The organism is Clostridium sp. AF23-6LB (assembly GCF_003461085.1).
Taxonomy (GTDB): Bacteria; Bacillota; Clostridia; order Lachnospirales; family Lachnospiraceae; genus Coprococcus; species Coprococcus ammoniilyticus.
Map to the genome: position 1 here is coordinate 173,014 of NZ_QTWK01000003.1, position 115,343 is coordinate 288,356.

A 115,343-nucleotide genomic window follows, 5' to 3' on the forward strand; every position below is an offset into this window, starting at 1 on the left:
TCGTTCATATACTGAAAAATACTTTATCGTATCTTGAGACCACAACGGATGATACTGATCCGATGTCAATCGATACCTATAATTATTATGTTGCTCATCAATCGGTAGCGGATAAGCTGAAAGAAGACGATATTTAAACAGGCAACATAAATAAACGGATGGGGTACAATATTAAAATCAATATACAGAGCAGGAGGAGCGTCATATATGAATACAGCACAGGAAATGGCAGCAATTGTTTATAAAGCCCTGGATGATAAAAAAGCCTTTGATATTAAGATACTTGATATTAAAAAGATCTCTGCTGTAGCTGATTATTTTGTTATTGCAGACGGAACAAACAAGAATCAGGTACAGGCGATGTGCGACAGTGTGGAAGAAGAAATGCACAAAGCCGGATATTCTTTAAAAAGTGTGGAAGGATATTCACAGGGAGGATGGATTTTGTTAGATTATTATGATATAATTGTTCATATCTTTTCGGATGAGGCACGCAGATTCTATGATATCGAACGCATCTGGAATGATGCAGCCGATGTAACAAAGGATTTACTTTCATAGATATGTTTTTGGGGTAGGTATGAACGATAACAGATTATTAAAAGACAATTATATAAAGATCAATCATATAGCAGCGAAGTGTATGCGTTTTTTTGTTGCACTGATAGTTGCGTTATGGGCATTTGCATTTTTCAGCAGAGAATGTAACCTTGTAGTGGTTACGATATGTATGGTTCTCTGCTGTATTTTTTCGCTTATTCCGACACTTGTTATTGACTTTTTCAAGCATGACAGGAATGAAGCAATCAAATATGTAGTCATATGTATCGCTGTTTTTAACTGTATGATATTGAGCTCTGTATTTTCCCATATGGCACTGGTTGTCTGGATCTTCCCGATCCTGCTGACATCGTTATATTATAATAAGACGCTGGTCGTATTTACTGCGCTGATGTCTACTGTCGGTGTTATCCTTGCAGATTTTATCAATCTTACATACTGTGATTTCATGGTTGCGCCGATTTATCTGGACTATACAGACAGCATGGTCTTATCGGTATTTCCATGTGTGATCACGATTCTGATCCTGTCACTCGTTGCATATTTCATTGTATCCAGAAACTCTACGATGCTGAATTCCGTAATTGATAACGCAGAAGAAGTAAAGAGCAATCAGAAAGAGCTGATATTTGCATTTGCTGAATTATCCGAGAGTAAATCCAAATATACAGGAGAACACATCAAACGTGTAGCAGATTACATGCGGGTGCTCGGAAAGGCATCCGGTTTTGATGATGATTACGTTGATAAGCTGTCAACGGCTGCCATGATGCATGACATCGGAAAGCTTATGATCAGTGAGGAGATCCTGGATAAGCCCGGTAAACTGACAGATGAAGAATTTGCGATCATGAAAAGTCATGTTCTCTATGGTGATGCACTCCTGGAGCATTGTCCGGGTGAGATCATGCAGATTGCAAGAACGATTGCAAAGGAGCATCATGAACGCTGGGACGGAACAGGATATCTAGGTATGAAAGGTGAGGAGATTGCCTATATCAGCCGTTTAATGGCGGTATGTGACGTTTTCGATGCACTTACCTCTGAACGGTACTACAAGCGCGGATGGTCCGTAGAAGAGACGTATAATGAGATCGTAAGCCTGTCCGGAAAGCATTTTGATCCACAGGTTGTAGAGCTGTTCAAGCAGAACTTTGATGCATTCAAGGAGATCGCAGAGAGACAGCCGGATAAACAGGTATATTAATTAAAGATGATATAAATGTCAGACACAAATAGAATTTAATGTGAGCTATGCTCACGATATAATAAAATGCACCTCTTAATTGATATTCCTCTTGTCGAGTAGACAGGTGGAATATCGGTTTGTCAGGTATTTGTTATGCCTGATATCGTTTGAGGTGCATTTTTATAAAAAATTTGAACAAATTAAGTATGATTAGATAAAATTGCGGAACAGACCTATCACACGACCTAGGATCTCGCAATGTTCTACAAGGATCGGATCCATATAATCATTTTCCGGCTGTAACCGGATATAACCATTTTCTTTATAAAATGTCTTAACTGTTGCAGAATCCTCGATCAATGCAACGACGATTTCGCCATTTCTGGCAGAAGAGCACTGCTCAACAATTACAAGATCCTTTTCATAAATACCTACATTGATCATACTGTCACCCTTTACACGAAGCATAAAGGTCTGGTTATTCGTATTATGAATATATTCCGGTGGAACAGGGAAATAGTCTTCGATGTTCTGTTCAGCAAGGATAGGCTGACCACAGGAAACCGTTCCAACGATAGGGATGTTTACCAGTTCCCGTTTGGTAAGTGAAAAATCATCGTCTATGATCTCAATTGAGCGGGACTTTGTCAGATCCCTTCTGATATAGCCCTTTGCCTCTAATGATGATAACTGAGCATGTACAGAAGAAGTAGACTTCAGATCAACAGCCTGACAGATTTCTCTGATTGATGGCGGATACCCCTTTGCAAGAATCTCATGACGTATATATTCAAGGATCTGCGTTTGCTTATCCGTGAGCTTTTCTTTACCCATATGTAAATCCTCCTAAATGTATTTAAAAACTTATATAAATAATAGTAGCACACAATTGTTTGTTTTGCAAACAAATGTTCTTTTTCTTGTGTGTGTTTTTTTCCCCATCCATATTGGTATTATAAAGGAGTCATCGGGATATGACGAATGTATTTTCGAGTAATCCATACAAATGTTCGAAAATATATTGACAAATGAACAACTGTTCGATATAATTTATTCAAACATTTGTTCAGAAGATTATATTATATATAGAATTGAGTTTTAAGGAGGAAAAGAACATGAAGAACGTAGTAAGATTTATCAGTACAAAGAAGATTTTCATTATAGCAGGTATTATTCTGGTTACAGTATTGTATATCCTTATATCACATAAGGATTCACCGGCAACCAGCGCATCGAACGCAAGTAAGAAATATTATAAATGTATCACCATAGAAGAAGGAGATACCCTTTGGGACATCGCAAATGAATACAAGACGGAAGAGTATGCTTCCACACAGGATTATATCGATGAAGTGCTTGCGATGAATAATCTGAATACAGATGTCATCGTAGATGGAACTAATTTACTGATTCCATATTATAAAGTAAATGATTACGAATAAATAATAAAAAGTATCTGTTATGCAATGTTATATTGACTGTCTGTTTGAATTAAGATTTACCATATAACATAAAAACAGATACTTTTTATTTTTAAAAACAGGAGTATATATAATCATAAAACAAGTATAGAATACAGAATAAATTCTATACTTAAATCCGATTATCTGGCATCTTTATTGTAAAGTCTTGGATTGTCAATCTTTACAGGCCAGCCATCCAGAGTTCCTCGTTCAATAGCGGAAAAAATCCGTTGTTTGCAACCGGGAGTTTCCTTTTCCAGCTCCGCCAGTGCCTGTTTTGCATATTCACGTTTCGTATATCCATCGGCAGGACATGGACTTTTAATCACAGGAAGCTGCATATCATTTTTAAAAGAGATAATTTCACCTTCGTTTATATACATAAGAGGGCGAATAACCATCAATTTGCTTTTATCCAGATATGTTTTTGGTGAGAAAGTATGGATTCTGCCTTCGAATAATAAGGACATTAAAAAGGTTTCAATAAAATCATCCTTATGATGCGCATAAGCGATCTTATTACATCTGAGATCATTTAGTTTCTGATTTAATGCACCTTTTCGCATTTTCGCGCATAGAGAACATGGATTTTTCTCTTTACGGATATTAAATACTATATCATATATTTCTGTATCTACAATATAATAAGGAACATAAAGTTCTTTGCATAATTGTTCGATCTTTGTAGTATCAAAATTATCAAAACCGAGATTAACTGTAATAGCGATCAGATCAAATTTTTTTGGATAGAATCGTCGTAATTCAGCCAGAGCATAGAGTAAAGTCAGGCTGTCCTTACCACCAGAAATTCCAACTGCAATTTTATCACCATTATCGATCATTTCATATGAATCGATGGCACGTCTAGTATAACTTAATAACTTTTGTAATTTCATATAATTACCTCAAAATGATAAGATTTGTTTCATAACCGTGTATATTATACTTATAAATGAAATTTGTTTCAAGGAGATATCTATACAATTCTTCGAAAGACAATCTTAACAACATATGAAGGAAATTCTACAAGAATAAAACGGATTTTTGTTTGATATGAAATAAAGAATTGCATTTGGAGTCAGAGTGTGATATAACTAATTTAACAGATGCAACTATTCGCTAAACTCAGGTTTTACGAAAAGTTGTGTCGGAATAATAGGAAGGTAAATCTATTATGGCAAATGAATATACAAATGACATCAATATAAAAAATACAATTTCACTAAGAGATATTCTTGCAGAGCTTCCTTCATATGTCAAGGTTGTCTTTCGAGGAATTGAAAATAAGGCTTCATCCAGAACGCGACTTGGTTATGCCATCGACATAAAGACATTTTATAACTTTTTATGCAGCGAATGTCCACAGTTTCGTGGACGTAAGCCGATCGATATCACCTTGGATGATATTTCAAGGCTTGAGGCTGAAGACATCGAGGAATATCTGGAATATTTGAAATATTATGAAAAAAACGGAAAGATCTATACGAACGGTGAACAGGCAATTAAACGTAAATTATCGGCTTTACGTGTATTCTATGCATATCTCTATAAAAATAACCGTATAAGTTCAAATCCGGCTGAAAAAGTAGATATGCCAAAGATTCATGGAAAAACAATAACCAGATTAGACATAAATGAGATTGCGGATTTTTTAGATGCTGTTGAATATGGTGATCATTTAACCGAGCACCAACAGGCATATCATGCAAAAACAAAGGTTCGTGATCTTGCAATTCTAACCCTTATGCTGGGAACCGGCATAAGGGTATCGGAATGCGTCGGCATCGATCTGAATGATGTGGATTTTAATAATGGTCGAGTGAAGGTAACCAGAAAAGGCGGTTATGAATCTTATGTCTATTTCGGTGATGAAGTTACAGATGCTTTAACGGATTATTTTGAGGAACGCAAACATATAGAGCCTGTATCCGGACATGAAAATGCTCTATTCTTATCCAGTCAGAGAAAACGAATGTCTGTTCGTTCTGTTGAAATGTTGGTGAAGAAATATTCTGAAGGTGTTATCCCTATGAAGCATATCACTCCACATAAATTAAGAAGTACCTATGGTACAGAATTATACAGGGAAACCGGTGATATCTATCTGGTTGCTGATGTCCTTGGACACAGTGATGTAAATACGACAAGAAAACATTATGCAGATATGGATGAGGACAGACGACGAAGTGCAAGAAATCGTGTTCAGTTGCGGGAAAAACGCGACAATTAAAAAATGCGCTGAGTTTTTCTCAGCGCATTTTTCATTATGTAAAATCATTTGTCATTTATCCGAGTCATAAAGTATTATCAAGAATACCTGTATGAATGGTTATTAATTATATGTATTATATATTGCATTAATATTTGGTAACGGCATCGTATAACATATCTACACAATTATCAATTCCAAACTGGCTGGAATTCAGGCAGATATCGTAGCCTTTCATCTCGCCCCAACGCTTGGATGTGTAATAGTTGTAGTAAGATGCACGCGACTTATCTTCTTTACGGATCAGATCCTTAGCTTTCGCATCAGTCAGTTCATATTTCTGCGCAATACGTTTTATACGATCATCGATATCTGCATATATAAATGCATTTACAATATTGGAATAATCTCTTAAAGCATAATCGGCACAACGACCTACAAATACGCAGGAACCATCTTTTTCCGCAATAGATTTGATCGTGTCAAATGCAGCCAGGAATACCTTATGATTCAGTGGTAGCTCGCCGGATGTTCCGAATCCCAATGAATACGGATCCATTACCAATGTATAGAGAAAACTGTTTGTTGGTTTCTCGTCAAAATTCTCAAATAATTCTTCGCAGATGCCACTATCTCTTGCCGCGATCTTTAAAAGTTCCTTATCATAAAATGGAATACCAAGCTTTTCAGCAAGTTTCTGTCCGACTTCTCTTCCGCCACTTCCGAACTGTCGTCCTATTGTAATGATTTTGTTGCAAGCCATAATAAAAGCCCCCTTTGCAAGTATGATTTTAATTTGCTATAAAGAATAAACAACTGTTTTCTGTATAAAAACTATAAATTTGTTTACTTTTTATAGTAAAAATTATAACATTTCCACAAAAAAATGTAAATCAAAAAATTCGTTTTATATTAATTTTAATATAAAACGAATTTTAAAGCTCCAGTTGTTTTAACAGTTTCTGGAAATACTCAGGGAGTTCACTTGAAAATTCCACATATTCTTTTGTAGACGGATGAATAAAACCAAGTACACCGGCATGAAGTGTCTGCCCCTGCAGGTGATATGGCTGATTTTTAGGTCCATATACGGCATCTCCTAAAAGCGGATGCTTGATATGTGCCATATGGACACGGATCTGATGTGTCCGTCCGGTTTCCAACTGACATTCGATCAGACAGAAATTGTTTTTCAGTTTTTTCAGAACTTTATAATGGGTGACTGCATGTCTGCCATTCTTATAATTAACCGCCATTTTTTTACGGTCGGTTGGATGTCTTCCAATCGGAAGATCTACCATACCTTCATCTTCTGTAAAATAATTATAGCAGATCGCATAGTATTTTCTTGTAATCGAATGAACGGCAAGCTGCTCCGACAGAAAATTATGTGCAGCATCATTTTTGCAGACAACAAGAAGCCCGGTTGTGTCCATATCAATTCGATGCACGATACCGGGACGAAGTTCTCCGTTAATGCCAGATAAAGAATCCTTGAAATGATACATCAGACCATTTACCAGTGTTCCGGAATAATGTCCGGGAGCCGGGTGAACGACCATGCCCTTTGGTTTGTTTACAATGATGATATCATCATCTTCATATACGATATCAAGCGGAATATCTTCCGGTTCAATTTCTACAGGTAAAATATCCGGGATCGTAATATCTATTTTGTCACCAGACGCGATTTTCAAGCTTGGTTTTGCCTTTTTATCATTTACCAGTACATTTCCATCATCTAACAGTTTTTTCAGAAATGAGCGCGAATAATCGTCAAAGTAATCGGCTAAACTTTTATCAACCCGTTTGCCTTTCCAGTTTTCATCTGCTTCAATATTATAAGTTTCCATATATTATTCCTGCTCTGAATCTTTCTTTGACTTTCCAAATAGATCGTCCAGTTCATTATCCTTGTATTTGAACAGGATAAAAACCAACAGGATGATCATACTACAGGTTACATAGATATCTGCAACATTAAAGACCGGAAAATTGATCAGACGGAAATCAAACATATCTATTACATAACCAAGACGGATACGATCGATCATATTTCCGACAGCTCCGGAAAAAACAAAAATAAATAAAATCCGAAGATCTTTGTACCTATTCAGCTTTAACATCCGAACATAAAAATATACAAGAAATGCCAGAACAAGAATGGTTATTGCCAGTAGAAAATAACGCTTTCCCTGCAAGCTGCCCCATGCAGCTCCTTTATTTTGAATATATGTAATATGAAAAACCTGTTTGATAACAGGTATTGTGTCATATAAAGCCATATGACTTGTGATCAGAAATTTCACAATCTGATCCAGTCCGATCAAAAGAAGTATACTTATACATGCAAGAATACTGTTTTTTTTCATTATCGTTACCTTTCTGGAGTATATCTTTTATTAGCAATTCCCTGTCCGACATTCATTCAGACAGGGAATTAAAGAAAAATTCTATTATATTATTCGTTTCTGAATTTGAATGGATCAACAAATGATCCACCACCTAAATTTTTTGTGTAAACAGAAGAATCACTGGCAACATTGCTGCTGTCTGCACTTCCACCAAGTGTGGAATCGCCCATTCCTGAGCCTCCGCCACCGCCGAGTGTAGATTCTTCTCTGCCCTGAGGATCTCCTCCAAAGGATGCAAAGGAACCTGATCCGGCGTTTTCACTGCCAGATGAACCTGGTGTATAGACGGCAGCATTTCCGTTGAAATACTTGGCATCCTTCATGATCTCATCAAAGTCTACTCCCAATTCTTCATTAATTGGATTGGTAGCAAGAAACTGAAGATGAGAATCCATCAGATTTTTAAATGCCATTGTATAATCACGATACTGCTGTTTGATTCCTTCAATGCTGTCTTCAATCCGATCCAGCTCTTCCCGTGCCTGATGAACTATGTTATTTGCCTTGATTTTGGCATCATTTTCAATGATCTTAGCCTTGTCATTTGCATTCTTCGTAGCTTCTTCTGCATTCTTCTCTGCAAGCATAAGTGATTTCTGAAGCTTCGATTCTGTTGTTCTGTAATGAACCAGACTATCGGTAAGTGTTTTTACCTGATTTGTTAATTCAGCATTAGACTTATATAATTCCGTATAACTCATGACAACAATGTCAAAAAATGAGTCAACATCTTTTTTTGTATACCCCATGCCATGCTGAAATTTCTTTTGTTGTAAATCAACAGGTGTAAGCATTTGTAATCCTCCCTATCATACCTTCAGAATATGTTGATACAGACTGATATCAAAATTGACTTAATATTTTCCTAATTCAGGAGAAAGAAAAGCATCATTTAATAACTCTTCTCTGAGATCGCCTGATACATAGATGTCAGCAGGTGCTGCAATAAATATATTACCGGATATCGCCTGTAATGAACCATCTAAGGAATAACATGCGCCGGCAATGAAATCAATGATACGCTGGGCTGTTGATAACTCCATACCTTCCATATTGATCACAATCGCCTGACCACCCTTTAAATGGTCAATGATCATCTGGGCATCATCAAATTCATCTGGTTTAATAACAAATACCTGCTGGGAACCTCCCTGGCTTCTGTTGTTAAAAGATACAAGTTTTGAATTGCCTGATGATGCTGGAGCTGATGTTCTGGCAGCTTTTGTAAATTTCTGCTTTTTTGCAGGCTGGGCTGCTGTCTGTGATGCAGCGGTAAAGGAAGATGCACGTCCGTTTACAGCTTTGGTCTTTGGAACATAATCCTCTTCGAAATCCTCTTCGTCATCGTCATCATATTCATCATCTTCAAATAAATCATCTTCATATTCATCACTGGACTCATCTACTTTGAAAAAATCCAGAAAGCTTTTTTTTCCATTCTTTGCCATAATGGTTCTCCTTTAAATATTATAATTTCTTTCACCGAAGATACCGGTTCCAACTCGGACCATGGTAGCACCCTCCTCGACAGCTACTTCATAGTCATTTGTCATACCCATTGATAAGACATTCATATGAACATTATCAATGTTTTTAGAATTGATGTCAAGTAATAATTCCTTAAGGCGACGGAAGTGCACGCGATTCTCTTCCGGATTGGCTACAAATGGTGCAATCGTCATCAGTCCATCAATATGTATATGAGGAAAGTCTTTGATCTGCCGGATCAGGTCTTCCGTTTCCTCAACGGATACACCAAACTTGCTTTCTTCCCCTGCAACATTTACTTCTATTAAAACAGGAACAACAACATTATGCTTTGCTGCTTCTTTTTCAATCGTTTTTGCAAGATTCACGGAATCAACAGAATGTATCAGGCAGACCTTATCAACGATATATTTGACTTTGTTCGTCTGCAGATGCCCGATCATATGCCATTTGACCGGTCTGGATATATGTTCATATTTATCGACTAGTTCCTGAACCTTGTTCTCTCCAAAATTTTCAGCATCTGTATTCTGTAATAATTCTTCAATATCACTTAACGGTTTGGTCTTGCTGACAGCGATCAGAGTAACCGCATCCCTGTTCCGACCAGCCCGTTTGCATGCTTCTGTGATCTTTTTATCTATGCTTTCGTAATTTTCCTGTAACATCATTCATCACTCCTAATATATGATCTGGTTTTCCTTTACGGAGGTGGCATCCAATGCGATCCTGTCGTAAGCAGAGATACCATATGCGGTATTTGGATCAATGATCGAATAATCATCACCATCTACAATAACATCGATCTGCTTAAATACTGCAGTACCTTGTGTAACGCAGAAAACACCTTTTAATTTGTATGTGCCGGCGGTAGATGTGTTAAATGTAATATCTGATTCGTTTGCTGCAAGAACGGTATTATCATCTATATCTGCCGGGTCCACATAACAGAAATGATCATCTGTAAAATATATAGTAGGGGATATCTGTTCAACCGAAGTTGTTCCATCCGCTGTTAATACGATCTTATTAAAATATTTTTTCTCGGTTGTTCCGCTTCCTCCAGTCAGATAGCTGACTGGGATCATCAGAACATCCTTTTCGGTAATCGCTGAATTCGGAATCTTTAGTCCTTTTGTTTCTGAGAATACAAATGTGATATTCAAATAACGATCAGCGACATATTCTGCCAGATAACGGTGCATATTTATAATAATGAAATAATTTCCATCCTGTTCAACTGTTTCATACTTTGCAGATAACCGTCTGGATGAATCATTGATTGTAAACCGGATTGTTTCGTTCTTTTTGATTTTTTCATATTCTTCTTTCGTAAGCATGACTGCAATCTTCCAGTTTTCATCATCTATGATCTTATATATAGGTTTCCCGGACTCAACCACATCGCTTTTTTTCAGCATTTCTTTGGTATATTTTGTTTTATCAAAATCATCTGCTGAAAGATTGTTGATATCATAACCTTCAAAGCCATCCATGTAATAGGTTACAATACCGCTGACATTTGATTTCGAAGCTGAAAAAGTTGAATCAAATGACTGGTTTGAAGATAACTGCTCAAGCGCCATATCTTCATACATTTCCAGAACCTTATTGTCCATGGAATTTTTAAATTCATATACTTCTGAAAAATCTGACGGTGAAAATCCTGCTTTAAAAATCTGAATCTGTTTGCTCAGATCTTTATAATCATTATCGGATAACACACTGCTTCCGCTATTTTGAACATCAAACAATGCATCCTGCATGGAACCGGTTTCATCAACAGAATATACACTGGCACCCTTTGCAACTTTTTCGCCATCCCGGATATAATAGCAGACATATCCGGAGGTAGAGCTGTAATTCAAAGTTTCCTTTCTCACAGCAAGTCCGGTGGCAGTAAAATTCGTATCATAATTGCTCTCTTCCACCTGAAATACACTCAGATCATGGTCACCAAGCGACATAATGATACGAATCAACATGTATACAAACATAATTGCAAATATGATAAATCCAAAACTGATCTTCACCGGCTGCCATTTTCTCTTCTTTCTTCTTATGGAAGCCATATATATCTCCTTTTACTCCATATAATATGTGCGTATAAGACAGTTGATATGGAACTATAAAGCAGCAATGATATTATCTTTATATTCGTCCGGAACATCGGAACTGTCCGTTGCAAAACATATTATAATACTGATATTAAATTTCTCACTGATATTATTAATGATATCCAGTGCTACTTTTACCTGCTCTTTATTGACATAAGCAACAGATGTAAAATTATCAATGTAAATCTTCTCTATATCTTTTGTCTGGGAAATTATTCCGAGAACAAACCCTGCAAACATCTCCAGATTATTAACTTCATAATTAGTGCAGTTGATCATACGGACACGATTACTCAGCTCATATAAGTGCTTGTTATTATTGTCGATAAATACAACAGAACCTGCTACAACCTTTACTTCATTATTGACCTTGTCAATTAAAACCTTTGTCTTTCCTTTTCCTTTATCACCTGTAATAATCTGAATCATAATAAACCTCCTGAATGATTTAAAATATATTAAAACAGTTATTTGATTAACTGTTTATTTTGCAGTATTGATCAACATTGTCATATCATTATATAACGTACTACGGTCTTCTGCACCTGCGATAACAGCGATATATTTGTCGCCGGTATCATCCTTTACAAATTCAAGGATCAGACAATTACCCGCAGCCGTCGTCGTTCCCGATTTCCAGGATCCCAAAGAATATCCTTCCGGGAACTGAAATTCACCTGAAATATATCCATTCGTCGCGTCTAATGTAACGCTTCTTGTTTCACCATTTGCATCTGTATATGTAAAATCATAAGATGTCAGGGAATCAATCAGATATGCCAGATCATGTTTGATAAATTCTGAAAAGATCAGATAAAGATCATATGCAGTTGTATAATGGTCATCCGAATGCAGGCCGTGGCAGTTCACAAAATGCGTATTCGTAGCTCCAAGCTCATATGCCCGTTCATTCATTTTTTCAACAAATGCATCTTCGCTGCCGGCAATCCGTTCTGCCAGAAGAACACCACAATCATTATAGGAACGGATTAGCAATCCGTATAACAGGTTCTTAACTGTAACTTTACATCCTTTTGTCAGGTCACTAGCTCCGACGTTATTTTCCTGAAAGGTAACGGTATGACTTAAAGTAATGGTTTCATCAAGCGATAAGGAACCATCTTCAATCGCTTCGATCACAAGAAGTCCTGTCATTAATTTTGTCATACTGGCAGGATATATTTTATCATGTGCATTATGGACAACCAACGCTTCCTGTGTTGTATCGTTCAACAGTACCGCAGCTTTTGTATCTTTATAATTATCATCCGCCAGGCTTTCACCATCCGGAATGACCGTATGGTTTTCTCCGAAACTGTCTGTACTGTACAGCGGCAGATTTTCTGATATTCCAAGCACAAGCTGATCACTGGTATCATAGCTTCGTCTGGCACATCCGGTAAACAGGATGCCGATTGTCAGGATGGAAATCAGCAATTTTATCTGATATTTCATATCAAACTCTCCATTGTTTATTTGTAAAATTCTCTCCAGTCCAAATCGCCCCGATCAAGCGCCTTGATCAGAAGCTCTGCAGTCGCAAGATTGGTTGCTAATGGAATATTGTGCATATCACAAAGTAAAAATATATTATTGATATCCGGCTCATGAGCCTTTGGATGTAATGGATCTCTCAGGAAAATAACCATATCAATATCATTATTTTCAATCTGGGAACCTAACTGCTGTTCCCCTCCGAGATGTCCAGCGATATATTTATGAACATTAAGGTTTGTGACCTCTTCGATCAAACGTCCTGTCGTTCCTGTTGCATATAATTCATTTTTGCTTAAGATTCCTCTGTATGCAATGCAAAAATTCTGCATCAGTTTTTTCTTTGCGTCATGTGCTATTAACCCTATATTCATAGCTCTCCTCCTAATACTTTTTCTTTTGCAGGTTTATGTTCAAAACGAGTCCGATTCCGGCACTCATACTGACAAGCGAACTTAGTCCGTAACTGATGAACGGGAGCGGCAGTCCTGTATTCGGCAAAAGGGCTGTTGCAACTCCGATGTTGATAAATGTCTGGAATACAACAAGCGCCCCAATACCTGTCGCAATATACATTCCTTTTTTATCTTTTGCATGCCTGGCAACCCGAATACATTGTAACACTATCAGGCATAAAATTGCAATAATAATAACACTTCCAATGAATCCTAATTCTTCTCCGACCGCCGAAAAAATGAAATCTGTCTGCTGCTCAGAAATCAGATTGGTATCTTTTACGGTAGCTACCGTTGAATTGTTGATCCCTTTTCCGGATAGCTGACCGGAACCGATTGCCATAACTGAATTATCCTGCTGGTCAGACGAAGCACCATATTCACTTCCGTATATATGTCCCAGAATACGATTAATCTGATAAGTTTTCAAAAACTGAGGCAGATTATCCTGCTGAATATACCAGATAAATCCTCCAAATGCGGGAACCAGGACCAGAATCATGATACCGATCAGCTTCAGACTCAGCCCTCCGACAAATATAATGATAAAAAGCGTTGCCATAACACAGATTGAGGTTGAAAGGTCTGGTTCGGCCACAATCAGTCCAACAGGAACAGCCAAAAATACTGCAAGCTTTGCAAGTACTTTTGGCGTGTTAAGATTTTCATAATTTTTTTCCAGAAATACAGCCGTACACAGGATCAGAATGATTTTTGCAAATTCTGATGGCTGAATGGTGAACGAATCTGATATATAAAACCATCGATGAACTCCTGTATCTCCGCCACCGGAACCTGCGACAAGAACCAGAAACAACAGACCGATATTGATGACATAGAGTACCATATAATATTTGCAAATAAAATTATAATCGATCAGTGATACAACGATCATACCGATGATACATGCACTGACACCGATCAATTGTTTCGTCAGGAAGTCCGGACGAACGCTGCAGATCGTAATGCTTCCCATGATCATGGCTGCGATCACGAACAGGATCAGCTTAAAATTATAATTGATCAGTCTGTACTTTTTCTCCGTTGATATGTCCATCTGTTTGAAGTGTTTCATCTTTTTCTTTTTCCTTTTTCATATGTATTCCTTTAACCGGGATCTTGGCGATCAGGAAGGATTCTGAAAGCTGTACGGTTGTATTTGGCGAATCAATATTAACATAATTAGAAACGCATTTACACAGATCATCCCGGATCCTTGTGATGACATCTGGCGTACATCCGATCCGGTCGGCCATCAGGATATATTTTAAACGTTCTCTGGCATAATGACCAGAATTATAACTTACAACATTGTTGATTACCTTGATATCTTTCATTCCTACCACTCACCCCTTTTATGCATGTTTTTTTCGAAATAACCGTTTGAAAGGGTTTCGCCGGATCGATGTATTGTAATCAGTCAAGGGAATACTGTCGCCAAGAATCCGTTTACAGATATCGATATAGGCATTGCCGGATGTTGTATTGCTTCCAGCAAGTGGTTCTCCTTTATTTGTTGATATAACGATCTGTTCATCATCCGGTATTACACCCAGAAGGTTGACGGCTAGAATATCAACAACATCATCGACAGACATCATGTCACCTTTTTTTACCATATCATATCGTACCCGGTTGATGATAAGGTCAATCGACGTAATCTCATTTGCTTCTAACAGCCCGATAACACGGTCTGCATCCCGGATCGCAGATACCTCTGGTGTTGTAACAACAATTGCTCTGTCTGCGGCTGCAATAGCATTTTTAAATCCCTGTTCGATTCCGGCAGGACAATCAATGATTATATAATCAAAATCCGAACGCATTTCATCGATCAATTTTATGATCTGTTCCGGAGAAACAGCGGTTTTGTCCCTGGTCTGTGCACATGGCATTAGAAAAAGCTCCGGATTGTTCCTGTCTTTTATCAATGCCTGCTTATAGCGGCAGTTTCCTTCTACTACATCAACCAGATTATAAACAATACGGTTTTCCAGTCCGAGGACGATATCCAGATTTCGCAGTCCGATATCCGTATCGATCATGACCACTCTTTTTTTCAGACCTGCAAGACCTGTGCCGATATTGGCTGAAGTTGTGGTTTTACCAACGCCTCCCTTTCCTGATGTAACAACAATTACTTCACTCATAAAACACCTCCGTAAATTATCTTTTCATACTGATTTTTAGAATTTTTATCTTATAGTGAAGCTTGCGACAGCGGCTGAAAGATCAGTTGGTCATTTTCACAGTATGCTATCACTGCATCCTTTGTATTTAATTTATCATGGAACTGTCGTTTTGCTGCATAGCTGACAGTTCCGATCTTTATATGAACCGGTTCCATGGTAAGAGCCAGTACAAAGCGTTTTTTCTGCAAATCTTTTCCGGCGACTGCACTTCCCTGCAAGCTGCCGAGGATAATGATATTTCCACCGGAAATAACCGTTGCTCTTTTTTCAACATTACCAATTATTATAATGCTTTTTTTTACTTCAAGTGTTTGACCACTCCGAATGTTTCCGTAAAAAAACAGGTTGTTATCTTCTGAAGATGAAACATTCTGACCTGCGGTATCATCTGGTGATACTTTTTTATTTGAAGCGGCCGTATCTGTAGCAGGAGCTTCATGTCTAATAACATGATCCACATGTGCTGTATGTCCGACAGCGGCGGGCTGCCGGTGTTTTGACCTGTGCGGAGGAATATCAATCTGATTGCAGAGATCCTCTGTTCTCCCTTTATCAGGAATATCGCAAATAAATTCCACCTCAGTCTCCGGCAGATGATTTAATGCAAACAGAATCTGCGCAATCTCCTCTCGGCTCAACTCCCGTCCCTCAAAAGAAACAGAAATTTTTCCTTCTTTTTTTAAAAAAGCATTTTGATGCTGTAATTTTTCTTTTATATCCATCAGGAGCTGCTCCAATGGATCATCATTATGAAATATAATTCTGATCCCGTGGCTGTTCGCCTTAATAATAACGTCGGTATCCATGTTTCTTACCTCGTTTTCATAAATATAACTGTTCAAAAATGAATTTATCCGACGTATCTTATCTTTTAATCTGAAAGTGCGTTGTTACCGGTGATCGTTGTATTTTCAAGTACATCCGGATCGTATAAATAGGCATATACAAGTCCGGTCAATTCGACTGCATTACCGGAAGAATATCCGAACGGGATTACACTTGTAACCGTAACTTCAGGATTTTTATATGGTGCAAATGATACAAATAACGCATGGTTCGGTCTGGCATCACTCTGCTGGGCCGTACCTGTTTTGCCGGCTACTGCAACATTGATCTGATTAATCAAAGCACTGCTGCTCGTATGGACGGAAACAACCTGACGCATGCCCTGTCTGACAACATTCCATTGCTCGGCAGGAAAATCGAGCTGGTTATGAACCTTGTGCTCATTTTTATATACAACATTACCGTTAATATCCTTGATCTCTGAAACAAGACTCAGGTCATAGCATGTACCACTGTTTGCTAGTGTTGTAACATATCGGGCAAGCTGTGTTGCTGTAAAGTTATTTGTACCTTGTCCAATCGCAGTACGGATCGCATCCGCATCTGATATCTGCGGTTTACTTTCCGGCAGTTCAATGCCGGAGGTGCTGTCAAATCCAAACATACCTGCATACTTCTGAAGCCGCTCTACACCAGTGATATCGCTATAGGTTCCGGTATCTTGTGTTGCCATACGGTAACCCAGTTCATAGAAGAAATAGTTACAGGATTCTTCGATTGCCTTGGATATACCGATTGTCCCATGTGCTGATGGATAAATCCAGCATTTTGCAGGTGTTTCTGTTTTATCAAAATATCCTTTGGTCTGGATCACGTCGTTGATACCGATTGCGCCTTCATTCATTGCTGCAAATGCAGTTATCATCTTGAAGGTGGATCCGGGAGCTGTCTGCTGCATCGTTGCTCTACTGTACATTGGTGTTGTCTTGTCCGACGTAATCTTTGCATAATAATCTGCATCAATGGAATTTGTGAGCTGATTATTATCATAACTTGGATAACTTGTCATTGCTTTTACAGCTCCGGAATTTGGATCAGTCACAACAATCGAGCCGGAACATGGATCCAGTGCCAGCATGGCAGGAGTTATCTCATATTGTTCTATTTTTTTACACATAAAGTCAAAGCTGCTGATGGATCCTGCCTTATAATCGGAATAGTCCTCATCTGTTGCCATATTTAAGATACCCTGGTCATATAACAGGTTAATAACCTGACTTCCTGTAAGTTCTCCTGATATTATCATATATTTGAAAACAAGTTTGTCGAAACTGGTATTATTTTCAAATTCTTTTAAAATATATTCCGTCAGCACATTGTAGATTTCATCTGTATCATAATAATCACTTTTCGTTGAAATACCGGAAATGTCGATTGCGCCCTGGCTGATCGCATATTTCAGATACTCACACAGCGAAATATTATTATTGATATAAGATACATAGGTATCATCTGTTTTTGATATCTTGCTTGGACTGTAAATGCCTGCATCACTTAATTGTTCGCAGATAAATTCCATATAATCCTGATACTGGTCTGTCAGATTATATAATGGTATATGACTTGAATTCAGGATATCATCCAGTCTTCCAAGTGTATAGCTTTTGGAACTCTGAAATGTATCATTTACTGAACGCTCAAGATCTGTGGCATCCTTTGCTGCCAGATCGTCAATGCTGATAATGTTATTATCAAATAATGCAAAATAAACGTCAGTGATCGGGATATCATCTTTGTCATTTGATGTTGTTACATTTTTAATATGTGCAAGCAGGATGGAAGTAATTTCCTTTTCCAGAGCATTATAACAGTATTTTTGAAGATCCGAGTCAATCGTCAGATAAATGTCATTTCCTGCTACAGAATCCTGCGAATCAATAACCTCGATCACCTTCCCCAGATTATCTACATACATTTTCTGATATCCGTCTTTACCACGCAGATAAGATTCAAATTCACTTTCCAACCCGGCCTTTCCGATCATGTCATCAGCCGTATATTTTTCGGAATCATCCAGATTCTCGTTATATTTGTCCATCTCTTCATTTGAGATATTTCCGATATATCCGATAATATGTGCGTAATAAATAGCATCATTATAGACACGGTGGGATTCTACGTTTACTTCCATGCCTGGTAGTTCATTTGAATTTTCTTTGATCGTTGCATAGCTTTCCTCGCTGATACCATCCGCAAGCTGGACAGACATGTATTGCTGGTAACGGTTCAGCCAGATCTCATACCGGACGGCAAGAATCTTTAATGCTGCTTCATCCGAATAAGTATCTGAAATATTGAAGAGATCCTTTCCTCTCATATAACGGAATACATCTTCTGCTGTTGAGGATGCCTGCTGATCTGTCAGTTTATCGACAGAGCTGGCACTGTATACATTCATAAGAAAAGTATTTAATGATGTTCCTGATACTGTAAACTCAAATCCTTTTCCTGTCAGCTTGATCGGCAGACTGACTGATATTTTATCTCCATTCTGCTCCAGAATCAGGATTGTTTTATATACTATATCATTTCGCAGTTCGTTGGATGTTGTTCCCTGTGCAGCAGCAATCTCTGACAGATCGGTAGCACTGTTATATGACAATGTATAGGAAGCTTCATTATAAGCAATCAGTTTTCCGTTACAATCGTATATATTTCCACGGGTTGCTTTCACCGAGACTGTTTTCACTGATTTATAGGTAAAGCTTTCCTGATACTTTTCTCCGTTTACGATCTGTAGATCAAACAGACGGTAAACCAGTACACCAAAGAGAACCAGAACGATCAATGTCACAACAAACAACCGGTGTTTTACATGTTCTACAATATTTTCTTTTATCAGATTCAAAAATTCTTTTATCATTGTATTTTCCTTCCAGTTCTTATTCGTTTGCTTTTTCCAGACGCTTCAGTGTCTTGTTCACAAATACAAAAAACTTGAATATAAAGAGTGTGATCAATGCTGTATAGATCATTTCCGGAAGAATGATATCCTTCAGATAGGTTGAAAATTCCAGCCTGTTCCGCAACAAGAAAAAGATAATATATGTTGCAAAATTAAAAAACAGATCGTCGATCAGAATGATCAGCATTGGTAAAAGAACATCTTCCACCAGATATAAACGGTGGAAAAATCCATTGCAATATCCAAGAATCATATAAAGTATCATAAACGGTCCAATCGCATATCCAAAATACAGATCATACAGAAAACCGCAGAAAAAACCAACCAGCATTCCTTCTTTTCTACCGCGCATAAGACCAAAAGAAACTGTCAGTATCAGCATCAGATCCGGTGCTGTTCCGGCAATTTCTATATAGGGAAATAATGCAGTCTGTAATACAAAACATATAATGATCAAAATTCCTAATGTAAATACTCGTTTCAATTCTGTTTCAACCTTCTTCTACCATTTAGTTCTGTCAATTGTTTTTAATCTGTAACATTTTTCTTTGTCTGGCGGATCACCAGAACCTCTTCAATATTAGAAAAATCAGCAGCCGGCGTAATATACGCTGTCTTGGTCAGATTGTTGGAATCATTTTCTATCTTTGCAATATAGCCTATATTGATTCCAGAAAGATATTTGCTCGAAACATGTGAGGTCACAACCTGATCTCCTTCTGATATATCTGCATCTTTATCTATATTTTCCGCAAGCAGGTAGCCGTCTGCATAATTCGTTAGGCTTCCGGATACATTACAGATTGCCTGAGCCGGCAGGATTGTTGCATTTACATTTGTTGTATCATCGATGATCGAACGGACCTTTGCATAATCCGCTCCAATCTCTGTGATAATTCCGCACAGACCATTTCCATATAATACATTACAACCAATAGACAGTCCATCATCGGTTCCTTTGTCAATATAAAAGACATCAAACCAGTTTCCGGTATCCTTAGATATAACTCTTGCTCCTGTTTTATCATAATCAGTATACTGTGCATCCAGCTCATACAGCTTCTGCAGCCGGTCCAGCTCATAAGAGTTCTGTTCATATTGGGCAAGTGTGGATCTATAGGTATCCAGTTGTTCCTTTAACTGATCGTTTTCCGCCACGATATCTTCGTAATTTTTCAGTGCTTCTGCCTTGGATTCTACCCAGCTTCCTACTGTATTTACTCCTTTTTGCATTGGAAGAATAAACGTGTTTGTTGCATTACGGACTGACGGCATTATACTGTCAAAAAACAGTGATGCGATCATTAAAACTACACATACTATCGTTAATGCAAGCAAAAAATATTTTGGAGTTATTTCTATTCTTTTTCTGTTACGACGTCTCATTCAACATTCCTCTTTCTGCCAGACTGACAAAACAATTATTCCCTATAATAATATGATCAGATAACAGGATTCCAAGCATTCTGCCTGCTTCTGCTACTCTCTTTGTCAAGCAGATATCCTGTCTGCTTGGTTCCGGATTCCCGGATGGATGATTATGCAGCAAAACAACATATGCTGCGTGATAGCTTAAGGCATCTATAAAGATATCTCTTGGAGATATAACTGCATGATCGATCGTTCCCTCTGATATACAGTTTTCTCCCAACAAACAATGTCTGGAATCAAACAGCAGGCTGTAAACCCGCTCTTTATCCAGATATTTGGTACGTTCCATAAAATAATCTGCTATACTCTGCGGATTGCCAAATGTCAGAAATGGCTTATATTCCGCTTCCGCTATCCGTCTTGATAATTCACCGATACATTGCATCTGGATCGCTTTTACATGTCCGATCCCATCAATCGACATCAGTTCTTCCAATGTCAGATGCTTCAACCCGACTAAGCCTTTATGAACCGAATGACGGTTCAGAATACGCTGGGCTGTAACCAGTGCATTTTCTTTTCGGCTTCCGCTTCGAAGTATGACTGCAAGCAGTTCGGCATCATTCAAGGCGGAAGGACCACTCTGCTGACATTTTTCATATGGTCGCTCTGTAACAGCCATATCCCGCATTGTAAAATTAGAATTCATATGTCCTCCTTTTCTCTCCGCCTCTCCAATGCCTGAAAGAAAGGTGACATTCGAACTAAATCTACCACACTATAAGATTATTTTCTACCATTTTTTGCAATGTCATTACAATTCCAAATTTTGCATGCTGATAGGTAAGTCCTCCCTGAAAATATACAGCATACGGTTCTCTCATAGGGGCATCCGCACTAAGTTCAATTGAAGAACCGGATACAAATGCACCGGCCGCCATGATGACAGGAGAATCATATCCCGGCATATCCCATGGTACAGGCTTTACATAGCTGTCAACAGGTGCAGCCGCCTGAATCCCTTCACAGAAAGCAACCACACGTTCCGGTGTCTGAAGTTCAACTGCCTGTATGATATCAAAACGATCCTCTGTCTTATTCGGAACTGTCTTAAAACCAAGATTTTCATATACATTTGCAGCAAAGATCGCACCCTTTAAAGCACTTGCCGTAACCGATGGAGCCATGAATAAGCCCTGTGCAAAAGCCTTTGTATTATTTAAAGATGCACCAACCTCTTTGCCAAGTCCCGGAGTTGTAAGACGGTATGCGGCATTTTCCACATATTCCTTCTTACCACAGATATAACCACCGATCGGAGCCAGTCCGCCACCCGGATTCTTGATCAGGGAACCTGCGATCAGATCTGCGCCATAGTCTGTTGGTTCTTTATCCTGAACAAATTCACCATAACAGTTATCTACCATACAGATGATGTCCGGACGGATACTCTTTACAAATGTGATCACTTCTCCGATCTTCTCACAGGATAAAGTCGGACGTACGGCATAACCCTTGGAACGCTGGATCTCCACAAGCTTTGTGTGTTCATTGATCGCATTTCGGATTCCTTCAAAATCAAACTCTCCTTCCGGTGTCAGATCTACCTGGGCATATGTAACACCGTATTCTGCCAAAGAACCCGGTGAAGGGCGAAGTCCGATGATCTCATCCATCGTATCATATGGTTTTCCTGAGATTGCAAGCAGTTCATCTCCCGGTCTTAAGTTACCAAATAACGCCGTACAGATCGCATGTGTTCCACAGGTGATCTGAGAACGGACCAGCGCATCTTCCGTATGGAATACATCAGCATAGATCCGTTCGAGTGCATCTCGTCCGTCATCGGTATAACCATATCCGGAGGAACCTGCAAAATGCGCTTCCGCCAGACGATTATCCTGCATGGCTTTGATGACCTTCATCTGGTTGATCTCACAGATGGCATCGATTGCTGCAAAACGGTCCTTTAAGCTGTCTTCAATCTTCTGACAGTAATCAAATACCCGTTCATCAATGTGTAAGGATGTATAATAATCTTTTAATAATGTGTTCATTTTATCTGCTCCATTTTATTTTATGAAATAATTCCCTTTGACCGCAACTGTTCAAGCATGAAATCCATAATGGTATCTTCTGATGTGAATTCACTCTTATCCACCCAGGTGACTTCTTTTTCCCTCTTAAACCATGTGATCTGACGCTTGGCGAAATGTCTGGTATCACGTTTTAAGATATAGAGGGCTTCATCCAGAGATGTTACACCATCCAGATAATCGAGGATCTCTTTATATCCAAGCCCCTGCATGGATATCAGATCTTTTGTATATCCCTGATCCTTTAATGCCTTTACCTCTTCGATCAATCCCTGTTCTACCATGATGTCAATTCGCCTGTCTATTCTATCATATAATTTTGATCTTGCATCATTTAACACAAAATATTCAAAATTATATGGAGAAATCCGTTTGGATTCTTTCTCGTTATGTTCGGAGATCGGGATTCCTGTCTCTTTATAGAATTCCAATGCCCGGATCACACGTTTGCGGTTGTTATAATGAATGGCTGTGGCTGACGCTGGATCCACTTTTTCAAGCATCTGATGAAGGTAGAGATTTCCATGTTTTTCCGCAAGCTGTTCCAGATAAGTACGGTAGCTTTTATCATCGTCATTTTCATCGAAATGAATATCGTATAAAACTGCCTGAATATAAAAGCCGGTTCCGCCGACAATGACAGGTATCCGTCCTCTGGCATAGATATCATCCATCGCCTTTGTTGCAAGTTCTTTAAATAATACAACATTAAACGGCTCCTTCGGATCTAATACATCGATCAGATGATGGGGAATGCCATCCATTTCCTCCGGCATGATCTTGGCAGTTCCGATATCCATCTTTCGATAGACCTGCATGGAATCTGCAGAAATGATCTCACCGTTTATTCTTTTTGCAAGACCGATCGACAGATTTGTTTTACCTACGGCTGTCGGTCCGGTTAATATAACAAGAGGCTTCATTTGCTGCTCCGTTTCTATATAAGTTTAATTACTAAACAATTCGTTTGAATTTCTTTTCCAGTTCTGTCTCTGTCATGGAGATCAGGGTTGGTCTGCCATGCGGACAGGTATATGGATTTTCAAGCTTCATCAACTGGTCGATCAGGATGTCTGCTTCCTTAAAGCTAATGGAAGTATTCCCCTTTATCGCAGCTTTACACGCCATTGTGGAAAGTTTACTGATAAATGTATCAATCGTCTGCTTCTGTCCGTTTTCGGATAACTCTCCGATAAATTCCAGAAATAATTCTCTGCCGTCTAATCCGAACAGATTTGCCGGAACGGCTGACAGCTTGTATTCTTTTCCGCCGAAACCTTCGATCTGAAATCCCAGATTCTGGAAAAATTCCAGATTTTCCCGTAAGAACTCTGATTCTGTTCCGCTCAAGGATACGATCGCAGGTGGCATCAGATACTGAGGAATGACAGTCTTATTCTTATAGTTTGCCATTAATTCCTCAAATTTTACCTTTTCATGTGCGGCATGCTGATCCATGATAAAGAACTTATCTTCGTACTCGATCAGCCAGTATGTCTTAAATAACTGCCCGATGATCCGGTGCTTTTTCTTAGCTTCCGGGGTCAGGAATTTATCTTCAAACATATCCATCTGCTCGTATTTAATCTTAGCTTCCGATGTGATTGGTTCCTGTTTCTTCTGTTCTGATGTTTCGTTAGTCTGTACACTCGCTTCAGCAGGATTTAATGCTGTCTTTGCCGGTTGTGTCAAATACGGAACAATATTTTCAGCAACCATATTATTTGTGATATTTTTACCAGACTGATTATCTCCTTTCAAATATTGGATTTCAACCGGCGAGCTGCTTCTGTTTTCCATCGTAACAGATGGTGTCGGTGTTGGTTGAGCAGATATACCTGAATTTGCCGGTTGCATTGGCATGCCTGGCTTTTTCTGCTGCGCTGGCCTTGCCGGCTGCGGAGAAAGCTCTGTGGCCCTCCGGTTTGTTTCGAATGGCTCCGGGCGCTTCTCCACCTTTCGTTCTGCCAGTGTCTCCGGCCGCTTATCCTTTCCCGGTGTAACAGTCGGGATAAGTTCTTTAAATAACAGCGCCTTTCTGACACTGATATAAGTAAAATCATACATATCCGGTTCATTTATGAACTTCAATTCCCGTTTTGCAGGATGGATATTTACATCGATCAGAGATGGATCAATCTCAAAATTGATAACTGTAAATGGAAATTTATGAACCATAACAAAGGTACGATATGCATCTTCGATTGCCTTTGTTAATATATTGCTCTTTATATACCTTTGGTTTACATAATAATCTTCAAATGAACGGTTACCTCTGGATATACTCGGTTTTGCAAGATATCCTGTGATCTTTACCTGATCATTTGCTGCATGGATTTCCAGAAGGTTATTCGTAATATCTCTACCATATATATGATAGATGATCTCTTTTAGTCTGCCGTTGCCGGATGTAAATAGCTTATCTGTTCCATTCATAATAAACTTAAATGAAACATCCGGATGTGACATTGCCATACGACAGACAAGATCGTAGATATACGAGCCCTCTGTTGCAGGCGTCTTCATGAATTTCTTTCTGGCAGGTGTATTATAAAACAGATTTCTTACAACAATCGTTGTACCAAGCGGTGCGCCGATTTCCTCATTTGAGATCTCTTTTCCGCCGTGGATCTGGTATCTGGTTCCGGTAAGCGCATCTTCCTGCTTGGTGATCAGCTCTACCTGGGCAACTGCGGCTATACTAGATAACGCCTCGCCACGGAAGCCTAAGGATGCGATCTTTAACAGATCATCCGCCGTCTGAAGCTTACTGGTTGCATGACGAAGGAAGGCAACCGGAACTTCCTCCTTTGAGATACCACATCCATTGTCTGTGATACGGATAAAGCTCATACCGCCTTCTTTGATCTCGATGGTGATCGCAGTTGCACCCGCATCGATGGAATTCTCCACTAATTCTTTAATAACCGAGCCGGGACGTTCGATCACTTCACCGGCTGCGATCTTATCAATTGTATATTGATCCAGTAATTTTATCATAAATTCTCCTTAACGGATTCGCTCCTGTAATTCATTCAGATATAACAATGCTTTCATCGGTGTCATGTTGGACAGATCTACATTCTTGATCTCCTCCAGAATGGCACTCTCTTCCGGATTTGCCAGAAATGACATCTGGGTATCGGAAGCACTTTTATGAAAATCATTTGTTATCTTGATATCTTTTAATTTCGTCGTTATATCCGTATCGATAAGCTGGTTGCAGATCTCATTTGCACGATTGATCACGATATCCGGTACTCCAGCAAGCTTGGCTACCTGAATACCATAGCTTCGATCCGCTCCGCCTTTTACGATCTTTCGTAAGAATACGATATCATCACCGTCTTCTTTTACTGCTATACAGTAGTTGTTTACAGAGGATAACTTACCCTCTAATTCTGTCAGTTCATGATAGTGGGTGGCAAATAACGTTTTTGCTCCAAGCAGTTCACTGTTACTAATATATTCCACAACTGCCCATGCAATACTAAGTCCGTCATATGTACTGGTTCCTCGTCCGATCTCATCTAAGATCAGCAGACTGTTCTTCGTGGCATTTCGAAGAATATTTGCGACCTCACTCATCTCTACCATGAAAGTGCTTTGACCGCTTGCAAGATCATCGGATGCCCCTACTCTGGTGAAGATACGGTCACAGATACCGATATTTGCTGAAGCAGCAGGAACAAAGCTTCCGATCTGCGCCATTAAAACGATCAGTGCCGTCTGACGCATATAGGTGGATTTACCAGCCATATTCGGTCCGGTTATGATCGATATCCTGCTCTCAAAATTATTCAGATAGGTGTCATTTGATATGAACATACCGTTGTTCATCATCTTCTCAACGACAGGATGGCGACCTTCTTTGATATCAATTACACCATCTTCGTTAATCTCCGGACGAACAAACTGATTGGCAGATGCCACATATGACAGCGAACAGAGACAGTCTAATAAAGCGATCTGTCTTGCTGTATTCTGCACACGCAGGATCTCACCCGCAATCTTATCTCTGAGCGCAACATAGGTTTCATATTCCAGTGCATATAATTTATCTTCAGAACCAAGAATCGAACCTGCAAGATTGTCCAATTCTTCTGTTGTATATCGTTCTGAATTTGCAAGTGTCTGTTTTCTTATAAAATATTCAGGTACCAGATCCTTATAGGAATTAGTCACCTCAAAATAATAGCCAAATACTTTATTGAACTTGATGCGAAGATTCTTTATTCCTGTCTTCTGCTTTTCCCGTTCCTCCAATTCTGCAAGCCATGTCTTGCCATCTGTCTTTGCCGATTTTAAAGTATCGATTCCATCCAGATAACCATCCTTGAAAATACCGCCTTCTCGAATCAGTATCGGAGGATCGTCGTTGATTGAACGCTCTAACAGGTCATAAATATCCTGTAATTCATCCATTTTCTCATAAATATCTGCAAGAAGCCCATCCGGATAGATCTGTAAAAGCTGTCTGATATACGGCAGATATGAAAGGGATGTCTTAAATGCGATCATATCGCGTGGATTTGCGGATCGTAGGGAAATCCTTGTCATCAGTCGTTCCAGATCATAGATCGGGTTCAGATATTCCCGCATCTCATCACGATTGATCATATCATTATTTAACCGATCTACTGCATCAAGTCTTGCTTCGATATCCTTTTTATATATTAAAGGCTGCTCGATCATGCTTCGAAGCATTCTCGCACCCATTGCTGTCTTGGTTTTATCCAATACCCATAACAAAGAACCTCGTTTCTGTTTGTCACGAAGTGTCTCACAAAGCTCCAGATTTCTTCTGGTTGCGGAATCAATAATCATGAAATCGTCGATGGAATACAGCACGATATGATTGATATGTGCAAGGAAATTCTTCTGTGTCTCATGCAGATACTGAAGCAGAACTCCGGAGGATAAAATACAGTCAGGGAAATCCTTCAGTCCAAGTCCGTCCATATTATTAACTCCGAACTGCCTCATAATTGCATCTTCACAGAGCATTTGATTGAAATAATGCTCCGGCGCTTCAGAAATAGAAATTTTCATTTTCTCCCTAAGATAAATGAAATCCAGATCACAATTCATGAAAGAATGATTGCCGATGATCTCGGCAGGAGAATATTTGTTGATCTCATCCGTAAGCTTTGATAAGGATGGAACTCTCGCTGTCTTAAACTCACCGGTCGTGATATCTACCAGTGAAATTCCGAATGCACCATCGTTTTCAACAATACTCATCAGATAATTATTTCTTGTTTCATCAAGAATTGCATTTGACATATTGGTACCCGGTGTTACCACCCGGATAACCTCACGTTTAACTATGCCTTTTGCAAGCTTTGGATCTTCAACCTGTTCACAGATCGCTACCTTAAAACCATTCTCGATCAGCTTATTCAGGTAGACATCACAGGCATGATATGGAACGCCGCACATCGGTGCACGTTCCGGCTGTCCGCAGTCCCTTCCGGTCAAAGTGATCTCAAGAACCTTGGATGCGGTCAGGGCATCATCAAAAAACATTTCATAGAAATCACCAAGTCTGTAAAATAATATACAGTCCTTGTACTGATTCTTCACTTCCATATACTGCTGCATCATTGGTGTTAAAGCTGCCACTGTTTTTTACCCCTATTCTATAAATTCGGTTTATACAAGATTTCCCATATAATAAAAGCCTTTACATTCATCCAGCGAAACATCCCGGATCTCGCCGATCATAGACGGATCACCTTTAAAATGTACCAGAATATTATTTGACAGACGACCGGTTAAGAGTTCCTGATTCTGTTCGCTGACGCTTTCAATCAGTACAGGCATGACCTGCCCTTTATAACGGCAGATCTCCTCACCGCTGATCTCTGATACTCGCTTGATCAGACGATCAAACCGGTTCTGGATCTCTTCCTTTGTTGCATGATCCTCAAATGTTGCTGCCGGTGTTCCGGTACGCTTGGAGTATATAAATGTAAATGCTGTATCAAACCTTACCCGATTCACTACATCCATTGTCTCTAAGAAATCTTCTTCTGTTTCTCCAGGAAAACCGACAATAATATCGGTTGTAAGTGATATTTCAGGAATCTGTCTGCGGATCTTGTCTACTAATTCCAGATAGGATTCCTTTGTATAGCGACGATTCATCTGATTTAATATCCTGGATGAGCCGGATTGCATCGGAAGATGGATGTGACGGCAGATCTTTTCATTTGCCGCGATCACATCGATCAATTCATCGGACAGATCCTTTGGATGGGAGGTCATAAAACGAACACGTTCAATTCCATCAACTTCTGTCACCTTCTGCAATAATTCGGCAAATGTCATCGGTTCTTCTAACGTCTTTCCATAAGAATTCACATTCTGACCAAGGAGCATGATCTCTTTTACGCCCTCCTCTGAAAGCCGCTTAACCTCTCTTATGATGTCCTCCGGTTGTCTGCTGCGTTCTCTGCCTCTAACATATGGCACGATACAATATGTACAGAAATTATTACATCCGAACATAATATTGACACCAGACTTAAATGGGAATTCTTTCTTAACCGGAAGATCTTCCACAACAAGATTGGTATCCTTCCAGATATCCACTACCTGTCCGCCGGCTTCGATACGGTTGCAGTAGATTTCAGCCAGTTTAAATACATTATGCGTGCCAAATACCATATCTACAAATCGATATTTCTTTTGAATTGTAGCTACAACATCCGGTTCCTGCATCATACATCCGCAAAGCCCGATCATCTTATCTGGCTGTGTCTCTTTGTCATGTTTCATGATTCCAAGATGTCCGTAGACTTTTCGATTCGCATTCTCACGGACTGTGCAGGTATTATATATAACAAGGTCTGCATCCTCAGAATCACTGCTTGTATATCCGATTTCTTCCAGAATACCGGTCAGCTTCTCGGAGTCTCTTACATTCATCTGACATCCATAGGTCTGGATCGAACAGGTCAGGTTTCTTCCTGCTTTTTTCGCAAGCTCCCGGTAATACCCCCTTGCTTTTTTTATAAAATAATATTGCCGAAATGGTTCTTCGGCAGGACAAGGTTCTGTTATATCGATTTTATCTATTTTTTTATCTATTTCATTAATCATATTTATTGTTCTCCATAAAGCTGTATATCTCTGACGGAGTCAGAAGCTGATCCGGTCTTTCGTCAAATGATTCGCATGAAATCTCCGGCAACACCTGATAATCATAGGCAAATGCAACCGCAGTAAGTCCCGGATGAAGCTTCATATAACGGTCATAATATCCACCGCCATATCCGATCCGATGTCCGTTTATATCAAATACAATTCCCGGGACGATCAGAATTCCTTCCGTCGGATGAAGCATCTCACAGCCGGCAGGCTCTAAGATACCATACGCACCTACCTTTAGATCGCTCATTCCATGGATCCGATGAAAATGCATATGATCTCCGTATACCTTTGGCACAGCAACGACTTTGTCATCTGTAAGTGCCTGCTTTATAATCTCGACCGTATCCACTTCATTATCCTGACTGACATAGATCAGCAGATGATTGCAATCTTTATATTCATCTGAATTCAGAAATTGCTTCCTGATCTGCGCTGAAGCAACGGTCACCTGCTCCGGTGTTAAGGCACGCCGCTTTTGTTTATATTGTTTTCTTAGTTCAGTTTTTGTCTGTTCCATCATACTTTTTTTGTTGGATCGATATCTTCCAGCCTGGTAATACTACCATCCGGTTCTTTGATATCAATGTTATTTAATACACTTCTCAGATTCTGTTTCATGGCAAAAATGTATTCCTGTCTGAGATTTTTCTGTTCTTCCTTTTCAGCCGACGTAAGTCCTGCCGGAGTCTTGGATTTCTTATATAATTCATTGATTCTTGCAATCTTTTTTTCGTCCATTCTTATTCACCTGTTCATTTCTGTTATTTCGGAATCGGATACTGCTTCTGTTTGATCAGACCCATCTTATATATGATACGATGGTACACACTATATCCATTGCTACTGCAGATATTCCTTATGTGTAATGTATCTTACGACATCAAAATTCGGCTCTTTATATGCTTTAAATAAGGTTCCGACAGATTCGCCATTTAATGCCCGACCAAGATTTCTTATATCATCTCCTGATAAAATAAGCATATCTGCTCCTGAATTTGCAGCAATCTTCGCCGCAGAAATCTTTGTCGTCATACCACCGGTTCCATATCCGGAGCCGGCGCCCTTTGCCATTGCTTTGATCTTATCGTCGATGCGTTCTACGACAGGGATCAATGTTGCATCCGGATTATTTCTTGGATCGTCCGTGTACAAGCCATCAATATCTGTCAATAATAATAAAAGATCAGCATTGATCATGTTGGCTACGATAGCGGAAAGGGTATCATTATCTCCAAAGTTTATATCCACTTCTTCAATTGCAACTGTATCATTCTCATTAACTACAGGAATAACATCCATTTGTAATAATTCATTAAAAGTATTTACAGCGTTATGTCTTCTTTCCTGAGATGTGATTACATCAAACGTCAGAAGAACCTGAGCTGCGATCTGGTGATATTCATAGAACAGACGCTGGTATACCATCATGAGCTGTCCCTGTCCAACTGCTGCACATGCCTGTCTGAGTGATGTTGTCTTTGGCTTTTTCTGAAGCCCTAACGACTTCGAACCAACACCGATTGCACCGGAGGATACCAATACAACATCCTTATCCTGATTTTTCAGATCGCTGATGATCCGTACCAGTTTTTCAAGTTTTATGTAATCAAGCCCCCCCGTCTCCTCATGGATCAATGAAGATGAACCGATCTTGATCACGATTCTTTTTTTATTTTTTAAGTATAAACGATCTTCCATTTTAAATCTGAAACCTCACATTCTCTGATTTCCGGTTGATGCTTCCGGTATCATAAATTTCGACATAACTGCCTCAAAAACTTTTATTCCGTCAACGGCTGCGGATGTTATACCTCCCGCGTAACCTGCACCTTCTCCACATGGATAAATACAAGTATGTGCAGATGTCAGATCTGCATCGCGTAGTATCTTTATCGGCGAAGATGTTCTTGCTTCCACGCCGCTTAATATTGCATCATCATCTGCAAAACCGGATATCACCCGGTCAAATGACAAAACACCATCTATTATAGCATCTCTGATATACTCTGGCAAACAACAATTCAGGTTGGAAAACGTATAAGCCCCCTTTATGCAAGGCTTGATTTTGCCGGCTATTTCAGACATTCTGTTCATTCTAAAATCACCGAAACGTTGTACCGGAATTGCTCCTTTTCCTGCCTGATACGCCTTTTCTTCAAGCTCTCTCTGAAAATACATACCGGCAAGCGGATGATCTCCCGGATAATCTTCCGGCGTAACATTCACAACGATCGCACTGTTTGAATTATCCGCTTTCCGGTTACTGTAGCTCATACCATTGACACATATCCTTCCGGATTCTGAGGATGCATTTACAACGTAACCACCGGGGCACATACAGAAGGAGTAGACCGCCCGTCCGTTTGCTGCCTGATGCACCAGCTTATAATCTGCTGTCGGCAGTAAATCTTCATAATCGGGATGATATCCATATTGTGCTTCATTGATAAAGGTTCTTGGATGTTCGATTCGGAGTCCCATTGCAAACGGCTTCTGTTCCATCGGAATTCCACGCTTATAGAGCATTTCAAAGGTATCTCTTGCACTGTGACCGATCGCAAGTATCACCGCATTGCTTTTTAATTCATATGTTTCTTCCGGTTTCAAAAGCTTCTTTATATGTAAGAGCGTTGTCTCAGGATTTATCACTTCTATATCTGTTACAAGCTGCTCAAATCGCACCTCTCCACCCAGCCTTATAATCTCATTTCTAATATTCTTGACTACAGTCAATAACACATCTGTACCGATATGAGGCTTATTCACATATAGGATTGACGGATCTGCACCAAATTCGACAAATGTCTTAAGAACCGCGGTCCTTCTTCCTGATTTATCCTTAATTACAGTATTCAATTTACCGTCAGAAAATGTTCCGGCCCCTCCTTCACCAAACTGAACATTACAGTTTGGATTTAACGGATGTTCCTTTTTCCAGTATCCATTTACACAGGCTGTTCGTTCATCAACTGCCATACCACGTTCCAGAATGATCGGTCGATAGCCCTCTCTTGCAAGAAAAAGACCTGCAAACAAACCTGCCGGACCGCTTCCGATAATAACCGGTCGATACTGCATCGGCATCGATCCATACTCAGGGATTTTATAATCCGTCCCTTTAATTAACATAATATTGTTATTGTGAACTTTTTTCAGGATTTTCTCTTCCTGACCGCAGGTCACATCTACAGAGGCAACATAATGGATTTGATCCTTCTTCCGGCTGTCAATCGATAATTTAGCCATTTTATAGGATAGAAAGCTATTTATCCTTAAACTTTTCCGGATTGCCTGTTCAATATCTTCGTTTTTGTATCCAATTTTTAACTTAATATTATTAATTCGAATCATAAATACTAAATCCCGCTTTCATCCCAGTTATGACCGCCCACATCAGATTATAGCCGCCGCAGATTCCGTCGGTATCCAAAAGCTCCCCTATCACATATACATGCTCCTGTACAGTAAGCTTCATAGTTTCCGGATCTATAAAATGAGTGTCTGCGCCGCCTCTTGATACCTGTGCATCTTCTGCTCCGGCTGTTGCTGTGACATGAAAGGTCAGTTTCTTTATTTGATCTGCCAGCTTCTGCAGTTCAACATCATTTAGTTCCGATATTCTTTCCTGTTTCCATCTGCATTGTTCTAGTATATAAGTCGCAAGTTTTTCATGTACAAAGCCATTCAGACACGCCTGAAGTGACCTTTCCGGATTATTTGTCCGGAATTTCCTGAAATGCATATACAGATCAGCTTCATTTATATCCGGTACAAGATCCAGACAAAGACTAACGCTCTCACCATCCTGCAGCATCTCCCCGGCTGTATGGCTGAGATTAAATATAACAATTCCTGATAATGACTGACCGGTAAACTGGACCTCGCCAAATTCCTGTGCGTGGATTTCGGAAGATGCATCCATTACTGTTACCAGTGCCTTTGAACGAACACCTGCCAACCCAGACATCTTTTCTTTTACCTGAAGCTTACAGAGTGCCGGTTGAAATGGATAATACGGAATACCCAGTTGATCTAACAGACTACAGCCTGCATCTGTACCACCAAGGGCAGGTGCTGCAGCTCCACCACATGCAAGAACTATATTTCTTGCATAATAGTGTCCCTGATCCGTCTGAATACAATATGTATGATCGGATTGTTCTTCCAGACCTATAACGATTTCTCCGGTATGAACCTGGATCTGATTTTTCTTCAGACGGTCGTTGAACGCCCAGACGATCGTAGATGCCTGTCTGGACATTGGATAATAATATCCGTGTTCATCGCTGACAGCTACACCAAGCTGTTCCGCAAATTGATTTACAATCTGATAATCCTTTGCTCCGATCACCTTATATGGGAAAAATTCATTTTTACTGTTATAACATTCCAGACGAAAACTGCTGTTTGACAGATTACATCTGCCATTTCCGGTTGCATATAGTTTTTTTCCGATCTTTTTATTTTTCTCAATGATCAGTACAGAACGCTTCCGGGTCTGATCTGCTTTATGCTGAAACTGTTTGTAAATATCTGCATCCGTTGCGCAGATAGCTGCAGTCATACCAGAAGCACCTGCACCTGCTACGATCAAGTCATATATCATTTTTATTTACTCCTTTTAAACCATCCATATTCTAGCATTAACTGGAACATGATTCAAGAAAAGTAAACAATTCTTTCTCTTTTTGAAATTTAATACCATTTATGATCCTGTTTTTTAAAATGTTGTCCAGATCCTTGATCCGGATATCGGTAAATTCATACAAACTGCCATTTGCTGTAAAAACCGCTACATATCCATTTAATTCATTTACCAGAAAACGATACGACTCCGCCGCCACCTGTGTGGAAGCATCTTCGGACAACGATCGTTCTCCGGTTGTCGTTCCATATGTTGGTGTTTTTTCTTCTGATGTTTTTTCTTCTGAAATTGGATCGTATTGAATCTCTTGTCGTTTGCCGGATCGTCCTTTGCCTGTTATTGTTTCTACGGCATATGAATCATCCGAAAAGCTGTCAGTTTTCTGGTATATCGTATAGGAACAGCAAAAAGCAAGCAAAAACAGAATGAGCATCCCACCAAGAATCAATAAAATTTTTTTCACAGATAATCACCTCTTATCATGATTATCTGCACATCCATCAGATCTATGCAAAAAACAGGCTGGTAATTATTAGCTTTTACCTGCCTGTTTTCCTTTTTTCTTATATATTTATTTGCTTATTCCCATGTTACGCTGTCAGCTTTGTCTTTTTCAAATACTGTCACCCATGTTTTTCCAGGATTCAGCTTTAATTCATTGCCATCCTCTGTATAATACTTTGTGATCGCATTTTCAGATGATTTTTTCCATGTTACAGGAACGATCACTCCATTGGATGCATAAAGTCCGGTTCCTTCACCAACCAGATCAAGCTGCTGTCTGTCATGATCATCAATGCTTGTATAATGAGCAAACTGGATCAGGACATTTTCATACTTAAGCTGATCACCTGTATTTCCATCTGTCTGTTCTCCGCCATACTGGAATCTGTAGTAGAGGCCATCATCTGCATGATATTCAAACCAAGGTGTTGTGTAATTGCTGATCGGAGTTGTAATCTTTTCTGCCTTTTCGCCGCCAGCAGGAGCTGTGATCTCTTCATTAAATGAGAACACACTCTTGAAACTATCGCTATGCTTTGTTTCATATCCTTTTTGTTCGATGCCGGCTTTGATCTTTTCTGTATCTGTAAATACATTATGTGGTGATACCCTGTCAGATGCTCTGTAGTATGTTACTCCACCTTCTGAACTTAAGCCACTCAGATTATTGATTCCTGAGCTTGAAAGTTTTTCCTCACCCTGTGGTGACTGACCGTAATGCATATAGATTGCATCATATTCCATAGCAACGGTTACATAATATGGACGGCAGCTTCTGATTGATCCAAGTTTTTCAAGATTGGAATAATCGTTAAAAATACCAAGCAGTCTGGTGATTCCACCTTCTACCTTCATCTCATAAACGATATCTGCTTTACCTATATCGCACTGTGGCATAGCGTCAGAAATATTATTTAACATAACTGCGATCGGACGACCGTACTCTTCCGTCCGGTCTGTAACCCATTCGCCAGTCAGGTCGTTATATACGCCCTCATGCTGTACTTCTGTTGCTGCCTCTGTGGTAGCTTCTGTTGTTGCTTCTGTCGTTGTGGTTTCTGTGGTTGCTTCTGTTGATGTCTCTTTCTTACCACATCCCATAACACCAAGTGATAAAACTCCTAATGCTGCTAAAGCAATTGCATATTTAGTTTTCTTCATAATCCCTTGTGTATCCTTTCTCATTAAGTATTTGTTCCTGAAGATCTTCCATCTGTTTGCGCTCTTCTTCATCTATATGATCATAACCAAACAAATGAAGCATACTGTGCGCTACCAGAAATGCCAGTTCTCTGGTGTTCGAGTGATTGTAGCTTTCTGCCTGTTCATATACGCGATCCATGGAAATAATGATATCTCCAAGCATCAGTTCTCCGCTTTCCGGATTGAAATAATCACAGGTATCCCCGTCTACAACACTAAAATCTCCCGGTTCTTTATAATCAATCAGAGGAAATGACAATACATCTGTCGGTGCATCGATATTTCTCTGACAATTATTGATAGTCTGTATGCCCGAATTATCTGTGAGCAATACATAAATCTCACATTCATAAGGACACTTTATAAAATCCAGAGCCTGTCCGATCACTGTTTCGATCACATGTTCATAATCAGGGATCTGGATTTCTCCATATTCATTTTCTATATTTAATGACATTGTATTTCTTACCTTTTTCTTTTATTATTTCGGCTCTCTCCGTATCGTCTGCCATCGTTTTGGTTACGATTTTCCTGCTCCGAACGCTGTTTTTTCTGCCTGTTCTGCTTCTCCTCGTAAACCTCATATGCATTTACGATCTTCTGTACCAGCGGATGTCTTACAACATCAAGACTTGTCAGATGGCAGACACTGATTTCTTCGATATTTTTGATAACGGTCAAAGCTACTTCCAGTCCCGATCTTGTCTCAAACGGAAGGTCTTTCTGGGAAAGGTCACCGGTAATGATTGCTTTCGATCCAAAACCAATACGGGTTAAGAACATCTTCATCTGTGCCGGTGTTGTATTCTGTGCCTCGTCCAGTACAATATAAGCATTGTCCAGTGTACGTCCCCGCATATATGCAAGTGGTGCTACTTCAATCAGACCTTTTTCCATATTCTTGGCAAAGGACTCCGGTCCCATGATCTCATATAATGCATCATAAAGCGGTCTTAAATAAGGATCGACCTTGCTCTGCAAATCTCCCGGAAGAAATCCAAGCTTTTCGCCAGCTTCAATTGCCGGGCGTGTCAAAATGATCCGGTTTACTTCACCATTCTTAAAAGCAGTGATCGCTTTTGCCATTGCAAGATATGTTTTACCGGTTCCAGCAGGACCTACACCGAATACGATCATGGATTTATCGATTGCATTTACATATGCCTTCTGTCCATGTGTTTTTGGTTTGATCGGTTTGCCATTGATCGTGTGACATATGATATCCCGATCCAGATCAGCAATATTTTCCTGTGTTTCCTGAGGATGATCCTTAGACATGGCAATCGTATAATCAACCTTCTGTTCATCGATCGCAGTACCTCTGGCTGCAACTGCAAATAACTGAATCAGTACATGAACCGCCTGCTCCACGTCTTTTTCTTCTCCTGAAACCTTCAGCTTATCATCGCGCAGGATCATAGAAACATGAAATGCTTTTTCTATTTTTTTTGCATGTACATCAAATTGTCCAAATACATTCTGAACGTATTCGGACATAACTGTAATTGATTTGCTGAATTCACTCAAGCGTCTGTTCCTCACTTATAATCTGTAATTCATGCGGAATCCCGATCAACTGTCTTACGGTTATATCTCCTTCCGCAAGACATTCATCTCCGCTATTCGTTATTTTAACATTATTTTCTATTATTTGCACCCCTTTTTCTTGCAAATTGCCAATATAACGACTTAATTTTTCTTTTACTGACGCAGCCGCCGCTTCCATGGATACTGTTTCTTTTTTTAACCGGTACTCCTTTATTGTGTATGCTTCTATCTGAAATGGCAGGTAAAAATTCTTACCTATATGAAGCCGGCTCGTATCACTGAACAAATCATATGCTTCGAAAGAGCATTTTGGTACATAAGGGGTAAGGCTGTACTGAAATGCACCAAAGGAATAATAGCTCTTTTCATTTCCTGTATATTCTTTGGAATAGCAGGATAACGGAACTATATCTTTGTAATGATATACACAGATTCCATATACAGTTCCTTCTGCAGATACATAATTTGTATCCAGAACTTCATTATTATCATCATACAGATAAACTGCACCAGAGATCAGGATATCGCCTTTCTTCACATCATCTCCAGCCTTTACTACCGGTGTTCCGGATGCTGTTACGATCTCCGTGATCGTACAGTCCTGTGAAGCAATGATGTTGCATGGTTCTTTCATGGAGGTATCCGTAAATACATTCAATGTTTCCGTGATCTCCACCGACAGCTTTGTTCCCGTAAGCGCACATGATATCCAGGCGATATCTTCAAAGTCTTTCCGGAGATTTTTCTCCAGCTCTGCGCAGTCTACTTTTGACTTTGGAGTTCCGGTCTGCACATAATATTCATTGATATGTTGTAGTATCTCATCCGATGTATAATCTGATTCACCGGAAACGGAAATTTCCCATATAAATAACGATTGAATATAGATCAGAACAGCAAACAAGATAAACCCAGCCACAAACGGAATTCTTTTTTTATTTTTTCGAATAAACTCGCGAATACCATATACTCTTAGAACCTCTACATCACTTCCTGTTTTCCGTGCAGGTTCTTCCAATCGTGCTATATCCTTTGAAGCAGTAAAAAAGAATATTTCATCTTCTTTCTGCTCCAGATTCCAAAGTTTAATATCTCTGGCTTTGCACAGATTTACAAAACGGTTGATATGAATGCCGCGAAGATGAATTTTTGCAAATCCATACAGATACCTTAATATAATATCAAACATCCGGTTTCCCCCTTCTATGTACACAATATTATTCATAATTGATATATAGAATGTTGCCTGATATCTTCAGTTCTTCCGGACAATAATATTCAATTTTCAGGCAAATTCCATTTATCGATATAGTATTTTTTTTTGTTTTTACAAGGATCCGGGTATCCGAACAGGATATAATACATTTATAGTTTTCAATATAGATAATGTGATTATCATGAATAGTGATTTTGGATGAACTTTTTTTTATGTCCGGGGTGACATCCGGCACATCATATAGACTGTTATGATTAAATGGAAGCTGCATGATCTGATACCCAACTGACTTTATATCTATATTATGTGTGAATCAGATCATATATACCTCCAAATGCAAAAATGCTTAAAGTTAAAGCTCCCCAGGCAAAGATCATTGCAAGAATGTTTATTGCGTTTTTCATGTTCTTACACCGCGCCATCATACCTAATTGTTTCGCATACGTTTTATATATTCTTTTTTTGCGTAAGTGAGCCAAGCACAGATTTTCGTGTAAACAGTTTTACGCACCTGATAGGAAAATCCTATCAGGTATCGCGGCAGTCGCCCCTTTTGCGTTCGTAAGAACACAAATGTTCTTACACCGCCCCATCTCGCCTATCGGCTCGATGCCGCTCATTCGCCAAATACAGATTTTCGTGTAAACACGAAATCTGTATTTGGCTCATTTACGCAAAAAAAGAGTACCGATTGCTCGGTACTCAAAAAAATCATATTTACTAATCCAAACTATAGATTATTTATATTTGCGCTTTCTAGCTGCCTCTGATTTCTTTTTACGTCTAACGCTTGGCTTTTCGTAATGTTCTCTCTTACGAATCTCCTGCTGGATACCAGCCTTCGCACAATTTCTCTTGAATCTGCGAAGAGCGCTATCTAATGTTTCGTTTTCTTTAACTATTACATTTGACATTCTCTCACCTGACCTCCCTCCAGTTGTGTACTATGCTAATAAAATAACAACTGTTTGGGTATTATTTAAGCACGAAGTCAATTATAACATATATTATTGAAACGTCAACAAAAAATTTTATTATTTTCTATTTTTAGGCATTTAACTGTTCTTTGGCTATTTCTACTGCTTTTGCAAGTGCATCTGCAATACCGGCAGAATTCTTTCCCCCGGCTTGAGCCATGTTTGGACGACCACCGCCGCCACCGCCTACAAGTGCTGCAGACGCTTTGATAATATTTCCTGCATGTGCTCCCTTCTTTACAGCATCGTCTGTTGCCATAGCGATCAGATTTACCTTACCATCCTTTGCGGAAGCAAGAACGACAACCGATGTTCCAAGCTTGTTCTTGAAATCATCTCCCAGATTACGAAGTGCATTCATATCTGTATCTTCTACGCAGGTAGCAAGAACCTTTACGCCATTTACATCTACTGCATCTGCAAGTGCATCTCCGGCAGAATTCTTTGCCAGCTTATCCTTTAACTTGGAGTTTTCAGATGTAAGAGCTTTGATCTCAGCGAGCATTGTCTCGATCTTTTCAGCCAGCTTTGCAGGTTCAGCTTTTGCTGCCTTTGCCGCTGCTTTTAATTCATCTTCCATCTCTTTATAATAATTAAATGCGCCAACAGAAGTCAGTGCTTCGATTCTTCTTACTCCGGCAGCAACACCCATTTCAGAGATGATCTTAAATGTACCGATCACACCGGTATTTGGAACATGAGTACCACCACAGAACTCAACAGAAAAGTCATCCATAGATACAACTCGAACCTTCTCGCCGTACTTGTCGCCAAACAATGCCATAGCACCTGTCTTCTTGGCATCTTCAATACTCATAACCTCTGTCTTAACCTTAAGATCCTTATCGATCTGTTCATTTACGATTGCTTCCACCTTGGCGATCTCTTCAGGAGTCATAGCCTGGAAATGTGTAAAGTCGAATCTTAAACGGTCTTCGGATACATAAGAACCAGCCTGTTCTACATGATCACCAAGGACCATCTTTAAGGCTTTCTGGAGCAGATGTGTAGCGGAATGATTCTTACATATCAGTGCACGTCTGTCTGCTGTTACAGAAAGCTTCGCTGTGCTTCCATTCTTTAATTCACCGGATTCAACATAGCCAAGATGTGCGATCTTATCACCGGCAACCTTGATCGTATCTTTAACGATGAAACGTCCGCTCTCTGTCTCGATCACACCGGAATCACCGATCTGACCACCCATAGTAGCATAAAATGGTGTCTCTGCTGTGATGATCGAACCGTTTGTGCCTTCGGGAATAACATCAACCAGTTCGGATGTTACCTGATCGCCCTCTTTATATTCTGCTGTTATGGCAATGATATTGGAAGATGCTTCTACCTTGTCATAACCAATGAATTTACTTGTAAGAGCTGTGTCGATGTCTTCATAAATAGTTGAATCTGCTCCCATGTAGTTTGATACTTTTCTTGATTTACGAGCAGTCTCTCTCTGCTTGTCCATAGCCTTATTAAAGCCTTCCGTATCAACCTCGATGCCCTTTTCTTCCAGAATCTCTTTTGTCAGATCAAGAGGGAAACCATAGGTATCATATAACTTAAATGCATTTTCGCCATTTATTACTTTTTTGCCGCTGTTATTTAACTCCTCAACGAAGCCGTTCAGAATTGATAATCCCTGATCGATCGTCTTATTGAAGTTTTCTTCTTCTGTATTGATACAGGTAAAGATATGTGCTTTCTTTTCTTCCAGCTCCGGATATGCATCCTTAGAAACTTCGATTACTGTCTTTGAAAGTTCTGCAAGGAATCTGCCTTCGATACCAAGTAATCTGCCATGTCTTGCTGCACGACGGAGAAGACGTCTTAATACATAACCTCGTCCTTCATTTGATGGAAGGATACCGTCAGATGCCATAAAGGTAACAGAACGGATATGATCAGTAATAACACGGATCGATACATCTGTCTTCTCGTCTTCCATGTATTTCACGCCAGCCATCTCACATACTTTATCACGCAACGCTTTGATCGTATCAACGTCAAAGATGGAATCTACATCCTGAACAACAACAGCCAGACGCTCCAGTCCCATACCGGTATCGATATTCTTCTGAACCAGTTCTGTATAGTTGTTATGGCCGTCATTTTCAAACTGGGTAAATACGTTGTTCCATACTTCCATGTAACGGTCACAGTCACAACCTACTGTACAGCCGGGCTTACCGCATCCGTACTTTTCGCCTCTGTCATAATAGATTTCGGAACATGGACCACAAGGACCTGCGCCATGCTCCCAGAAGTTATCTTCTTTCCCAAAACGGAAAATTCTCTCCGGTGCAATTCCGATCTCTTTATTCCAGATATCAAATGCTTCGTTATCATCCTCGTAGATAGATGGATATAAACGGTTCTCATCTAAGCCTACAACTTTGGTCAGAAACTCCCATGACCATGAAATTGCTTCATGCTTGAAGTAATCGCCGAATGAGAAGTTACCTAACATTTCAAAGAATGTACCATGTCTTGCAGTCTTACCTACATTTTCGATATCACCGGTACGGATACACTTCTGGCAGGTGGTCACACGTCTTCTTGGAGGGATCTCCTGTCCTGTAAAGTAAGGCTTTAATGGTGCCATACCTGAGTTGATCAATAACAAACTATTATCATTATGTGGAATCAGTGAGAAGCTGTTCATCTTCAGATGTCCCTTGCTCTCAAAAAATTCCAGAAACATTTTTCTTAACTGATTTACGCCATATTTTTCCACTGTTTTCTCCTCCTACCTTCTATCAGCCAGTTCTTTGGTAATATCAGTCCAACTGACACCTCTTTCAACCATAAGAACCATAAGGTGATACAAGAAATCTGATATCTCATATTTTATTTCATCTGAATCAGGATTCTTGGCAGCAATTACAATCTCTGTTGCCTCTTCGCCAACCTTTTTCAGTATTTTGTCAATTCCTTTGTCAAACAGATAATTTGTATAGGAACCTTCCTTTGGATGATTTCTTCTGTCAACGATAATATCGTATTCTTCTTCAAATACCTTTAACGGATTGGTATTATCGTATTCCTTCTTAACCAGATCCGTAAAGAAACAGGTCGGGCTGCCGGTATGACAGGCTGCACCGATCTGGGAAACCTCTGCAAGCAGGGTATCTTTATCACAGTCTAATTTTAATGATTTTAAGAACTGGAAATGACCGGATGTCTCACCCTTTGTCCAAAGCTCCTGTCTGCTTCTGCTGTAATATGTCATTCTGCCGGTTGCGATCGTCTTTTCAAAGGATTCCTTATTCATATATGCCATCATAAGAACTTCCCCGGTCTTATAATGCTGTGTGATACATGGAATCAGCCCGTCAGAATTCAGCTTGAATTCATCAAAGGATACTGCACTTTCAAATGTATTAACCGGAATGCCTTCTTTTCTGCATTCCTGCTTTATCTCCATTATATCCATTTGTTTCAGATTATATAAAGAAATGGATTCAGCATTTGTCTTTTCAAGCATCTCACAGATTGCTTCCCCATTTGTTGAATAGGTGGAAACAATAACAGGAAGTGCTACACGGTTTTTGATCTCATTTACGATATCCATATATTCAGGAACCATATTATTATGTAATAACAGGAGCTCACCCGCTCCGAGTTCCTTAAGCTGCTCTGCATAGGCTACAGGCTCTTTACATTCGCTCAGGTCAATCGTTACGATGATACGTTCTGAACCAAAACGGTCAGCGGCTTCCGTTACAAGCTCCGGTGTATTTAATGCTGCTGATTTCATACAAACCTTGGAAGCACCTGCATATAACATCTTCTTGATATCTTCCAGTCTTCTTACTCCACCACATGCGATCAATGGAATATCGACATTCTTGCAGATCTCCTTGATAACTGCAATATTCGCTTCTCTGCCTTCCTTTGTTGCTTTACTGTCAAAATATGCAATCTCATCTGCACCGGCATCATTATAGAACTTTGCCATTTCAAGTGCATTCTCAAGATCCAGACATGGAATAATTTTCTTATAACTCATAGTACCTCCTTAAAGTGAACCTTTGGTAGATAACACTTTACCATTTAATCTGTCGTCTATAGAAGTTGCTTCATCTAAAGCTTTTGCAAATGCCTTAAAAGCTGCTTCGATGATATGATGGTCATTGGAACCGGAGAACTGCTTCAGGTTCAGATTCATCTCCGCACCATAGGATACTGCATAGAAGAATTCCTTTACCATCTGTGTATCAAAATATCCAACCCGCTCTGTTGTCAAGTTCAGATCATAAACAAGATATGGTCTTCCGGAAAGGTCGATCGCACACATAACAAGCGTTTCATCCATAGGAAGAAAGAAATTACCGAATCGCTTAATGGATTTTTTATCTCCAAGCGCACCTTTGATCGCTTTTCCGAGAACAATTCCCGTATCTTCTATCGTATGATGACAATCCACATACAGATCACCCTTTACGGTCAGATTCAGATCAAAAAATCCGTGCTTGGCAAAGCTTGTCAGCATATGATCGAAAAATCCGATACCGGTATCGATCTTTGCATCTCCCTTTCCATCCAGATTTAATTCCAGAACAATATCTGTCTCGCTGGTTTTTCTTGTGCATTTTACTGCTCTATCCGCCATATCTTTTCTCCCTTGTTTTTATACATTTTTCTCCCGATACTTTGGCAACTACAAGCACAGGCGGACTGATAATACAGACGCCTGTGCAATCTTGGTTTCATATTATACCACTATTCAAATCTTACTGCAATAGAATTAGCATGTGCTGTAAGTTGCTCTGATTTTGCAAAGCTTTCAATGTCTTCATGTACTTCTTCAAGAGCTTCTCTGGAATAATAGATGATGCTTGATTTCTTAATGAAGTCATCCACACTTAACGGGGAGAAGAACTTCGCTGTTCCGTTTGTTGGAAGTACATGGTTCGGTCCGGCAAAATAATCACCCAGTGGTTCGGATGAATATTCACCGATGAAGATCGCACCAGCATTCTTGATCCTTGTCATAACATCAAATGGATTTGCAGTTACAATCTCCAGATGTTCGGAAGCAATTGCATTTGCTGCTTCAACCGCATCTGCCATATTATCAGCTAATAAGATATAGCCGTATGTATCAATGGATTTCCGAATGATCTCTTTTCTGGATAATACCTTTATAAATTCATCGACCTGAGCTGATACCTTTTCGGCAAGTTCTTTTGAAGTTGTGATCAGAATGGCGGATGCCATCTCATCATGCTCTGCCTGTGATAACAGATCGGCTGCAACATATCTTGGATTTGCTGTCTCATCTGCAATTACAAGGATTTCGGATGGACCTGCGATCGAATCGATGCTGACATGTCCGTATACCGCACGTTTTGCAAGTGCAACGAAGATATTTCCGGGTCCTACGATCTTATCAACCTTTGGAATGGATTCCGTTCCATATGCAAGAGCCGCGATTGCCTGTGCGCCGCCTGCCTTGTAGATAGCAGTCGCACCGGCTTCATTTGCTGCAACCAGTGTAGTCGCATATACTTCACCCTCGCTGTTACAAGGAGTGGTCATTATAATATTTTTAACACCTGCTACCTTTGCAGGCATAATGTTCATCAATACGGAAGATGGATACACAGCTTTTCCACCCGGTACATATACTCCGACAGATTCCAATGCTGTTACCTTCTGTCCAAGCATGATACCCTTCGGATCAGAATCAAACCAACTGTACTGACGCTGTTTTTCGTGATAGGTGCGAATGTTTTCTTTTGCTTTTCTGATAACCTCGATCAGTTTCTCATCTACCTGTGTATAAGCATATTCAATCTCTTCTTTTGTAACCAGAACATTTCCGGCGTTGATATCTGCTTTATCAAACTGCTTGGTATATCCAAATAATGCCTCGTCTCCACGATCTCTGACATCATTTACGATCTTCTCTACTGTATCTGCATAAGATCCGAAATTGCTTGGGCTTCTTTTTAACAGATCCTTTAAAATGTTCTTTCTGGTTTCTTCCGTCAGATTTACAATTCTCATTTTTATGCCTCCTTATTAATCAACGAATTTAAATCAGCAAGCAGCTTTCTGATTCTCTCATTTTCCATCTTTAAGCTTACCTGATTTACAACCATTCTTGCAGATAACGGACAAACTTCTTCTAAAACTTCCAGTCCGTTTTCACGAAGAGTACTTCCAGTCTCAACGATATCAACGATCACCTCTGATAAGCCAACGATCGGCGCAAGCTCGACCGAACCGTTTAATTTGATGATCTCAACCGTCTGGTTCTTCTGATTATTAAAATAATCTTTTGCAATATTCGGATATTTGCTGGCAACACGGATGATCTCATTTTTCTTCAATAATTCTTTTGCTTTATGAGGACCACAGACACACATCCGGCATTTACCGAATCCGAGATCCATTACCTCGTACAGGTTTCTGCCTTCTTCTAATATCGTATCCTTACCAACTACACCGATATCTGCTGCACCGTATTCTACATAGGTTGGTACATCTGTTGCCTTTGAAAGGAAGAACTTCAGCTTCATTTCTTCATTCACAAAGATCAGCTTTCTGGTATCCGGGTCTTTCATTTCATCGCAGGTAATTCCTATCTGTTCAAGCAATGCAAGGGTTTTCTTTGCAAGTCTGCCCTTTGCAAGTGCAAATGTTAAATATCTCATTGATTTATCTCTCCAATCTATCCATCGATCAAATTCTAATTTTGAATTTCTTTCTGTTTTTGTCCGCTTATTTCAAGGATGCGATAGCCACCTCGTTCTCATCACCGGACACAAGATCAAATACCTTGACCGTATCACTGTTTTCAAAATAAAACAGTCCGGAAAAATGCTCTCTTTTTGCATATTCCAGATAATCTTCCACTGACTTTCTGACAGATTTGCGTATCAATTCAATCTTCTTATCATTCTGGCGCAGACTCTTACCAAGACTGATCGCGGGCTCCTGATTCTCGATATCATAGAGAATGATCGTATTCGAATATTCAACCGAAACCTCGATATTCTGTCTGGACAGTGCCATGATCAGTTCTTCTACGGTAAATGCAAAACCAATAGACGGTGCATCTTTGCCAAACTGCTTTAACAGGTTATTATATCGGCCACCCTTTACAACTGCATCTCCGGTTCCGTAGGTATATCCGCGGAAGATCACGCCGGTATAATAGTTATAACCATTTAACATACTGAGATCAAAGCCGATATATTTGTCATATCCATAACAGCATAATGCCTTATAGATTCTCTGTAATCTGTGAACAGCTGCAAGTGATACCGGATTTGTAACCAGCTTTTCTGCTTGCTCTAACATGGATTCTCCACCGAATAAAGAGTCAAATGCAAGAAAGGCTTTCTTTAAAACAGGACTCAGATCCAGTTTCTTCAGATATTCCTCCAAACCAAAGAAGTTCTTAATATTGATGTATTCCTTGATCTGAAGTTCTTCGGCTTCTGTAATTCCGGCTTCTGCAACGATTCCCTTAAAGTAATCGATCTGTCCGATCTCGATCTGGAACTCGTCGATTCCAAGCGCCTTAAAAGAATCAACAACAGTTGCAATGATCTCTGCATCTGCTGCAGAAGAATCATCATTTATAAGCTCAGCACCGATCTGTGTAACTTCCTTTAATTTTCCCTGCAATTTTCTTGGGTTTGAATATGTATTTCCTGTATAGCACAGACGGATCGGAAGCTGTTCATCCTTGTAATATTTTGCTACACATCTTGCAATACTAGGTGTGATATCCGGGCGTAATACCAGCGTATTATTATCACGGTCAAAGAACTTGTACATTTCATTTGACGGTGCAGATCCCTTATCACGGTTAAATATATCAAAATACTCAAATGTAGGTGTCTCTATATCATGATAGCTGTATAACTCCAGAGTATGATGCAGCTTCTCAATAATCTTTCTTTTCTTTTTACATTCTACATCATAGGTGTCTCTTACTCCGTCCGGAGTCTGTAACAGTTTATCCTGCATCTCTTTTCCTCCTTTTATCCATGCCTATTTGCTTTATCGTATTAAAGTGATAACACGATAATTAGTTATTTCAACAATGTGCTCATTATAGGTGAGACGTTGGCATTTGTCAAGATTTTTCCTGATCCTTTATGCTCTTAACTGCAAATCTTTATCTAGAAGCTCCAGATAATGAACCAGTGCTCCATTTTTTGCATGAATAAAGAAATCCGGATTCAGTTCTTCATATTTGAAATTCTTTGCATGTCCCTCGTTCACGCGATCCATATAAGTCTTTAATTCCGAAAAACGTAAATAGTAATATTTGTTTCTATGCGTAAAAAATATGATCAGGAAGCTGACTCCCTGCTGTTCCTCATACTCTTTCATAAAATGATACTGATGCTCATGTATATTCTGTAAAGAAAACGTATCAACCGCACATTCCTTCGCATCGAAGCATATCGGAATGCCCTGTACGACACCGATGTAATCGACCGTAGAATCTTTTTCAAAATATGCCAGCGTGATCTGGCTGCTGTCTTTATCCATACGGATCGGTTTGATCGGAGTCGGGATCTTCTGGACAACTGCCAGCTTCTTTTCCCGATAATATTCATTTGTATAATTGATCAGTTCCTCAAGTGAGGAACCACGAAGTCCTCTGGAATTCCAAGTTGCCATCCGATTCTGCCTCTTTATCTTTTATCCGATTCTGCTTTTATCAAAGTTATTTTCCAAATTACCTAAATAAATCTTTTTCGATCGTCCGAAACGGTTCCGGAAGAAATGCCGAATACTCTTTTCCGCCCAGATAAGAAAGCGGACCGTCTGTTTCTTTAAATATAATGTTTCCGCAATGAAGAAGCTGGTGCTTTACATGATAAGCATCTGCAAAATACCGGTTCACTACAGGTATGCCATACTTTGTATCGCCGACTACCGGATATCCCAGATGCTTTAACTGTGCACGGATCTGATGAGACTTACCTGTAATAAGCTCAACCTTTACCAATGTATAATCATCATTTTTTTTTACCGGATAAAAGATTGAATGAATTTCTTCACTCTTGCCCTGTTTCCATGGGTAATCTGATATCCGAACTATATTTTTTGCATTATCCTTCTGTAAATAACAGGTACTGTCAAGCTTCTGTGTCACACGTCCCCGTACAAGTGTATAATAATATTTATGTAATAAATGTTCTCTTATAATTCTGGATAATTCCTGACTTCCGGTAAGACTCACCCCACAAAGAATGAGTCCGGATGTATTGCGGTCTAAACGATTGCATACAGACGGACGATAAGTTCTCAGTTCTTCAGTTGTGATATGCCCACTATCAAGCAGATAGTCGATCAATGCTTCATTAAAAGAGTAATCATCTTTTGATGCCTTCTGTGACAGGACGCCAGTCGGTTTGTCTGCGATCAGAATATTTTCATCCAAATAGATGATCTCAACCGGAATCTTCTTTTTAGAGGAAGTGCTGTGTGTTCCACTGACATCTTCCCTGAAATTGGCGATCGTTTCATCAGACATATAGATCTGGATCGTATCTCCGATATAGACGTATTCGTTTCCTTCAATTTTCTTATTGTTCAATTTGATGTTTTTCTTTCGTATCATCTTATAAACAAAGCTTGACGGTGCCTTATTCAGATATTTCAAAAGAAATTTGTTCACACGCTGTCCCGCTTCGTTCTGCGATATAATGATCTCTTTCATGCCCGACTCCTATACACCAAGTTCAAATAATTTTTCACGCATAGACTGATCCTTTACCAGATAATCTTCATCCGGTTCTTTGATCGTTTCCGCTTTCTTTATAAATTCATCCACGGTTAACGCTGTAACGATAACATATGGTTTCTTTATCATTTCAAAGGAACGTGTAATTTCTTTTTTCAGGAATTCCACATCCGGAATCTTCTTGTCAAATGCTTTCTGATATAAGAATAACATTCTGCCATCCCGCACGATCACGGCAGGGAAAAACAATATTCCTTCATATCGACTGAGCGAGATATCATACAGGATGCCGTCCCGGTTCTCATAATGGATCCCTTTTTCTATCTTCTTGTGTTCTTCCTCTGTTAAAGGCTTGAATTTGGAACACATGATAAGTGCTACGATCTGTTTGGCAAATGGCAGGCTGATCAATATCGGAAGTATGATGATCAAGGTTTTTGTTGTTTTAAACATGGCAAGCGAAAGAATTACTCCTGTCAGGATCATAACACCAAGTATAATAATACTGGTTATGATCTTTTTCTTATGTTTTTTTATATATCCATACTGTCCTTTTTCCATTGCTTTTGTCCTGTTCTGTTTTTATTATAATGTTCTTCATACCCCGGCAAATCTCTGTATTTACCGGATATCTGTCTCTATTTGATCATGGAAACGATCCAGTCATTCGGCAGCAGCTTTGTTACGATCTTAAACGCTTTCATCGTTATGCTGTAGGTAGATTCTGTCTTCAGGTAATACGCATCAAATAACGCCCGTTTTACCACATTCTTTGCTTCTACACGGAACAATCTTTTAAATGCCTTTGTATGGGAATATTTCTCGGCAACATCAAAGAACTCTGTATTGACCGGTCCCGGACATACTGCTGTCACTGTAATACCTCTGTCCTCCAATTCTTTATTTAATGCTTTTGAAAAGCTTCTAACCATGGATTTTGTTGCTGCATATACAGCAAAGGATGGCTGTGGCAGATATGCCGCTGATGATGCAATATTAATGATATTGCTCTGTTCTTTCATATATGGCAGAGTAATCTTCGTCATGGCAACTAAAGCCTTACAGTTAACATCGATCATTCCGGTAAGTTCTTCGCATACAACATCTTCTACATGTCCCATAATGCCATATCCTGCTGCATTCACCAGAACACGTACCCATGGATGTTCCTTTGCAAGCATCTTCTTATAGGCTTCAAGATCTTCCTGCTTTGTGATATCCAGCGGGAGAACAATAATCTTCTTGCCTTCAATCTCTCTTTCTAAGGCATACAAGCGTTCTGCACGCCTGGCGATCACCCATATCTCGTCGATTGTCTTATATTTTTCACTGATCTGAACAACAAACTCTCTGCCCAGTCCGGAAGAAGCTCCGGTAACGACTGCTATTTTACTCATGACATCATCCTCCATCCAGATAAATACTTATTCTTTAACGTTCCGTTTGTATTTTTTGCCCATCCAAGCGGATATCCGTCCACCAGAACAAGCACATATCCATTTTTAATTTTCTGATCCGATACTTCGATCGTCTCGCCTTTCAGATATCTTAAAACACGGTCATCTGAAGAAGTCAGATTTACTTCATTATCAAACTGTCCTTGTTTCAGATACATAGCAAGTGACTGGCTCGGTTCAAACCGGTTCTTCTTGATCTCGCCAAGGAACAATCCCTGTCTTAACATCCGAAGCCCGGATACATCCGGCATATGTTCTGCCATATAATACAGTCTTCCTTTATTTTCCTCAATATATGCAGACCGGATCCCGGCATCCGATGAAACGTGCGCAAGGAATTCTTCTGCATTTTTATCCGGTTTACAGCCTCTGTGTATCCATGACTGAAATACCTGTGTCTGTTCTGCCTCTTTTTTATGAATAAGTGCAACAAAATGCCCTTCCCCTTCGATATGATGCGGCCATAATCTTGCACATTTTTCAAGTTCTGCATTTTCGGTCTTTCCCCACGCCGGATTTCCATTGCAAAAACCCGGATACTTCGGAACTTCGACTAATTCTAATGTATCATCCAGTGATAAAAGATATTCGATTGACTGTTCATTTTCTTCCGGAGAAAACGTACAGGTCGAATACAGCATGGTTCCACCCGGTTTTAACATTTTTACAACTTCATTTAAGATTCCACGCTGTAAACCGGCAAATAACTCAACACCATTGTTTTCCCACGCTGTTACCATTGACTGGGATTTACGGAACATTCCTTCACCGGAGCAAGGCGCATCAATCAAAATTTTATCAAAGGTCTGATAGAATTTTGTGCTCAGCTTATTCGGAGCTTCACTTACCACACACATATTACCGATCCCGAATAATTCCAGATTTTTTAATAATGCCTTAGCTCTGGAATTACTGATATCATTTGAGATCAGAAACCCGGTGCCATGAAGTTTTGCTGCAAGCTCGGTTGATTTACCTCCCGGTGCTGCACAGATATCAAGAACCACATCCCCATCTTCAACAGGAAGAATACTCGCCGGTGCCATCGCACTCGGTTCCTGAATATAATAAAGACCTGCATAATAATATGGATGTTTGGATGGTGTACATGCTTTATCATCATAATAAAAACCATTTGTTGTCCATGGTACAGGCTTTAATTCAAATGGAGAGATTTTCAAGAAATCTTCCACACTGATTTTATTTGTATTCACGCGAAGTCCATGATGCATGCCCTGATCCAGACAATTCATATATGCATCATAGTCGTCTCCTAACTGTGTCTTTATCCTGTTTGTAAATGACTCCGGTAAGTTCATAATCTATAACCCCTGTGCTTTGTATCCTTCTGCGATAATATCAAGCTGTTTGGAAAAATCCTCCAGCTTTTCCAGATCATCCTTCTGGTAAATATCATAAAATTCATTCTGTATCTTCACAACCTCACGCTGGTTGCCTACATAATACAAATTCTGAATATTTGTTAAAATATCTGCAACGATAGATGCCTTATAATTAAACGAATTCTGTGCATCCATAATCTCACCCCGGACAGATGACATTTCCTGATCCAGCGCCACAGTTGCATTTGCTGCATTTAACAGTTTTTTTCGGATATGTTCCGGCATATTATGACGATACTTATACTGAAGGGAATGCTCTATCGTTGCCCAGAAATCCATCGCCATTGTACGAATCTGAATCTCTGCCTGAATCGTCTGAAGCCCTTTAATCGTATATACATCATAATTTAATATAATATGAAAACTTCTGTACCCACTTGTTTTTGCATTCGTGATATAGTCTTTTTCTTCCCGGATTGACATATCCCTGCGATTCCTTATGATCTCTACAACCTTGTAAATATCTTCTTCGAACTGGCACATGATACGGATTCCGGCGATATCATCCATCTCTTCCACGATATGATCCATCGGAATATGTTTCTTTTGCATCTTATCCAAAATACTTGAAATTCTTTTTACACGTCCGGTTACATTCTCAATTGGAGAATACAGTCCCTGACTTCGATAATCTTTTATAATATGCTTAAATTTCAAGAGCAGTTCATCTACAGCCTGCTCATACGGAGATAATATCTCTTTCCATAATTGTATTTCCACGAATAAAATGCCTCCTGCCAATTCTAACTATTCATCATCACGGGATACTCTGGTATAAAGGAAATTATATTCATCTACACCATCCTGATACTCTGGATAAAGCTCATATAATTCTTTCGCAAGTTCATAAGCCTTATCATAGTTCTGGATCTTTTCATAATAACTGATCTCCTGCAAACGCAACTCTTTCTGGAAGGTATTATCGCTTGCAAGTCCATTATTAATATACCCATATGCATTGTCCATCTCACCGATACTGATATAATAAGCGGCATACTGGGCATACAGATATGAATTATATCCATATTTATCTATGTATTTTTCATAATTCCCAAACATATGCTCTGCATCATTCATAGATGCATAACAGGTTCCTATATACAGATATAATTCCGGATAATCCTTTACATACTGCTCCAGAACCGGGAGTGCCCCGGCATAATTGCTGTCCGAAAAGTCAGCCAATGCCTGGGCGATCTCCTTCATTTTACCGACATTCTTTTTATCTGCAGATGTCTGTTGTAAAATAGTATCATATTCTTCTACCGCTTTATCATAATCAGCGGTCTTCATATAAATATCTGCCATATACAGTCTGGTATTCTTGTCTTTATTCTGAGAAAAGATCTGTTTTTCAGAAAGTGCATCGGCAAACCGGTCAAGTGCCTTATCGTATTTTGCATTCTGATAAAATGCCAGTCCTTCATCAAAATAGCGGTCCTTATGCGATATGATCTTTGATAATATTACAACAGCCGCAAAAACAATGACCAGACAGGTGACTAAAAAGAAAAACACTTTGCCAAAATCTATATTGGATTTTCTTTTTCTGTGTCTTCTACGATTTCTTCCTGCCATAGCAATAAACTCCTGATTAGTGATGGAATAAACGGATTCCTGTAAATACCATTACCATTCCATATTTATCACATGCTTCGATTACAAGATCATCTCTGACAGATCCACCCGGCTGAGCAATGTATGCAACACCACTCTTCTTAGCACGTTCAATGTTATCTGAGAATGGGAAAAATGCATCAGAACCAAGTGTAACATTCTGATTTCCGGCAAGCCATGCTTTCTTTTCTTCTGCTGTGAATACTTCCGGCTTTACCTTGAAACGCTTCTGCCATTCGCCATCACGGAGAACATCCTCATATTCATCACCCATATATACATCGATCGCATTATCTCTGTCTGCACGTCCAAGGCCATCAACAAACTGAAGCCCCATAACCTGAGGAGACTGACGAAGCCACCAGTTATCTGCCTTCTGACCGGCAAGTCTTGTACAGTGGATTCTGGACTGCTGACCGGCCCCGATACCGATTGCCTGCCCGCCCTTTACATAGCATACAGAATTAGACTGTGTGTATTTTAATGTGATCAGTGCAATCTTCATATCGATAAGAGCTTCTTCCGGTATATTTTTATTCTCTGTTACAATATTGGATAAAAGATCCTTATCGATATTCAGTTCATTTCTTCCCTGCTCAAATGTAATTCCAAATACCTGTTTGCGTTCAATCTCAGCAGGAACATAATTCTCATCGATCTGGATAATATTATAATTACCTTTCTTCTTCTTCAGAAGAAGCTCCATAGCTTCGTCTGTATACCCGGGAGCAATTACACCATCGGATACTTCACGCTTAATGAGACGGGCTGTATCTGCATCGCAGACATCTGACAATGCAATGAAATCACCAAAGGATGACATACGGTCTGCGCCTCTGGCTCTTGCATATGCACATGCAAGCGGTGACAGTTCACCAAGATCATCTACCCAGTAGATCTTTGCAAGTGTATCTGTAAGAGGAAGTCCTACCGCTGCACCTGCCGGTGATACATGCTTAAAAGATGTAGCTGCAGGAAGTCCGGTTGCTGCCTTTAATTCTTTAACAAGCTGCCAGCCATTAAATGCATCCAGAAAATTTATGTAGCCCGGCTTACCATTTAATACGGTAACCGGAAGATCACTTCCATCTTCCATGTAGATTCTTGATGGCTTCTGATTTGGATTGCATCCGTATTTTAATTGAATTTCGTTCATTCTGTATTTCCTCCCGATTCATGATGATTATTTATTCTTGTTGATGATTCTTGTCTCATACTTTCCTGTTGCGATATCAATATATCTGACAAACAAAGATACCTTATTATCTTCATTCAGGCTTTCCCATACCATATTTGCAAATGTATCGATATCACCTGATATACCAACTAACTTCGGTTCTCCCTCAAAGCTTGGAAGTGGATTGTCATCATGCATATATGTATGAATAAAATGTCCTTCTCCGTTTGCTGGATTCTCATATGAAAATGTATATCGGTTGCATGCCGATGGATTTCCGTTATTGCTCTTTAAGATAGACATTGCATAGTCATACTGTCCGCCTTCGATATGCATAACTCCGGAAATTCTCGGTGTATAGTTTGGACCGTCCGGTTCAAACTCGCGGCATCTCAGTGACTGTTCAAATGTAAGCTCTTTATCCATTCCATCAAAGATCGTATCGGTCTGATCACCATTTGTTACAATCGTCCGGTTGCCAAGAACCCGAACCGGTGCGTAAATGATAAGACTCGGATCCTCAAGCTTGGATGGATCAAATGCTTCTGTACGGATTCCTTCGCCCTCTGTAACAAATACACGATTTCTGGAATTCACACTTCTACCCATGATAAAGTATGCAGTAACTGCCTTTGTTCCGTCTTCCGAACGTCCGATCACGATTCCTCTGCCGGGATAAGAATTACCCTTAAGTTCCTCTGATAATGATAACATTTTCATTTGTAAACCTCCGTTTAGTAAATTAGTCAATTCATGTACCCATTTATCTGGTCGCTGTCTTTCATCTTATAATAATATGCTTTCTTTTGCAAGCGTTTTGGACTGCATTCTTATCTACTGAAACTGGCGGATTGCCTGGATCAGCTCGGATTTTGGAACTGCTCCCACGATTTTCTTTATAACTTCTCCATCTTTATATAATAAAAATGTCGGAATTGATACAACCTTGTTTGCAAGTGCAAGTTCCTGATTCTCATCTACATCTACCTTGCATACCTTTACCTCTGGAAATTCGTCAGCCAATTCTTCAACGATCGGTGCAACCATTCTGCATGGTCCGCACCAGGTGGCCCAGAAATCAACCAGCGTAAGTCCCTTTGCCTTTAAAACCTGATCTTCATATTCTTTTTCATTTAAATGTGTAACTGCCATAGTAAAAACCTCCAATTCGTCATTCGTTAATTATACAGACATCTCAATCATCTTACATCTGTACTTTCAAAAAACATTTCTGACAAGTAAGTGCTCTTGTATTATAGTATACATTCATTTTCCTCTATCATACATTTATTTGTCAACTCATTTCACGGAGTTTTAATAAATATCTACATTTGTCATCTTGTCTGTCAATTCTATGAACGCCAGCCGGCAGACAGGAATTTATATAAATCTGATTTCTGTATAATAACCGATACACAAAATGCGCGCTGCCACAAAGGGAAGCGCGCATCGTATTGTATGTGTATTATATGTTAGCCTTTATAATTATGCATTTAAGAATTCTTTGCTTGTCTTGACCTTCTTGTTTGGATCCGGACGGAATAACAGGAAGAAGAAAGCAACGATGATCAGGATTGCAACAACAGTGCCGATACCGAATGAACATGCACCTGTGAAGAGTCCTGCAATTCTGTAAACAACAAGGGATACAAGGTATGCAAAACCACACTGATATCCGATTGCAAACCAGAACCATTTTGCACTGTTCATCTCTCTCTTAATAGCACCCATTGCTGCGAAACATGGAGCACAGAGTAAGTTGAATACGAGGAATGAGAAACCACTTGCTGTTGTGAATGCTTTTGCAAGCTCGCTGTATACAGTGCCTTCCCCACCACCATAAAGGATACCCATAGTACCAACGATGTTTTCCTTAGCAACAAGGCCTGTAATAGATGCAACAGTTGCCTGCCAGTCGCCCCATCCCTGTGGCTTGAAGATCCAGCAGATTGCTCCACCGATCTTAGCTAAGATACTGTGGTCGATCTGATCTTCTGAAAGCATCTGGAATTTACCATCCAGAATACCGAAGTATGTTGTGAACCATACAAGGATTGTTGAGAGGAGGATGATGGTACCGGCCTTCTTAATGAATGACCAGCCACGCTCCCACATACTTCTTAATACAGAACCGATTGTCGGGATATGGTAAGGAGGTAACTCCATAACGAATGGAGCAGGATCTCCTGCGAACATCTTTGTCTTCTTTAAGATAATACCGGAGCAGATAATTGCTGCAATACCGATAAAGTAAGCACTTGTAGCAACCAGTGAAGATCCACCGAAAATCGCACCTGCGATCATAGCGATAAACGGAACCTTAGCACCACAAGGAATAAATGTTGTTGTCATAACTGTCATACGACGATCTTTTTCATTTTCAATTGTACGAGATGCCATTATACCAGGAACACCACAACCTACACCTACAAGAATAGGAATGAAGGACTTTCCCGAAAGGCCGAATTTTCTGAAGATACGGTCCATGATGAATGCGATACGTGCCATGTAGCCACAGTACTCAAGGATTGCAAGTAAGATGAACAATACAAGCATCTGAGGTACAAATCCAAGTACAGCACCAACACCGGCGATTATACCGTCAAGGATCAGTCCCTTTAACCAGTCTGCACATCCGATCTTATCAAGACCTCTTTCCGCAAGATCAGGAATGGACGGAACAAACACACCATAATCAGCAGGATCGATCTCTGCCATTTCTGTCTTGTTGAAGTATTCTACTGCATCTAAATAAGACATAGCATTTGTCTTATCTTTTTTTGCACCGGCAGGTACTTCTGAATAATATACATCGATATCGTAAGTATCAAGAGTTTCTTCATCTTCCATCTGATACTTCACACTTGCTTCTGTATTTGTATTTGCTTCGATCGCTGCCTTTGTTGCATCAACATCTACAGCATCTTCATCATCTGTTACAAGTACGCCATATGCATCAAGTGCATTTGATGCTGCATCATAATCACCGGATGCTTCTTTATAATCTTTGCTTCCGATACCGAATAAATGGAAACCGTCACCAAACAGATTATCATTTGTCCAGTCTGTGCACCATGCACCGACGGTTGACATTGCGATATAATAAACCAGCCACATTACAACGATAAAGATCGGAAGTGCAAGGATACGGTTTGTAACGATCTTATCGATCTTATCTGAAGTTGTAAGCTTTTCGCCCTTTGCATTCTTCTTTACACACTTTCCAATGATAGATGAGATATATGCATATCTCTCACTGGTGATAATACTCTCTGTATCATCATCAAATTTGTCTTCCAATGCTTTAATCTCGTCTTTACAATCCGGAACACTGTCCATCTGTTCTGCAATCTTTGTATCTTTTTCAAGAAGCTTGATCGCAAAGAATCTCTTTTTTCTTTCTTCAACTGTAAGCTTTGCACTTACGCTGTCAATTGCATCTTCAACAGCCTGATCGAAGCTATGTACACGCTTATTCTGTACTTTCTTCTGTGCTGCTGCGACTGCTTTTTCTTTTACTTCATCAATTCCAGTACCCTTTAATGCCGAGATCTCTACAACCTCGCACCCAAGTGCATTGCTCAGGTTCTTGATATCGATCTTGTCACCATTCTTCTTTACAAGATCCATCATGTTAACTGCCATAATAACCGGGATCCCCAACTCGATCAACTGTGTTGATAAGTACAGATTTCTTTCGATGTTCGTACCATCAATAATATTGATGATCGCATCCGGATATTCCTTGATCAGATAGTTTCTGGCAACAACTTCCTCTAATGTATATGGAGAAAGTGAATAAATACCGGGAAGGTCAGTGATGATAATATCTTTGTGACCCTTTAATTTTCCTTCTTTTTTCTCTACTGTTACACCAGGCCAGTTACCTACATACTGGTTTGAACCTGTAAGTGCGTTAAATAATGTTGTCTTTCCACTGTTTGGATTACCTGCCAACGCTATTTTAACTGACATTTTTATGCTCCTTCCTTTTTGTCTGTCATTTTCTATGATTCATCAAATAAGTAAATCATCTGCTTCGTTGTATGTTGGATCGGTGCGATCCACACATTTATTCAACAACGATCATTTCGGCATCTGCTTTTCTTAAAGAAAGCTCATAACCGCGTACTGTTACTTCAACCGGATCACCAAGCGGTGCAACTTTTCTGACATAGATTTCTACACCTTTTGTGATTCCCATATCCATGATACGTCTTTTTACAGGTCCTTCGCCAACAAGTTTTGTTACCTTAACTGTCTGACCGACGGCAACCTCTCTTAATGTCTTCATACCATTTCGCTCCTTCTTTTTTCTTTATACATATAAGAAAGTCTCCACATATTCAGACCGGATTCTGTGATGGCTTTTCTTCTTATACATTTTTGTATATAAACAATTGCACCGGCAGATGCCAATGTGCAAATACTTATATTTCAGTTTTTTTCGGTATCCTTATACCATAATTTTGGCTGCCATATCTTTTCCGATGGCAACTCTGGAATCTTTTACATTTACGATCATGTTACCGTTTATCTCTGAAACAACTGTTACTTCTCCACCTACGACAAAACCAAGCTTCTCAAGAAACTGTCTTGTTTCATTTTTTCCACCAACTTTGGTAATGGTCTTTGTTTCTCCAATATTCATAAAAGTTAAAGGCATCATATTCCATCTTCTTTCATAATCGTATAAATTTATCATTAAGCAATATGCTGTTTCAAATTTCATCGTTAGTATATACTAACCTACATTAGAAGTCAATAACATTTTTTAGAAAATTATAACATCATTTAGAAGCAGTTAACGCATCTTAGTCGTATATAACATAGCTATATTCTTAAAGAGCAAATTTATTTATTATGCTTGACATTTTTATATGGTTAGTTTAAACTAATTACGATTATAAAATTGAAAGGTTGGATTATTATGGAGAAATATATAGGAACTATTATTGTTGCTGCCATTATTATAATTGTATGCGTACTTGCAATTCGTTCAATGATAAAAGATAAAAAGTCCGGAAAATCTGTTCAGTGCGGAGGAAACTGTAACAATTGTCACGGATGCCATTAGTTTTATCTTTCTTTCATTTGAACCTTATTCCGGTTTGTGATATAATTTTCTGTAAATAAATTTTTAATGGGGTAAAGCTATGTTAACAACGAATGAATCAGTTGAAAACTATCTGGAAACGATATTGGTATTAAGCAAGAAGCTTCCTGTTGTCCGTTCGGTTGATATCTCAAATGAACTTGGTTATAAGAAATCAAGCATCAGTGTTGCTATGAAGAATCTTCGTGAGAATAACTACATAACAATGAGTGATGCAGGGTTTATTTCACTCACCGATTCAGGAAAAGAAATTGCTGAGATGATATATGAACGACATGAGCTTCTCTCTGCCTGGCTTATACAGCTTGGTGTTGATCCCGATATCGCATCTGCCGATGCCTGCAAGATTGAGCATGTAATCAGTAAAGAAAGTTTTAAAGCAATTAAAGATCATGTATTAAGTGAAGCCAATCACTAGATTTTCTAGTGACTGGCTCTTTTTATGTGTGCCTTACGGCGCAAGTTTCTATCGGATAGAATTTTCTACACATAAAGTTCCCCAGCCGACATAGATATTTGGATACGTTCTCGCTGATTTTATCCTTTTCGCTCCCCGGATCAACGAAGCTTTCAGTTTTTCTCCATACAGAAATGGGTCATTTTCATTCACAATTCCCCACTGCATCAGCAGACATGCAGAACCTGATACAAATGGTACCGCCATAGATGTTCCCGACGCAAAGGAATAATCATTTCCCGGATATGCAGTATAAATATCCACACCGGGTGCAGCAAGATCCGGTTTAATCTGATCATTTGCTGTATAACCCCGTCCGGAAAAATATGCAAAATCATCGACATTCTGATCATAGGCCGCTACTGTGATCAGTCCTTCCGCCGTAGAAGGAATCGTTAATGTCCCAAATTCTGTTGGATTTAAGAACTCAACATTTCCGGTCAAACTTGCACGGATTGGCAGATAAGCATCCACTACCCCACTGACGATCTGCTTCGGATGGATCAAAACCTTCCATTGTCCTTTATCAATATAATTATCCTTCCCCTGAAATGAGACAAATATCTCCTGATTCCGGTTATATGGATTCGGCGTTCCATAGATTCCTTTGACAAATGTATTCCGATAAGTTCCGGTTCCAATATTCTGCGATTCACTCAAAGTCAGAACGATATCACCATTTGGTGTAATGATCATAACATCAAACCGGTCGTTATAATTTTTCCATAATTGCAGATTAAAGGATGTCACATAATCACTGACCAGCAGATCGATCATACGGTAGGAAGTATTTCCAAGGATTACCCGCTGATGTCTCCGGTTAATCGCATCATTTCCGGTTCCGGTAGATATGGAACACACCGCAAGCCTTGAAACGTCATTGATATAATTTTCCATCAACGAATCACCCTTATGAGAACCATAATTATTACCATAACTAAGATTTACAGATATCGGTTGATTACGTTCTATTCCCTTTCGCAGTGCATAATCAATTCCAAGGATCATTCCCAGTGTAGTCGGAAGTCTGGATGCCGTATCACTTCCTACTTTAATGATCAGAAGCTCCGTCTGTGGAGCTACACCGATATTGGTTCCTGCTGCTATGGCAGTCACCTGCGTACCATGACCGGAGCGATCCTCTGATGGAAGACTTCCTGTGTAGTTTCCATCTAGTATTGCATTCAGTTCTTCATTTGTATAAATGCGTCCAAGTTCGTATGGATTCACATATTCCTTCTGATATTCTGCCTGCTGATCCCATAATTCCAGAATCCTGCTTTTTCCGTCACGTATAAATTCATTATGCCGGTAATCAATACCAGAATCTATAACTGCAAGAAGGGTTCCGTTTCCATCCAGTCCGTAGTTATTAATGAAGGTTCCGGACAGGCAGGAGGCATACTGCGCATAGGATACCTGCTGATCTACACTCTTTGGTTTATCCACATACAGGATTCTGGAATCTGCTGCAAATGCATTGATATACACTTCCTTTATTTCTATAATTGCATATCCAGCCAGCAGATAATAGATCCGTGTCAGATATCGATCCACCAAATCTGTAATATCATCATTATAACGGATCAGAAGCTGCCAACTCCGATCTTTTGCATTGTATCCAACATACAGCTCCGATTCGCTGTCCTCATATGACTGCATGGTCTCCAGTGCAAGTTCCAATTGCGTATCAATATTATTTTCCATTTTCCCTTACTATCCCGCTTTTTATGTATTATTTTTATCTCTTAATCATATGATTTTTTATTGATATTTAGAATATTCTTATGATTTCATCAAATGTTGTTAATTGTTTGAAAATATCGAAAAATGTAAGTAAAGTTGGAACTTTTCCACATTATCAACAGATTTATACACAAAAATAGGATTTTCAGTCTAAAAAACAGGGATTTTATCCCCTGTTTATCCACATTTGTCATTTTACGTCGGTATTCCTTGGTTTCAAATTCCTTAATCCGACGTATTATTTCACCGCATCTATATATAATTGCATTTGCAAATCAATTGAAAGAAAAACATATGAATTATTTTTCCAATTTGTTTATTGGCAGAAAACAGAATGTTGTACAGGCAACCGGCTATCTGGATACCGGCAATACGCTGAAAGATATTTCAACCGGCAAACATGTGGTCATCGCCTCACCGGAAATCATGTATGACCTGTTGCCCCTGCAGCTTCATGCGCTTGTATACGATTATACAAATGGGATCCAGCCATTTGATCGAAAGTCCTCCATATATATGCCGGAGGGCATCCACCTGATCCCCTACCGAACGATCAGTTCGGAATCGGATCTGATGCTGGCATTTGACTGTGACTTTTTCTTTATTAATAATCATATAATCTGCAACCGGCCACTGATCGGGATCAGCAGACATACGTTACAGATCAGTCATATGAAGAAATGTATTTTATTAAATTCAGTATATATGAGAAAGGTAAGAAACTATGATAAACACATTCGCAAATCGAGATTTTAAATTTTCAATGGTATCCAATATTATGACCTTATTTCCTTCATCCTCCAGAGATGTCCATTACATAGGCGGGTGTGATATTCTTCCTGCCCCATTAGAACCATATGAAGAAAGTGCCATGGTAGCCGGACTTGGGAACGGCGACGATCAGGAGATTAAAAAAATACTGATTGAACGGAATCTTCGTCTGGTTGTTTATATTGCAAAGAAATTTGACAACACCGGAATTGGCGTAGAAGATTTGATCTCAATCGGTACGATTGGACTGATCAAAGCAATCAATACCTTTAAATGCGACAAAAACATCAAGCTGGCAACCTATGCATCCAGATGCATCGAAAATGAAATCCTTATGTATCTCCGCAGGAACAGCAAACTCCGCATGGAGATTTCGATTGATGAACCATTGAATGTTGACTGGGATGGAAATGAATTATTATTATCTGACATTCTTGGAACCGAGGAAGATACGGTTTACAAGAATATGGAAACAGAAATGGATCATTCCCTGTTAACGGCAGCAGTCTCTCACCTGACAGAACGGGAACGTACCATTATTGAATTGCGGTACGGGATCAACACGATTAACGGTGTAGAACGCACCCAGAAAGAAGTGGCTGACCTGTTAGGAATCAGCCAATCTTATATCTCCCGTCTTGAAAAAAAGATCATAAAGAAACTAAAAAAAGAAATAATTAAAATGAGCTGATCAGCCTTTAATGATGATAATCGGAAAGCTTTACCTTATATCCGTCAACCATCTGGCGCATTTTCTGGTAATCCTTTTCCTTTAGATCTCCGGATTGTTTCAGATCTTCCACCATCTGATCCAGCTCCTTTAAGGCATCATGTGCCAGATCCTTATAATTGTTTGCAAGATTCATATTCATCTCATTCAGCTTTGCATTCAGTTGTTGTTTTACACTACGTTTCATCATTGTTTCGTACCTCATTTCAGGAAATAATCATTGACACTGTTGTAGCCATGTGTTACTATTACAAAGGTTCACAGATGCCGGCATGTCGGAATTGGCAGACGAGGCAGACTCAAAATCTGTTGGTGGCAACATCGTGCGGGTTCAAGTCCCGCTGCCGGCACTCTTTGTATTTTGCTTAATAAAAAATCTAAGTTTTAAGCCATTTTGTGGCTTTTTTTATTACTCAAAATGCAGGCATTTCAACTGTTTTGCCCAATATTTTCCCACCAGATGCACACCCAAATACAGACTCTTTTACTGCAACCGGCTGTTGTTGCCGATCTTCTTTGCAACCACAACAAACCGTCCGTCTTCTGTATGATACGCACAGGTGGATAAGGTTAGCAGCTTGTCCCCATAGGATGCCGTTTCTTCGATCGTATATGGTGTATTTGCTTTTACCCGACTGACATAATCATCAAATTTCTCTTTTGATCCCGCATCTGCAAAGTCATATATATTATAATGCTCTGTATCCCCTTCCGGATAGGCTTTTGTATAAAAGGCTGCGATCACTGTATATGTACCCGGTCCATCTAAGGTATCAAATATGATCGTCTGATGTTCTTTATAGAAATCTTCATCTTCATATTTTAACAGATCATGAAACATCGTCCCTGCTTTCATATTATGTCCGTATATAATGACATTGTCAGATACCTTCCCTGTCGGAGAACAGTTTGCTGCTGCAAATAACGTACCTGCAGCACTGTAATCCCCCTGAAAATTCCGATGGATATAATATTCTTCATTCTCTGGCGTATACATGACCGGATAATCGATTCTTGTTCCATATATATACAGCCATCCAACAAAGTCTGTATTCTCCTCATATACAGAAGCGTACTTTTTATAAACCTTTCTTTCCTGTACTGTTGTATAAACCGGTTTTCCGGTTTCTTCCGTACAATTGTCCTGCTCCACTTCCAGTTTGATCTCTGTAAATGCTGACTCTGCCTGTCTGCTGGTAAAAAAATAAACACCCAGATAGCAGCCACAGCCAAGGAAAACAAGTACACATACTGCAAGTATAAGATTTAACAATATTCCATTCTTTTTTCTTCCACTCTGTGATGAATTCTCATGGTCATTGTTTTGCGTTGCCATTTCTCTGTTATCTGTTTCTTTCCTGTCTGTTAATCCGTTCATCCGAACCAACATCCTTCCTTGATCACTTTTTCATTTTTGTGTTATTTCTGTACGCCTGCCATTCATTATCCTGAAAGTAAAAAATCTGACCATTCATAATAAACAGTCAGATTTTGAACCTTAAAAATACTTTCTGCTTCCCCAAAGATTATTCCGTTTCAGTTCTACATACTCTGCATATGCCTGTTCCAGAATATCCTTTTCGTTCGGAAACTTCAGAAGGTGGTAGGCTTCATGATACTTGTAGTAACCGGAATCCACAAAATATTCTTCACGCTGCGGTTTACTGTAATAGCTGTCCGCCATCATCAAATACCAGTGTACATCCTTGTTTACCACATCAAAAGCAGTATTAAATGTATAATTGCTTTTTCCTACATACTTAATAATAGATGCGCTAACACCTGTCTCCTCTTTTACTTCTCTAAGTGCAGTCTGATTATGCTCTTCACCTTTCTCAACTGTACCCTTCGGGAGAACCCATCCTTCATATTTGTTTTTGTAGTTTTTGTACAGTAATAATACTTTTCCTCTGAAGATTACCACACCTCCACAGCTTGTTGCTTCGATCACAGCAGTTCCTCCTGTCTTTTCGGTGTTGTAAATGCTTCAAGTTCTACTCACATTCGACTACGAATAAAACTCTGAACCAGCTTACCCTGCCAGTCCTTAATTGATTATAAGTATATCAGTATTACTGCATTATTTCAAGCTGATTAATTATAATATGCATCAAATATCTTTCTGGCGATTGATGTTGCAGATGCTCCGGTATTACTTGCATTTTCTATCAGAACGCAGACCACCAGATCCGGATTATTGACATTGGAGAAACCTATAAACCAGGAGTGGGAATCCTTGTTCTCATTAAACTCTGCAGTTCCTGTCTTACCTGCTACTGTATACTCAGCTCCTGAAAAATAATCGGACGCTGTACCATATTCCGTTACCGACATCATAAGCTCTGTCAATGTCTGTGCTTCTGCTGAGGATATGATCCTGCCATAAGAATCCTTGGAGAATTTTTTTACAACGCTTCCGTCACAGTTCTCAATACGATCCATCATATATGGCTTCATAAGAACTCCACCATTTGCGATTGCACACATGATCATCGCATTATGAAGCGGCGTGATCAGTGTCTCTCCCTGTCCGATTACTGTCTGTGGAATCAGGGATTTGTCTGTTTTTGATGTCATGGTATAACTGGACTTCTTATAATAGCCATCATACGGCAATTCTTTATTATACAGAAAGTCTCCGCACAATTTATTTAATGCATCCATATCAAGTTTCGTTCCGATATTGGAAAAGGATGTATTACAGGAATACGCCAGAGAATCCTCCAGGCTAACGGTTCCGTGCACCTTATGATTATAGCAGTGAATGGATACACTATTAAATATGCCATCTCCCTCACATTCATAGGAATATGACTTATAGTTGGGATTTTCTCTTATATATTCCAGTGTTGTAAGGATCTTAAATGTCGATCCCGGCGGATACATTCCCTGGGTTGCACGGTTTAGCAGGCAGGAGCTGTCCGAATTTGCTGTTTCTTCTATAACAGAGGAGATCTGGTTCGGATCAAAATCCGGCTTTGAAACCATTGCTTTGATTTTTCCAGTTGATGGCTCGATCGCTACGACCGCACCATCATTATCACCAAGTGCATTATATGCTGTACTCTGCAGATCATAATCCAGTGTTGTTATAACATTATTTCCCATATCCTTCTTATCAGATAATGCATGATAAATACGATATAAAATATTCTGGTTAGATGTCAGCAGATAATAATTGGAAACCATTTCCAGACCTGCCTGTCCATTGCTATCATAACCAACTGCATGTGCAAACATATTGCTGTATGGGTAAACTCTGGTTTCGTTTCCATCATCATCCGTTTTTGTCTCCGCCAGAACAACTCCGTCATCTGAAATAATCTGACCTTTTATTACTGTTTCTGCATACAGATTCTGTCTTTTGTTGTATGAATTTGCAATATCTGAATCTGCATCGATGACAACATATTTAACAAGATGCACCATCATGCCGATAAAAATAAATATAACAAAATATGTGATCACAAGAACAGGAACATTCTTTTTGTCATTTTTCTGTTTTTCCTGTGCTTCTCTACTCCCCTGAGAATACTTCTTCATGATTGCTTTGTTTGTAGACCGTTTGCTCTTCATTACCACCAACTCCATTATTTTCAAGTACACAGATTCCCTGAATGATTCCAAACAGGAATAATGTGCTCACAACTGAACTTACACCATAACTGACAAGCGGAAGTGTCACACCGGTAGACGGAATAAACTTTGTTACACCGCCAATATTCAAAAATGTCTGGAATATAAAACAGATCGTGAATCCAAATGCAACATTCTTATAAAATGAGTTACGGATCTTCATGGATATATTTATAAAATATATAAAACAACTGATATACATCAGGATCAGACACAGTGCAAACACAACACCCAGTTCCTCACAGATCGCAGAAAAGATAAAATCACTGGATGCTACCGGAACTGCTGTTGGAAGCCCTTTACCCAGACCTCTTCCTTCCATCCCGCCCGATCCGATCGCAAATAGTGACTGGCAGATCTGATATCCAGCGTCATTAATATAGGAAAATGGATCTAACCACGCGTTGATTCGGGTTGTTACATGACTGAATTTGTCTTTTAAAAGCGAATATCCAACCGTTGCAATGACTGCTGCACCACCCAGACCACCAATCAGGATCATTGTCTTCTGTGTTGCCAGATAGATCATCATAATAAAGATCATCATAAAGATTGTTGCACCACCCAGATCCTTTTCCGCTACCAGAATCAGCATAAAGATACCGGAAACAAGTGTTACTTTAATGTAATCTTTAAATCCCTTTGCTTTGTTTAAAGCGCTTGCCAGAAAGAATACAAATATAATCTTTACAAACTCCATCGGCTGCAAGGAAATCGATCCAATCTGGATCCAGTTTGTAGAGCCGTATTTGGATACTCCAAGAAATGGAACAAAGACTGTACTTAGAAAACCGATTCCAAGGATTGCATAGAAAATATCCCAGTTTTTCAGATTTTTGCATTTCATGATCACAAGCGGAATAAATGCCGTGATCACTAGTGTAATCGTTGCAAATGCAAACTGTTTTTTTGCCAGATCAAAATCCAGTCTGGTCAACATGACATATCCGATCAACAGCAAAAATGACATATTATTTGTGATCAGTCTGGAAGATTTCTTGTATATTCCATGATACGATACCATATATACAATAGAAACGATCATCTGCAACAGATAAAAGATCACGATACTGATCGTTTTATATTTTAAAAACAGTGTCAGATAACATAAAAAATGTATAATAAACACATAGACGATCTGCACATTTAATGCATGATTCTTTTTATCTTCCCGCACCGGTTTCAGCACCGTAAAACATTTAATTGTATACAGAACCATAAAAAATATGATCAAGTATTTTGATATCTCTGTAATAATAGTTGCCATTATTCAATACCCTTTATATAATGTCCTCTTGTATAATCCATCTCATCGAATTCTTCATCCATATCTCCGGCATGGAACTTCATGAGAAGCTCCATCACATTCTTCGTCTGATCTTCGTTTTCGATGGTAAAATCAATCAAATATTCATTGGTTATATCAGTATTTCTGTTATTTGTCAACTGTTTGATATTGTTTGTCGGAACCCCATTATATATAACAGAATAACAATCCCTGCAGTTATTCACATTATAAAAGCGATTGCCCTTTTCATCCCGGAACGAGAAACGTTCCCGTTTATTATAACCACATCCGTCCAGATAGTTATTAACAAAGCACTGGGCTGTGATCATAACCGGCTGATATCCATATAATCTTTCAATATCTGTTTCACAGAGACCGCTCCATTCCTGATGTGTCAGTTCCACAGAACTGATCAGCATCGCCTGTGGAAACAGCTCCTTATAGAATAAAACAGCTTCATCATTATATGCATATAAGAATGGATCAAGCAATACCATTCCCTTATATCCCTGTTTCTTCAGGAAACCAAGCTCATCTATATTCTTAATATAGATACCCTCAAACATTCCAGACAGAAAATACAGATCTTTCATTCCTTGTTTCTTATTCTCACGCAGGATATCCGGAAAGGATACATAGATCTTTTTATCTCCTCTCATTTTTCCGATTTCTGCTTCATGCACGATATTATGATCAATTATAACATGCTGTACCAATTTATAATTATTAACAATTCGAAATTGTTCTATTGTTTTTACAGATACATAACAACTGCTTACCATAGCATCTCTGGTATCTGTCTGTTTCTGATCATAAACAGTTTTCTCCGCCAGCAACTTCTTATCATCCGGTATCGTCCGTTTATATCGTCCGATCAATGCCTGCTCCAACTGGCGGACGGCTTCCCGTCTTAATACATTCAGACTTCCAAGAGAAATAAATATATTCTCATCGCACTCCGCTTCCAGATAGAAGTTAAATCCTGTTCCACCGGTCTTTGACAGCTTATCTACGATCTGCGTCACCTCAACCGGACGTTTTGCAGCCTGTGACACGCATTCTCCGCTTACCTTTACCGAGATATCATCCACATCTGAAAACAACTCCAACATGATCGGCTTTCCAATCTTTGCAGTCACCTTTCCATAGATATCCGTCTGTTTTTCCTTCTGTATAAACCTTACATTAATATCATCAATAAGCGCATTATTTCTTGTCCGATAGACCTGCATATCTTTTCGGATCTGCCGAAGATTATTCGCATTCAGTCGGATCTTCTGTCCGGCCTGTGCGGTTATATTCGAAGTCAGTTCAATATTCTGTTCTGTTCCGGTACGGATCTCCAGAACATCCTTTGCCTGAATTCCACGTTCCAGACGGATATATACATGGGGTGCTTCCACAGCTTCCACTTTACCGATCAATGTACCGGTATGATTCGGACGCTTGTTTGCAAGCATTTCTTTACCACTCTTCATATAATAATAGCCGGAAGAAAAGCCACCACGGTTATAGATATCCATCAACCGATCTGTATGATATTTGATCCGTTTTTCATTCACATGCCCGTTTATGTATTCATCTGTGATCTCAGAATATGCATGAACTGTTGCGGCTACGTACTCCGGCTTCTTCATTCTTCCTTCGATCTTAAAGGAATCAATCCCTGCCTCAATCAACTGTGGCAAATCCGCAAGTGTACACATATCCTTCATGCTGAGTGCATATTCATGATTAAACTTTCGGCTGTTATATGCCTTTCTACATGGTTGCGCACAGCGTCCACGATTGCCGCTTCTTCCGCCTGCAAAGCTGCTCATCAGACATTTTCCGGAATAGCAGAAGCACATCGCACCATGCACAAATGTTTCAATCTCAATATCAACCGCTTCTTTAATTGATTTTATTTCTTTTAAGGATAATTCTCTGGCAGGAACAAATCTTGTCATCCCCAGATTTTTAAGAAATTCCGCCCCATAGGTACTGCATACACTCATCTGCGTACTTCCATGCAACGGCAGATCCGGATATGCCTGTGAAAGACTTCTTATAACACCGACATCCTGTACAATAATCCCATCTACACCTTCCCTGTAAAAAGGCTCAAGGTAAGGAATCAATTGCTTCATTTCACTATTTTTAAGCAAAGTATTAACTGCCATATATAACTTCACATTATGAATATGGCAGTAATCAATTGCTTCCAGTAATTCTGTTGTATCAAAGTTTCCGGCAAATGCACGGGCGCTGAACATATCGCCTCCGGCATAGCATGCATCAGCGCCTGCACTTACCGCAGCTTTCAGCGCATCCATAGAGCCTGCCGGAGCTAAAATCTCAGGTCTATTTAACATTATTTTCTGCTTCCAACTTTATTATTTCTCTCTGCAGAGCATTGACTTTTTCTTTATATTCATCAATCATTTTCTGTGCAGATTCATATTTGATCTGTGTCTCGATCACTTCATGTCTGAGGTCATAAATCTGTTTGTCCTTATCGTCATCCTCCGTCAGCATCTGATTTACCTGAAGCTTCGCTTTGAAATAATCATCTGCGATATTAAGTGCAAGTAATACACTCTGATATTCTGCATTAAAACGGCGGTAACTTTCGGAAGACTGACATTCCTGGATCTTACCATTGATATAAGAAGCTACATTCTGGAGATATTCTTCACTTTCAAATCCGCTCAATGTATACACTTTATTGTTAATAACCACCGGGATATCATTTTTTTGTGACATGACTCTCCTCCTTTATATTTCATTTTATTTCTTTCATATATATTTTTTACCTGTACCATACAGGTATTATTTTCCCGTAATTCATTTATTGTATGGACTAAAATAACCTATTCGATAAATGCATCCAGTCCGAAATGCTTATAACACCGTTCTGTTACAACCCGTCCTCTCGGTGTCCGGTTGATAAAACCATTTTTGATCAGATATGGCTCATATACATCTTCAATCGTGCCGGAATCTTCCCCGATGGCAGCAGCCAGAGTATCCAGTCCCACCGGACCTCCACCAAACTTCTCTATCATTGTCATTAATATGTTCCGGTCTGTATTATCAAGTCCCATGGAGTCAACCTCAAGCTTATCCAGTGCTGTCTTTGCAACCTCATAATCGATACAGCCATTGTGGCATACCTGTGCAAAATCCCGGCATCTCTTTAACAGACGATTGGCAAGTCTTGGTGTTCCTCTGGATCGTTTTGCAATTTCAAGTGCGCCCGCATCATCGGTCTCTACACCCAGTACATCCCCGGACCGTATTACGATCTGCTTCAATTCCTCCGGTGAATAGAATTCCAGCCGATCAACCATGCCAAATCGGTCACGAAGCGGTGCTGTCAGCATACCGGCTCTTGTCGTTGCTCCGATCAATGTGAATTTCGGAAGATCCAGACGGATTGACCTTGCTCCTGCTCCTTTTCCGATCACAACATCAATCGCAAAATCTTCCATTGCAGGATATAAGACTTCCTCTACCTGACTGTTTAATCTGTGAATCTCATCAATAAATAATATATCATTCTCTGACAGATTATTTAAAATAGCTGCCAGTTCGCCCGGCTTCTCGATTGCCGGTCCTGATGTGATCTTGATATTAACACCCATCTCATTTGCAACTATGGATGCTAATGTCGTTTTACCAAGGCCCGGCGGACCATATAAGAGTAAATGATCTAACGGTTCATTTCTCCTCTTTGCCGCCTCAATAAAAATCTTCAGATTCTCTTTTACTTTATTCTGTCCAATATATTCATCCAGATACTTTGGTCTCAAACTATATTCACTATTTAATTCTTCTATATCTGCTTCTGTTGAAATAATTCTACCCACTGTGTCCACCTGTATCTGTTTTTATATTAATTTCTTCAATGCTGCCTTTAATATCGATTCTATATCCATCTGACTGGTATCCCCAATCTTTTTTACGGCAAGTGCTGCTTCGGAATTCGAATAGCCCAGATTTACAAGTGCAAGAATCGCATCTCTTGCTGCATTTAAATCTTGTGTATCCTGTACGATCGACTGCTCATAGGCTGCATCCATCATATCTTCCATCTTTAACTTATCTTTTAATTCCAATATGATCCTTGATGCACCCTTGGCGCCGACACCATTTGCTTTTGATATCGTCTTCGCATCCTCTGAGATCACCGCGAGCTGAAGCTCCTGGATCGTAAGAGCTGTAAGGATTGCCATAGCGACTTTCGGACCTACCCCGCTGATTCCGATCAAGATACGGAATACAGATAATTCCTCTTCTGAATGAAACCCATACAATGTCAATTCATCTTCTCTTATATACATGTGTGTGTATATTTTGATCTGCGTTCCATATGCTGGAATATGCTCAAGAAACTTACCAGATACGAAGATCCGATATCCCATACCGTGGTTATCGATCACTATATAATTCTCTCCTGCACTGACAAGTGCTCCTGAAATGTATGCTATCATAATAATATGTCTCCAAATTTTACTATGCCAAGTATAACACAGTTTTCTCATTATGGAAATATCTGATTGATTTTTTGATCGCAGGGGCATATCATGAGATTATTCGATTTTTTTACATTTGAGGTTACATACTATGATTCAATACGACTATACGATGCCACTTTCTTCAGTTAATCTGAACTGGATGAAAGAAACGCCGGATCAATATCTCTTCTTTGATATTGAAACAACCGGATTAAGCGCTGCCCGGTCAGATCTTTATCTGATCGGATATGGAACGATTCTAAACGACGAACAGTTTCGTATTACCTTATTATTCAATGATGACGGTTGTTCCGAGCCAAAGATGCTCGCTGCATTTAAGGATATATTGGCTGATTACAAATATCTCGTTACATACAATGGCGACACCTTCGATCTGCCATATATAAAGGAAAAATACCGACAGTTCCGTCAGGAGATATCCTTCGATTCAATTACCAGTATCGATGTCTATCGGAAAATAAGAAAATATAAAAAGCTGCTTCAGATGGATTCAATGAAACAGTCCGCTCTGGAATCTGTTATGGGAATGGAACGGGATGAATTTCACTCCGGCGGTCTTCTGATCGATACCTACCAGGACTATTTAGGTACAAAAGATACACAATTACAGGATATGCTTTTATCTCATAATAAGGATGACATCTATGGACTTTTCTATGTATCCGGTTCCCTTACACTTACTTCCTTCTTTGAAGGCAATTTTGCTATATCGAAAACTACCTGTACCGATACACAGTTTACGATCTGTATACAGACAGGAAGGCTTGCGATTCCATTTGATACCAACTGTAATGATATACATATATCAGGCATAGATGAAGTCGTGACGATCGATATTCCAGTTATCCATGATACACTGAAATATTTTTATAAGGACTATAAAAATTATTTCTATCTGCCACTAGAACAGACTGCTATCCACAAGGATGTTGCCTGTTATGTCGAAAGTGCTTATAAAGAAAAAGCCCGCCCGGAAACGGCATACACTACAAAAACAAGTTCGTTTATCCGCCAGAACAAGTTCAAGCAGTCACACATATTCAAATATGAACATACTGACAAAGATGGATATATTGAACTGAACGATACTTTCATCAATGACAGGATACAGTTAAAAGAATATCTTCTCAATATCTTAAAGCAGATCAAATAGTTCTGGAACATACATAAAACAATAAATACCCACTGATGAATATTCATCAGTGGGTATTTTACATTTTATAAAAAACAATCTTTGATTATTCTTCTACTGGAGCTTCAACAACTTCTTCTGTCTCTTCCGGAACTGGAAGTAATGCCTTTACGCTCAGGCTGATCTTCTTTTCTTCCGGCTTGAAGTCAACAACCTTAGCTTCAATCTCATCACCAATCTTATATACATCTTCTGGCTTTGCAACGTGATCGTATGAAATCTGTGAAACATGCAGTAATGCATCAACGCCTGGCTCTAATTCAACGAATGCACCAAAGTCAGTCATACGTGCAACTTTACCTGTTACAACTGTTCCAACAGCATATTTCTCTTCTGCATTTAACCATGGGTTTGTCTCATCAAACTTTAAGCTTAATGCGATCTTGTCACCATTGATGTCCTTGATGAATGCCTTAACAGTATCACCAACCTTGAACATCTTCTTAGGGCTTTCTACTCTGCCCCATGACATCTCTGAAATATGAAGAAGTCCATCAGCACCACCGAGGTCAATGAATGCACCGAAATCTGTTACATTCTTTACTGTACCTTCTACTGTCATGCCAACTTCAATCTTTTCGAATAATTCTTTTGCAGCTGCAGCTTTTCTCTCAACAATCAGTTTCTTTCTGTTACCAATGATTCTTCTCTTCTTAGGATTGAACTCTGTAAGCTGGAATTCAATATCCTGGTCTAAGTACTTATCAAGGTTCTTTTCATATAAGTCAGATACAAGACTTGCTGGAATGAAGATTCTTGTCTCTTCGTAAAGAACATTTAAGCCGCCATTTACAACCTGAACAACCTTACCTGTAAGAATGTCACCATTGTTAAATGCTTCTTCTAACTTCTCGTTTACTTTCTCTGCTGCAACTCTCTTGTATGAAAGAGCTACCTGTCCTTCACCATCATTTGTCTTGATAACCTTAACAGTGATTGGATCCCCAACTTTTACCAACTCTGTTAAATCGACGTTTGGAGTGTTTGTATATTCATTTCTGGTAATGATACCGTCTGACTTATACTTAATATCAACTACAATCTCATCCGGCTTAACACCAATAATTGTACCGTCGATAATCTCTCCCTGTCTGATTGACGCCTTGCTTTCATCATTTTCTAACATCTGTTCAAAACTTAACTCTGCCATGCTACTATGAACCTCCTTAATAATATAATTTGGGGTAGATGCCCCCGCAGTAATACCTACCCTACTAACGGATTCAAAAGTAGTCAAATCCAAATCAACGAGTGTCTGTATATAGTAAGTATTCTCACATTCTTGTTTACTAATATCATATAGCTTCTGAGTATTAGAACTGTTTCGACCACCTATAATGATCATAGCATCTACAGTCTTTGCAATATCTCTTGCTTCCATCTGTCGAACTGCCGTTGCATTACAGATTGTCTCATGAACAACCACATTATACAATTTTTTTCGAATAATATCAACAATATCTTTAAATTTATTCTTATTAAAGGTGGTTTGTGATACTAAACTGAAGTTAATATGCTCAAAATCCGGCTCATTTTCTATATTTTTCACCAAATTTTCCGCTTCTGAAACGCTTTGTACTGTATATGATTTCGTCTCACACCAGCCAATTATACCCTCAACTTCCGGATGATCTTTATTTCCAACAATGATTATGCGGTTCCCTTTTTGGCTCTCATCCTGTACGATCGTATGGATTTTTTTCACAAACGGACAGGTTGCATCTACCACATTGACATGTCTGGTTTCTAACTGTTCCATGACATCTTTTGATACTCCATGCGACCGGATAATAACCGTTTCATCTTCCTGCTGATCAAGCTCTGCAAGATCTTCGATCACCAATACTCCCTTTTTTCTCAGATCCTCGATTACTTCTTCATTATGAATGATCGGGCCATAGGTATATACATGCTGTTTCCCGGCTTCTTTATACGCTGTATCAACGGCACGTTGTACCCCAAAACAGAATCCGGCCGACTTTGCTAATATAATTTCCATATTTTGTCCATACTCCGGTTTTATTTTTCTGCGATGCTGATGATCTTAGCTACAACCTCATTGATACCAAGATCTGAGCTGTCAAGATATACAGCATCATCTGCCTGCTTTAACGGCGCGATTGGACGTTCCATATCCTGTTTGTCCCTTGTAATAATATCAGCTTCGATCTTATCAATATCCGGTGTTTCACCCTTTGCTATCAGTTCATCGTATCTTCTCTTTGCACGAACTGCAGAAGAAGCGGTCAGATAGATCTTTACTTCTGCATTTGGAAGAATGTTTGTACCGATGTCTCTACCATCCATAACAACATCATTTTCTCTTGCAAGCTTTCTCTGAAGATCTAACAGTTTTTCTCTTACACATGGGATAGCAGATGATTTGGATGCCATGTTACCCACTTCTTCTTTTCTGAGGCTTCCGGTTACATTCTCACCATTCAGATATACCTGCTGTGCATGATCTTCATAACAGATTGTGATCTCAATCCCTGTTATCTCATTAGCAACTGCATCTACATCCGTTACATCGATCTTTGCATTCAATAATGCAAGTGCAACTGCACGATACATTGCTCCGGTATCTACATAAATATATCCGAGTTTTCCTGCTACCAATTTTGCTATTGTACTTTTTCCTGCTCCTGCAGGTCCATCAATTGCTATATTCATTTTTTCTCTCCTTTTATCTATTTACTTTATTAACTTTCTTCTGAGCATGCAAGTCCTGCCAGATATCCGGTCGACCATGCTATCTGCAGATTAAATCCGCCCGTCAGTGCATCTACATCCAGAACCTCCCCTGCAAAATACAGGTGATCTGCAAGCTTCGATTGCATCGTTGAAGGATCAACCTCTTTTACATTGACACCGCCTTTTGTAATGATTGCCTCATCAAAGCCGCGAAGCCCCTGAAACGAAAGCGTAAAATGTTTGAGTACGGTTACTAAATTCTTCCGTTCTTCCTTTGTGATTGAATTCACCTTCTTATATGGATCGATTTCTGAACGTTTTATAACTACATCGATCAGTTTGACAGGAAGCAGATCACCAAGCGAATTATGAAAATCTTTATTTGTATATTTACTAAAATCCCGAAGAATACGATCATCCAGCATTTCTTCCGTCATTGCAGGCTTCAGATCGATATACATACTTAAATCTTTATCCAGATATTTGTGAAGATATGCAGATGCCTTTATTACCAGAGGGCCGCTGATGCCAAAATGTGTAAACAAAAGTTCTCCCTGTTCTTCAAACAGACACTTCCTACCACATTTTATCACAAGCTCTACATTTTTTAATGATAGTCCCATAAGTTCTTTGCAAAATTCATTCTTTAATTCAAATGGAACAAGGGATGGTAAAGGCACTTTGATCGCATGACCGGCACTCTCTGCAAACCGGTAACCATCTCCGGTCGATCCGGTAAGCGGATACGATATCCCGCCGGTTGTTATGACGACTGCATCTCCATACACATCTTTCTTTCCATGTGCCGTCTTGATCTGTATGCCTTTTACTACCTGATCTTCTATAATAAGCTTCTGAACTTCCGTCTGTAGTTCTACTGTAATCTCCTGATTTCGGTTTAATTTCGTTTTTAATACTCCGATCACGTCAGATGAATGATCGCTGACCGGAAATACACGATCTCCGCGTTCTACCTTTGTCTTTAGTCCAAGTTTCTCAAAGAAATCAATCGTCATCTGATTATCAAAGGTATAAAACGGACTGTACATGAATTTACTGTTTGTTGTCACCGACTGAAAAAAGCGGTCTGCATCCCCTGCGTTTGTCAGGTTGCATCTCCCCTTACCTGTAATGAATAACTTCTTTCCAAGGCGATCATTCTTTTCAAATAATACAACCTTGCAGCCATTTTCCGCAGCTGTGATCGCAGCCATCATGCCGGCCGCACCACCACCGACTACTATTATTTTTTTCATTGCATCATCCTCTTTAAACCTTCATTCGATATAGTCACTAACAGTCTGTAACTTTCTTTTAACTGTAGCTCCGGGGTGATATGGTCAATCGAACGTCCGTCTTCCTTTGCCAGAATGATATTCATATTATAACTTCTTCTGAAATCAAGTTCTTTTAATGTCTTGCCGACCCATTCCGGTCGAACCGAGATCTCTGCTACATTGATGTCATCCGAAATCTCAAAGAATTCCAGAAAATTACTGCATAAGAGCTTTCTTGCAACATTGATTCCGGCATCCTTTTCCGGATAGATAACTTTATCCGCTCCGATCTTGGACAGGATCTTTGCTGCTTCATCGTTATTCGATTTAGCAAGAATATATGGAACGCCCAGTTCTTTTGCTGTTATGATCGTCATTGCACTGGCTTCCAGATTATTACCCATTGCAACTACAACACCATCCATATTCTCAAGTCCTGCTTCTTTCAGGCTCTCTGTCTCACATACATTAACCGTCACTGCACATGTAACCTGTGATGAGATCCGCTTCACACATTCAGGATTACTGTCGATTGCCAGAACCTGCGCACCGGACTCCATCAAAGTAAGGGCAACATTCGTTCCAAATCGTCCAAGTCCTACTACCGCAAATGATTTTTTCATACTTTTCTCCTTATCCAACGATCACATCTTCTTCCGGATAATGAAGAAGCCGATGTTTTCCGTTTTGTGTATTAAATGCTACCACCATAGATATCGGTCCAACTCGTCCAATATACATACAGATTATAATAATGATCTTTCCTGCCGTGTTCAAAACAGGAGTCAGATTTCTGGATAAGCCAACTGTGCAGACGGCACTTGCCACTTCATACAGAGCATCCAGCAGATTCACATCATTTGTAGCCAGCAATAATATCGTCATAATAAATATCGTACTCATACTTAAGAATACAATTGCAACTGCTTTTTTTACAACGGATACCGGAATGCTTCTCTTGAAAACCTCTGTATCCTCATGGTTTCTGATCATGGCAGCAAAGGTATAGAAAATAACTGCGATGGTTACGGTCTTCATTCCTCCTGCCGTTCCAACCGGAGAACCGCCAATCATCATAAGAAGCACTCCAAAGAAAGCTGTCACCGGTCGAAGCGCCACCTGAGATACTGCCGCAAATCCCGCCGTACGGAATGTTACCGACTGAAAAAAAGCATTTAATATCCGGTCTTTTTCGGATAAATTACCAAGAGTGTCCGGATTGGAACGTTCAAGGAAATAGATAACAATTGTACCGCCGATCAATAACAGCAATGTCATAAAAATCGCGATCTTCGTCTGCAAATGAACGCCATTCCATGCCGACCGGATACTGCATCTCTTTGTACGGATTCTTCGAAACGCTTCAACCGTATCCCACCATACAATAAATCCGATTCCGCCCATAATGATCAGAAACGACGTATTCAGCATCATCAAAAGATTGGAATGATATGAAATCAGACTGTCCGCACCCATAATGTCGATACCGGCATTACAAAATGCTGAAACAGCATGAAATACCGAAAACCAGATTCCCTTTAAAAATCCGTATTCTCTGCAATAATAAAAACTGTAAATAAGTGCTCCGATCCCTTCGATCAGAAATGTTCCTTTTATTACTTTTATCGTAAACTTCAAAAGTCCCTGCTTGCTGTTCAGGTTAAATGCATCCTGCAACAGCATTGTACTTTTCAAGGTTATCTTCATTCTTAATAACAACATAAACAGTGTGATGATCGAAACGATTCCGAGTCCGCCGATCTGGATCAAAATTAAAATCACACCTTTGCCAAACAAACTCCAATAGGAAAATGTATCAACGACTACCAGACCTGTCACACATACGGATGTCGTCGATGTAAAAGCAGCCGTCAGAAGATCTGTCCATGTTCCGTTTGCAGATGCAATCGGCAATGATAATAATATCGTTCCTACAATAACTGTAATCAGAAAGCCCAGTGCTATAATTCTCGTTGTTGTAAGATAATTCCGGTTCACATATTTCTTCTTATTCATGATATTTCTCTAGACCTCTACTCAAAACAATCCCCTGCCTCTGCTATATCTGACAGATAACAAAATTCATGATATAAACATGGGAAGATACAGACCGGATACCACCAGTCTGCTCTTCCCATAGTATACCTGCATATGTCATTTTTCAAACGACATAACACTTTATAATCTTATACCGGATATGCCTTATCCTCTTTGTTTACAAGTGTTGCATCAACCTTTGTCTTCTTTGCTTCTCTTAACTTGAAGAAATCAACAGCAACCTGTGGGAACAATGCATATGTTAATACATCTTCATCCTGTTCCTTGTACTGGATCATTTCTTTCTCGATCTTACCAAGCTCATTTTCAAGAAGATCAGCAGGACGACATGTGATAGGCTCCTGATCACCGATTACTTTCTTTCTAACTTCTGGATCAACCGGCTTTACAGACTGACCATACTCACCAGCAACAAGTGCCTTTGCTTCCTTTGTACACATCTTGTATCTCTCGCCTGTAACAACATTTAATACAGCCTGAGTACCAACGATCTGACTGGATGGTGTAACAAGAGGTGGTTCACCGAAGTCTTTACGAACTCTAGGAACTTCTTCCAGAACCTGTTCAAACTTGTCTTCTGCGTTCATTTCCTTTAACTGTGATACAAGGTTTGATAACATACCACCTGGTACCTGATATAATAATGTCTTAACATTAACACCAAGAACCTTTGGATTCAGAAGACCAGACTTAATCCACTCTTCTCTTAATGGTCTGAAGTAATCAGCGATCTCAGCGAGAAGGTTCTGATCAAATCCAGGATCATATGGTGTACCTTCAAATGTCTTAGCCATAACTTCTGTTGCAGGCTGGCTTGTACCAAGTGCTAATGGTGAAATTGCTGTATCAATGATATCACATCCTGCTTCAACAGCCTTCATGTATGTCATGGAAGCTACACCTGATGTATAGTGTGTGTGAAGCTGGATTGGAAGGGAAGAACCTTCCTTTAATGCCTGAACAAGCTCGGTTGCCTTATATGGAACAAGAAGGCCTGCCATATCCTTGATACAGATAGAATCTGCACCCATATCCTCAATTCTCTTAGCCATATCTTTCCAGTAATCAAGTGTATAAGCATCACCTAATGTATAGGAAAGTGCAACCTGTGCATGACCTTTTTCCTTGTTACATGCCTTAACAGCAGTTTCAAGGTTTCTGATATCATTTAAGCAGTCGAAAATTCTGATAATATCAATACCATTTGCAATTGACTTCTGAACAAAATACTCAACCACATCATCTGCATAATGACGGTAACCAAGAATGTTCTGGCCTCTGAATAACATCTGAAGCTTTGTATTCTTAAAACCATCTCTTAATTTTCTAAGTCTCTCCCATGGATCTTCCTTAAGGAATCTGAGACATGCATCGAATGTAGCACCACCCCAGCACTCAACAGAATGATATCCAACCTTATCCATCTTATCGATGATTGGAAGCATCTGTTCTGTTGTCATACGGGTAGCGATCAGTGACTGATGCGCATCACGTAATACAGTTTCGGTAATCTTAACCGGTTTCTTTTCTGCCATTTCGAACCTCCTGAATATATTCTCATATGATTATGATCATTACTGTACATTAAAGATTGCAAGGAATGTTCCTGCTGCAACTGCTGTACCGATAACACCTGCAACATTTGGTCCCATTGCATTCATCAGAAGGAAGTTCGTAGGATCATACTGGGAACCTACCTTCTGAGAAACTCTGGCTGCCATAGGTACGGCAGATACACCGGCTGAACCGATCAGCGGATTAACCTTACCCTTTGTTACCAGACACATTAACTTACCAAATAATACACCGGCTGCTGTACCGAATGCAAATGCGATCAGACCAAGTAATACGATCTTTAAAGTACTGATCTTTAAGAAAGCTTCTGCACTTGTACTTGCACCAACAGATGTACCAAGTAAGATAACTACGATATACATCATAGCATTGGATGCTGTCTCTGTAAGCTGTTTTACAACACCACACTCACGGAACAGGTTACCTAACATCAGCATACCAACCAGTGGTGCTGTTGTAGGAAGGATCAGAACAACTACGACTGTAACGATAATTGGGAAAAGAATCTTTTCCAGCTTGGTTACAGGACGAAGCTGTGGCATTCTGACCAGACGCTCTTTCTTTGTTGTAAGTGCTTTCATAATAGGTGGCTGGATGATCGGAACCAGTGACATATAAGAATATGCTGCTACTGCGATTGGTCCAAGTAATGTACCACCCATTCCAAGTTTACCGGCAAGGAAGATAGATGTAGGACCATCTGCACCACCGATAATAGAAATAGCTGCTGCTTCCTTACCATTGAATCCCATCAGGAAAGCAAGGAAATATGCGCCGTAGATACCGAACTGTGCTGCAGCTCCAAGAAGAAAGCTTGCAGGGTTTGCGATTAACGGGCCAAAATCTGTCATGGCACCTACACCCATGAAGATCAGTGAAGGAAGAATACTCCATTCATCCAACATGTAGAAGTAATGTAATAATCCGCCTTCTGCCATTATATCTGGAAACATGTTAACAAGTAACATACCAAATGAGATTGGTACCAGAAGAAGTGGCTCAAAACCAAACTTAATTGCAAGGAACATGAAAACGAACGCTACAAGGATCATAACGTAATTTTTCCAGTCAAGACTTGCAAAACCTGTCTGATTTGCTAAATTTGACAATACGTCAACTATACTACTCATTTAGTCGTTCCTCCTATCAGATTTATACAAGTACAGCATTAGTTCAGAGTTGCTAATGTATCTCCTGCTTCAACAGTTGCACCTGATGCAACGTCGATGCTTGCTACTGTACCATCTTCCGGAGCAACAACTTCGTTTTCCATCTTCATAGCTTCAAGGATCAGAATAACCTGTCCCTTCTTAACTGCATCACCAACATTTGCCTTAACATCAAGGATCTTGCCAGGCATCGGAGAAGCAACCTTAATGGAACCTGCGCCTGCTGACTTAGCTGCCGGTGCTGGTGCCGGTGCTGCCGCTGGTGCCGGTGCAGCTACAGGAGCTGCTGCAACTGGTGCTGCTACAGGGGCAACGCCACCTGCTAATTCTTCAACTGAAACATCATATGATGTACCATTTACTGTAATTCTATAATTCTTCATCGATATATCCTCCTATTATTATCTCTTAATACGTCTGATCGGACGTGTCACAAGCTTATCTTTGCTTGGATACGTTGTATATGCATTCTGTCCTGCTGATGCAGCAGCAACTGCGGCTGTGATAACTGCAACCAGTTCAGAATCATTCATTACGCTTTCACCTGTTTCTGTCTTAACGATGTCAACAATCTGTCCTGCCGGTGCAGATCCTGCATCTTCTGCCTTTGTCTCAGCAACAGGCTCTGTCTTAGCTGCTTCTGCTGCTTTTTTAGCTGCCTTCTTGACTGCTTTTGCTTCTTTATCAAAGAAGCCAGGAACAAATTTTAACAGATAGATGATAAATGATATAAAGATAAGAACACAGAATACAGTTGCCATACCGATCAGGGTGTTGGTTCCGGCTGCCTTCATCTTATCTTCAAATGTCATGTTTGCTGCAATCTCAACATCAGTTGACTTATATGGGTACATACCCTGTGAAGAAAGGGCTTCATCAGCCTGCTCTTCACTGTAACCATACTGATTCATTAACTGATATCTCTGTAAGTTATATGTTGCACTGTTGTCTACAAATGTTACCTTGATCAACGCTTCTTTTTCTGTACAGTCAGCATAAAGAGTAACGATTACATTTCCTTCTGTTTCTGCAATCTTGTATTCACCTGTGAAATCTTTAAACTCACCGCACTCATCTCCGATATTACGGAAAGACTTAACTGCTTCAATCTCATTCTCAGAAATTCCTGCATCAGAGCCTGCTTCTACAACATAGTTGTAGGTCTCATCTGCGCTTGCATATTTCTGATATGTCTCACAGGCATCTTTTGCTACCTGAGCGATCTCCTGATCGTTATAAGCAAATTTTACTCCGTTATCATCAGAAGCACTACATCCGGCAAACATAAAAGTAACAGCTAACATAGAAACTATTAATAATAATTTTTTCTTCATTTAGTTGTCACTCCTTTTATATAGTACTGTGCTTCTTATAAGGTCTCATCTCTTCCTTTGAAAGGAGCATCTGGATCGCTGCGATCACTCTCTTTCTTGTAGCATCAGGCTCGATGATATCATCAATATATCCTCTGGATGCTGCTGAAGCTGCTCCTGAAAGAGCTGCAACATATTCTGCTTTCTTTTCCTTGATGAATGCAAGCTTGTCATCTGCTGCTGCAAGCTCATCTTCATACATAATCTTAACTGCCATCTCAGGATCCATAGTACCGATCACTGCATCCGGCCATGCGTATACCATATCTGCTCCGATTGCCTTGGAGTTCATAACTGTATATGCTGTTCCATAAGCCTTGTCCATAACAACTGTAACCTTTGGAACGGTTGCATCTGCATATGCATTTGTAAGCTTTGCAAGAGCCTTTGAGATTGTCTTCTCTTCTTCAACTGTTGCAGCAAAGCCTGTTACATTTACAAGTGTAAGAACAGGAATGTTAAATGCATCACAGAAATCTACAAATTCTTCTGCCTTATATGCACCTGCTGTTGTGATCGTATCTTCCTGATTACCAACACAGCCAACTGTGATACCATCCATACGGATCAGGGCTGTAACAACATCTCCTGCATATTCCTTCTTCATCTCAAGTACAAGAGAATCATCAGCGATATTCTGAATCACTGCTCTTGGATCATTCTTGTATGAATCAAGATTTGGGATAATTCTGTTTGGATTGTCATTTGCAGAAGCTTCCTTGTCGTCCAAATTGCAGCTTGGAAGAACTTCAACCAGTGCACGGATCATACCAAGTAATTCTTCTTCTGTTTCAAATACACCATCAACATTTGCTGTATTCTCGCTTACATATTCAGCAGCGGAAGTATCCAGCTTTGTAATATTGTTCTCTGCTAAGGCATTTGGAGAATTTACAAATAACTTTGCACCTTCCTTTGTCATGAAAGTGAAATCAGATAATGATGGAACAAGGGAAGCGCCGCCGCCACATGCACCAAAAACAGCTGTGATCTGAGGAATAACACCTGAAGCCATAACCTGCTTGCCATATACTTCGCCAAATGCATTCAGTGCATCTGTAGCTTCCTGCAGTCTGAGTCCTGCACAGTCGATCATTCCGATGACAGGTGCGCCCATCTTCATAGCCATGTCATAAATTTTTGCAATCTTCTTGGCATGCATCTCACCAACGGAACCGCCTAAAACTTTAGCGTCCTGACTGTATACATACACTAAATTGCCATTGATAACACCATATCCGGTGATAACACCATCTTTTGGAGTATCCTTATCCTGAATGTTAAAATCAGTATTTCTTGCTTTCACATAAGCACCGATTTCAACAAAACTTGCGTCATCAAGCAATGCATTAATTCTATCGCTTGCTGACAGGGTGAGTTTGTTGCTCATTTCTAGCCCTCCATTAAATTTATTTTTAGGAGTTACATAAAAGTAATTCCAAATTTATGCCGATTTTATTGTAAAGCCTTTACGAATTTATTTCAAGTAAAATTATCATTACGACACAGTTTTTTCAGCACTTTTTAACAATCGAACATCCCTACTATTTTTACTTAAAAAACAAAAGGGGAAAGTGGAAGTAATTGTCAGAAAATACCCCATTTTCCCCATAATTGTCTGTTTTGTAGTTAGTTGTTCATAACTATACAGCCTTTAATTTTATATTAATCCTTCAGGACATTTTTGTTTGATATCAGATAATCAATCAGTGAAATGATCGTTAATACAAGTGCAGCATAAATCAGCACCTGTTCAATCACAAATATCACTTTCCCTCCAAGATTACCGATTAGAAAACAAACCATGACCATCTGGACAACAGTCTTTAATTTGCCCCAGATACCAGCCGCAATAACAACACCCTTTTCTGCTGCGATCAGCCGGAATCCGCTAATGATAAATTCTCTCGCAATGATGATAATAACGATCCATGCAGGAATCCGTCCCTGATCAACTAATGCAATCATCGCAGAACATACCAGAAGTTTGTCTGCTAACGGATCCATGAATTTTCCAAATGTTGTGACCAGATTACATCTTCTTGCGATCTGTCCATCTAATGTATCCGTGATCGCTGCAGCGATAAAGATACCAAGCGCAATCCATTTGGCTGCTGCAAAATCAAGATACATAAACACAACAAAAAATGGAATCATTATAACTCTCAATATTGTTAATTTGTTTGGTAAATTCATTCTATCATCTCCCCTGTCAGATCATATTCATTCGCATCTGTAATCCGAACCTGTACAAAGGTACCGGACATCAGCTCATATGGTGCATCAACAAATACCATACCATCTACATCGGGCGCATCCCTGTAGGTTCTTCCGACATATACATCATCTTCCGCAACATAACCTTCGATCAGTACTGTAAGAGTCTTGCCAAGCAGCTCTTGGTTCTTGTCATATGATACTTCCTGCTGCAATGCCATTATATCATCCCGCCATTTTTCTGCAACCTCATTTTCAATCTGATCCGGAAATGATGCGGCAGGTGTTCCTTCCTCCGGTGAATATGTAAACACACCCAGGCGGTCAAATTCTGACTCATTCACGAATTCCATAAGCGCCTCATGATCTGCTTCTGTCTCACCCGGGAAACCAGCAATCAGTGTCGTACGGATTGCGATATCAGGAATCCGGATCCGAAGCTTTGCAATCAATTCCACAATATCCTTTTTACAGGTACGTCTTCCCATGTGTCGCAATACAGAATCTTCTGAATGTTGGATCGGTATATCGAGATAATGACAGACCTTTTCTTCCTCTGCGATCGTATCGATCAGCTCGTCTGTGATCTCCTCCGGATAGCAGTACATCAAACGTATCCACTTGATTTCCTCGATCTTGCAGAGTTCATGTAATAATTTTGAAAGTGTCTTTTCACCATACAAATCCACTCCATAGAGTGTTGTTTCCTGTGCAACAAGGATCAGTTCTTTTACTCCCTGTGCAGCAAGCTCTTTTGCAGATGCCAGAAGCTGTTCCATCGGAATACTTCTGTATTTTCCTCTGATATATGGGATTGCACAGTAAGTACACATTTTTCCGCAACCCTCTGCGATCTTCAGATATGCCATAGAAGCGCCGGTCGTAACGATACGTCCGCCAACTGCCTCCGGCATATAATTAATATCCGTAACAAAGGAATGTTCCTCATCGGAACTGATCGCATCTACGATCGCGTCATAATTTGCAGCTCCGACGATCGTATCGATCTCCGGCAGTTCTGCAAGGATATCATCTTTATATCGCTGTGACAGGCAGCCGGTAACGATCAGCTTCTTTAATGATCCTGTCTTCTTCAGCTCTCCGTATTCTATTATCGTATTAATACTTTCTTCCTGCGCATCTTTGATAAATGCACAGGTATTGATAACAACTGCCTCTGCCTCATGTTCATCATTTGTGATCTCATGTCCTGCCTTATGCAGAAGTCCGAGCATTACCTCACTGTCCACAAGGTTCTTATCGCAGCCCAATGATACCATCAATACTTTCATATATGTTCTTTCCTCAGGTTATTTTATATTGATCGAATCTACACAGTTATGCATAAGCATTGCGATCGTCATAGGACCAACTCCACCCGGTACAGGAGTAATTGCTCCTGCAACCTTGCTTGCTGATTCAAAATCAACATCGCCACATAATTTGTTATTCTCATCTCTGTGTATTCCGACATCGATCACGGTTGCGCCCTCTTTGATATAGGATGCATCGATCATCTTCGGTCTGCCGATCGCAACTACAAGAATATCTGCACGCTTACATACCTCTTTCAGATCCTTTGTCTTTGAATGACAGATCGTAACCGTTCCATTCTCGCGTAATAACAGCATAGCCATCGGTTTGCCTACGATATTGCTTCTGCCGATCACGACACATTCTTTTCCTGCGATCACGATTCCGGAACGCTTTAAGAGCTGGATCACACCAGCCGGTGTACAGGATACAAATCCAGGCTGACCGATACTTAATGCTCCAACGCTCATCGGATGGAAGCCATCAACATCCTTTAATGGTGAGATTGCTTTAATGATCTTGTCCTCATCGATATGTTTTGGAACCGGAAGCTGTACCAGAATTCCATTTACAGCATCGTCCTTATTCAATTTATCGATCAGTTCTAACAGTTCTTCCTCCGTTGTCTCTTCCGGAAGCTCATAAGACAAAGAATCAATGCCGATATAGGCACATGCCTTTTTCTTATTGCCGACATATACGGAAGATGCCGGATCATTTCCTACCTGGATAACTGCCAGACAGATCTTTACACCTTTTGCCGAAAGCTCTGCAACCTGTTCCTTTAATTCATCTTTTATCTGTTTTGATATTGCTTTTCCATCAATCAGTTGAGCCATATTTGATTTATTCCTCCTTAGAATAATCCGCAAATTACACCATCATCATTTACACTGATATTTTCAGCAGCCGGCACCTTAGGCAGACCAGGCATTGTCATGATCGTACCTGTGATTGCGACCACAAAGCCGGCACCTGCACTGACATATACTTCACGGATATTAATATCAAATCCTTCCGGTCTTCCAAGCTTCTTTGGATCATCCGAAAGTGAATACTGATTCTTTGCCATACATACAGGGAAGTTTCCAAATCCCATCTCTTCAATCTTAGCGATCGCACGATCTGCTTCCGGACTGTATGTTACATTTGCTGCACCATAGATCTCTGTTGCAATGCATGAGATCTTTTCTTTAATTGACAGCTCATCTTTATATAATACTTTAAAATCACTCTTTTTGTTCTCAAGTGTATTTAATACTGCATTTGCAAGCTCGATACCGCCTTCGCCGCCTTTTTCCCATACATTTGCAAGAGCGAAATCACAGCTTCTGTCTTTACAGAATTTCTCCACAAACGCAAGTTCCGCATCTGTGTCTGTGATGAAACGGTTTAAAGTAACGACAACAGGAACCTGATACTTCTGAAGATTCTCGATGTGCTTTTCAAGGTTTACGATACCTTTCTTTAATGCTTCCAGATTCTCCTGACCAAGCTCTGTCTTCGGTAAACCGCCGTTGTACTTCAATGCCTTTACGGTCGCAACCAGAACAACTGCATCCGGCTTCAGTCCATTCATACGGCACTTGATATCAAAAAACTTCTCTGCACCAAGATCTGCTCCGAATCCAGCCTCTGTAATTACATAGTCTGCCAGCTTTAATGCTGTCTTTGTTGCGATTACACTGTTACAGCCATGTGCGATATTTGCAAATGGTCCACCATGCACAAGTGCAGGTGTATGCTCCAACGTCTGGATCATATTCGGCTTGATTGCATCCTTTAAGAGTGCAGCCATAGCACCAACCGCTTTCAGATCCTTTGCTGTTACAGGCTCGTTCTGATAATTATAAGCAACAATGATCCTGCCAAGTCTTTCCTTCAGGTCATTGAAATCCGCTGCCAGACAAAGGATCGCCATGATCTCTGATGCAACCGTGATCACGAAGCCATCTTCTCTTGGCACACCATCTACACGCTTTCCAAGTCCGATCACGGTATGACGCAGCGCGCGGTCATTCATATCCATACATCTTTTAAATACGATACGGTTCACATCAATGCCGAGTGCATTTCCCTGATGAATATGGTTATCCATCATTGCTGCAAGCAGATTGTTTGCAGATGTGATTGCATGGAAATCACCAGTAAAATGAAGATTCAGATCCTCCATCGGTACTACCTGTGCATATCCGCCGCCGGCAGCACCGCCTTTGATACCAAAGCACGGACCAAGTGATGGTTCACGAAGTGCGATAACCGCTTTCTTGTTCAGTCTGCCCATAGCTTCACCAAGTCCGACTGTAATCGTTGTCTTGCCCTCTCCTGCAGGAGTCGGATTGATCGCTGTAACTAAGATCAGCTTACCATTCTTATTTTTCTGTACGGAAGCGATCAGCTCATCTGACAACTTTGCTTTATATTTGCCATACATCTCGATATCATCTTCTTTGATGTCAAGCTTTGCTGCAACCTCCTTTATATTCTTCATCTCTGCCTGCTGTGCAATTTCGATGTCGTTTAACATTTAATATGTCCTCCCTGAGTGTAATTTTATCCTATAGCAGGTAAAATCTGCCTATGCACGCTATATCCCTTCACCGGCATTTTCCCTGTATAAATATCATTTGAATCTGTATTATAAATTATTATCTATATATTCGTCAAATTCTTCCTGCGTCATAAGTATCTTTCTTGCCTTTGTGCCTTCCTCCGGACCTACAACCCCGGCACCTGCAAGCTGATCCATGATACGTGCCGCACGGTTAAAGCCGATCTTAAACGCACGCTGCAGCATTCCGATCGAGGCCTTTTCTTTATCAATGATAAAGCGTCCGGCTTCTACAAAATAATCATCCTTATCACTTCCACCGCTCATACCGGGTGCACCGGCCGCTCCGGTCTGTGTAATAGACTTAGATATATCATCATCATACGTTCCGACACCGTTCTGTTTCTTCAGATACTCCACAACGGCTGACACTTCTTCATCAGAAACAAAAGCTCCCTGTACACGAACCGGTTTTGGATAACCGGTCGGATAAAATAACATATCACCCTTACCGAGAAGCTTCTCTGCACCATTCATATCTAAGATGGTTCTGGAATCTACACCGGATGATACAGCGAATGCAATTCTCGATGGAACATTTGCCTTGATCAGACCGGTAATAACATCTACCGATGGACGCTGAGTTGCTATAACCAGATGGATACCTGCTGCTCTGGCAAGCTGTGACAAACGGACAATCGCGTCTTCCACTTCTCCGTGAGCAACCATCATCAGGTCGGCAAGCTCGTCCACAATCACAACGATCGTCGGCATTTTCTTTAGCTTCTCATCATCTACTGATCCGGAAGCAAGTGCCTGTTCTACTTTGTCATTATATCCCTGTATATTTCTGACTCCACATTCTGCAAACATCTGATATCTTCTGGTCATTTCCTCTACCGCCCAGTTCAGTGCACCGGATGCCTTCTTCGGATCGGTTACAACCGGGATCAGCAGATGTGGAATGCCATTATAACAGGCAAGCTCTACCATCTTCGGATCGATCATGATCAGTTTTACTTCTTCCGGTTTTGCCTTATATAAGATACTCATTATCAGCGTATTGATACAGACCGACTTACCGGAGCCTGTGGCGCCGGCGATCAGCAGATGCGGCATCTTGGCTATATCCGTAACAATAACCTGTCCACTGATATCTTTACCGACTGCAAATGCGATCTTGGATTTGGAATTCTTGAAATTATCCGATTCCACCAGTTCGCGAAATGCAACAATTGAATTTTCTTTGTTTGGTACTTCGATTCCGATCGCTGCCTTGCCGGGGATCGGAGCTTCGATACGAATATCCGCGGCTGCAAGATTTAACTTGATATCATCGGCAAGACCAAGGATCTTACTGACCTTCACGCCCTGCTCCGGCTGCATTTCAAACCGGGTAACCGCCGGTCCGCAGCTATAATTTGTGATCGTAACATTAACACCAAAGTTTTCCAATGTATTCTTCAACTTGATCGCTGTAGAGCGTACCTGTGCATCCCGGTTCGCATTGTGATTCTTCGGCGGCTGTGCCAGAAGATTGGGTCCCGGAAATTTATACTTTGCCCCCTCTTTATAGTTCTTCTGTCCGGGCTTGTCTGCCGCCGGTGCAGGCTTCTTCACCGTCTGAGAGTTCGCTGTCTTTCCTGTCACACTGGAAAACGCAGAATCCATATCCGGATCATAATCATCCGGTATCACACTGACAACCTCCGGATGCTCATTTCCATTGATCGCACCGGAAAGAACATCTTCTTCATCCTCAAATTCTGCATCAAAGATGTCTTTTGTCTGCCGAACAGGAATCTCCTGTGTATCACCCACAGGAACTGCCAACGAAACACCGGCTGCCGTTTCTACAGGAGCAGGTTCTGATTTTCTCCTGCTCTTTGTAACCGACGTTTTCTTCGCAAACGATACTGGTATCTGTTCTTCTCTTTCATCATGAAGTACAATCTTCTCTACATCATTATTAAATGTAAGGAAATCGTCATCCGGTACATTTATTTCATGGATCTCATCCTCATTCTCAAAGAAGTCCTTCGCTTTGCCCTTTTGCTTTTCACCGCTTTCATAGACCTTCAGGTTCTCAAGCCTTACCTGGCTGTTTCCGGACTTTCCGGACTTTTTCTTATTCTTTTTAACCGGTCTGCACTCCTGCTCCGGTTCTGCATATTCTTCTTCCCTGTAAAAGCTGTTGATCAGATTCTTAAATGTATCGATCACTGAGATTCCCGTGATCAGGACAAACATAACAAGCGCACCAAGGATCATTACCAGTGTTACGCCCACGATACCGATCGTATTCCGGAAGATAAAGAACAGACCGCCACAGATAATTCCACCGCCCATATGCTCCTTATATCCATCCAGATATAACTGTTTTACAGATAAATAATCGGTTGTGAAGATCATCTGGCTGATCATCGATATGATAATCAGAACCACACCGATATAGATTACTTCATTTCTAACCTTTTTATTACCAAGATTGGAAATAATAAATGCCGATGATATAAAAAGATATACCGGAAATATGTATTCGGCAAATCCGATCACACCAAACAGGAAACCGGATATTGCATCGCCGACCTTTCCACATTTGCCAAAGTTAGCGATCATCAAGAATATGGAAAAAGCAAGAATGACTAACAGGATTACTTCCAGACGTACTTCCCTGTTATCTTCTTCTATCTGTTGTTCCATCTGTTTTTTTGATGTATTTGGGTTCGATACTGTATTTGACCTTTTAGCTGTACTATTTTTTTTCACCGTACCATTTTTCCCGGTTCCACCGGTGGCTCTGGCCGTTCCGTTCTGTTTTGCCGTCCCGTTTTTCTTTCTGGTTTCAGCCATTTTCTTCTCCCACTTACTTAACTTAAATTAACGTACAAAATAATAAATGACAGATATCACACCTGCGCATAAACAATAAATGGAATATCCCTTGAATTTATTGTTCTTTACTGATTTCAGCATCACTTTGATACAAAGAAAGCCTACAATGCCCGCAACGATCATACCGATCACATAATTCAGGATCTCTGATCCGGCAAGACTTGCACCTGCCAGATCCGGGATCTGAAGAATACATGCCCCAAGGATTGTCGGAATCGACATGATGAATGAATATTTTACTGCAAATTCTCTGTTGAATCCACATGCAAGACCTGCTGTGATCGTAGAGCCCGATCTGGAAATACCGGGAAGAGTTGCAATACCCTGAGCCAGACCGATAAATAACGAATTCTTATATGTAGCCTCTGCAGGTCCTTTATTACCCTTCTGAACACGATCAGCAATAAATAAGATCACAGATGTGATACAGAGACAAAATCCCGGAACTAATAAAGTATTTCCGGCATTTTCAATCTTACTTTCAAACGGAAGTGCGATCACCATAGTTACAAGTGTTGATAAAATAACAAGCATTACGAATTTACGGTATTCCGTTTCAATGATCTTACGATATGGTTTCTTCTCCTTGGAAAACAGATTTGCAAAAAATCTCCCTACATTGCAGCAGGCAAGACCGATAATCGTAAATCCTTCTACGATCAGTTCAACAATATCCTTCCAATACACAATAAAGATGGCAACCAGTGTGCCAAAATGAAGCAGGATATCAAACATGATGCCTGTATCTGTATTTACATGAAACATGTTCTTAAAGATTGCGAGATGTCCTGAACTGCTGACGGGAAGAAACTCGGTTGCTCCCTGAATGATTCCCATAATGATTGATTCTAATAGTGACATAATTGCTCCAATCCGCTGTATAACCAGCACTGTTTTATTGTTTTCTCTATCTATACCGCTTTTCTATGTACCGGCCAATAGCCGTAAAAAAAAACGAACCATCAGCCTATTTTACTATCATTCCATCAATTTATCAAGTCATAGAGTTTGTTTAATGCAGCCGATATTCCTCCGATCCTGTCAATAATGCCGCATTCGACCGCTTCTTTTCCAACAAGAACCGAACCGATATCTTTGGATAATTCCTGTGTATTGAACATGATCGATCTTAATGAATCTTCACCGATCTTGGAATGACAAGACGTAAACTGTATGATTCGATCCTGCATCCGTTCGATATATTCGTAATTTTGTCTCACACCCAGCACGGTATCGGATACTCTGAGAGGATGCACAACCATCGTTGCTGTCGGTACGATAAATGATACATTACCTGATACCGCAAGCGGCACGCCGATCGAATGACTCCCTCCAAGCACCAGTGTAACAACCGGTTTGCTGATTGATGCCAGCATCTCTGCTATTGCAAGACCTGCTTCTACATCCCCGCCTACTGTATTTAATAATACGAGTATACCTTTGATGCTTTCGTCATCCTGAACAACCGCAAGCTCCGGCAATACATGCTCATATTTTGTAGTCTTGGTATCGGATGGCAGACTGACATGTCCCTCAATCTCCCCAATGATATCAAGTAACAATATATTATATTTTTCTTTGTTTCCATTTATGATGATCTGACCATTTTCTACAATGAGGTCCTGTCTTTTTAATTCCTGATCCATATAAACGACTTCCTTTCTTATAGTCAGAAATGTTCCGCCTGTATAAATCGAATATCATTTTTGCTTTTCCATTCAACCATAACTTTTTTGCAAAAAAATAACAGGCAGGAAGATTTTTCATTTCTTCCTGCCTATTGTTTGATACTTTATATGAAATTATTCATAAATTACATAACGAGTGTAATCTCATTTACATCATCCAGTTCATCAAACCGAATGTAGTTATCTTCCATTACCTTTCCATTTACAGTCATGCTCTGGCAGCCACTTTCATGTCCGTCCGGATTTGTAACATGAATATTTAACTTCTTGCCACGATAGTTCTTTGTGATATTGAACTCTTTCCAGTCAGATGGTACTGCAGGTGCGATCTTAATTCCGTAGAAATCAGGGCGCATACCCATGATACCCTCAACACATCCAACCATACAGGTAGATGCTGTTCCTGTCAGCCAGTGAACATGGGAACGGCCTTCATAAGGACTTCCAACTGACTCCGTGAACTGACCATGGCAGTAAGGCTCTAACTTACGAACCTCGGCCTTATCATTCATAGATGCCGGTGAGCTCTCGTCAAAGTATTCAAATGCACGATTACCATGTCCCATCAATGCTTCAGCAAGGATGATCCAGCCCTGTGGCTGTGAGAAGATACCTGCATTCTCCTTTGTTCCTGCATTGAACAGAAGCATTAACGCTCCGTCAAACGCATGTTTCTTATATGGTGGGAACATCAGTCTGACACCATATGGTGTATTTAATTCTCTGTGAACAGATTCCAATGCAAGCTCGCTCTGTTCTCTGGTAGCAAGACCGCTGATAACTGCCCATGACTGAGGGTTCAGCCACATGCTTGCTTCAGGATCATTCTTGGAACCGATCACCATACCGCCCTCTTTATATCCACGGATATAACGGTCATCTTCCCAGCATTTCTCCTGAATTGTGTTACCCATCTTATACTGGATCTCATTGATATAGTCAATATAATCTGCATCGTCTTTTAACTCTGCAAAATACTTAATTACAGTCATTGCATAATAAAGCTGCATTGCTACAAATGTAGATTCTCCACGCTTGCCAAGTCTTAAGCAGTCGTTCCAGTCCGCATGAAGTCCTGCAGGCATTCCATTGTCACCCAGACGGTTCATAGAGAAGTCGATTGCTCTCTTCAAATGCTCGTATACAGTTCCTTCATCCTTATTTGCAAATGGGATAACCTCATCTATAAAGCCGATATTACCTGACTCTGCGATATATTTGTAAATGGTCGGGAATAACCATAATGCATCATCTGCACGATATGCAGGATGTCCGGTCTCTTTTACATAAGATGGATCATCCGGTGTATCCTCATGACCAGGGTTGTGTGTGTACTTAACCAGCGGAAGTCCGCCACCATTATCTACCTGAGCGGATAACATGAAACGAATCTTTTCCAGCGCCATTTCCGGTGCAAGATGGATGATACCCTGAATATCCTGTACGGTATCTCTGTAGCCATAACCGTTTCTCAGACCACAGTATGTAAAGGATGCAGCTCTTGACCAGATAAAGGTCATAAAGCACTGATAAGAATTCCATGTATTGATCATGTTGTTAAATGACTCGCTCGGTGTCTTAACCTGGAAGTTATCTAACTTGCCATGCCAGTAATCGATCAGCTCCTGAAGCTCTGCAGCACAAGTCTTCTCATCTTCATAGGCTTTCATGATCTCATTTGCTGTAGCTTCATCCTTCATGCCAAGAATAAATGAAAATGTCTTTGATTCGCCCGGCTCAAGTGTGATCTTTGTCTGAAGTGCACCACAGGAATTCTCGTTATAATTTAATTTATTACCACAGTCACCATTGATAACAGCAACCGGATCAGCATATGTGTGATACATGCCAAGGAATTCTTCTTTATCTCCACAGTAAGAAGCAACTTCACTGCCTGCAAGTCCGAAGAAACGCTTGTTTACAGCATTTCCATCCACTGAATCATTCACTACATTCTCATTGATCACCTGAAGGATCTTCTGATCTCTGTAGTAGGTTCTTGAAATAAATAATGTATACTGTAAGTTTACCTGATCCTGCTCATAGTTGCAGTCGTTTGTAAATTCACAGAAACCGATTGCAGACAGATGTCTGGTCTTATTGGATTTGTTTGTAAGAGTTACATTCCATACCTCATGTGTCTTATCCAGCGGTACATAATAAAGTACCTCAGAATGGATACCGGAATAATCTGCCATGATATTGGTATAAGCAGTTCCGTGATGACACTCGCTCTTGTATTCATTCAGGCTCTTGCCTACCGGCTGCCAGGATGCTGACCAGAAATCTGAAGTATCGTCATCTCTTAAGTATACATATCTTCCCGGCTGGTCAAAGCTGTTGAAGATGTAACGGATGATTCTTCCATTCGCACCACTCTTTTCAAAGCTGTAACCACCTGCATTATTGGAGATAATCGCACCATAGGCAGGCGAACCAAGGTAGTTCGCCCAAGGTGCAGGAGTATCCGGTCTGTCTATTACATATTCTTTTCTGGCTTCATCAAAATGTCCGTATTTCACACACATACCCTCCCGTATATTTTTTTGTTTTTTATTTATTCTCAACGTCCTTTAAGCTGAGGCTGATACGTCCAGCTCTTTCGTCGATCTTGATAACCTTAACAACAACGTCGTCGCCTACATTTACAACGTCTTCTACCTTTGCAACTCTCTTGTCAGAAAGCTTTGAAATGTGGATCAGACCATCTTTGTTTGGTGCAAGTGAAACGATTGCGCCACAGTCAAGAATCTTAACAACCTTACCCTTGTAGTCATCACCAACAACAAGTGGCTCAACGATCATCTTGATCATGTTCATAGCCTTGTCCATGCTCTCCTGATCAACGCCGCATACAGATACGTTTCCGTCATCATCAATATCGATCTTAACGCCTGTCTCCTCGATGATCGTATTGATTGTCTTTCCTCTCTGACCAATTACTTCACCGATCTTATCAGGATCGATCTTGATCTGAACGATCTTTGGAGCAAATTCATTAACATGTGTTCTTGGTGCAGGAATTGCACTGCTCATAACGCCATCCATAATGAATAATCTTGCTTCTCTTGTTCTTGCGATAGCTTCTTCTACAATCGGTCTTGTCAGTCCGTGGATCTTGATATCCATCTGGATTGCTGTGATACCCTTATAAGTACCTGTTACCTTGAAGTCCATATCTCCGAAGAAATCTTCCAGGCCCTGAATATCTGTTAATACTACATAATCATCATCTGTATCACCTGTAACCAGACCACAGGAAATACCTGCAACCATTGACTTTAATGGTACACCGGCAGCCATCAGTGACATACAGGATGCACAGGTAGATGCCATGGAAGTAGAACCATTTGACTCAAATGTCTCAGATACGGCACGGATCGCATATGGGAACTCTTCTATAGATGGTAATACAGGAAGTAATGCACGTTCAGCAAGTGCACCATGTCCGATCTCACGACGTCCCGGTCCTCTGGATACCTTTGTCTCACCTACAGAATATGATGGGAAATTATAGTGATGCATGTATCTCTTGGATACTACATTCTCATCTAATCCATCGATCTTCTGGATCTCTGATAATGGAGCAAGTGTTACGATATCGCAGATCTGTGTCTGTCCACGAGTGAACATTGCAGAACCATGTACTCTAGGGATGATATCAACCTCTGCAGCAAGTGGTCTGATCTGGTTGATCGCACGTCCATCCGGTCTCTTACGATCTTTTAAGATCATCTTTCTTACTGTCTTCTTCTGATACTGATATAATGCTTCAGGGATCAGAGCAAGCCATTCTTCATTGTCAGCAAATGCTTCTTCGAACTTCTCTCTGATCTGTCTGATATTTTCTTCTCTTACCTGCTTCTCATCTGTAAATACAGCGACTTCCATCTCAGCAGGAGTTACGATCTCTTTCATAGCTGCAAATAATTCTTCCGGAATTGCGCAGCTTACATAATCATGCTTTGGCTTACCAACTTCTTCTACCATCTTGTTGATGAATTCAATGATAGAAAGGTTTACATCATGTGCCTTATAGATTGCTTCGATCATCTTGTCTTCAGGAATCTCATTTGCACCAGCCTCGATCATGATAACCTTTGTGCTTGTAGATGCAACTGTAAGCTTCAGATCACCCTCATCCCACTGTTTCTGAGATGGGTTAATGATGAATTCTCCATCGATCATACCAACCTGTGTCATTGCACATGGTCCACAGAATGGAACATCTGAAATTGCAGTTGCGATAGCAGAACCAAGCATGGCAACCAGCTCCGGTCTGCACTCAGGATCAACAGATGTAACAAGGTTGTTCAATGTAACATCATTTCTGTAATCCTTAGGGAATAACGGACGCATCGGACGGTCGATAACACGGGATGTAAGTACTGCGTTCTCAGATGCTTTTCCCTCTCTCTTGTTGAATCCGCCAGGGATCTTTCCTACTGCATACATCTTCTCTTCATACTCAACGCTTAATGGGAAAAAGTCGATTCCGTCTCTTGGCTTCTCAGAAGCTGTGATTGTTGATAATACAGTTGTATCACCATAATGCATAAATGCAGCGCCATTTGCCTGTGCTGCTACTCTGCCGATATCGACGCGAAGTGTCTTGCCGGCAATGTCCATAGAATAAGTCTTGAATTCTTTGCTCATTTTCTTTTCTCCTGTTTTCTATTATTAACCGCAGCAGGCTCGAAACAACTACAAGACATACCTGATAGATCGGTCTTGTAGTAGTCTCGAATTGCCATGCCGCAATCTCTTAAAGTTTAGCATACTCATATCTCAAATACAAGATTGAATCCAAAAAAAACAGGTCATCCCAACATACATTGGAACAACCTGTCTTTCTTATCTCTGATGCAGAAATTATTTTCTTAAGCCAAGGCTCTCGATCAGCTTTCTGTAACGCTCAATGTCTTTGCTCTTTAAGTAAGCAAGCATATTTCTTCTCTGACCAACCATCTTTAACAGACCACGGTTTGAGTGGTGATCCTTAGGATTAGCCTTGAAATGCTGGTTTAAATCATTGATTCTTGCTGTAAGAAGTGCAATCTGTACTTCTGCTGAACCTGTGTCATTTGCATCCTTGCCGTACTTAGCAACGATTTCCTGTTTCTGCTCTTTTGTTATCATAATAACAATCCTCCATAATATTATACTTGGCCTGAACTGGGTAAAAGGACGGAGACTCCTTAAACTAAGTACAGGCTGACCTTTGTCAGACTACCACACTTTCAAAGGTGTGTCAACTTTAAAATCAGGGTTTTCTGTGTTTTTGGCTGCACAAAACATATTTTTTGTTTTTCAACTACTATATAACAAGCATTTTCTGTTGCTTTTTGTTTTTCAACTACTATATAATAGCATCATGACGATATGGAGAGCAATATAAATATACTGTTCTTCAGACATCTGACACAGACACATCAAATGTAAAATGCTGTCTGTGTTTATTCTACATGAAGGAGATTACTTATTATGTCAGGTTCAACATTTGGAAATAAATTCAAGATCACTACATGGGGCGAATCCCATGGAAAAGCACTCGGTGTTGTCATTGACGGCTGTCCTGCCGGTCTTCCACTTACCGAGGATGATATTCAGGTATACTTAAACCGCAGGCGTCCGGGCTTCTCCCAGTTCTCAACGCCAAGAAAGGAATCCGATCAGGTAGAGATCCTTTCCGGTGTATTCGAGGGAAAGACCACAGGCACTCCGATCTCACTGATGGTTCGGAACACCTCCCAGCGCTCCGGTGATTACGGTGACATCGCTACCTACTATCGTCCGGGACATGCTGATTATACCTTTGACCAGAAATATGGTTTTCGCGATTACCGTGGTGGCGGCCGTTCCTCCGGCAGAGAGACGATCGGCAGAGTTGCTGCTGGTGCGATCGCCGCAAAGATCTTAAAGAAATTAAATATCTCATTTACAACCTATGTTTCATCGATTGGCGATATCGTATCCGACCCTGCCGACTTTGATGCAGACTATATCTCAAAGAATGAACTGAACATGCCGGATGCAAAAAGCTGCGAAGCTGCATCTGCATATCTTTCTGATATTATGGCACAGAATGATTCAATCGGTTCTACTGTCAAGTGTATTGTGTCCGGTGTTCCGGCTGGTCTGGGAGATCCGGTCTTTGATAAATTAGATGCAAATCTCGCCAAAGCCCTTATGTCAATCGGTGCTGTCAAGGCTGTAGAGATCGGTGATGGTGTTATGGTATCTGAAAATACCGGTTCTTATGATAATGACGGTTTCCATATCGAAAATGGCATCGTAGCTAAAACCTCCAATCATGCAGGTGGAATCCTGGGTGGAGTCAGTGATGGCTCTGATCTGCTACTCACCTGCCATTTCAAGGCTACACCATCGATCGCCTGCACACAGAAAACGATCAACAAGTCCGGTGAAAATATTGATGTGTCGATCCGCGGCAGACACGACCCGATCATCGGTCCCCGCGCTGTAGTCGTTGTAGAATCTATGGCTGCGATCACAATCGTGAATGCGCTGTTTGACAACATGTCCGCAAGAATGGACAAGCTGGTGGAGTTTTATAAATAGTGAGATTTGCAGTCCTCTACAGTATGGACTTTCCTACATACAACCAACTGCCCCATACAGATGACTTGTTGCAATTTCTATTCGATGTATATGCCTGATTCGTAATACTCCTGTGTTAACTCACCTACGGATCAAACAAGCACTTGTATTTACTGGCAATATACATCGAAAAAACGAAATCTTCACAATGTTATTCTATATGGGGCAGTTGTATTTTGTATATCTGGAATATTATTTTATTTCTACAAATCTTCCATTTCTTGCATCCAGTAGAATAAGCTGATCTGGAACCTGTAACTGTGCATCAATATTTGCAAAAAGCCATACAGGAATATAACAATATCCCTCCTCTGTTTCTTCTAAATAGTATGTTAGTTCTACATGATTAAATGCAATTTGCGAATATGACGCACCATGCTTTTTGAGGTATTCCGGCAAGCCATTTTTCAAGGCTTCCATAATCTCATCCCACGTTAAAAGCCGTTCCACTTTTTTCGCTTTTTCATCCTGTTTCACCGGCATTACACAACCAATGCCAACCACACCTTTCGAAGATATTACAATGCGTAATATTAAACCGTTTGTCATAATGCTTGATTGGCTGTCATTTCTGTTGTCATATTGACCTGCTATACTTTCTACATAATACAAATCTGACACAAAAGGAGTAACTTGTTCAATTTTCGGAAGAAATGTTATAGAATATCCATCACACAAAAGTACTTCTTCCTCTGTTTCACCCTTTATATAGGATACACAAAATGGTTCTACACATCCCGTATCAACAGGCAATGAGACACATGCACCAGCATAGCCCAAAGCGGTATCTATCGCTTCCTCTATTGTTTTACTACATTGATTCCCGGCTGAAAGATCTTCTTCATTTTCACTATAATTCAAAAGATCCGAATACAGCAACTCATTTTCAGACAATATATCTGTCGGTTGAACAAGTCCATATCCGTTATCAATCTCAAAAAATTTCTCCATTGAATTCTCCGGATACAACATTAGTTCAAAGGATTCACAATAGTCTTCGTTTCCATAAAATGTAAGAAGATATTTTTGATCGTTAATCATACCAATGTACTGATCCGCCGAAAAATCAATATTCTTTTCTCTTATCTCCTGTGCAGTTTTTTTCTGTTGCTCCAGTTCCTCTATACTCGCCTGGTAATATTGTTTATAAAATGTATCCGAAATATTTTGCTTGTTTTTGCAATATTGGATTTGTTCATCACATTCAGATATTAATGGGTTGCCATCATATATATACAGGGCTGTTTCGCCAAATATTGCTTCTGAAATTTTCTTTTTGTATGATGCATCCAGTCTCTCTCTGCTGCACTTCATTGTATAAAGTTGTTCTACATCTGGAATACAGACAGACTTATCTGATATCAATATTGCTTGTAAGTCGGCATCTTCTGTTTCCATCTTGCAATCAACGCTTTGCGGTACTTTCAGTTTTTCCCCTAATTCACTATTTTGAACCTCTCCCTGTATCGACTTTTTCTCCTGATCCAGCACAAACATATCACTGCTTTCTTTTTTATCACAACCTGAAAGCAATATAACAATTCCGCCTATCAATAATAAATATTTTTTAATTCTTTTTTGTATCAGCAATAATCTTTCCATCCTCAATCTGTATTATACGATCAGCATGCTCTGCTATATCTATATCATGTGTTACAATTATCAAGGTCTTTCCCTGCTCATGCAGTCCTTCTAAAAGCTTCATAACCTTAATGCCTGAGTTTTTATCCAGAGAACCTGTCGGTTCATCTGCAAGTACAACAGGAGTATCCATAACCAACGCTCTGGCAATTGCACACCGCTGTTGTTCCCCTCCCGAAAGCTCACTTGGCTTTTTCTTATACAGATCCTGAATTCCAACCTGCATCAATGCTGAAAGAACTTTTTTCTTACGTTCATTCTTCTCTATTCCCTTTGCAAGAAGCGGTACTTCCACATTTTCATATACACTATACTGATTCAATAGTGCAAATCGTTGGAATACAAAGCTCACATATTCCTTTCGAAACAAATGAAGCGCATGAGAATTCATTTTGCTAACATTCTTTTCATCATACAGATACTGACCATCTGTTGTCTGATCCATCCCACCTATGATATTTAAAAGTGTACTTTTTCCCGATCCGGATGTTCCAATAATTGCAACATATTCTCCATTTTCTATCGTCAGGTCTATCCCATTCAACGCAGGATATTCTGTCCTGCCATTTTTGTATATTTTTTTTGCTTCTTTTAATTGAATCATTTATTTCCCTCCAAGTAATTCCGCCGGAGATATTTTCTTTAACAGAATTGACGGTACAATACAGACCAAAAGAACAAGCAATATCCCTATCATTCCAATCGTCAAGACCAACCGACTGTAAATCGTATTCTTCAGCATATAAAATGTCATATTCTCTACCATAATGTCCGCTGCCAGTTTACCGGCTATTACGCACGTCATAATCAGAATTGCAATGATCAATTTTTTTATATTATCAATCAATACCATCTTTATAATATCTCTATGCGATAGCCCATAAGCAAGAAGTATCCCAAACTCTCTTCTCTGTGCCAATATGGTGTTAATTTCAAAGCACGACAGAATCAAACACACAATCACAGTGACATACACAAATAACCCAGTCATTTCTTTCCTTTCTGACTCCCTGCTCATATTATCCAGATATTTTTCTACACTATTGATGTAAAATTCTACATCCGGGTTCAAATTTAACGCATCCAGATAACTTTGAACATCATCAAATGAATAACCATCTTTTAATGTAAAAAAACAATTATATGTATTGTCCATTTCTGAATTTAAAATTATCAAAATGCTATAATCAAGTATTTGATAAGGTATCGCATCCTGGTCTTCCGGATACATGTTCATCAGATTATCACTATTTGGAGCTAATACACTGTTCTTCTTCAGAATCCCCTCTACAACATAAACCTCTTCTCCATGTATAAGGCGGGTTCCCAGCTGCACTTTATCTTTATAACGATACCCCAGATAGATTGGAATCGCATCACCATATAAAGCATAATCAATCTCAGAAGGACATCTGCCTTGCAGCAGATCAATTTTCATCATATCCCACGCTCCAGCGTCCAGCCAGGTAGTTTCCAAACTTTTCCCCTGTATTGCATATCCGGGATCATAAACATTCTTTTTTTGTATATCTTGCAGTAATTTCAAGTCTTCATCTCTGTATTCCGATGCATCATATTCGATACGCCAGTCTCCGGATATTGCCAGTGAACCATTTCCCCATCCAGATGAACATGCATCTATGCCACTAAAACTTTTAACAACTTTCAAAAGATCAAAATTTGAATTATACTGAATATCTGAAGGATTCCCTTCAACACTTATGCTTCCTAATGTTTTTATTTCTTTTCGTATAGAACGCTCTACCGACTTCTTCGTATCTGTTTCTAGACTGACAAAATACACCAGAAGTCCAATTATTGTAATTCCAACAATATATAGAATAACATTAAAAAAACTTCGAATTCCTTGTTTCCATTCATTATCCAACGTAATTTTCCATAAATACCTAAGTTTCATTTATAGATCCATAATCCCTTCTGCCAGATTAATCCGACGCAACTTCATAATTATGATGAAAATTGACATATAAACAAGAACAACAGATGTTCCTGCCATAAACGCAACACCTTCATATGAAATACTATACCATACAGAATCTGTCAGCCAGACATTATATACGCTATTTGCAATAAAAACTGCAATAAATGAACAGATAAACATTGGCAGCATCTCCATAAATAATCTTCTTGCGATCATATTGCAGTTGCAACCACAGGCACGATATATTACATAATCTTTATATCTTTTTTTTGTAAACATATCAATCACCTGAATATAAACAACAATACAAAAGAATAACAATAATACATATATTATAATTAACGCTTTTATTTTTTCATTCGGTGATGCAATCGAACGATCTATTACTTTTATATCAAATGTTGTATCGGATATTTTTTCAAGTTCCGAAATAAATTCATCTATTTCATTTATATCAAAACTATTTTCTGATCCAATATAAACTCCAAATATTCCCCACTTCATATTAGAAATTGAAAAAATATTATCTATAAAATTCCTGCAGAATTCCTCAAATTGATATTCTGTTTGAGGAAAATAGGCAAAACACACATCTGCCTTATCTGCAACAGGTTCATAAATTCCAACAACTTGATACTCTTCATTATTAATTTTTATGTAATAATATTCTTCTTTTTTCACCATTGTATTTATCATATCCTCAGATACAATTGCAACACGAGTTTTTTTCTCTAAATCGTCCGAACATATTGATCGCCCCTTAGTGATATTAAATGGCAATTCATCCTTCAATGAAAAAACTGCCAGTTCTGACCTTTCCTGAAGCATTCCACTAACCCGAACATTGGCATATGAATACACCGTGAACTTTCTTCCATACATTGCTTTTATGATCATTTTGGCAGTTTCAAGATGTTCCTTCTGTCTATGCCTATCTGGAACATCAATCGACATAGCTTCAAGTTCACCCGCCTGATTATATTCTGCCTTAAGATGATTCATACATACATCACACTTTGTTTCAATTCCTGCCAAATTAGAATAATTGCCATTATATAACCTTCCCTTTAACTCAGCCTGCATTTTATTAATAATATCAAAGCATTGAAAAATAATTATAAATATAAGTGTATAAACGACCAAAAACAACCTAAAAAATTCTTTATCTCTTATCCTCATTTTAACTTCCTTTGATAATCTACAACCATTATATGTACATCTTCTTGTATTATATATTAATCGTGTGCATATATTTCTTTAGAATCTGCACCTTTTAATGATATTGTAACAGTAAATACACAATATGCATCACTAACAATTTTTGAATCACTATAGGTTTTATTTTTTTTATTTAAATTACCCGTATCCATTCTTTTTACTTTTACATCTATACCCTGTATTTTACCAGATATTGAACCTGATGTAGCTTCAGTTGCCTTTCCTCCCCCCAATGCTGCAGTCATGATGCAGTTATCTTTTTTCTTACTATAATCATACATACGAGCCGATCCTGTTAATGTTGCAGCTCCATTAGTTATAGAGTTACTCGCCGATGTTGCCGAAACAACAAATGAACTAAATAATGTAATACAACATGCCAATAATATTATATTCCTTTTTATCTTCTTCATTTTTCCTCCCTTTTATGCAATATAATGGTTGCAATTGTAGTATTGCATATGCGTATTATATATGTCAACATATATTTATATTTTCTAAATATATGTTGACATATAGTATTTTATAATTACAAAAAAAGACCTTGTAGTTATATATAACTACAAGACCTTTTTAACATATCCAAAATGCTGTTTTCTTTTTTATTTTTCTTTCTTATCAAGCACCAGATGCGCCGCATACAGTCCCAGTGATACGACGATGCCGCCACCAATGATATTACCAAGCGTAACCGGCAGCAGATTATGAACAAAACCGCCAACTGTAAGTGTATCTGAAATCTGTGCTGATGTATATCCATAAAGCTCACAGGCTTTATCTAAATATTTGCTGTTGCCTGATGCAATGATTCCTGCCGGAATGTAGTACATATTTGCAACACAGTGTTCGAACCCTGAGATAACGAAGATCAAGATTGGGAAAAATGCTCCAAACAGCTTACCGATCAAATCTTTCGCTGCACTACTCATCAATACTGCGATACATACTAAAATATTACAAAGGATACCGGAAAAGATTGCTTTGCTGATATCAATATCTGCTTTACCCATGGCAACCTTGATCGTGAATGCTCCAAGTGCTCCATCTGAGTAATCATACTGACCAGAAGCATATACACAAGCTGCTGTCAGTATAGAGCCAAGCATATTGCTGAAATATACAACAACCCAGTTTTTTATCATCTGTAATGCTTTGATCTTATGGTCTGCAAGTGCCATTGTCAGCATACAGTTTCCTGTAAATAACTCACCGCCGGTTACAACTAACATCATAAGACCGATCGGGAAAACCAAGCCTGTTAATGTTCTTGCAACGCCTACACCTGTCAGATTATGAGCTGCAAGGTTTGACCCCTCTGCTCCGATCGCAATAAACATACCTGCGAACATACCAAGTAATATCATCTTAAGCAGACCCATGTTTGCTTTATTGATGCCTGCCTTTATATTATTTTCCAGAATCTGTACCGGTGAGTAATAATTGTTCTCCATTTTTCTTTCTCCTGTCGTTCTACACTTTTAAACTTTTATCAACCGAAAGGATTATATTCTATTTTACAGACAAGATGCAACTATTTCCATGTACTTTTTTTCGTACAATCCATACTTTGCTGCGTATTAACATTGTATACGGCACAACCGCCCACAAATATGTTTTCTGCTATGTTCATTCCGCAACTTATGCTTTGCCCAGCCAACAAGCCCGTCGACTGACATTTATCGTTTTCTGCTATATTCATTCCGCCTATGCCCGCGGATGTGCTTTCTGATATTCCTCTTTTAAGCGACTCTGCCTGCTGTTCAGATAAATCTGTGTCGTTGAGATATCTGCATGTCCCAACATTTCCTGTACAGCCTTTAAATCTGCACCGTTATTTACAAGATGTGACGCAAACGAATGACGGATCATATGTGGTGTAATATCCTTATCTATTCCTGCTTTATCGGCATATACCTTGATAATCTTCCAGAAGCCTTGTCTGGTCATCGGTGTTCCCTTGCAGTTTGAGAATAAATATTCTGAATTCTTACACATATCGACTCGAACATTCGAGATATAATTATCAAGTGCGCGCTGTGCTGAATCTTCGATTGGAATAATTCTCGACTTTCTGAGGTCATGGCATTCAATGTAACCCATCTTCAGATTCACATCTGTAATCTTCAATGTAACAAGCTCCGATACACGGATTCCTGTCGCATATAACAGCTCTAACATTGCCCGGTCACGAATCTCCTTCGGAGACTGGTCTCCCGGCTGGTCAAGAAGCCGGTTCACTTCCTCTATCGTTAAGATATCCGGCATTTTCTTTTCAATCTTTGGAGGCTTGATATTAACTGACGGGTCATCCATCAGTATTTTCTCCCGAAAAAGAAATCCAAAAAATGACTTGATCGAAGCTATGCTTCTTGATACAGTAGCCATTGATTTTCCGTTTTTTTCTAAATACAGAACATAAGTGTTGATATTTGTCTCATTTATCGAACGAATATCCTCTGTTCCATTCTCCCGGTAGAAATCAGAAAACTTCACAAGATCGCGCTGATAAGAAGCTACTGTATTTTCACTTGATTTCTTAATATTTTTGAGATAATCAACATATTTCTCTATGTAAATTTCCACGCATTTTTCCCCTTATTATGTAGACTAAATATCATTATAAATACAAATTTCTATAAAATCAAACATAATTTTTATAAGCAAAATCAAGGTTTTTTCGTAATTTCTTTGTTTTTACCAAATCATGTGTCTATACAGAATTATGTATACCACATGTAGTAAAACTTTTTCAAAAAAATTTCAGAATTTTTACTTCCAGAATAATATTCAGTAATAAAATTGTAACAATAATTGCCGTTCCCCAAAAAGAATTATGCAATCTGACAACCATAGCAGCAATCTGACTCATCCCTTCTCCTGTTGTTCCACATATAATTTTAACAACAATTGCATATAATCCCACAATAATCAAAACAATCATATAAAATGCAAACGCACACAACATAGTTCCGTTCATCGCATATAGTGAAACCATCATACCGGTGATCAGTCCGGATATTCCCATAAGAGCACCATCGGATGCTTTATCCGGAACAAGCTTCAAAAGAGCTACAACCGCTACCAGCTCCACGATTCTTTTACAGATCAAAGCGATCAGTTCCTGTTTTCCGGTCTGTATACCTGTCTGGTCTAATATCTCCTGCACATTTAATTGTGTGTTTACAAGCAAGGTTCCAAGGATCAGGCCGATCCAGAACATTGCCCATATAAATTTACGTTTCATATCATCCCCCCTCGTATACATATGTTTTCCTGTCCCAATATATGCAACAAACAATAAAACCACCATTCTCATCTACTATGATTCGTCTGGATATACTCATGGTGATTTATTTTTGCTATACTGCATCTGGTATTTATTTCTTCATTTGTTCTACAGCATATGCCAGGATTGCAATAATAGTTTTTGAATCAACGATCTCTCCTGTCTGTATCATAGTCATGGCTTCTGCCAATGAAAGCCGCCGGATTCGGATAAATTCTTCCGGATCCAGTTGTCTGATTCCCTTTTTCAGATCGGTTGCAATATAAATATAGGTCTGCTCATTACTGGTACCGATCGCAAGATATGTCTTTGTTACAAATCGAAGTTCCTGTGCAATATATCCGGTTTCCTCTTCCAATTCCCTGACTGCGCACTGACCCGGATCTTCTCCCTCATCCATACAGCCGGCAGGAACCTCTAAGGTTATATCATCTACCGCATTTCTATATTGACTTACCAGGATCAGGTTTCCATCCTCATCCACCGGCAAGACACAACAGCCATCTACATGATTGACCAGATCATATACTACATGTTTTCCATCCGGCAGTCTCAAATAATCATTATATACATCAAATATATGAGCATGATATGCCAGTTCTTTTTTCTCTCTGATAAATTTCTGATCCATCTGTTGCCTCCCAGCTATCCATATTTTTTCATATTTTTCATTCACTAAAAAAGCCTGTGGAACATTTTATTCCACAGGCTGAAAATAATTACTTAGCATAATCTACAACGCGAGACTCTCTTATGATATTAACCTTGATCTGTCCAGGATATTCCAGCTCATTTTCAATCTGCTTTGCAATATCCCTTGCAAGTAATACCATATCGGAATCATTAACGTGTTCAGGAACAACTATTACTCGAATCTCTCTACCTGCCTGAATAGCATATGTCTTCTCTACACCCTTATAGGAGTTTGCAATATCCTCCAGTTTCTTAAGACGTGTAGTATAAGTCTCCAGAGTCTCTCTTCTAGCACCCGGTCTTGCTGCTGAGATTGCATCTGCAGCCTGTACAAGACATGCTATCAGGGATTCTGGTTCAACGTCGCCATGGTGAGCTTCTACTGCATTTACAATAATCGGTGATTCCTTATACTTTCTACATAAGTCAGCACCAATCTGTACATGAGAGCCTTCCATATCATGATCTACAGATTTACCGATATCATGAAGTAATCCGGCACGTTTCGCAACTTTGACATCGACACCTATTTCTCCGGCCAATAAACCACATAAATGTGCTACTTCGATAGAATGCTTTAATGCATTCTGTCCATAGCTTGTTCTAAACTTCATCTTACCAAGAAGTCTCACTAATTCAGGATGAATTCCGTGAATGCCAACCTCAAGGGTTGCTGCTTCACCTTCTTCACGCATCATGGTTTCTACTTCCTTCTGCGCTTTTTCTACCATCTCTTCGATTCTTGCCGGATGGATTCTTCCATCGACAATCAGCTTCTCAAGTGCAATTCTTGCAACTTCCCTTCTAACAGGATCAAAGCTTGAGAGAATAACTGCTTCCGGTGTATCATCAATGATCAGATCTACACCTGTCATGGTTTCAAGAGTACGGATATTTCTACCCTCTCGACCAATTATTCTACCCTTCATCTCATCGTTAGGTAACTGTACCAGTGAAATTGTTGTTTCTGCTACATGATCCACTGCACATTTCTGGATTGCAGATACAACATATTCCTTTGCCTTCTTGTTCGCTTCTTCTTTAGCTCTGGTTTCTAATTCCTTGACCATAACTGCTGTTTCATGTTTTACTTCATCTTCAACAGTTTTTAATAAGTATTCCTTCGCTTGTTCAGAGGTTAAACCTGAAATTCTTTCCAGTTCCTGTAAACGTCTTGCCTGAAGCTCTTCTACTTTTGCCTTCTGCTTTTCAAGCTGACCTTCCTTGGATGCAAGACTTGCTTCTTTTTTCTCGATAGCTTCCGTCTTACGGTCGATACTTTCTTCACGGGCGAGAACTCGTTTCTCCATTCGTGAAATCTCTCCACGTCTGTCCTTGACTTCTTTTTCAAGGTCATTCCGCGTCTTCAAAGCATCTTCTTTTGCCTCAAGCAAAATCTCACGCTTTTTCGCTTCAGCATCCTTCTGAGCTTCATCTATAATCTCCCTTGCTGCTACTTCTGCCTTACCAATCTTCGCTTCTGCAATATTTTTTCTATATGCAATAGCAATAAACCATGTGGCAACGATACATACAACAAGGATGCAAATATAAATGATTATCCACGCAATATCACCACTCACAGGAGCACCTCCTTATTAAGTTTTCATTGTACACTTATACAACTATTTAAGTTTAATATTTTTTACTAATTATGTCAAGTGAAAACAAACAAAAACAACAATTTTTCGCCCTGTTTTCTGTGCAACTTTTCTTATATTACTGACTACCCCATTTCTAATATTTCCGAGATACAGGAAGCAACCAGACGATACGAATATCCCTTTCGGACAAGAAATGCTGTTACTTTTTCTCTTTTATCTGAAAGTTCCGAAACCGGACATTTTTTCCGGATCAGTTTCTCTACGATCTCTCTTTCATCCGGAAGCTGGTTTTCTTCAAATGCCTGTTCAATCCATTCATTCAATATTTTCTTGGATGACAATGCAAATGTGATCTCTCGTCTGCTTTTCCTTTGGATATGACTCCGGACATAAACTGATGCATATCTGGCATCGTCAATATACTTATATTTTTTTAGTTTATCAAGCGTCGTATCGATCACTTCTTCATCATAGCAAAGTTTCTTTAACTTCTGCCGGATGTCATATTCACATTTTTCAGAATACTTAATAGCTGTAACCGCCTTGTTCATCGCACGTTTAAAGAAATATTCTGACCGGAACTGCTGCATTTTCTCTGCATCAGTTTCTGATCCGACCGTCAGCTTCAATCTTCGTATATCAGATGCATATAACGGACCAAACGCCTCATAATCCAGATACAGACAGCTTCTCTTATCATCAATCTTCTTAATATCTGTTACAAGCATATATACAGGCACCCTCTACTTATTCTGTTTCTGTTTCCTCTGCATCCTCAGTTTCAACTAAGCCAAGCTTCTCACGGATCTTCTCATCGATCTCAGCACAGATAGCCGGATTCTCTGCAAGAAATGCCTTTGCATTCTCACGTCCCTGTCCGATCTTATCTCCCATATATGCATACCATGCACCGGACTTATCTACAATATCATTTGCTACTGCCAGATCCAGGATATCTCCTTCACGGGAAATACCTTTACCAAACATAATATCAAATTCAGCCTCTTTGAACGGAGGTGCAACCTTGTTCTTCACAACCTTTACTCTGGTACGGTTACCAACGATCTCTCCACCCATCTTCAGAGTATCAATTCTTCTGACATCCATACGAACAGATGCATAGAACTTCAATGCACGTCCACCGGTTGTTACTTCCGGATTACCAAATACAACACCAACTTTCTCACGAAGCTGATTGATGAATATTACAACACAATTTGTTTTGCTTACGACTGCCGTCAGCTTACGAAGTGCCTGTGACATCAGTCTTGCATGAAGTCCCATATGAGAATCTCCCATCTCACCATCGATCTCTGCCTTTGGAACAAGGGCTGCAACCGAATCGACAATGATCACATCTACTGCACCGGAGCGCACCATTGTCTCTGTGATCTCAAGTGCCTGTTCACCGCAATCCGGTTGTGAGATATAGAGGTCATCAATATTGACACCGATATTCTTCGCATATACAGGATCCAATGCATGTTCTGCATCAATAAAGCCAGCAATACCGCCACGTTTCTGTATCTCTGCAACAATATGTAATGCAACTGTTGTCTTACCACTAGACTCAGGTCCGAATACTTCTATAATTCTTCCTCTCGGAACTCCACCAAGTCCAAGTGCAATATCAAGGCTTAATGATCCTGTTGGTATTACTTCTATATTCATATTGGCTGAAGAATCTCCTAACTTCATAACAGATCCTTTACCATACTGCTTCTCAATCTGTGCTAACGCTGCATCCAGCGCTTTCTTCTTATCATCATCTTTAATCATCTTTCAAACTACCTCCATAAACAAATGTTCGATTCCTGTTATTATACTACTCAACTTTTATCGAAATGTCAATCCTTAATCTATGATCTTGCGGATATTTTTCATTTCTGTATTTCTAACAGTCTTTTTCTACCTTTCTATACCATACTACCTGTTATGCGTAAAATATCGTACATCATTTTCAAAAACGCAATAAAAAAGTGCATCAAAACCGTAGGGACAAAGCCCTATCTTCATGCACATTCCAATTATATCATACTTTACAGAAGAAAAAATATAAAATATAATTTAGAAAATATATTTTATTTCAGGAGGAATTTTATGCTGACTGCAGGTATCATTACAGAATATAATCCATTTCACAATGGACATCGCTACCAGATCGAACAGACTCGTTCCGAACTTGACTGTTCTCATATTATTTCTGTTATGAGCGGTAATTTTCTTCAAAGAGGACTTCCTGCTGTCTGCAACAAATTTATGCGTGCCGAAATGGCTGTTGCCTCCGGAGTCGATGCGGTATTTGAGCTTCCGGTTGTCTATGCAACAGCAAGTGCAAAGGATTTTGCTTATGCGGGTGTCGACCTTCTGAACAAACTGAACACTGTAGATTATCTGGTTTTTGGTGCGGAATGTGATGATCTGGCTCTTCTGGAATCTGTAGCTGAAATTCTGATCGATGAACCAGCCTCATTTTCTGCATGTCTGAAAAAAAATCTGTCGGAAGGAATGTCCTATCCGTCAGCACGGGCAGATGCCATAAAAAGCTGTTGTCCTGCCGGTGCTGATCTTCTGAAGGAACCAAACAACATCCTTGCAGTCGAATACCTGTCAGCTCTGAAGAAAACACATTCCTCTATAAAACC

109 protein-coding genes and 1 tRNA gene (2 of these 110 only partly in view) are annotated in these 115,343 nt (G+C 39.7%); 13 read left to right on the forward strand and 97 right to left on the reverse strand.

Annotation, left to right across the window (positions count from 1 at the left end):
* The 3 genes from yqeK to DWY07_RS07830 all read left to right on the forward strand — a co-directional run.
* Window positions 1-137: the 3' portion of a bis(5'-nucleosyl)-tetraphosphatase (symmetrical) YqeK gene (gene yqeK / locus DWY07_RS07820; protein ID WP_021943890.1), read on the forward strand. The gene continues 463 nt to the left of window position 1, outside the view; 137 of the gene's 600 nt are visible here — the last part of the coding sequence; its start codon lies off the left edge, out of view; it ends in the stop codon at window positions 135-137.
* A gap of 70 nt (window positions 138-207) precedes the next feature.
* A complete protein-coding gene (rsfS, locus tag DWY07_RS07825) occupies window positions 208-561 on the forward strand; it encodes a ribosome silencing factor (RefSeq protein ID WP_021943889.1) in 354 nt (117 codons plus the stop codon).
* A gap of 19 nt (window positions 562-580) precedes the next feature.
* Entirely contained in the window at window positions 581-1,768 is a 1,188-nt protein-coding gene (locus tag DWY07_RS07830; RefSeq protein ID WP_021943888.1) for an HD-GYP domain-containing protein, read from the forward strand.
* Window positions 1,769-1,960: 192 nt separating this feature from the next.
* Here DWY07_RS07830 and lexA read toward each other — a convergent pair whose 3' ends face one another.
* Entirely contained in the window at window positions 1,961-2,584 is a 624-nt protein-coding gene (lexA, locus tag DWY07_RS07835) for a transcriptional repressor LexA (protein WP_008400862.1), read from the reverse strand.
* A 281-nt stretch (window positions 2,585-2,865) separates the two neighbouring features.
* On the opposite strand from lexA, the gene DWY07_RS07840 reads away from it, so the two are divergent.
* A complete protein-coding gene (locus DWY07_RS07840) occupies window positions 2,866-3,192 on the forward strand; it encodes a LysM peptidoglycan-binding domain-containing protein (protein ID WP_117822627.1) in 327 nt (108 codons plus the stop codon).
* Between the two features lie 161 nt (window positions 3,193-3,353).
* Here DWY07_RS07840 and DWY07_RS07845 read toward each other — a convergent pair whose 3' ends face one another.
* Window positions 3,354-4,109 (reverse strand): ATP-binding protein, encoded by a 756-nt coding sequence (locus DWY07_RS07845; RefSeq protein ID WP_117784840.1) that lies wholly within the window; start codon window positions 4,107-4,109, stop codon window positions 3,354-3,356.
* 278 nt (window positions 4,110-4,387) lie between these two features.
* On the opposite strand from DWY07_RS07845, the gene DWY07_RS07850 reads away from it, so the two are divergent.
* Window positions 4,388-5,443: a tyrosine-type recombinase/integrase gene (locus DWY07_RS07850; RefSeq protein WP_021943876.1), complete on the forward strand. Its 1,056-nt coding sequence runs from the start codon at window positions 4,388-4,390 to the stop codon at window positions 5,441-5,443.
* Window positions 5,444-5,570: 127 nt separating this feature from the next.
* On the opposite strand, the gene DWY07_RS07855 is transcribed toward DWY07_RS07850, so the two are convergent.
* The 53 genes from DWY07_RS07855 to DWY07_RS08125 all read right to left on the reverse strand — a co-directional run bounded on the left by DWY07_RS07855 (window position 5,571) and on the right by DWY07_RS08125 (window position 60,095).
* On the reverse strand, window positions 5,571-6,185 hold the full coding sequence (locus DWY07_RS07855; protein WP_021943875.1) for a cytidylate kinase-like family protein: 615 nt from the start codon (window positions 6,183-6,185) through the stop codon (window positions 5,571-5,573).
* Window positions 6,186-6,357: 172 nt separating this feature from the next.
* Complete coding sequence (locus DWY07_RS07860; RefSeq protein ID WP_117822628.1) at window positions 6,358-7,275, reverse strand: RluA family pseudouridine synthase; 918 nt, start codon at window positions 7,273-7,275, stop codon at window positions 6,358-6,360.
* Window positions 7,276-7,278: 3 nt separating this feature from the next.
* A complete protein-coding gene (lspA, locus tag DWY07_RS07865) occupies window positions 7,279-7,794 on the reverse strand; it encodes a signal peptidase II (RefSeq protein ID WP_117822629.1) in 516 nt (171 codons plus the stop codon).
* Between the two features lie 89 nt (window positions 7,795-7,883).
* The gene (locus tag DWY07_RS07870) at window positions 7,884-8,630 is read right to left on the reverse strand and encodes a DivIVA domain-containing protein (protein ID WP_117822630.1); all 747 of its coding nucleotides are present in this window, start codon (window positions 8,628-8,630) and stop codon (window positions 7,884-7,886) included.
* A 60-nt stretch (window positions 8,631-8,690) separates the two neighbouring features.
* A complete protein-coding gene (locus tag DWY07_RS07875) occupies window positions 8,691-9,284 on the reverse strand; it encodes a cell division protein SepF (RefSeq protein ID WP_021943871.1) in 594 nt (197 codons plus the stop codon).
* 12 nt (window positions 9,285-9,296) lie between these two features.
* Window positions 9,297-9,992 (reverse strand): YggS family pyridoxal phosphate-dependent enzyme, encoded by a 696-nt coding sequence (locus DWY07_RS07880; RefSeq protein ID WP_117784845.1) that lies wholly within the window; start codon window positions 9,990-9,992, stop codon window positions 9,297-9,299.
* A 12-nt stretch (window positions 9,993-10,004) separates the two neighbouring features.
* Window positions 10,005-11,396, reverse strand: a complete 1,392-nt coding sequence (locus DWY07_RS13205; protein WP_173783615.1) for an HlyD family efflux transporter periplasmic adaptor subunit — start codon at window positions 11,394-11,396, stop codon at window positions 10,005-10,007.
* A 54-nt stretch (window positions 11,397-11,450) separates the two neighbouring features.
* On the reverse strand, window positions 11,451-11,870 hold the full coding sequence (locus tag DWY07_RS07895; RefSeq protein ID WP_117807557.1) for a twitching motility protein PilT: 420 nt from the start codon (window positions 11,868-11,870) through the stop codon (window positions 11,451-11,453).
* 54 nt (window positions 11,871-11,924) lie between these two features.
* Window positions 11,925-12,896, reverse strand: coding sequence for a serine hydrolase (locus DWY07_RS07900; RefSeq protein WP_117822631.1), 972 nt, complete (start codon window positions 12,894-12,896; stop codon window positions 11,925-11,927).
* A gap of 17 nt (window positions 12,897-12,913) precedes the next feature.
* On the reverse strand, window positions 12,914-13,309 hold the full coding sequence (locus DWY07_RS07905) for a methylglyoxal synthase (protein WP_021943866.1): 396 nt from the start codon (window positions 13,307-13,309) through the stop codon (window positions 12,914-12,916).
* A gap of 10 nt (window positions 13,310-13,319) precedes the next feature.
* Window positions 13,320-14,465: an FtsW/RodA/SpoVE family cell cycle protein gene (locus tag DWY07_RS07910; RefSeq protein ID WP_181983899.1), complete on the reverse strand. Its 1,146-nt coding sequence runs from the start codon at window positions 14,463-14,465 to the stop codon at window positions 13,320-13,322.
* Window positions 14,404-14,727 (reverse strand): cell division topological specificity factor MinE, encoded by a 324-nt coding sequence (locus tag DWY07_RS07915; RefSeq protein WP_021943864.1) that lies wholly within the window; start codon window positions 14,725-14,727, stop codon window positions 14,404-14,406. The genes DWY07_RS07910 and DWY07_RS07915 overlap by 62 nt, the downstream gene beginning before the upstream one ends.
* Window positions 14,728-14,745: 18 nt before the next feature.
* Window positions 14,746-15,540, reverse strand: coding sequence for a septum site-determining protein MinD (gene minD / locus DWY07_RS07920; protein ID WP_117784848.1), 795 nt, complete (start codon window positions 15,538-15,540; stop codon window positions 14,746-14,748).
* Between the two features lie 50 nt (window positions 15,541-15,590).
* A complete protein-coding gene (locus DWY07_RS07925) occupies window positions 15,591-16,388 on the reverse strand; it encodes a septum site-determining protein MinC (protein ID WP_117822632.1) in 798 nt (265 codons plus the stop codon).
* 65 nt (window positions 16,389-16,453) lie between these two features.
* On the reverse strand, window positions 16,454-19,291 hold the full coding sequence (locus DWY07_RS07930; RefSeq protein ID WP_117822633.1) for a penicillin-binding transpeptidase domain-containing protein: 2,838 nt from the start codon (window positions 19,289-19,291) through the stop codon (window positions 16,454-16,456).
* Window positions 19,292-19,310: 19 nt separating this feature from the next.
* Entirely contained in the window at window positions 19,311-19,817 is a 507-nt protein-coding gene (mreD, locus tag DWY07_RS07935; RefSeq protein ID WP_117807560.1) for a rod shape-determining protein MreD, read from the reverse strand.
* A 44-nt stretch (window positions 19,818-19,861) separates the two neighbouring features.
* Window positions 19,862-20,719: a rod shape-determining protein MreC gene (mreC, locus tag DWY07_RS07940; RefSeq protein ID WP_117807561.1), complete on the reverse strand. Its 858-nt coding sequence runs from the start codon at window positions 20,717-20,719 to the stop codon at window positions 19,862-19,864.
* Complete coding sequence (radC, locus tag DWY07_RS07945) at window positions 20,706-21,413, reverse strand: DNA repair protein RadC (RefSeq protein ID WP_117784852.1); 708 nt, start codon at window positions 21,411-21,413, stop codon at window positions 20,706-20,708. Before radC ends, mreC begins: the two co-directional genes overlap by 14 nt.
* A 61-nt stretch (window positions 21,414-21,474) precedes the next feature.
* Window positions 21,475-22,761, reverse strand: coding sequence for a methionine gamma-lyase family protein (locus DWY07_RS07950; protein WP_021943857.1), 1,287 nt, complete (start codon window positions 22,759-22,761; stop codon window positions 21,475-21,477).
* A gap of 20 nt (window positions 22,762-22,781) precedes the next feature.
* On the reverse strand, window positions 22,782-23,723 hold the full coding sequence (gene miaA, locus DWY07_RS07955; RefSeq protein WP_117807563.1) for a tRNA (adenosine(37)-N6)-dimethylallyltransferase MiaA: 942 nt from the start codon (window positions 23,721-23,723) through the stop codon (window positions 22,782-22,784).
* Window positions 23,724-23,754: 31 nt separating this feature from the next.
* Complete coding sequence (gene mutL / locus DWY07_RS07960) at window positions 23,755-25,800, reverse strand: DNA mismatch repair endonuclease MutL (RefSeq protein WP_117822634.1); 2,046 nt, start codon at window positions 25,798-25,800, stop codon at window positions 23,755-23,757.
* 9 nt (window positions 25,801-25,809) lie between these two features.
* Window positions 25,810-28,407 (reverse strand): DNA mismatch repair protein MutS, encoded by a 2,598-nt coding sequence (mutS, locus tag DWY07_RS07965; RefSeq protein WP_181983904.1) that lies wholly within the window; start codon window positions 28,405-28,407, stop codon window positions 25,810-25,812.
* Between the two features lie 48 nt (window positions 28,408-28,455).
* Window positions 28,456-29,907: a tRNA (N6-isopentenyl adenosine(37)-C2)-methylthiotransferase MiaB gene (gene miaB, locus DWY07_RS07970; protein WP_181983900.1), complete on the reverse strand. Its 1,452-nt coding sequence runs from the start codon at window positions 29,905-29,907 to the stop codon at window positions 28,456-28,458.
* A complete protein-coding gene (locus tag DWY07_RS07975) occupies window positions 29,900-30,475 on the reverse strand; it encodes a 5-formyltetrahydrofolate cyclo-ligase (protein ID WP_181983901.1) in 576 nt (191 codons plus the stop codon). The genes miaB and DWY07_RS07975 overlap by 8 nt, the downstream gene beginning before the upstream one ends.
* Window positions 30,475-30,696: a DUF896 domain-containing protein gene (locus DWY07_RS07980; RefSeq protein ID WP_021943851.1), complete on the reverse strand. Its 222-nt coding sequence runs from the start codon at window positions 30,694-30,696 to the stop codon at window positions 30,475-30,477. Before DWY07_RS07980 ends, DWY07_RS07975 begins: the two co-directional genes overlap by 1 nt.
* A 102-nt stretch (window positions 30,697-30,798) precedes the next feature.
* Window positions 30,799-31,656: a glutamate 5-kinase gene (gene proB / locus DWY07_RS07985; protein ID WP_117822637.1), complete on the reverse strand. Its 858-nt coding sequence runs from the start codon at window positions 31,654-31,656 to the stop codon at window positions 30,799-30,801.
* Between the two features lie 15 nt (window positions 31,657-31,671).
* On the reverse strand, window positions 31,672-33,309 hold the full coding sequence (locus DWY07_RS07990) for an FAD-dependent protein (protein WP_117822638.1): 1,638 nt from the start codon (window positions 33,307-33,309) through the stop codon (window positions 31,672-31,674).
* A complete protein-coding gene (locus DWY07_RS07995; RefSeq protein ID WP_117807570.1) occupies window positions 33,296-34,564 on the reverse strand; it encodes an aminoacetone oxidase family FAD-binding enzyme in 1,269 nt (422 codons plus the stop codon). The genes DWY07_RS07990 and DWY07_RS07995 overlap by 14 nt, the downstream gene beginning before the upstream one ends.
* Before the next feature lie 37 nt (window positions 34,565-34,601).
* A complete protein-coding gene (locus DWY07_RS08000; protein ID WP_117807571.1) occupies window positions 34,602-35,066 on the reverse strand; it encodes a hypothetical protein in 465 nt (154 codons plus the stop codon).
* A gap of 116 nt (window positions 35,067-35,182) precedes the next feature.
* A complete protein-coding gene (locus tag DWY07_RS08005; RefSeq protein WP_117807572.1) occupies window positions 35,183-36,268 on the reverse strand; it encodes a DUF3048 domain-containing protein in 1,086 nt (361 codons plus the stop codon).
* Window positions 36,255-36,767 (reverse strand): rRNA maturation RNase YbeY, encoded by a 513-nt coding sequence (gene ybeY / locus DWY07_RS08010; protein ID WP_117807573.1) that lies wholly within the window; start codon window positions 36,765-36,767, stop codon window positions 36,255-36,257. The genes DWY07_RS08005 and ybeY overlap by 14 nt, the downstream gene beginning before the upstream one ends.
* Before the next feature lie 8 nt (window positions 36,768-36,775).
* Window positions 36,776-37,807 carry a PhoH family protein gene (locus DWY07_RS08015; protein ID WP_117807766.1) on the reverse strand — a complete coding sequence of 344 codons (1,032 nt, stop codon included), beginning with the start codon at window positions 37,805-37,807 and terminating at the stop codon, window positions 36,776-36,778.
* A 22-nt stretch (window positions 37,808-37,829) separates the two neighbouring features.
* Entirely contained in the window at window positions 37,830-39,047 is a 1,218-nt protein-coding gene (gene yqfD, locus DWY07_RS08020; RefSeq protein WP_173783607.1) for a sporulation protein YqfD, read from the reverse strand.
* Between the two features lie 764 nt (window positions 39,048-39,811).
* Window positions 39,812-39,988 carry a 30S ribosomal protein S21 gene (gene rpsU / locus DWY07_RS08030; protein WP_008400815.1) on the reverse strand — a complete coding sequence of 59 codons (177 nt, stop codon included), beginning with the start codon at window positions 39,986-39,988 and terminating at the stop codon, window positions 39,812-39,814.
* Window positions 39,989-40,121: 133 nt separating this feature from the next.
* Window positions 40,122-42,755, reverse strand: coding sequence for an alanine--tRNA ligase (gene alaS, locus DWY07_RS08035; protein WP_179960542.1), 2,634 nt, complete (start codon window positions 42,753-42,755; stop codon window positions 40,122-40,124).
* 45 nt (window positions 42,756-42,800) lie between these two features.
* Window positions 42,801-44,063, reverse strand: a complete 1,263-nt coding sequence (gene hisIE / locus DWY07_RS08040; protein WP_008400812.1) for a bifunctional phosphoribosyl-AMP cyclohydrolase/phosphoribosyl-ATP diphosphatase HisIE — start codon at window positions 44,061-44,063, stop codon at window positions 42,801-42,803.
* Window positions 44,064-44,072: 9 nt separating this feature from the next.
* A complete protein-coding gene (hisB, locus tag DWY07_RS08045; RefSeq protein WP_117784862.1) occupies window positions 44,073-44,666 on the reverse strand; it encodes an imidazoleglycerol-phosphate dehydratase HisB in 594 nt (197 codons plus the stop codon).
* A gap of 110 nt (window positions 44,667-44,776) precedes the next feature.
* Complete coding sequence (gene hisD, locus DWY07_RS08050) at window positions 44,777-46,066, reverse strand: histidinol dehydrogenase (RefSeq protein ID WP_021943840.1); 1,290 nt, start codon at window positions 46,064-46,066, stop codon at window positions 44,777-44,779.
* 2 nt (window positions 46,067-46,068) lie between these two features.
* Window positions 46,069-46,716 carry an ATP phosphoribosyltransferase gene (gene hisG / locus DWY07_RS08055; RefSeq protein WP_021943839.1) on the reverse strand — a complete coding sequence of 216 codons (648 nt, stop codon included), beginning with the start codon at window positions 46,714-46,716 and terminating at the stop codon, window positions 46,069-46,071.
* A 67-nt stretch (window positions 46,717-46,783) separates the two neighbouring features.
* Complete coding sequence (gene hisZ / locus DWY07_RS08060) at window positions 46,784-48,040, reverse strand: ATP phosphoribosyltransferase regulatory subunit (RefSeq protein ID WP_117784865.1); 1,257 nt, start codon at window positions 48,038-48,040, stop codon at window positions 46,784-46,786.
* A gap of 129 nt (window positions 48,041-48,169) precedes the next feature.
* Window positions 48,170-48,703, reverse strand: coding sequence for a Holliday junction resolvase RecU (locus DWY07_RS08065; protein WP_008400805.1), 534 nt, complete (start codon window positions 48,701-48,703; stop codon window positions 48,170-48,172).
* A gap of 58 nt (window positions 48,704-48,761) precedes the next feature.
* Window positions 48,762-49,748: an RluA family pseudouridine synthase gene (locus DWY07_RS08070; RefSeq protein WP_117807577.1), complete on the reverse strand. Its 987-nt coding sequence runs from the start codon at window positions 49,746-49,748 to the stop codon at window positions 48,762-48,764.
* A gap of 9 nt (window positions 49,749-49,757) precedes the next feature.
* Window positions 49,758-50,333, reverse strand: coding sequence for a hypothetical protein (locus tag DWY07_RS08075; RefSeq protein ID WP_117807578.1), 576 nt, complete (start codon window positions 50,331-50,333; stop codon window positions 49,758-49,760).
* Window positions 50,334-50,410: 77 nt separating this feature from the next.
* Window positions 50,411-51,169 (reverse strand): SDR family NAD(P)-dependent oxidoreductase, encoded by a 759-nt coding sequence (locus DWY07_RS08080; protein WP_226801008.1) that lies wholly within the window; start codon window positions 51,167-51,169, stop codon window positions 50,411-50,413.
* Complete coding sequence (locus DWY07_RS08085) at window positions 51,166-52,548, reverse strand: RsmB/NOP family class I SAM-dependent RNA methyltransferase (RefSeq protein ID WP_117822639.1); 1,383 nt, start codon at window positions 52,546-52,548, stop codon at window positions 51,166-51,168. Before DWY07_RS08085 ends, DWY07_RS08080 begins: the two co-directional genes overlap by 4 nt.
* A gap of 3 nt (window positions 52,549-52,551) precedes the next feature.
* On the reverse strand, window positions 52,552-53,352 hold the full coding sequence (locus DWY07_RS08090; RefSeq protein WP_117784869.1) for a GTP pyrophosphokinase family protein: 801 nt from the start codon (window positions 53,350-53,352) through the stop codon (window positions 52,552-52,554).
* 27 nt (window positions 53,353-53,379) lie between these two features.
* Window positions 53,380-54,210: a tetratricopeptide repeat protein gene (locus tag DWY07_RS08095; RefSeq protein ID WP_117822640.1), complete on the reverse strand. Its 831-nt coding sequence runs from the start codon at window positions 54,208-54,210 to the stop codon at window positions 53,380-53,382.
* A gap of 16 nt (window positions 54,211-54,226) precedes the next feature.
* Window positions 54,227-55,405, reverse strand: coding sequence for a phosphoribosylaminoimidazolecarboxamide formyltransferase (locus tag DWY07_RS08100; RefSeq protein ID WP_117822641.1), 1,179 nt, complete (start codon window positions 55,403-55,405; stop codon window positions 54,227-54,229).
* 27 nt (window positions 55,406-55,432) lie between these two features.
* Window positions 55,433-56,146: an IMP cyclohydrolase gene (locus tag DWY07_RS08105; protein WP_117822642.1), complete on the reverse strand. Its 714-nt coding sequence runs from the start codon at window positions 56,144-56,146 to the stop codon at window positions 55,433-55,435.
* Between the two features lie 114 nt (window positions 56,147-56,260).
* A complete protein-coding gene (trxA, locus tag DWY07_RS08110; protein ID WP_117822644.1) occupies window positions 56,261-56,578 on the reverse strand; it encodes a thioredoxin in 318 nt (105 codons plus the stop codon).
* A gap of 333 nt (window positions 56,579-56,911) precedes the next feature.
* Window positions 56,912-59,401: a ferrous iron transporter B gene (locus DWY07_RS08115; protein WP_117822646.1), complete on the reverse strand. Its 2,490-nt coding sequence runs from the start codon at window positions 59,399-59,401 to the stop codon at window positions 56,912-56,914.
* A gap of 97 nt (window positions 59,402-59,498) precedes the next feature.
* A complete protein-coding gene (locus DWY07_RS08120; protein ID WP_008400791.1) occupies window positions 59,499-59,720 on the reverse strand; it encodes a ferrous iron transport protein A in 222 nt (73 codons plus the stop codon).
* Window positions 59,721-59,882: 162 nt separating this feature from the next.
* Window positions 59,883-60,095 carry a FeoA family protein gene (locus DWY07_RS08125; RefSeq protein WP_117807586.1) on the reverse strand — a complete coding sequence of 71 codons (213 nt, stop codon included), beginning with the start codon at window positions 60,093-60,095 and terminating at the stop codon, window positions 59,883-59,885.
* Between the two features lie 261 nt (window positions 60,096-60,356).
* Between DWY07_RS08125 and DWY07_RS08130 the strand changes: the two genes are divergently transcribed.
* Entirely contained in the window at window positions 60,357-60,503 is a 147-nt protein-coding gene (locus DWY07_RS08130) for a FeoB-associated Cys-rich membrane protein (protein WP_117784873.1), read from the forward strand.
* A gap of 79 nt (window positions 60,504-60,582) precedes the next feature.
* On the forward strand, window positions 60,583-60,960 hold the full coding sequence (locus DWY07_RS08135) for a metal-dependent transcriptional regulator (protein WP_117822648.1): 378 nt from the start codon (window positions 60,583-60,585) through the stop codon (window positions 60,958-60,960).
* A gap of 48 nt (window positions 60,961-61,008) precedes the next feature.
* On the opposite strand, the gene DWY07_RS08140 is transcribed toward DWY07_RS08135, so the two are convergent.
* Entirely contained in the window at window positions 61,009-62,706 is a 1,698-nt protein-coding gene (locus tag DWY07_RS08140; RefSeq protein WP_117807589.1) for a S8 family peptidase, read from the reverse strand.
* Between the two features lie 318 nt (window positions 62,707-63,024).
* Here DWY07_RS08140 and DWY07_RS08145 point away from each other — a divergent pair, with 318 nt between their 5' ends.
* Window positions 63,025-63,501 (forward strand): sigma-E processing peptidase SpoIIGA, encoded by a 477-nt coding sequence (locus DWY07_RS08145; protein ID WP_262529325.1) that lies wholly within the window; start codon window positions 63,025-63,027, stop codon window positions 63,499-63,501.
* Between the two features lie 7 nt (window positions 63,502-63,508).
* The gene (sigE, locus tag DWY07_RS08150; protein ID WP_226801017.1) at window positions 63,509-64,207 is read left to right on the forward strand and encodes an RNA polymerase sporulation sigma factor SigE; all 699 of its coding nucleotides are present in this window, start codon (window positions 63,509-63,511) and stop codon (window positions 64,205-64,207) included.
* Between the two features lie 7 nt (window positions 64,208-64,214).
* Here sigE and DWY07_RS08155 read toward each other — a convergent pair whose 3' ends face one another.
* Complete coding sequence (locus tag DWY07_RS08155) at window positions 64,215-64,436, reverse strand: hypothetical protein (protein WP_021943823.1); 222 nt, start codon at window positions 64,434-64,436, stop codon at window positions 64,215-64,217.
* A 76-nt stretch (window positions 64,437-64,512) separates the two neighbouring features.
* On the opposite strand from DWY07_RS08155, the gene DWY07_RS08160 reads away from it, so the two are divergent.
* Window positions 64,513-64,596: transfer RNA gene (locus tag DWY07_RS08160), tRNA-Leu, on the forward strand.
* 134 nt (window positions 64,597-64,730) lie between these two features.
* On the opposite strand, the gene DWY07_RS08165 is transcribed toward DWY07_RS08160, so the two are convergent.
* The 8 genes from DWY07_RS08165 to ruvA all read right to left on the reverse strand — a co-directional run bounded on the left by DWY07_RS08165 (window position 64,731) and on the right by ruvA (window position 73,645).
* Window positions 64,731-65,624 carry a class B sortase gene (locus DWY07_RS08165; protein WP_173783606.1) on the reverse strand — a complete coding sequence of 298 codons (894 nt, stop codon included), beginning with the start codon at window positions 65,622-65,624 and terminating at the stop codon, window positions 64,731-64,733.
* A gap of 120 nt (window positions 65,625-65,744) precedes the next feature.
* Entirely contained in the window at window positions 65,745-66,197 is a 453-nt protein-coding gene (locus DWY07_RS08170; RefSeq protein ID WP_008400781.1) for an NUDIX domain-containing protein, read from the reverse strand.
* Window positions 66,198-66,340: 143 nt separating this feature from the next.
* A complete protein-coding gene (locus DWY07_RS08175; protein ID WP_226801006.1) occupies window positions 66,341-67,822 on the reverse strand; it encodes a penicillin-binding transpeptidase domain-containing protein in 1,482 nt (493 codons plus the stop codon).
* Window positions 67,764-69,149, reverse strand: coding sequence for an FtsW/RodA/SpoVE family cell cycle protein (locus DWY07_RS08180; protein ID WP_117807591.1), 1,386 nt, complete (start codon window positions 69,147-69,149; stop codon window positions 67,764-67,766). The genes DWY07_RS08175 and DWY07_RS08180 overlap by 59 nt, the downstream gene beginning before the upstream one ends.
* Entirely contained in the window at window positions 69,149-71,524 is a 2,376-nt protein-coding gene (locus DWY07_RS08185; protein WP_117822654.1) for a U32 family peptidase, read from the reverse strand. The genes DWY07_RS08180 and DWY07_RS08185 overlap by 1 nt, the downstream gene beginning before the upstream one ends.
* Window positions 71,514-71,915: a cell division protein ZapA gene (locus DWY07_RS08190; RefSeq protein ID WP_008400777.1), complete on the reverse strand. Its 402-nt coding sequence runs from the start codon at window positions 71,913-71,915 to the stop codon at window positions 71,514-71,516. Before DWY07_RS08190 ends, DWY07_RS08185 begins: the two co-directional genes overlap by 11 nt.
* Window positions 71,916-72,022: 107 nt before the next feature.
* Window positions 72,023-73,030: a Holliday junction branch migration DNA helicase RuvB gene (gene ruvB, locus DWY07_RS08195; protein WP_347465363.1), complete on the reverse strand. Its 1,008-nt coding sequence runs from the start codon at window positions 73,028-73,030 to the stop codon at window positions 72,023-72,025.
* A 12-nt stretch (window positions 73,031-73,042) separates the two neighbouring features.
* Complete coding sequence (gene ruvA / locus DWY07_RS08200; RefSeq protein ID WP_117807593.1) at window positions 73,043-73,645, reverse strand: Holliday junction branch migration protein RuvA; 603 nt, start codon at window positions 73,643-73,645, stop codon at window positions 73,043-73,045.
* 133 nt (window positions 73,646-73,778) lie between these two features.
* Here ruvA and DWY07_RS08205 point away from each other — a divergent pair, with 133 nt between their 5' ends.
* Window positions 73,779-74,843: a ribonuclease H-like domain-containing protein gene (locus DWY07_RS08205; protein ID WP_117807594.1), complete on the forward strand. Its 1,065-nt coding sequence runs from the start codon at window positions 73,779-73,781 to the stop codon at window positions 74,841-74,843.
* 85 nt (window positions 74,844-74,928) lie between these two features.
* Here the strand turns inward: DWY07_RS08205 and DWY07_RS08210 are convergent, their stop codons facing one another.
* The 20 genes from DWY07_RS08210 to rpsO all read right to left on the reverse strand — a co-directional run bounded on the left by DWY07_RS08210 (window position 74,929) and on the right by rpsO (window position 100,832).
* Window positions 74,929-76,881: a bifunctional 4-hydroxy-3-methylbut-2-enyl diphosphate reductase/30S ribosomal protein S1 gene (locus tag DWY07_RS08210; protein WP_117807595.1), complete on the reverse strand. Its 1,953-nt coding sequence runs from the start codon at window positions 76,879-76,881 to the stop codon at window positions 74,929-74,931.
* A gap of 20 nt (window positions 76,882-76,901) precedes the next feature.
* Window positions 76,902-77,555: a (d)CMP kinase gene (gene cmk / locus DWY07_RS08215; protein WP_117807596.1), complete on the reverse strand. Its 654-nt coding sequence runs from the start codon at window positions 77,553-77,555 to the stop codon at window positions 76,902-76,904.
* Window positions 77,556-77,584: 29 nt separating this feature from the next.
* Window positions 77,585-78,832: an NAD(P)/FAD-dependent oxidoreductase gene (locus tag DWY07_RS08220; RefSeq protein ID WP_117807597.1), complete on the reverse strand. Its 1,248-nt coding sequence runs from the start codon at window positions 78,830-78,832 to the stop codon at window positions 77,585-77,587.
* Complete coding sequence (locus DWY07_RS08225; RefSeq protein ID WP_226801005.1) at window positions 78,829-79,476, reverse strand: TrkA family potassium uptake protein; 648 nt, start codon at window positions 79,474-79,476, stop codon at window positions 78,829-78,831. Before DWY07_RS08225 ends, DWY07_RS08220 begins: the two co-directional genes overlap by 4 nt.
* Before the next feature lie 10 nt (window positions 79,477-79,486).
* Window positions 79,487-80,869 (reverse strand): potassium transporter TrkG, encoded by a 1,383-nt coding sequence (locus DWY07_RS08230; RefSeq protein WP_021943811.1) that lies wholly within the window; start codon window positions 80,867-80,869, stop codon window positions 79,487-79,489.
* Between the two features lie 170 nt (window positions 80,870-81,039).
* Window positions 81,040-82,446, reverse strand: coding sequence for an oxaloacetate decarboxylase subunit alpha (locus DWY07_RS08235; RefSeq protein ID WP_008400767.1), 1,407 nt, complete (start codon window positions 82,444-82,446; stop codon window positions 81,040-81,042).
* A gap of 39 nt (window positions 82,447-82,485) precedes the next feature.
* Window positions 82,486-83,616: a sodium ion-translocating decarboxylase subunit beta gene (locus tag DWY07_RS08240; RefSeq protein ID WP_008400766.1), complete on the reverse strand. Its 1,131-nt coding sequence runs from the start codon at window positions 83,614-83,616 to the stop codon at window positions 82,486-82,488.
* Window positions 83,617-83,654: 38 nt separating this feature from the next.
* A complete protein-coding gene (locus tag DWY07_RS08245; protein WP_008400765.1) occupies window positions 83,655-84,038 on the reverse strand; it encodes a biotin/lipoyl-containing protein in 384 nt (127 codons plus the stop codon).
* An 18-nt stretch (window positions 84,039-84,056) separates the two neighbouring features.
* Complete coding sequence (locus DWY07_RS08250; protein ID WP_117807599.1) at window positions 84,057-84,989, reverse strand: OadG family protein; 933 nt, start codon at window positions 84,987-84,989, stop codon at window positions 84,057-84,059.
* A 16-nt stretch (window positions 84,990-85,005) separates the two neighbouring features.
* On the reverse strand, window positions 85,006-86,418 hold the full coding sequence (locus DWY07_RS08255) for a carboxyl transferase domain-containing protein (RefSeq protein ID WP_117807600.1): 1,413 nt from the start codon (window positions 86,416-86,418) through the stop codon (window positions 85,006-85,008).
* A gap of 275 nt (window positions 86,419-86,693) precedes the next feature.
* Window positions 86,694-87,224, reverse strand: coding sequence for a CDP-diacylglycerol--glycerol-3-phosphate 3-phosphatidyltransferase (gene pgsA / locus DWY07_RS08260; RefSeq protein WP_117807601.1), 531 nt, complete (start codon window positions 87,222-87,224; stop codon window positions 86,694-86,696).
* Window positions 87,221-88,537: a 30S ribosomal protein S12 methylthiotransferase RimO gene (rimO, locus tag DWY07_RS08265; protein ID WP_117807602.1), complete on the reverse strand. Its 1,317-nt coding sequence runs from the start codon at window positions 88,535-88,537 to the stop codon at window positions 87,221-87,223. Before rimO ends, pgsA begins: the two co-directional genes overlap by 4 nt.
* Before the next feature lie 18 nt (window positions 88,538-88,555).
* Window positions 88,556-89,398, reverse strand: a complete 843-nt coding sequence (gene folD, locus DWY07_RS08270; protein WP_117807603.1) for a bifunctional methylenetetrahydrofolate dehydrogenase/methenyltetrahydrofolate cyclohydrolase FolD — start codon at window positions 89,396-89,398, stop codon at window positions 88,556-88,558.
* Between the two features lie 17 nt (window positions 89,399-89,415).
* Window positions 89,416-91,086, reverse strand: coding sequence for a formate--tetrahydrofolate ligase (locus DWY07_RS08275; protein ID WP_117807604.1), 1,671 nt, complete (start codon window positions 91,084-91,086; stop codon window positions 89,416-89,418).
* 111 nt (window positions 91,087-91,197) lie between these two features.
* Window positions 91,198-93,963, reverse strand: coding sequence for a DNA translocase FtsK (locus DWY07_RS08280; RefSeq protein WP_181983902.1), 2,766 nt, complete (start codon window positions 93,961-93,963; stop codon window positions 91,198-91,200).
* A gap of 27 nt (window positions 93,964-93,990) precedes the next feature.
* Window positions 93,991-94,866 (reverse strand): undecaprenyl-diphosphate phosphatase, encoded by an 876-nt coding sequence (locus DWY07_RS08285; RefSeq protein WP_117807605.1) that lies wholly within the window; start codon window positions 94,864-94,866, stop codon window positions 93,991-93,993.
* A 125-nt stretch (window positions 94,867-94,991) separates the two neighbouring features.
* Complete coding sequence (locus DWY07_RS08290) at window positions 94,992-95,651, reverse strand: ATP-dependent Clp protease proteolytic subunit (RefSeq protein ID WP_117807606.1); 660 nt, start codon at window positions 95,649-95,651, stop codon at window positions 94,992-94,994.
* Between the two features lie 167 nt (window positions 95,652-95,818).
* Window positions 95,819-98,215, reverse strand: a complete 2,397-nt coding sequence (locus tag DWY07_RS08295) for a N,N'-diacetylchitobiose phosphorylase (protein ID WP_117807607.1) — start codon at window positions 98,213-98,215, stop codon at window positions 95,819-95,821.
* A gap of 31 nt (window positions 98,216-98,246) precedes the next feature.
* Window positions 98,247-100,349, reverse strand: a complete 2,103-nt coding sequence (locus tag DWY07_RS08300) for a polyribonucleotide nucleotidyltransferase (protein ID WP_117807608.1) — start codon at window positions 100,347-100,349, stop codon at window positions 98,247-98,249.
* A gap of 216 nt (window positions 100,350-100,565) precedes the next feature.
* Entirely contained in the window at window positions 100,566-100,832 is a 267-nt protein-coding gene (gene rpsO, locus DWY07_RS08305; RefSeq protein ID WP_008400751.1) for a 30S ribosomal protein S15, read from the reverse strand.
* 345 nt (window positions 100,833-101,177) lie between these two features.
* Between rpsO and aroC the strand changes: the two genes are divergently transcribed.
* Window positions 101,178-102,275, forward strand: coding sequence for a chorismate synthase (gene aroC / locus DWY07_RS08310; protein ID WP_117822656.1), 1,098 nt, complete (start codon window positions 101,178-101,180; stop codon window positions 102,273-102,275).
* Between the two features lie 231 nt (window positions 102,276-102,506).
* Here the strand turns inward: aroC and DWY07_RS08315 are convergent, their stop codons facing one another.
* From DWY07_RS08315 to recA, 12 genes are all read right to left on the reverse strand, one after another.
* Complete coding sequence (locus tag DWY07_RS08315) at window positions 102,507-103,916, reverse strand: hypothetical protein (RefSeq protein WP_117822658.1); 1,410 nt, start codon at window positions 103,914-103,916, stop codon at window positions 102,507-102,509.
* Window positions 103,882-104,559 (reverse strand): ABC transporter ATP-binding protein, encoded by a 678-nt coding sequence (locus DWY07_RS08320; protein ID WP_117807611.1) that lies wholly within the window; start codon window positions 104,557-104,559, stop codon window positions 103,882-103,884. Before DWY07_RS08320 ends, DWY07_RS08315 begins: the two co-directional genes overlap by 35 nt.
* Window positions 104,560-105,843, reverse strand: coding sequence for an ABC transporter permease (locus tag DWY07_RS08325; protein ID WP_181983903.1), 1,284 nt, complete (start codon window positions 105,841-105,843; stop codon window positions 104,560-104,562).
* Between the two features lie 30 nt (window positions 105,844-105,873).
* Window positions 105,874-107,076: an FtsX-like permease family protein gene (locus DWY07_RS08330; protein WP_117822662.1), complete on the reverse strand. Its 1,203-nt coding sequence runs from the start codon at window positions 107,074-107,076 to the stop codon at window positions 105,874-105,876.
* A gap of 56 nt (window positions 107,077-107,132) precedes the next feature.
* On the reverse strand, window positions 107,133-107,528 hold the full coding sequence (locus tag DWY07_RS08335; RefSeq protein ID WP_117807614.1) for a hypothetical protein: 396 nt from the start codon (window positions 107,526-107,528) through the stop codon (window positions 107,133-107,135).
* 189 nt (window positions 107,529-107,717) lie between these two features.
* Window positions 107,718-108,566, reverse strand: coding sequence for a formate/nitrite transporter family protein (locus DWY07_RS08340; protein ID WP_117822664.1), 849 nt, complete (start codon window positions 108,564-108,566; stop codon window positions 107,718-107,720).
* A 253-nt stretch (window positions 108,567-108,819) separates the two neighbouring features.
* The gene (gene xerD / locus DWY07_RS08345) at window positions 108,820-109,698 is read right to left on the reverse strand and encodes a site-specific tyrosine recombinase XerD (RefSeq protein WP_117822666.1); all 879 of its coding nucleotides are present in this window, start codon (window positions 109,696-109,698) and stop codon (window positions 108,820-108,822) included.
* 166 nt (window positions 109,699-109,864) lie between these two features.
* Window positions 109,865-110,359, reverse strand: a complete 495-nt coding sequence (locus DWY07_RS08350) for a hypothetical protein (RefSeq protein WP_147340246.1) — start codon at window positions 110,357-110,359, stop codon at window positions 109,865-109,867.
* A gap of 133 nt (window positions 110,360-110,492) precedes the next feature.
* Entirely contained in the window at window positions 110,493-111,032 is a 540-nt protein-coding gene (locus DWY07_RS08355) for an NUDIX hydrolase (protein ID WP_117822670.1), read from the reverse strand.
* A gap of 88 nt (window positions 111,033-111,120) precedes the next feature.
* Window positions 111,121-112,677, reverse strand: a complete 1,557-nt coding sequence (gene rny / locus DWY07_RS08360; protein WP_021943791.1) for a ribonuclease Y — start codon at window positions 112,675-112,677, stop codon at window positions 111,121-111,123.
* A 143-nt stretch (window positions 112,678-112,820) separates the two neighbouring features.
* Window positions 112,821-113,426, reverse strand: a complete 606-nt coding sequence (locus DWY07_RS08365; protein ID WP_117822672.1) for a RecX family transcriptional regulator — start codon at window positions 113,424-113,426, stop codon at window positions 112,821-112,823.
* A 19-nt stretch (window positions 113,427-113,445) separates the two neighbouring features.
* Window positions 113,446-114,477 carry a recombinase RecA gene (gene recA / locus DWY07_RS08370; RefSeq protein ID WP_117822674.1) on the reverse strand — a complete coding sequence of 344 codons (1,032 nt, stop codon included), beginning with the start codon at window positions 114,475-114,477 and terminating at the stop codon, window positions 113,446-113,448.
* 321 nt (window positions 114,478-114,798) lie between these two features.
* Here recA and DWY07_RS08375 point away from each other — a divergent pair, with 321 nt between their 5' ends.
* A protein-coding gene (locus DWY07_RS08375; RefSeq protein ID WP_173783594.1) for a nucleotidyltransferase family protein crosses the window boundary here: on the forward strand, window positions 114,799-115,343 show its 5' end (the start). 703 nt of this gene lie beyond the right edge of the window; only the first 545 of its 1,248 coding nucleotides appear in the window; it begins with the start codon at window positions 114,799-114,801; its stop codon lies beyond the right edge, outside the window.

Excerpts from the sequence above, each read along its gene's own strand:
- DWY07_RS08080 (WP_226801008.1), bottom strand. The coding sequence starts at position 51,169 with ATGAGTAAAATAGCAGTCGTTACCGGAGCTTCTTCCGGACTGGGCAGA.
- rimO (WP_117807602.1), bottom strand. The coding sequence starts at position 88,537 with ATGAAAGTATTGATGGTATCATTGGGCTGCGATAAGAACCTTGTGGAC.
- yqfD (WP_173783607.1), bottom strand. The coding sequence starts at position 39,047 with ATGTTTGATATTATATTAAGGTATCTGTATGGATTTGCAAAAATTCAT.
- DWY07_RS07975 (WP_181983901.1), bottom strand. The coding sequence starts at position 30,475 with ATGGAACAGACAAAAACTGAACTAAGAAAACAATATAAACAAAAGCGG.
- DWY07_RS08070 (WP_117807577.1), bottom strand. The coding sequence starts at position 49,748 with ATGAAAGAGATCATTATATCGCAGAACGAAGCGGGACAGCGTGTGAAC.
- mutS (WP_181983904.1), bottom strand. The coding sequence starts at position 28,407 with ATGATGCAGCAGTATATGGAAGTGAAGAATCAGTACAAGGACTGTATA.
- DWY07_RS07910 (WP_181983899.1), bottom strand. The coding sequence starts at position 14,465 with ATGAAACACTTCAAACAGATGGACATATCAACGGAGAAAAAGTACAGA.
- DWY07_RS07855 (WP_021943875.1), bottom strand. The coding sequence starts at position 6,185 with ATGGCTTGCAACAAAATCATTACAATAGGACGACAGTTCGGAAGTGGC.
- DWY07_RS13205 (WP_173783615.1), bottom strand. The coding sequence starts at position 11,396 with ATGGCTTCCATAAGAAGAAAGAAGAGAAAATGGCAGCCGGTGAAGATC.
- DWY07_RS07915 (WP_021943864.1), bottom strand. The coding sequence starts at position 14,727 with ATGAAAGATATCAAGGTAATCAACAATGTTGTAAGTTATAATTCTGGT.
- rpsU (WP_008400815.1), bottom strand. The coding sequence starts at position 39,988 with ATGTCAAATGTAATAGTTAAAGAAAACGAAACATTAGATAGCGCTCTT.
- DWY07_RS08140 (WP_117807589.1), bottom strand. The coding sequence starts at position 62,706 with ATGGAAAATAATATTGATACGCAATTGGAACTTGCACTGGAGACCATG.
- rpsO (WP_008400751.1), bottom strand. The coding sequence starts at position 100,832 with ATGATAACAAAAGAGCAGAAACAGGAAATCGTTGCTAAGTACGGCAAG.
- DWY07_RS08245 (WP_008400765.1), bottom strand. The coding sequence starts at position 84,038 with ATGAAGAATTATAGAATTACAGTAAATGGTACATCATATGATGTTTCA.
- DWY07_RS07995 (WP_117807570.1), bottom strand. The coding sequence starts at position 34,564 with ATGATATATGACTTGATCGTAGCAGGTGCAGGTGCTTCTGGTATGACT.
- rsfS (WP_021943889.1), top strand. The coding sequence starts at position 208 with ATGAATACAGCACAGGAAATGGCAGCAATTGTTTATAAAGCCCTGGAT.
- DWY07_RS08240 (WP_008400766.1), bottom strand. The coding sequence starts at position 83,616 with ATGAGTAGTATAGTTGACGTATTGTCAAATTTAGCAAATCAGACAGGT.
- cmk (WP_117807596.1), bottom strand. The coding sequence starts at position 77,555 with ATGAATATAGCAATTGATGGACCTGCAGGAGCAGGAAAAAGTACAATA.
- proB (WP_117822637.1), bottom strand. The coding sequence starts at position 31,656 with ATGGAAGATCGTTTATACTTAAAAAATAAAAAAAGAATCGTGATCAAG.
- DWY07_RS08230 (WP_021943811.1), bottom strand. The coding sequence starts at position 80,869 with ATGAATAAGAAGAAATATGTGAACCGGAATTATCTTACAACAACGAGA.
- DWY07_RS07870 (WP_117822630.1), bottom strand. The coding sequence starts at position 8,630 with ATGCTTACACCTGTTGATTTACAACAAAAGAAATTTCAGCATGGCATG.
- DWY07_RS08115 (WP_117822646.1), bottom strand. The coding sequence starts at position 59,401 with ATGTCAGTTAAAATAGCGTTGGCAGGTAATCCAAACAGTGGAAAGACA.
- hisD (WP_021943840.1), bottom strand. The coding sequence starts at position 46,066 with ATGAGAATTGTAAATCTGACGGAAGAAACCAGAAAGAACATTTTAAAG.
- DWY07_RS07980 (WP_021943851.1), bottom strand. The coding sequence starts at position 30,696 with ATGGACGAAAAAAAGATTGCAAGAATCAATGAATTATATAAGAAATCC.
- DWY07_RS08275 (WP_117807604.1), bottom strand. The coding sequence starts at position 91,086 with ATGTTAAACGACATCGAAATTGCACAGCAGGCAGAGATGAAGAATATA.
- DWY07_RS08350 (WP_147340246.1), bottom strand. The coding sequence starts at position 110,359 with ATGAAACGTAAATTTATATGGGCAATGTTCTGGATCGGCCTGATCCTT.
- DWY07_RS08135 (WP_117822648.1), top strand. The coding sequence starts at position 60,583 with ATGTTAACAACGAATGAATCAGTTGAAAACTATCTGGAAACGATATTG.
- DWY07_RS08095 (WP_117822640.1), bottom strand. The coding sequence starts at position 54,210 with ATGGCAGGAAGAAATCGTAGAAGACACAGAAAAAGAAAATCCAATATA.
- mutL (WP_117822634.1), bottom strand. The coding sequence starts at position 25,800 with ATGATAAAATTACTGGATCAATATACAATTGATAAGATCGCAGCCGGT.
- DWY07_RS07880 (WP_117784845.1), bottom strand. The coding sequence starts at position 9,992 with ATGTTACAGGAAAATTACGAAAGCATAGATAAAAAGATCACAGAAGCA.
- DWY07_RS08220 (WP_117807597.1), bottom strand. The coding sequence starts at position 78,832 with ATGAAAAAAATAATAGTAGTCGGTGGTGGTGCGGCCGGCATGATGGCT.
- DWY07_RS07905 (WP_021943866.1), bottom strand. The coding sequence starts at position 13,309 with ATGAATATAGGGTTAATAGCACATGACGCAAAGAAAAAACTGATGCAG.
- DWY07_RS08285 (WP_117807605.1), bottom strand. The coding sequence starts at position 94,866 with ATGTCACTATTAGAATCAATCATTATGGGAATCATTCAGGGAGCAACC.
- DWY07_RS07875 (WP_021943871.1), bottom strand. The coding sequence starts at position 9,284 with ATGGCAAAGAATGGAAAAAAAAGCTTTCTGGATTTTTTCAAAGTAGAT.
- DWY07_RS08210 (WP_117807595.1), bottom strand. The coding sequence starts at position 76,881 with ATGGAAATTATATTAGCAAAGTCGGCCGGATTCTGTTTTGGGGTACAA.
- lexA (WP_008400862.1), bottom strand. The coding sequence starts at position 2,584 with ATGGGTAAAGAAAAGCTCACGGATAAGCAAACGCAGATCCTTGAATAT.
- alaS (WP_179960542.1), bottom strand. The coding sequence starts at position 42,755 with ATGTTTCTGGAATTTTTTGAGAGCAAGGGACATCTGAAGATGAACAGC.
- DWY07_RS08125 (WP_117807586.1), bottom strand. The coding sequence starts at position 60,095 with ATGATGCCTTTAACTTTTATGAATATTGGAGAAACAAAGACCATTACC.
- DWY07_RS07950 (WP_021943857.1), bottom strand. The coding sequence starts at position 22,761 with ATGAACACATTATTAAAAGATTATTATACATCCTTACACATTGATGAA.
- DWY07_RS07830 (WP_021943888.1), top strand. The coding sequence starts at position 581 with ATGAACGATAACAGATTATTAAAAGACAATTATATAAAGATCAATCAT.
- DWY07_RS08075 (WP_117807578.1), bottom strand. The coding sequence starts at position 50,333 with ATGGAAAAAGGACAGTATGGATATATAAAAAAACATAAGAAAAAGATC.
- DWY07_RS08100 (WP_117822641.1), bottom strand. The coding sequence starts at position 55,405 with ATGAACGAAATTCAATTAAAATACGGATGCAATCCAAATCAGAAGCCA.
- DWY07_RS08205 (WP_117807594.1), top strand. The coding sequence starts at position 73,779 with ATGATTCAATACGACTATACGATGCCACTTTCTTCAGTTAATCTGAAC.
- DWY07_RS07925 (WP_117822632.1), bottom strand. The coding sequence starts at position 16,388 with ATGGATACCGACGTTATTATTAAGGCGAACAGCCACGGGATCAGAATT.
- DWY07_RS08315 (WP_117822658.1), bottom strand. The coding sequence starts at position 103,916 with ATGGAAAGATTATTGCTGATACAAAAAAGAATTAAAAAATATTTATTA.
- DWY07_RS08190 (WP_008400777.1), bottom strand. The coding sequence starts at position 71,915 with ATGTCACAAAAAAATGATATCCCGGTGGTTATTAACAATAAAGTGTAT.
- DWY07_RS08180 (WP_117807591.1), bottom strand. The coding sequence starts at position 69,149 with ATGGCAACTATTATTACAGAGATATCAAAATACTTGATCATATTTTTT.
- minD (WP_117784848.1), bottom strand. The coding sequence starts at position 15,540 with ATGAGTGAAGTAATTGTTGTTACATCAGGAAAGGGAGGCGTTGGTAAA.
- DWY07_RS07840 (WP_117822627.1), top strand. The coding sequence starts at position 2,866 with ATGAAGAACGTAGTAAGATTTATCAGTACAAAGAAGATTTTCATTATA.
- trxA (WP_117822644.1), bottom strand. The coding sequence starts at position 56,578 with ATGGCAGTTACACATTTAAATGAAAAAGAATATGAAGATCAGGTTTTA.
- DWY07_RS08120 (WP_008400791.1), bottom strand. The coding sequence starts at position 59,720 with ATGAAGACATTAAGAGAGGTTGCCGTCGGTCAGACAGTTAAGGTAACA.
- DWY07_RS08085 (WP_117822639.1), bottom strand. The coding sequence starts at position 52,548 with ATGAACTTACCGGAGTCATTTACAAACAGGATAAAGACACAGTTAGGA.
- sigE (WP_226801017.1), top strand. The coding sequence starts at position 63,509 with ATGGTATCCAATATTATGACCTTATTTCCTTCATCCTCCAGAGATGTC.
- DWY07_RS08335 (WP_117807614.1), bottom strand. The coding sequence starts at position 107,528 with ATGAAGAAGATAAAAAGGAATATAATATTATTGGCATGTTGTATTACA.
- DWY07_RS08165 (WP_173783606.1), bottom strand. The coding sequence starts at position 65,624 with ATGAACGGATTAACAGACAGGAAAGAAACAGATAACAGAGAAATGGCA.
- hisB (WP_117784862.1), bottom strand. The coding sequence starts at position 44,666 with ATGGCGGATAGAGCAGTAAAATGCACAAGAAAAACCAGCGAGACAGAT.
- DWY07_RS08355 (WP_117822670.1), bottom strand. The coding sequence starts at position 111,032 with ATGGATCAGAAATTTATCAGAGAGAAAAAAGAACTGGCATATCATGCT.
- aroC (WP_117822656.1), top strand. The coding sequence starts at position 101,178 with ATGTCAGGTTCAACATTTGGAAATAAATTCAAGATCACTACATGGGGC.
- pgsA (WP_117807601.1), bottom strand. The coding sequence starts at position 87,224 with ATGAATTTACCAAACAAATTAACAATATTGAGAGTTATAATGATTCCA.
- DWY07_RS07860 (WP_117822628.1), bottom strand. The coding sequence starts at position 7,275 with ATGGAAACTTATAATATTGAAGCAGATGAAAACTGGAAAGGCAAACGG.
- DWY07_RS08280 (WP_181983902.1), bottom strand. The coding sequence starts at position 93,963 with ATGGCTGAAACCAGAAAGAAAAACGGGACGGCAAAACAGAACGGAACG.
- hisZ (WP_117784865.1), bottom strand. The coding sequence starts at position 48,040 with ATGCAGGATAAACTGTTACAGACTCCGGACGGAGTAAGAGACACCTAT.
- DWY07_RS08300 (WP_117807608.1), bottom strand. The coding sequence starts at position 100,349 with ATGAGCAAAGAATTCAAGACTTATTCTATGGACATTGCCGGCAAGACA.
- DWY07_RS08005 (WP_117807572.1), bottom strand. The coding sequence starts at position 36,268 with ATGAAGAAAACTAAATATGCAATTGCTTTAGCAGCATTAGGAGTTTTA.
- recA (WP_117822674.1), bottom strand. The coding sequence starts at position 114,477 with ATGATTAAAGATGATGATAAGAAGAAAGCGCTGGATGCAGCGTTAGCA.
- DWY07_RS08365 (WP_117822672.1), bottom strand. The coding sequence starts at position 113,426 with ATGCTTGTAACAGATATTAAGAAGATTGATGATAAGAGAAGCTGTCTG.
- DWY07_RS07990 (WP_117822638.1), bottom strand. The coding sequence starts at position 33,309 with ATGATTCGAATTAATAATATTAAGTTAAAAATTGGATACAAAAACGAA.
- DWY07_RS08185 (WP_117822654.1), bottom strand. The coding sequence starts at position 71,524 with ATGTTAAATAGACCTGAGATTTTAGCTCCGGCAGGCTCTATGGATGCG.
- radC (WP_117784852.1), bottom strand. The coding sequence starts at position 21,413 with ATGAATTCTAATTTTACAATGCGGGATATGGCTGTTACAGAGCGACCA.
- mreC (WP_117807561.1), bottom strand. The coding sequence starts at position 20,719 with ATGAGACGTCGTAACAGAAAAAGAATAGAAATAACTCCAAAATATTTT.
- DWY07_RS07845 (WP_117784840.1), bottom strand. The coding sequence starts at position 4,109 with ATGAAATTACAAAAGTTATTAAGTTATACTAGACGTGCCATCGATTCA.
- DWY07_RS08320 (WP_117807611.1), bottom strand. The coding sequence starts at position 104,559 with ATGATTCAATTAAAAGAAGCAAAAAAAATATACAAAAATGGCAGGACA.
- DWY07_RS07930 (WP_117822633.1), bottom strand. The coding sequence starts at position 19,291 with ATGATAAAAGAATTTTTGAATCTGATAAAAGAAAATATTGTAGAACAT.
- DWY07_RS08225 (WP_226801005.1), bottom strand. The coding sequence starts at position 79,476 with ATGAAAAAATCATTTGCGGTAGTAGGACTTGGACGATTTGGAACGAAT.
- DWY07_RS08065 (WP_008400805.1), bottom strand. The coding sequence starts at position 48,703 with ATGGCAACTTGGAATTCCAGAGGACTTCGTGGTTCCTCACTTGAGGAA.
- ruvA (WP_117807593.1), bottom strand. The coding sequence starts at position 73,645 with ATGATAGCATACATTTCAGGAGCACTTGTCAGTGCAGGAGAGAATTAT.
- DWY07_RS07900 (WP_117822631.1), bottom strand. The coding sequence starts at position 12,896 with ATGAAATATCAGATAAAATTGCTGATTTCCATCCTGACAATCGGCATC.
- miaB (WP_181983900.1), bottom strand. The coding sequence starts at position 29,907 with ATGATTAATGAAATAGATAAAAAAATAGATAAAATCGATATAACAGAA.
- DWY07_RS08235 (WP_008400767.1), bottom strand. The coding sequence starts at position 82,446 with ATGGCAGAAAAGAAACCGGTTAAGATTACCGAAACTGTATTACGTGAT.
- miaA (WP_117807563.1), bottom strand. The coding sequence starts at position 23,723 with ATGAAGCCTCTTGTTATATTAACCGGACCGACAGCCGTAGGTAAAACA.
- hisG (WP_021943839.1), bottom strand. The coding sequence starts at position 46,716 with ATGAGATATTTAACATTTGCACTTGCAAAGGGCAGACTTGCAAAGAAA.
- DWY07_RS08105 (WP_117822642.1), bottom strand. The coding sequence starts at position 56,146 with ATGAAAATGTTATCATTATCAGAGGAACTTAAGGGTAATTCTTATCCC.
- DWY07_RS07850 (WP_021943876.1), top strand. The coding sequence starts at position 4,388 with ATGGCAAATGAATATACAAATGACATCAATATAAAAAATACAATTTCA.
- DWY07_RS08255 (WP_117807600.1), bottom strand. The coding sequence starts at position 86,418 with ATGAGCAACAAACTCACCCTGTCAGCAAGCGATAGAATTAATGCATTG.
- folD (WP_117807603.1), bottom strand. The coding sequence starts at position 89,398 with ATGGCTCAACTGATTGATGGAAAAGCAATATCAAAACAGATAAAAGAT.
- hisIE (WP_008400812.1), bottom strand. The coding sequence starts at position 44,063 with ATGAGTTATAAGAAAATTATTCCATGTCTGGATCTTGAGAATGCACTT.
- DWY07_RS07895 (WP_117807557.1), bottom strand. The coding sequence starts at position 11,870 with ATGATTCAGATTATTACAGGTGATAAAGGAAAAGGAAAGACAAAGGTT.
- DWY07_RS08175 (WP_226801006.1), bottom strand. The coding sequence starts at position 67,822 with ATGAAGAGCAAACGGTCTACAAACAAAGCAATCATGAAGAAGTATTCT.
- DWY07_RS08340 (WP_117822664.1), bottom strand. The coding sequence starts at position 108,566 with ATGGAGAACAATTATTACTCACCGGTACAGATTCTGGAAAATAATATA.
- DWY07_RS08130 (WP_117784873.1), top strand. The coding sequence starts at position 60,357 with ATGGAGAAATATATAGGAACTATTATTGTTGCTGCCATTATTATAATT.
- ybeY (WP_117807573.1), bottom strand. The coding sequence starts at position 36,767 with ATGTCATTAAATATAGAAAATGAATATGGAGAAATCCAGATCCCTGAT.
- lspA (WP_117822629.1), bottom strand. The coding sequence starts at position 7,794 with ATGAAAAAAAACAGTATTCTTGCATGTATAAGTATACTTCTTTTGATC.
- DWY07_RS08015 (WP_117807766.1), bottom strand. The coding sequence starts at position 37,807 with ATGTCCGAATACGTTCAGAATGTATTTGGACAATTTGATGTACATGCA.
- DWY07_RS08330 (WP_117822662.1), bottom strand. The coding sequence starts at position 107,076 with ATGAGGATAAGAGATAAAGAATTTTTTAGGTTGTTTTTGGTCGTTTAT.
- DWY07_RS08155 (WP_021943823.1), bottom strand. The coding sequence starts at position 64,436 with ATGATGAAACGTAGTGTAAAACAACAACTGAATGCAAAGCTGAATGAG.
- DWY07_RS08290 (WP_117807606.1), bottom strand. The coding sequence starts at position 95,651 with ATGGATCAGGAATTAAAAAGACAGGACCTCATTGTAGAAAATGGTCAG.
- DWY07_RS08250 (WP_117807599.1), bottom strand. The coding sequence starts at position 84,989 with ATGAAGAAAAAATTATTATTAATAGTTTCTATGTTAGCTGTTACTTTT.